Origin of the sequence: Corynebacterium sp. MSK019, assembly GCF_030232425.1 — a bacterium.
GTDB classification, from domain to species: Bacteria; Actinomycetota; Actinomycetes; order Mycobacteriales; family Mycobacteriaceae; genus Corynebacterium; species Corynebacterium jeikeium_D.
Window position 1 is genome coordinate 57,672 of sequence record NZ_JASPJT010000008.1, and the last position, 93,675, is coordinate 151,346.

Consider the following 93,675-nt stretch of genomic DNA (forward strand, 5'->3'; position numbering starts at 1 on the left):
AAGGTACTTTTCATCTGCGTGGCAAATGCCGGTAAATCCCAGATGGCCGAGGCCATTGCGCGTGCAAAATATGCCACGCAGTTCATCGCCCTTTCAGCAGGAACGAACCCCAAAACTACTACCAATGCGCTTGCAGCCAAATCAGTTGCAGAAATCGGCGCTTCTATGGACGGTGCATCACCAAAGCCGATTGACCCCACGATTCTCCGGACTGCAGATCGTGTTGTCATCATCGGCGATGCCGCTCATGTAGAGCTCCCCTCGGACGCTCAAGGCTCACTCGAGCGTTGGCTTACTGACGAGCCTTCAAAACGAGGCATCGACGGAAAAGAACGCATGGACCTAATTCGCGATGACCTCGAGCACCGTATCGACGAGTTAGCTGTCGAACTCCGTTACACTAAGAATCCCTAAGCGGCAGAATCCAACAAAAGCCGCCTTATCGCCAGCGTAATCCACACGACTGCGCCGACGCCTGCGATGAGGCCGAGGAGCAGGAACATCAGGCCGACTGCCCAGAGCCCGGTGGTGTCGTCGGTGCCGGCAATGATGCTCCAGCACAGGGCGTAGCCGGCGACGGCAGCCCACCAGGTGGGCAGCAGGTTCAGAGTTGGGACGGCCACGCGCATCATGGCAGAGGCAGTGAGGATGACCATCGCAAAGCCGCTGCAGAAAACCTGCCACGGCGAGTAGTCGTATTCGCCCTCGAGCGTCCACGCGAGCGTACAAAAGCAGATTAGGAATGCTGCGACGAAGACGAAAATCGTGTGCCCAAATGCGATACGCTCGCCGTATTTTTTGGCCAACCATGCGGCGCCCACCCATGCGAGGACGGTGGGGATGGCAATGATCAACAGGTACGCGAGGAAGACACCTGGCACCTCAGCCCAGGTGAAACTCGTCAGCATCGATGTCATGCCACCAGGCTACGCCTGCCTCTTAGCTTTTTGAGCGCGCTAGTTTCCCAGTAAAAACACAGACGAAACACCATGATTTACACATAGTCACTTAATGTATTGTCAGGTTCGGTTGCTACAACTAGAAAGTCGTTTTCAATACGCCGTTTGTAGAGAGTGCTTTTTACCAAAGAGCACCTCCCTATAAGTTGTAGTAAAGGAGAAATCCGGGGTGAATAAACCTACCCGAATTGTGGGGCTCGATATAGCGCGCTCACTCGCCATCATCGGCATGATCATTGTCCATATGGCCTCACTACTTTGGAGCACAAAGGTTGTGCTCTCTGGCCTACCCTCATCACTGTTCGCCATTATCGCCGGCGCCACAATGATGATCATCGGCCGCAATTACAGCAGCACTACCTTCTTGCGCTTGATCACTCGCGGCGCCCTAATCATTCTCATCGGCCTGGCACTATTGCCGGTGGGTGGAGAAATTCAGGTGGTCCTCGTCATCATGGGCCTGGTAATGATGCTGGTTTCCTGGATGCCAGCGCTCGGAACCTGGTGGCGAGTCGGCTTCTTCATCGCCGCCACCATCGCCGCCACAATTAAGTACGCGCCTATGACGCTGCCGCAGATCTATCCGCTACTCGCGTGGATCGCATATTTCATCGGCGGCATGCTGCTTTACGACGTCTACCTACGCCGTCGCCTGCAAGACACTTCCACCTCTGAGAACAGCGCCAATGCTCGGTTGAGCTGGATTGTCACCGCTGTCAGTGCTGTCATCACGGCCGTCGGCATGTACTTCCGATTTGATCCCGAGATTGCTGGCTGGCTCCGTTTTACCGGACACACTGGCGTCTTCGGAGAAATCATTCTCTCCGTCGCAGTTGCCGCCATTGTCCTGCACTTGTGCCTTTTCGTAGGCGATCGCTTCCCAGCTGTGGTTTACCCATTCGCGGCTATGGGAACAATGTCGCTGACAATCTACATCCTGCACGTTCTCACCGCGTTTTATTGGCAGCAGAATGTTGCATTGCATTCCACGTTGTCTGCAGCAGGTTTCATCGTATTCTTCCTCGTCATCGCTAGCCTCTGGAAGAAATTTGTCGGACAGGGCCCTGCCGAAAAACTCGTTGCCACCGCAATCAAGGGCATTGTTCCTTCTGGGAAAGGGAAATAACCGTGAAGAAAACATCTTTTTCCATCGCAGCAATTGTTAGCAGCACCCTGCTTCTATCTGCGACTCCAGCTCTTGCATTGGAAAACGGCGAACCCGCACCCGCCAATGCTGAAAGCAGTTCTGTGGCCGCGCTAAAGATTGGCAAAATCGGTAATTTCGGTGACTGCACAGGCACGCTGGTTGCCGACCAGTGGGTGCTCACCGCACGCCACTGCCTGGAGTCTGTGAACAACGAAGGGACCCAGGCCCGCATCGGTGGAAAGGTCTACGATGCCGATTCTTGGGCGCTTTCTCCAATGTCTGATGCGGGATTGCTTCACCTGACCGAAAAGGTCACCGACGCAACCCCGGCGAAGGTCTCCCGCGATATCCCCACACCTGGACAGACGGGAACTCTCTACGGCTGGAGCAGCAGCTCGTCCATGGCACGATCCGGGCAGCTTCCGATGACCAAGATGGTCGTCAATGAGCTGCTGGGAGGAGGCCCCACTGAAGGAACCCCAGGTGAGGCTGCGCCAGATGGGGCCACTCCAGGTGAGGCTGTTCCGGGCGAAGCTGTCATGCCGGGTGCAGTTAAGCCAGATGCAGTAAAGCCAGATGACTCCAAAACCGAGTCAATCCCCGCAGGAACGGAAAGCATCCCAGCCGACGCTGCCATGATGCCAATGATTCAAAGCGCCATCCTGGACGCACATTCCGTTTCTGGCGCGGGTATGCAGGGAGGCGACTCCGGTGGCCCATTCTTCGTCGACGGAAAGCTCGCTGGTCTCGCTACCGCCGGAACCTCCAATGGCGACCCTGACCTGCCCTCCCCCAGCGCAGCTATCACTACCCTCGCTGGCACTGCTGACTGGATCGATGACATCACCTCCGGCCGTGACACAGAAAGTGTGCTGACTGCGGAGAACACTCCTGCTCCGCCAAAGACCATTCAGACCAGCGGTGATCACGTGTGGGCCTACCTCGCCATCGCATGCGCTGGCGTGGTTATCGCGGCGGCTTGGTCGCGCATTAGGAATGGGCGACAGTAAAACCGTCTGACCTCAACCAAAACCACCTCCCAGAATGAACTGGGTAGGTGGTTTTTCTGCAAAGGAAGTGAGCTCAACTGGGGCCGAAGCCTCAAAATCTCGCGGTAGCTGACATAAAATCGCAACCGTATCCCTATGGTTCTAACCCTTTTCTTAGAATCCATGATGTGGTTCGCATAATTGTTAAATGGTGAAACCCCACCAACGAGAAAGGTAATCAATTCCCGTGGATGGCTACACACCCTTCGACGTCTTGATGGATATCGGTTGGATCTCGCTGCTGCTCATCATCGGTAATTTGATGCGGCGGTTCATCCCCTGGTTCCAAAAGCTTCTTATCCCCGCACCGATTACTGCGGGCTTGCTCGGCTTGCTGCTAGGCCCCAACGCTTTGGGAATAATCCAGTTCAGCGAGCATTTCGGCGACTACGCAACCATTCTCATCGCGGCAGTCTTCGGTGCCCTGCCATTCACAATGGATTTCGATGCCAAGGTACGCCAGCGCGCGCGAACGATGTGGTCCTATTCCGTAGGCATGTACCTGGCGCAGTGGGGATTCTTCGCGCTGCTTGGTGTGATTCTTTTCGCCCCGCTTTTCAATACTCCGGACTGGTTCGGCATCATGCTGCCCGTCGGATTCGTCGGCGGTTTCGGCGTGGCCGCAGCAGTTGGTGGCGCACTGGACTCGGCCGGCATGACCGAGGCCACGAGTTTGGGTTTCACAGCCGCTGCGGTGGGCATGTTTTCCGCAATTATCGGTGGTGTAATTTTCGCCCGCTGGGGGTCAAAGAAGGGGCACACCAATGAGCTGCCCGCCTTGGATAAACTGCCGGAGGACATGCGCACCGGCATTATCTCTCTTCCCGGCCAGCGTCCAAGCGTGGGACGGGCGACCACGAGCCCGTCCTCAATTGAGCCGATTGCGCTGCACGTTGCAGCACTAGCGGCGACGCTCTTCCTGGCAAATATCCTGACTAACTTGGTCAATGACGCTTTCCCGGCCTTGAGCTTCCCGCTGTTCGCGATGGCCTTCCTGGTCGGCCTGGCGGGTGTTGGAGTACTGCACCTGATTAAGGCACCGCACTACCTGGATACGAAGTTGATGGGTTCGGTCTCCGGCGCGTCGACGGACTTCCTGGTTGCAGTCGGCATCGCGTCGATTGTGCCGGCAGTGGTGGCCACCTACATCGTCCCGCTAATTATCCTGTTCGTCGTGGGCCTGGCCTTCTGCCTGGTGTTGTTCTTCTACGTCGCACCACGCATCTTTGAACATGGCTGGTTCGAGCGTGCCGTATTCAGCTGGGGCTGGGCAACTGCCTCCGTGGCCACGGGCATCGCCGTGCTGAAAATTGTGGACCCGGAGCAGAAATCCGGCACGCTCGAGGAATTTGGCATGGCCTATGTGGGATTCGCGCCCTTCGAGATCGCGGCAGCCATCCTCGCACCCATCGCAATCCTCGCCGGACTGGTGTGGCTATTCGGTGGAGTCGCGCTTATCGGCGGGCTAGCCCTGTTGATTCCGCCGATGATCTGGTTAAAGAAATCGAAAGCCAGGACTTCGTAGAAGTTCCCACACCGCCCACATTTGCGAGCCCAGCGTGGGCTGTCCGGGCCTGTCTGGCAGCTGTCTGCCCACCGTTTTGCCAGTATTGCGCTCACTTATCGATGCATGATTCACCCATCGATGCGCTCCAGCGTATCCATAAGTGAATAACTCATCGATATGTGAAACCGAAAGCTAGCAGCGCGTACATGAGCTGAGGCAAGTCGACCAGAATCAACCCAGCAATCCCCTCAAGCTAAGTACCTTCAGCCCGACTAATCGAGCAGCGCCTCACGCTGCATTTCTGATGACCGTCCTTCAATGCCCGGTTGTGAAGTGCGCGAGTTCGTCAGACCCAACGACTACCCAACGGCTTACCCCCCCCCAAACGGTGATTTGACCCCCGAATAAAGAAAACCCCTACCAGCGTTTGCACCGGTAGGGGTCTCTTCTTAGTGGCGGGGGCAGGATTCGAACCTACGACCTCTGGGTTATGAGCCCAGCGAGCTACCGAGCTGCTCCACCCCGCGTCAACTGTCCTGGCTTTTACAAGCACTCACAGCGGGCGCTGGTCTCTCTGACCAACGAGAAGTAACTGTAGCACGACGCTCCCAACAAAGACCAATCCCCAGGTCATAGCCAATTTCGCTACAACCTAGGGAGTCTTCGGACCATAGAAACCTATGATTCTCGGTTAACTACTCGTTGCACGTCTTACTGGCCGTTGGCCTTCTGGTAGTCAGCGGCAGCGCGGTCGAGCTCGGCAAGTGCCTGGCCCTGTGCCGCGTAGTCACCGTTCTTCTGAGCGTCGTTAAGCTTTTGCAGTGCGTCGGAGATACGGCGAGCGGCGTCGTCACGCGCGGCGACATCAACCTTGCGCTCTTCCTTCGGTGCCTCGTCGTCGGACTCAGCGTCGGCGGCATCCTTGTCCTTATCCGCCGACTGCTCCTCAGTCTCTTCCTCACCGCGGACCTTGGTCGCGGCGGAAGCATCGATACCGACCTGACTCAGAGCCTCAGTGACCGTGGCGCCATAGCCCACCTGACCGCGGTAAGCGACGAGAATACGCAGCAGCTTCGGGAATGCGGTCTCCTGGCCCTTGCGCTGGGTGTAGACCGGTTCGACGTAGAGAATCTCGCCATCGCCGACCGGCAGCGTCAGCAGGTTACCGTTGGTGACCACGTTCGTGCCCTCGAGCAGAGTACGGTCCTGGGCGACCTCATCTGCGGACATCATCGTGTCCTGCGCCTGCCGTGGACCCATGGTCTGGGTGTTGGTCGGCAGGGCACGGATGGTGATTTGACCGTACGTCTCCGGATCGGAGGAAGCGCTCATCTGGGCGGCGAGGAACTCGCGCTCCAGACCGCGGAAGGCGGAAATCAGCTGGAAGCTCGGCTTTCCGGTCTTCGGATCGGAAGCGACAACGTAGTACGGCGGCTGGGAGAGGTTCTGCTCTTCCGGCGCGGTCGGATCGGACGGGACGGACCAGAAGGAGTCATTGGCGAAGAACACGCCCGGATCGCTGACGTGGTACTTGGCCATCAGCTCACGCTGAACCTTAAACAAGTCCTCCGGGTAGCGCAGGTGCTCCTGCAGCTCCTCGGAAATCTCCGACTTTGGCTTCACCACATCCGGGAAGACACCCTCCCAGGCCTTGAGCACCGGATCCTTCTCATCGAACTCGTAGAGCTCAACGGTGCCATCGTAGGCATCGACGGTCGCCTTGACCGAGTTGCGGATGTAGCTGACCTCGCTGTTCGGCAGCGGGCGTGGAGTGCCATCCGGGTTAATGGAGTCCTGTGTGGTTTCCTGGAGGCTCATGCGCTGGGAGTACGGCATCTTGGCCAGCGTGGTGTAGCCGTCGACGATCCACTTCATACGGCCATCGACTACAGCCGGATAGGTCTTGGTGTCAGTGGTCAGCCACGGGGCGACCTTCTGAACACGGTCACGCGGATCGCGGTTGTAGATGATCTTGGAGTCCGGCCCAATGCGGTCGGACAGCAGGATGTTGAGTTCCTGGTAACGGGTGGCGAAAATCATGCGGCTGGCAAGCCCGCCTACGCCAACACCGCCCTCACCGTCGTAGGTGAAGTTACGGCCGTCGGCATCGTACTCATAGTCCTTGCCGTCACCGTTACCGCCAACAATCGCATAGTCGGCATCGCTGTTGGCGATAACCGGGCCGTAGTAGATACGCGGCTGCTTCAGGTTCAGGTTCATGCCGTTCGGGTCCTCGGACTCGAACAGGTCAGCCACGGTATACAGCGGGTAACCGCCGCGGGCGGAACCGGACTCGGAGGCAACCTCGTCGACCTTATTAGCCGGCGCAGCAACGAAACCATTGCCGTGGGTGTAGACCGTGTGACGGTTAATCCAGTCAGTCTGGTTACCCTGCAGCGTCTGCGGGTTCAGTTCACGAGCAGCGACGATGAAGTCACGGGACGCACCATCGATCTGGTAGCGGTCAATGGCAAGCGGATCGGAGAAACCATAGAAGTTCTTCAGCTGGCGCTGCTGCGTGAAGGTACGTGGCAGCACTTCCGGATCCAGGATTCGGATATTGGCCAGCGTCGCAGCATCGCGGGAAATCGAGTCCGCACCTTCCTTCGCGGCTTCCTTATCGCCTTCCTTTTCAGCCGGAACACCCCAGTCGCGCTCAACCTTCACCTTGTCGTCAGTAAGCCCGTAGTGGTAGCGCGTCGATTCAATATTGCGCGCAATGTATTCGCGTTCCTTGGAAGCGCGGTTCGGGTTAACTGAGAACTGCTCAACTGCCATCGGCCAGGCCACGCCAATCAGACCTGCGGAAACCAACATCAGCACGGTGGCAAACGCCGGGATCGAAAGATTGCGCAGGAAAATGGCCGCGAAGAATGCAGCGGCCACGACGATTGCGATGACCAGCAGCGTAATCTTCGCCGGCAGCAGCGCATTGATATCGGTGTAGGAACCACCGGTGAAGGTCTTCTGCTTGTTATTCAGCAGCTCATAGCGGTCCAGCCAGTAAGACACAGCCTTGAGCAGCATGAAAACACCGGCCCAGCACGCCAACTGCGCACGAGCCGCATTGGAAACGCGGGTCTTCTCCCCTGTAGTCGGGTTACCTGGGCGGATGCCACCAAGGAAGTAATGCGTCACCAGCGACAGCAGGAACGCAATAACTACCAGGACAACCAGCGTCGAAATGATGTACGACCACAGCGGCAACTGGAATGCATAGAAGCCCAAGTCCTTGCCGTACTGCGGGTCAGTCTCACCGAAGGACTGCCGATTTAAGAACAGCTGCACCGTCTGCCAATTACCCTGCCCCACAAGGCCACCGAGTACGCCGAATACAACGGGCAGCGTGGTGAACATCGACTTCGAACCGGATTCAGCCATCCGTCGGTACACTGCCTGCGGGCTGCGTGGATCCGTCAGTCCGAGGTCGACGGGCCGCGAGCGCCACGCCAGCCACATAGATAGAAATGTCAGTGCGCCCGTTATCAGGCCTACAGTGATAAACAGGACGATACGAGTGAGCCACGTGGTGGCGAATACCCCTCGATACCCCACTTCACCGAACCACTGAAAGTCCGTATAAAAATTGACGGCGATTGGAATAACAAAGGTCAGCGCGGCAATCACCAACACGGTAATTGCCAGCCACCCCGGTCGGCCACCCGCCGATCGTCTCGGTCGAGTCTGGTTTAGAGACAACGTCTCTCCTGTTCGAGTTGAGCTTGACTTGCCAGCGAGCTGGTAAGTCGGTCGTACGCTTATCTGTCATCTACTCTAAATAAAGTTCCTAACATTTGACTAAGGATGCTGTTAATACAGCGTTGCCAGGAAAGGGGCGTCGTCAAGCGTCATGAGCGAAAACAACGGCACTCAGACTCATCTCAGCCAGCAGGCACTCAATCGCGCCGTGCGCGAAGCTGTCGAATACGTCCACACCGAAGGTTGGGACCGCGCTCCGAGCCTCTTCGCCCTCGTCCCCACCGCCGCGCTTGCCGACGTGCTTGCCGACGAGCTGATTGACAGCGCCCCATTGACTGTCGTTGCGCAGGAACCCCTCCCCGAGGGAATTGAAGGCGGTAGCCCTGAGTTGGCGGACTTTATCGCTCGGACATCGTGGCCGGCAGGTGTCGTCGGTGCCGTGTTAGCGCAGGAAATAATGGTCATCGCTCCGGAGCAGGCGGACAGCTTTGAGGGTGCATCCCTGGACGAGGTGCGGGCACAGGCGGATGGTGAGGCGGCTCGCCAGGCACGTCTTTTCAGTGGTGTTATCAGCGAAGGTCCACACCTAACACTGATCCAACCTCGCCCCACAGAGGCGGAACTGGATGAGCGTGGGCCCTTTGCTGAAGATGAGATTGAGCTAAAAGATGGTTCTGGGGTAGCCGATGGTGTCATCGCTGCGTTGTATTCCACGTTCGGAAGCGCCTCATAAATCCACCTACCAGCGATAAGAGACAAAAAGAGGTATTGAAAGCGCCGAATATACATATAACTAGCTGATTCCGGTTGACATCGGACTTAGAACCTAGTTGTATAACAAAGTGATAAAGGCGCGTCTCTAAGTATCCGCTCAGGGTTCTGTCGGACTTGGTTCTGTCGGACTTGGTTCTTCCAGGGACGGTCTGTGGCGAAGAAATCGCGAGTGTAGCGCGAGTTTTTCCTTCTATAGGTTTTCAACTAAGAGGTTTTTAATTATGAAGAACAACGTTGTTCGCCGTGCAGCAGCCTCGGCAGCTGCAGCTTCTGCGCTGGCAGCCTCCCTCCTGACCGGTGGTGTTGCCAACGCTCTTCCTACTGGTAACTACGTTGCCTTCGGCGATTCCTTCGCTGCTAACCCGGGTCAGTCCGATCCAGCCGTACCGGGCCGTGGTGGCTGCCCGATTTCGGTCTCGAACATCGGCTCTCACGTTGCTCGTGAGACTGGTCTTGAACTGCACGACTACTCCTGCAACGGCACTACCGCTTTCATGCCGACTCAGCCGCAGAAGTCCCTGATGGGCCAGGTTGACAACGCCATCGCTCAGGGCTCCCTCGGCCCGGCTACCCAGCTAGTAACCATCTACGTTGGCGCCAATGACGCGATGCAGGGCGCTGTGCTGCCAATGCCGGTTCAGGATGACCTGTACACCACCAACGTTGTGGCCGCTGTGGAGAAGATCAAGGCCGCTAACCCAACTGCTCGCGTCATGCTGATTGGTTACCCGGCTTTCACCTCTAATGACCCGACTCACTACGCTTGCCCGGTTAACGCCGCAGGTTTTGCACCGCACATTCCGGCTGCCGGTATGCACCACCTTGAGATGGCTCTGCAGAACCGCCAGATGCGTGCTGCCGCTGAATCCGGTATCGGTTTCGTCAACATGAAGGAGGTCACCAACATCGACGTCGCAATGTGCGGTCCGGACGGTGAGCGTCAGGTCTCCGCAATTCTGGATACCGATGTTGCTTCCTACAACATGACCAACCACCCGACCTTCCACGGTTCGGCAGTTGCTGGCACCACTATCGCCAACGTCTACAAGAGCACCTTCTAAGGTCTTTCGACGTCGCTCAGACGTCTTCAAGTACAACGAAAATCCCCGGTCGTAATGACCGGGGATTTCCATTTGTGGAGCTGCCGAGAATTGAACTCGGGTCCACCGCCAACTCGCCAGGGCTTCTCCGTGCGCAGTTCGCACGATCGCCTCTACTCGACCCTTCGGCTCAGGCAAACATGTCCGAATGACGGGCCCAGCCGCAAGTAAGAAGATCCCCGATGAGCCTTACGGCGCACCCATCGGGCGAGCCCTTTTAAGTCGATGCCAGGGTCCGGACCAAAGGGCAAGCCCGGTCTGACAGACACGCTAGTCGCTTAATTAGGCAGCGAGAGCGTAGTCGCGCTGAGTGTTCTCGGCGCTTAATCAGTTGCTACGACGCTTAAACGGTGGTCTCTAGCCTGCACCGGCACGCTTCCCCTGGCTCACTGTACGGTGTCGAAACCATGTCAGCCCCATACAATGCCTTCGAGCACGGGAAAGTGCGTTGCGCTCAAAGGATGTTCAAGAATAACGCTTTACGACGGGAAAAGTCAACAAGCTTCGCCGCAAGGCTCCGCCCCCCCCCCACCCGAATGTCAACTCCGGGTTGACACTGACGTCAACCAATGGTTGACTGCAGTCATGGATCCATTGACGACAATCCGTCACCGACTGCAAGCAACGAACATTGCCGAACAAGAACTTGAAGATGCCGTGGCGCAGGCTCGCGCAGCGGGCCATTCATGGGCAGAGATTGGAAATGTACTCAATATCTCCCGGCAAGCGGCATTCAAGCGGTTCGGAAGTGTCCAAAACCCCGTTTCAGGAGAATTGATGACTGCCACAAAAACTACACATATCGCCGAGCTCGGCGAAAAATTCCTTCGCCACATCATCAACGGCGAAGAAGCAGAAACCGTAAGCATGATTTCCCCAAAGCTCCGGAAGGATCTCCCCTGGTCCACTATCTACTCTGTCTGGGAAGATGTTCTCACCGAGACTGGGGCGTTCGAATCTTTCGACGACACCCAAGTCACCAGCCTCGGGGGAACCAGGACTAAGGAACCGACCTCGCAGAAACTCCTGTCGAAGATTCTCGGCACAAGTCTCGTCATCACCACCCTCAAACATGAGGCTGGCGAATGGATGGCTCGAGTTGCCTTTGACCGTCACGAAAACGTCATTGGCCTACTCATCCTCCCAGTCGATGCGACTGAGTTCCCCTTCTAAAAAGGGTTTCTTCTAATGAAGACCTCTTTTACCCCTTGATGCCCTTCACACGACGGCCCAGCGCACGAGTAGCTTCGCGCTCCTCCGTGCGGCGCTTGATGTCCTGGCGCTTGTCATAATCCTGCTTACCGCGGGCGAGTGCGAGCTCGACCTTCAAGCGGCCGTCGGTGAAATACAGCTTCAGGGGTACAAGCGTGTTGTTGCCATCGCGGACCTTGCCCCACAGGGTGTCAATCTCCTTGCGGTGCAACAACAGCTTGCGCGAGCGACGCGGTGAGTGATTAGTCCACGAACCGTAGGAGTACTCCGGGATATGCAGCCCGCGGAGCCACACTTCGCCGTCGTCGATGGTCGCGAAGGCGTCATTAAGCGATGCTTTGCCCTCGCGCAGCGCCTTGACCTCAGTGCCCACGAGAACGACACCGCATTCGTAGGTGTCCAGAATGTTGTAGTCATGGCGGGCACGACGATTGGTGGCCACCACCGCGTTGTTGGCGCTGACCTTTTCTTTCTTCGACTTCTTCTTGCCCATAACCTGATTAACTCTAGTCGAAGAAGGTGCACTACAGCTATTCCCTAGCTATTCCCTTAACTTTCCCTTATGCGCCTGCTCGCACCCGACATACATATGCCTCTGGCCTTTTACGTTGTGACGCAACTTACTTTCCCCTAACCTTTTACCAACGTCTAACACAGAGGGATTTATATATATGGGACAGTCAAAAACGTTGGAACCGGACAAAGCGCCACCGAAGCCAAAGGGGTTCCTAGCAACACTGGAACGTATCGGCAACGCACTGCCAAATCCATTTTGGCTATTCGTGATTCTTGCCGGTGTAGTCATCGTTTCTTCGTGGCTCGGTGAGGCTGCGGGTATGCAGGCCAAGGATCCCGCGTCGGGTGACATCATCGAGGTGGAAAGCCTTGCTACCGCAGAGTACCTGCAAAAGATGGTCTCTGAGGCGGTAACGAACTTCACGGACTTCGCACCAGTTGGCCTGATTCTGGTGTGCATGCTCGGTGTCGCAATTGCGGAGTACTCCGGTTACATCGGCTCGGCAATCCGCGCGGCAATTTCCAAGGTGCACTCCCCTGTCCTGCTGACATTCATTGTTGCACTGGCCGGCGTGACTGGTTCAATCGCTTCTGATGCCGTCTACGTGATTCTCATTCCGCTGGGTGCCGCCTCATTCGCCGCAGTTGGTCGTAACCCTATTGTCGGTGCGATGGTCGCCTTTGCCGCCTCGTCGGCCGGGTTCAATTCGTCACTGGTGCTCAACATCACCGATGTGCTGCTGGCAGGTATCTCCACGCATGCAGCGCACTTCGTGGATCCGGAATACGTAGTTTCACCGCTGGCCAACTACTTCTTCACTATGGCCTCGTCGATTGTGCTGGCTCTGATTATTACCGCCGTTACTGAACTGTTTATTACCAAGCACGTGGAGAAGACCGTCCACGACGACCACATTGACCACGATGCCGCGGAATTCACCAAACCGGGCGCTTCGGAGGAAGCTGCCGAGGAAAACGCCAAGAAGGAGGAGCGGAACACCGCATCTAGCAGCTCCAGCAATGGCCGCGACAAGCTAATCCTCAACGATGCCGAACGACGTGGCCTCCGCTACGGCAACATCGCCGCTGTCATCTTCCTGGCGCTTTGGTTCGCTGCCCTGTTCATCCCGGGTTCGCCTCTGCGCGGCGAAGGCGACGGCATCTTGAATTCCGTGCTGCTTACCGACGTCGTGGCGTCCATCGCCCTCTTCTTCGCAGTGGTCGGCATTGCGTACGGCATCGGTGCCAAAACCATCACCTCCTCAGCAGACGTGCCCGCCTTCATGGAACGCGGCCTGGGCACACTGACCACAATGATGGTGCTCTTCTTCGCCGTCTCGCAGTTCACGGCCTACTTCAAGTGGTCCAATATCGGCCAGTGGACCGCTATCAAGGGCTCCGAATTCCTGACCAAGGCGGATCTGCCGCCGCTGTTGCTCTTTGCTGCCTTCGTCCTGATGGTGGCTGTTCTCAACCTGCTGATTACCTCGGGCTCCGCACAGTGGGCTCTGATGGCGCCGGTCGTTGTGCCGATGCTGATGTACGTCAACGTCTCTCCAGAGGTCTCCCAGCAGCTATTCCGTATTGGTGACTCCCCGACCAACATCATTACGCCGATGTCGCCGTACTTTGCGCTGGCGCTGACTTTCCTGCAGAAGTACTACAAGCCTGCGGGTGTCGGCACGCTGATGTCGCTGGCTATCCCGTACTCGCTGTGCATGATGGTGGGCTGGTTCCTATTCTTCGTCCTCTGGTATCTCGCGGGCATTCCGCTGGGGCCGGGGGTTCCGGTGCGTTAACTCACAGCCACTAGGAGATTGAGGGATTGGTCGAATTTTTCGCCCAATCCCTCACTTATTTGTGGCACCCGGGCTTAATATTGCGTACGGTCGCCACCACAACGGGCGTCGTAAAGCGAAAACGTACACACATTGAGCACACACTGAGACGCGGATATAACCTATGCCAACAAAGCACCTAAAATTTACGGGATCGACCGGCGAGACTCTGGCTGCATCAATTGATTTGCCGGACGGTCAGCCACGCGCGTGGGCGCTATTTGGTCATTGCTTCACGTGTAATCGGATGGTGCCCGGCGCGTCACGCACCTGCAAGGCGCTGGCGAAGAAGGGCATTGCGGCATTCCGGTTCGACTTCACTGGCCTCGGGCAGTCCACTGGTGATTTCGGTGAGACGACGTTCCAGACCAACATCGATGACCTTAAGGCCGCCTACGAGTTCATGGAGGCAGAATTTGAGGCCCCCTCGCTACTGATTGGGCACTCGCTCGGTGGCGCAGCGGCGCTGAACGCCGGCCACGATATGCCGAAAATCAAGGCGGTAGCGACAATCGGTGCACCCTTCGATCCGGCACACTCGATTGTGCGCATCGCCGGTGACATTTCGACGGTCGATGAGCACGGCACGCAGGTTCTGCAGATTGAAGGTCGTGGCATTCCCATCTCCCGTGAGTTCTTGGAAGTGTTGGCGGACTACAACCCGGAGGTTTATCTCAGCCAGCTGCGCAAGCCACTGCTTATTCTGCACTCCCCGACCGACCAGACTGTTGGTATCGATAGCGCCCAGAAGATTTTCCAGGTCTCTCGCTATCCAAAATCCCTGATGAGCTTGGATCGCGCAGACCACTTGCTCACTCGCGCTAAGTCCGCCGCGCGCGCTGCTGACCTGATTTATGCGTGGGCGGATAGCTATCTTCCGGAGGCTGAATAGCCCTGTTATCATTAGGGGTTATGGACACAACTGAACACTCTGGCCACTCACACGGCCACGGTCATTCACACGGCCATGGTCACGGCCATGACCACGCTCATTTTGACCCCGCGAATACTCCTGCTCGCCGCCTTCTCGCGGCTGCTGGTCTAACTCTTGTCGTATTTCTCGCCGAGCTCATCGGGGGCTTGGTTTCGGGTTCACTGGCGCTGCTGGCAGATGCCGGCCATATGGTGACGGACTCCGCGGGCCTGCTGATGGCAGTTGCCGGTTTGGCTATCGCCCAGCGCGGAGCCAATCACCGCGCGACGTACGGGTACCGTCGTGTTGAGGTTCTGACTGCTCTCGTCAACGGTCTGACAGTTTTCATCATTGCCGCTGTGATTCTCTGGGGCGCAATCCGGCGATTCGGGTCAGTGGAGCAATCTGAGATTCAAACCACGTCGATGCTCATCATCGCAGTCATCGGCCTGCTCACCAATGTGATTGCGGCGTTTCTGCTCGCCGGCGCTGCCAAGGAAAGCGTCAACGTCCGCGGCGCGTATCTGCACGTGCTTGTCGACGCCGCTGGTTCGGTCGCCGTCATTATCTCCGCTATCGCTATCGCATACACCGGCTGGACTGCCATCGACTCGGTGGTCTCTATCGTGATTGCGCTCTTCATCGTCCCCCGAGCCGCCGTTCTGGTGCGCGACTGTCTCCACGTGTTGCTGGAGTACACCCCGAAGGGCGTCGACACTGAGAGAATCACTGCTGACCTGTCTGACTTGGACGGAGTGGTCGATGTCCACGATCTCCACGTCTGGTCCCTCAACGGCAGCGACCTACTGGCATCTGTCCATCTCGTGCGCTGCGACACGCTCCCCAACGGCGACGAGCACGCATTGCTCGACCGCGCGCAGGCACTGCTTCACGACGTCCACGGGATTGAACACGCCACGGTGCAAATTGAAAGAACCGGGCACGCTGACCACGAGTACCCGGCTCATACCTAAAATGTTCGGCTAGTAGCTGAAGTAAGATGCTAGCCCTCGAGCTGCTCCCCTAGCTCCAGCCACTCCATCTCCAGCTCTGCCTTCTGCTCAACCACCTCCGCAGCACGGCGATCGAGGTCCGCCAGCTTTTGTGTGTCCAAGTTGGCTACATCAGCACTCGCTTCCGCCATCTGCGCATGCAGTTCACTTTCTTGCTGGCTGAGCTTCGCCATCTTCCGCTCCAGAGCACTCATCTTCTTCTGGACAGCATGAGCTTCCGCAGCCGAGAGCTTCGAGGTATCCTCCTCTGAAGCTGCGCCACGGGTCTGCGGACTACCGGCATTTGCTTGAGAGGCACCACCACTAGCGGCCGAGTCAGCCAGCTGTGCGCGACGCTGGAGGTACTGACTAATCCCGCCTGGCAAGTTCGTCAGCTCGCCATCGCCGAAGAGGGCCCAGGTCGAGTCGGCAATACGCTCAATCAGGTAGCGGTCGTGCGAGATGACCACCAACGTGCCCGGCCAATTGTCCAGCAGGTCTTCCAATTCCTGCAGCGTGTCAATATCCAGGTCATTCGTCGGCTCGTCGAGCAGCAGGAAGTTCGGCTCACTCATCAACACGCGTGTGAGTTGCAAGCGGCGACGCTCACCGCCGGAGAGGTCTGCGATTGGGGTGCGCTGCCGCTTCGGGGAAAAACCCAGTCGCTCCGCCAGTTGCGAGGCGCTAATCTGCTTCTTGCCCAGGTCAATGTAGGTCGCCACGTCCTCCACAGCGTCGAGCACACGCATATCCAGCGGCAGATCATCGAGCTCCTGTCGCAGCCAACCCAGACGCACCGTCTTGCCCTCAATCCGCTTGCCATCGCTTAAGGGGTAGTCTCCCGCCAATGCGCGCAACAAAGTCGTCTTACCCGAGCCGTTGACACCGACCAGGCCAATGCGCTCGCCGGGGGCCAGACGCCACGTGACGTCGTTAAGCAATTCCCTACCATCGGGCGTTTCCAGGGACGCATGCTCTAGCTCTACGACCACCTTGCCCTGTCGACGCTGCGAAAACGCCATCAACTCCACGGAATCACGCGGCGCCGGGACATCGGCGATGAGAGCCTCAGCTGCTTCGATGCGGTAGCGAGGCTTCGAGGTGCGGGCCGGCGCACCCCGGCGCAACCACGCGAGTTCCTTACGCGCAAGGTTCTGGCGACGCTGCTCGGCGGCATCGGCTTGGCGCGCACGCTCGGCACGCGCGAACGTCCAGTCGTTGTAACCGCCATCGTAAAAATCGACGGTGCCATCGTGGACTTCCCACGTCTTCGTGGCAACGGTATCCAGGAACCAACGATCGTGCGTGACGACGACCAGGGCTGCCCGGCGCGAAAGAACATGATCGGCCAACCACTGCACACCCTCAATATCGAGGTGGTTCGTTGGCTCATCGAGAATGAGCAGATCCAGATCTCGGACCAGCGCGGCCGCCAGGTTAACGCGACGGCGCTCACCACCGGAGAGATTGGCGACCTTGGTATCCATACCGAGGTCATTGATACCGATGCCATCGAGGACCTCGCGGATGGAAGCGTTACCCGCCCACTCGTGTTCAGCGAGTCCCAGCGGTGCAATGACGCACTCAAACACGGTGGAATTCGGGTCGAGCTCGGCGCCCTGGGTGACATGCGCCATGGCCATGTCGTTGGCTCGCGAAATACGTCCGGAGTCCGCTGGCTCCACGCCTGCCAGAATCTTCAGCAGTGTGGACTTGCCGCCACCGTTCAAACCGACAACACCGATGCGGTCGCCCTCTTGAACACCGAGGCTGACGCCGTCGAGCAGAGTCTTGAGCCCGAAGGACTTAGAAATATTCTCGCAATTAATCAGATTCGCCATGATGAGTATTTATTGTGCCCCATTCGACGTTGCCAAGCACACGCCGGACATACCAGGCCACCGGCAGCTCATCGAACTGCTCTCGGGTTACCCATTTAAACTCCGGATGCTCGCCGCTGAGCTGGACATTCTGCGTGTCGTCGGCCTCGCGTACTAGAAAGGTCACCGTGTGGAAGCGGAAATTCTCCCCGCCCAAGTCCGGATTGGAATAGTGGGCAAATTCACTGACCTCCGCTGCGCGCAGGCCGGCCTCTTCACGCAGTTCGCGCACAGCGGCCTCCGCGGGCTCCTCCCCCGCGTCGAGCTTGCCACCGGGCAAATCCCACTGGCCCCCGAGGAAGCCCTCGTATTCACGCAGCAGAAGCAGCAAGCGGTCACCTCGGAAAACTATGCAGTTGCACACCCAGCCGTCGTCGTCAGGCCAGAACTTAGTCCAAGCCAGGTCGCGCGGTTCGCGCCGGCCGATTTCGGCCCTGCTGGGGTTGCCGTCACGGTGCATGGGGGAAAGATCGCCTGTCCTTTGTTAAAAGCGCTGGTCTCGTGAGACCTCAGCGAGGCGAACGAAATCGGCAATTTCGAGCTTCTCTCCTCGCTGCTTGGGGTCAATCCCCGCTGCTATAAGCGCCTCTTCGGCCGCGGCGCCAGATCCGTAAATCCCCGATAGGGCCGCACGGAGGGTCTTGCGGCGTTGCGCAAAAGCAGCGTCGATAAGCGGGAAAAGGCGCGCGCGGAATTGCGGCGAAATCTCCCACGGAGCCTCGGGGGCATCGGCGGCATTGGAGTTCTCAGGAGCGTCGGAGCGGGCGTAGCAGTCAATGCGCACAAGCCCGGAATCAACCTTCGGGACCGGCCAAAAGACGTGCGGACCAATGGCACCGGCGCGACGCACTGTGCCGTAGTAGGCGGCCTTGACGCTGGGGACGCCGTAGATCTTGGAGCCCGGCTGAGCCGCCAGCCGGTCAGCGACCTCGGACTGCACCATCACGAGCACACGGCGGATGGTGGGGAGCTCGGCAAGCATGTGCAGCAGCACCGGTACCGAAACGTTGTATGGCAGATTGGCCACCAGCGCATCTGGGGCGGTCTGAAAGTCCTCGCGGCTGACCTTCAGCGCATCTTTCTCAATGAGCTCGAGTTCACAGCCCTCAGCGCGCTCAGCGACTGTCTGGGGCAAACGCTCCGCCAACCGAGAATCGATTTCAACAGCCGCGGCGCGGCCGCAGTGTTCGAGCAGCCCGAGGGTCAGCGAGCCCAAGCCGGGGCCGACCTCAACAGGGTAGGAATCCTCCGGCAAGTCCGCCGCAGCGACAATTCGACGCACGGTGTTGGCGTCGTGGACGAAGTTCTGCCCCAATTTCTTCGTCGGGACAATATCCAACTGCGCCGCCAAGTCGCGCACTTCGACCGGCCCCAAGAAAGAAACTTCTGCTTTAGTCACAGTTAGATACTACGGGGTCAACACAAAAAATAGGCTTAGCTCGTTATGGCTAGACGGAACTAGCTTTAACGAAGCCCCATGGAAGCGGTACAAGCGGGCCATGCGCCCCAACCCTGACCAGCCTGGACACGCTCAGCGACAGCAATCTGCTGCTCGCGGGAAGCCTGCGATGCACGCGGTGCATACTCAGTACCGCCGTAAGCTGCCCAAGTGGAATCGGTGAACTGCAGACCACCGGAGAAACCGTTACCGGTATCGATAGCCCAGTCGCCGCCGGACTCACACTGAGCCAGCTGATCCCACACGCCGTAGCCGGCAGCCGGAGCTGCAATGCGGGACTTAGTGCCCTGGCGAATAGTGGAGATACCCGGAGCCTTTAGCTCCTTTTCTTCCAGGACCTCGCGTCCGAGCTCTTCACCATCGCGAGAGGTGACCTTGACCTGACGCTCTACCTGGCCCGGTTCACCTTCCTGCTCAACGATGCGCTCATCTTCGAACATCGAATCATCTTCAATGATGTTCTCGTGAGCTGGAATCTCCTCAGTCTCGGTGATGGTCTTATCAATCAGACGAGACAGAGCGATGCGCATCCCCTCGGTGACCGGAGCATCCAGACCCGGCTCGACGGTGTCATCTTCACGCAGTTCAATGCCACGCTGAGCCAGCACATCTCCGACGGTCATAGCCGGGACGGTCAGGTCGATGTCCTTGGCATCGTCGTGAAGCACAATATTCTTGGCACGAACGACGTCGAGTTCGACTCCCTTAGCGGAAATCTCGCCCTTTTCGACCTCGACCTTGTCCTTATCGGAGATGAGCCCCTGCTTCTTCAGACCTTCAATCAGCTCATCGGTAGTGATGGCATTGGTCTTGTGCTCCTGCGGCTTGCCATCGACAATCATCGTGACTGGCTTGGCAGAGCGGTAGACCAGCTTGCCGCCGTCCGTGAGATCGCCCTGACGCTGAACCAGGTCGCCACCGGTGGTTTCGACACCAGCCTTCTGCAGAATGGCCTTGTCATCCTTGGACCAGGTTGCGATTTGCTCAACCTTACCGTCGATTTCGACGGTGATGGTGTCATAGTTGGATGCTGCGACAGTACCACCCAGAGCAACAGCAGCGACCAGACCGCCTGCGGCAATCTTGGACGAAGTGGAGACTCCGTCATTAGCACGATTGAGATGACGCTTCTTCGCAGCACTCACGGGGTTCGTCACAGCCTTTCGGAGGATGGGGCAGCTAGCAAATGAAAGAAATACAGTTTGTAACAGTACGGTAAAGATTCAGTGTTGTCTAAAATATATCGATAAAAGTGACGGGAAATACAACAAACCGCCCCGGCTGCATTTCCACAGCTCAGGGGCGGCAATACGCCAGCACGTGCTTAAATACCGTACACCCGACGTGCATTATCCGTCAAAATCTGTGCCATCTCCTCCGCCCCGATTTCTCGGGCTGCGGCCATCGCACGCGCCTGATGACCGATAAAAGTGGACTCGTTGCGCGCACCTCGGAAAGGCTCCGCGGTCATGTACGGGGCATCGGTTTCCACCAGCAGCTGCTCCGCCGGCGCCTCAGCCACAGCCTGCCGCAGGTAATCATTGCGTTTGAAGGTCACGTTGCCGGTAAAACTCAGCAGGTAACCGCGTGCAATGGCTTCGCGGGCAACCTCGATGGGCGAAGAGAAACAGTGCAAAATGACCGTATTGTCGTAGCCGTCCAACGCCGCCATCAGGTCTTCATCGGCGTCGCGGTTATGAATCATCAACGGCTTGCCGACGGTTGCTGCGAGCTCCATATGCCACTGCAACGCAGCCAGCTGTTCGCTCTTCGACGCGCAGCCGTCGAGGGAATCCAGCCAGTACCAATCCAATCCCGTCTCCCCCACGGCCACAACCCTGGGGTCGGCAGCCATTTCGGTTAAGCGGGCCTTGGCGTCGTCGTCAAGCTCGTGCGCGCGCGTCGGATGGATGGCGGCGGCGGCCCAGACGTTGGGGTGCGCGTGCGCAGCGGCAAAGGCCAGTTCGGTTTCCGGCATGCCATCGCCGACCGTGCAGACTCCGACGACGCCCGCTGCGGCGGCCCGGTCCATGAGCGCCGCAATCTCTTCCGGAGTTTGCGCCCCACAGGACGCGAGATGCGTGTGGGCGTCAAACAGCGGAGTGAGATACTCCGCGGGTTCTGCAATCTTGCGTTTGCGCTTTCCCATACCTCTACTGAGCCCCTACTTCACCTGTGCCCACTCGGGGCCGTGCTCAGCCAACTCAGAGTCGAGCTTGGTGAAAATCGGCTTCGGCTTGGCCAGCGCCGTACCCGGCTCAATGTCGAAGCGACGCCAGGCGGCCTTCTGATTGACGTAGTCACCGGTGATGATTGGGTAGCTCCTACCCTCTGCCGGCAGGTCAGCGCCGACCGGTTCGACCGGCATGTCGTCCTGGACTTCCTGGACTTCTGGCATTGCGGCCCAGATCCCCTCGCCGCCCAGGGTCTCGAAGACCTTCTGCGAGCTTTCCGGCAGGTACGGGGTCAGCAGCACATTGGCGTCGCTGACTACCTGCAGTGCTGTCCACAGCACGGTGGCGAGACGCTCGCGCTGGGACTCGTCCTTCGCCAGCTTCCACGGCTCCTGCGCAGCAATGTAGGCGTTGGCCTCTCCGACCAAGTGCATGGCGGCGGTGATACCGGCGCGGAAGCGGGACAGCGCAAGCGCGTCGCCGACCTCGGCGAAGGAACGCTCAGCCAGGTCGAGCAGTTCACGGTCAGCGTCAGTGAGTTCGCCCGGAGTTGGCACCTCACCGAAGTTCTTGAAAGCCATGGACACGGTGCGGTTGACCAGGTTGCCCCAGGAGTTGGCCAGCTCGTTATTCACGCGGCGGACGAACTCATCCCAGGTGAAGTCGGTGTCCTGGTTCTCCGGGCCTGCCATCGCGATGAAGTAGCGCAGCGGATCCGGACCAAACTCCGCCAGGAAGTCCTTCACATAGATGACAACGCCCTTGGAAGAGGAGAACTTCGAGCCCGACATGGTCAGGTACTCCGAGGAGACGACCTCCGTCGGCAGGTTCAACTCACCGAGCTCCCCGACCTCGCCCCCGCGGGAGCCCTCGCCACGGTAGCCCAGCAGCTCAGCCGGCCAAATCTGGGAGTGGAAGGTGATGTTGTCCTTGCCCATGAAATAGTAGGACAGCGCCTCCGGGTCATTCCACCACTTGCGCCACGCTTCCGGGTCACCAATGCGCCAGGCCCACTCGATGGAAGCGGATAGGTAACCGACGACGGCGTCGAACCAAACGTAGAGTTTCTTCGTCCCGTTTTCCGACCAGCCCTCCAGCGGAATCGGCACACCCCAGTCAATATCACGGCTCATTGCACGCGGACGGATGTCCTTCAGGATGTTCAGGGAGAACTTCAGCACGTTCGGGCGCCAGTCCTTGCGCTCCTGCAGCCACTCGGTCAAGGCCTCTGCCAGAGCCGGCAGGTCTAGCAGGAAGTGCTCAGTTTCAACGAACTTCGGGGTCTCGCCGTTGATTTTCGACACCGGATCAATCAGATCGGCCGGGTCAAGCTGGTTACCGCAGTTGTCGCACTGGTCGCCGCGGGCACCGGAAGCGCCACAAATTGGGCAGGTACCTTCGATGTAACGGTCCGGCAGGGTGCGACCGGTCGACGGGGAAATCGCACCCATCGTGGTCTGCTTGACCATATAGCCGTTTTCGTAGAGCCCACGGAAGAGCTCCTGGACAACGGCGTAGTGGTTGCGCGTGGTTGTGCGCGTAAACAGGTCGTAGGAAAGCCCCAGACCCGCGAGGTCCTGCACAATCTGGCGGTTGTAACGGTCGGCCAATTCCTGGACAGAAACGCCTTCCTTCTCCGCCTGCACAAGCAGTGGCGTGCCATGCTCATCAGTACCGGAGACCATCAGCACGTCATTGCCAATCATTCGCTGGTAGCGAGCGAAAACGTCCGAGGGGACACCGAAACCTGCAACATGGCCGATATGTCGCGGACCGTTAGCGTACGGCCACGCAACTGCTGTGAAAATGCGAGACATATTTAACAGGGTAATAGATGACCTACCATCACGATGAACTGTGCCCTCATGAAGTCTTCCAAGAACTGTCCCCTAGCGTCATCGCGCGCTCGCGCAGTCACTACGCTTATGTCCTATGTCCACTCGGTCCACCTCCTCCGACTCGGCCGCTGACTTCACTTCGCGCGCGACCACTGCGCTAGCTCGTCTTATCGCCGCCGGTCATCGCCCCGCCGCACTCGTCGGCTCCTGGTTCGGTTATCGCGCGGTTCTCGCCGCTAACGTCGAGCTCACCGCCTGCGATTCGACAGCGCTTTTCACCAGCCCCGACCCCAATGCGTGGCTATTTGGGTTCCGCCCCTACTCCGGCACCAGCGCGCATGGGATCGCTGCCTGCGTCGCATTGCTTGCCGACGACGGCACGTGGCATTTCGACGGCCCCGGCACCGGTGACCCCTCAAATCCGGATTTCCAAGCCCTTCAGGAGACCATCAAATACTCGCACGAAAACACGCGTGACGACGCGCTCCCCGCGGCCACACCACTGGAGTGGGATCAGGGCGACCGAGAACGCCACCAGCTTGCAGTGGAGAACTGTAAGGAAGCAATTGCCGCGGGCGAGGTGTACCAAACCTGCATCTCTACACGCTTTCACGCGGAGCTGAATGCGGGATCGGGCACGAACGTCGATGTGGACAATGCTGCACTAGCCCACGCCGGCGCGTGGTTTTCCTCCCGCGTGGCGCGGTATCAGCCGGCTCGAGCGGCATTCTTGCCCGGCAACCTCGATGCTGGAATTCCAATTCTGGCCTCGCTGAGTCCTGAGGAGTTCCTCATCCGCGCTGGCACAAGCGTGACTGAAACTCCTATCAAAGGCACGATTCCCGCTGACCGGCCCCCGCATGAGCTGTTGCGCAGCGATAAGGATGTCGCCGAGAACATCATGATTGTCGACCTGGTGCGCCACGACCTCGGCCAGGTGGCCAAAACTGGCACTGTGAAGGTCACGGATCTGCTCAGTGTGCGTCCGGCACCGGGCGTGTGGCACCTGTTTTCCACAGTTTCCGCGGAACTTCCCGATCAGCTCAGCCACGCTGAGCTGATCGATGCCTGCTTCCCACCGGCCTCAGTCACCGGTACACCGAAGCTGCGAGCAATTGAGCTTCTGCGCGAGTGGGAACCCGAGCCCCGTGGCGCTCACTGTGGCGCGATTGGTGCGGCCCACGGGGATGCACTTGAGCTCAATGTCGCCATTCGTACCGCTGAGTATGCAAAAGACCCGAACTCGGGGAGAGTTCGGGTCGAAGCTGGCATCGGCGGTGGCATCACCATCGGGTCTACACCCGAGGGCGAATGGGCCGAGATTGAGGCCAAGGCCGCACCGCTGCTGTTGGAAAGCTAGTTGCGCAATTTACGAGCACGGCGGCGCTCGCGCTGTTCGGCCGCTTCCGCCAAGCGGCGCTCACGAGCCATGCGCAGGGCAAACTGACGCTGTTCCTTGTCATCGAGGTACATCGGATCGTCGGAAAGCCCCTTAACCAGCGAAACCATCAGCGCCAAGATAACAATGACGAACGGGCTTGCCGCCAAAATGGTGATGTTCTGCAGGTTCGACAGGGCATCGCTGCCACCGGTGACCAATAGGACGATGGCAATCAGAGCGGTGAAAATACCCCACATAGCAGTGACCGTGCGCGACGCTGTGAGTCGACCGAACTGACTCATGGTACCCATCACCGTGGAGGCGGAGTCTGCCGAGGTAATGAAGAAGGTAGCCAGCAGAATCATTGCGATAGCGGAGGTAATCGCGCCACCCGGCAAGGATTCCAGCAGATTGAACAGCTGACTCTCGGCCGAACCGTCACCGTAGATGGACGCACCCTGCTGCTCGTGGGTAATGGCGGTGCCACCAAAGATGGAGAACCACACTGCAGAGACAATCGACGGAACGGCGACGACGGTGAAGACGAACTCACGGATAGTACGGCCGCGAGAAATACGTGCGATGAACATACCGACAAACGGCGACCATGAGATCCACCAGGCCCAGTAGAAAATTGTCCAGGAAGAGAGCCATTCACCGGCGGTGCCGTCAGCGGAAGCACTGGAGCGGGAGGCCATCTCAAAGAAGGAATCCAGGTAGCTGCCAATAGAGGTCGGAATCAGGTTCAGAATCACCACGGTAGGGCCGAGGACCAACACCAGCAGAGCCAGCAGACCTGCGGCAACCATGTTGAAGTTCGAGATGTACTGAATTCCCTTGCCCACGCCCGACAGTGCAGAGACCAAGAAGGCACAGCCCAGAACGAGAATAAGACCAATCCACAAAGGTGCGCCCTTGATGGCGTTGAACCCGTTGATTTCCAAACCGGCGGAAATCTGAAGTACGCCCACACCGAGAGAGGCTGCCGTACCGAAGACGGTGGCAAAAATCGCAAGCGCGTCGATAAGCTTGCCCAACCGCCCCTCAGCGCGACGCGCGCCGATGAGCGGGATGAACGCCGCCGAAATCAGCTGCTTTCGGCCGAGGCGGTAGGTCGAGTAAGCAATTGCGAGACCGACGATGGCGTAGAGCGACCACGGGTGCAGAGTCCAGTGGAACATCGTCGAAGCCATGGCGGTACCGACTTCCTTCGGCTGGTGGCCCGGCACGCCATCGCGATAGAAGGTCAGCGGCTCAGCGACACCGTAGAACATCAGACCGATGCCCATACCGGCGGCGAACATCATCGCAATCCAGCTAGGCGTGGAAAACTCTGGTTTCTCGTTGTCCTTGCCCAAGCGGATGTGACCGAACTTGGAAATCGCGATGGACACAATGAAGAAGACAAAGACGGTACTGGCCAAGATAAACAGCCAGCCGATGTTCTCCACGACCCAGTTCAGAGAGCTAGATGCAAACGTCGAGAAACTATCCGGCCACGCCAGGCCCCAGACGATGATTGCCAGAATTGCGACAACGGCGGGGATGGTAACCCCGAGGTTCACGGGAGCGTGAGAATCGTCGGCCCTGACTTCGCCGACGACTGACTCCCCTACTTCTTGTTGTATTTCATGCTCTGGTGGATTCGTCATTCCTCCACCATGTCCACCATTGACCTGGGATTTCAACTCAGGATGTGGATTCTCTCAGGTTTTCCTCATTTCCCGTCTGAATTACAAAACTCCCAATAACAGCGTTTACCCTGTTCACTGGCGTGCGCTGGAACATTTTCTGGCACAAAGTAACAATCGGCTAACGATTTCCCTCACGAGCAGCCAAAACCGCCTGATAGAGATCACGGTGCTTTGTCATTCCAGCCTCTGCCGCAACCTGCTTCGCGGCATCCTTCAGCCGCATGCCATCAGCCACAAGCTCCTCCACGCGGTCAACCAAGTCCTCCGTGGATACCTCCGTCGCCTGCTGCCCCGCGCCCTCAATCACCACCGTAATTTCGCCGCGGACACCTTCCTCCGCCCACGCAGCCAGCTCTCCCAGCGTCGCACGGCGAGTCTCTTCAAAACGCTTGGTCAGCTCACGGCTTACCGACGCGCGCCGCTCCTCACCCAAAATCTCCGCGGCATCGGCCAACGTAACAGCCAACCGATGCGGCGACTCAAAGAAACAACAGGCCCGCTTCTCTGTCTTCAGTGATTCCAGCCAGATCCGGCGCGCCCCCTGTTTACGAGGTGCAAAACCATCGAAGCAAAAGTGGCCGACGCCCAACCCGCTGAGAGCCAATGCGGTAGTCACCGCGCTCGGCCCCGGTACGCAGGACACGGGCACGCCCGCGTCGTGAGCAGCCGCCACCACAGCCAGGCCAGGATCCGACACCACCGGCATCCCCGCATCGGTCACCACAATGACTTTCTGTCCCGCCTTCGCCGCCTGAATCAGCGACTCAGTGCGGCTCTCTTCGTTGTGATCGAAGTTTGAAACAAACTTCCCCTTGGGGGAAATGCCCAGCGCTGTGGCCAGGTTGCGTGCTCGCCTGGTGTCTTCCGCGGCGATGATATCGGCGTCGATAAGCGCACCGCGCAAGCGGTCGGAGGCATCGGCGATATTGCCCAGCGGCGTTGCCACCAGAGTGATGCCAGGGGCCAGCGTCATTGCCTCGCTAAGAGGCGCGTTCTCGTGCGGTTGGAAGTTCGATGCCGAATGCGTCATGATTCCATAGCTTAAACTGACATTCGTGACCGATGCCGCTTTAACCCCACCACCGGAAACCGAGCGCCGCGCGAAAAAGCGTTTCCTGCGCCCGATTCCCCCGGTGCCCTCGCTGCCGCCACTGCGGCGGTGGGACAAATGGGATACCGCCACTTTTGTGGTTCTCGGAATCGTCGCAGCGCTAACGCGTTTCATCGGGCTTGCTGCCAAGACCGACAATGGCACCCCGCTCTTCGACGAAAAGCACTATGTGCCGCAGGCATGGCAGATTCTGGAGTCCACGCGCGACCCCATCTCGTCTGGCATTGAGGACAATCCCGGCTACGGTCTGATTGTGCATCCGCCAGTGGCCAAGCAGGTCATCGCCGTGGGCGAGTGGATCTTCGGTTATTCACCAATGGGCTGGCGATTTATGTCGGCAGTGTGTGGCACGCTGGTTATCCTGCTGCTCATGGACATCGTCCGACGCATCTCTCGTGGCTCGCGGTTGGCGGTGGGTATTGCTGGTCTCTACGCGCTTGCCGACGGAGTGCTGTTTGTCTCCTCTCGGGTCGGCATGCTGGACATGATTCAGACCTTCTTCATCATCGCGGCCGCGTGGGCACTTCTCATTGACCAGGCCGATGCCCGCAAGCGCCTGGAATCCGCCACGGAGCTAGGTAGTTTCGGCCCCTATCTCAGTTATCGCTGGTGGCGACTGCTCGCCGGCATCATGCTGGGGCTTGCCACCGGGGTGAAGTGGTCCGGTCTGTACTACATGGCCGCATTCGGCCTGTGGTCCGTCTTCACGGATCTGGTGTCACGCAAGAATGCCGGTGCGGACAAGCCCGTGCTCGGCGCGCTCGCCCGCGATACCGCCCCGGCGTTGCGTGATCTGGTGGTGGTTCCGCTGGGCGTTTACTTCTTAAGTTGGCGTTCCTGGTTCGCCGAAGAAACGTCGGTTTATCGCCATGTCTCGCCCGAAGAGCGCGATACGGGACTCCCCGGCACCGACTGGCTTCCCGAGGCCGTGCAGAACTACCTGCACTACCAAAACAGCGTGCTGAAGTTCCACGCCGAGCTGACCACCTCTAATGGCCACAAACACCCTTGGGAGTCCAAGCCTTGGGAGTGGCTGGTGAGTTGGCGGCCAATGCTCTACTACTCCACCGAAACCACCTGCAGTGACGGCCAGGAGTGCAAGGGCTGGATGATGCTCTTTGGCACCCCACCCATCTGGTGGTTGCTGGTCCCCGTGGTCCTGTGGGCCACATGGCGTTGGCTCGGCCGCCGCGACGGCCGCTACGCGCTGCCAGTCATCGGTTTCCTCGCCTCGTGGCTGCCGTGGGTCATCGGCTACGACCGGCAGATGTACTTTTTCTACGCCACCGCGCTGATTCCATTCGTACTCATCGCCTTTGCTCTGCTTGCCGACGATCTCTCACACTGGCGGCCCCGCGGTAAGCCGGTGGGGTTGGTAATCGTTGGCACGCACGCCGCACTAGTGGTGACCGCGTTTGTGTTCTGGCTGCCGATTTTGACCGGCTACCCGCTGCCTCTCAACCACTTTGAATGGCGGTTCTGGTTGCCGTCTTGGAGCTAGTCCCGCTGTGGTGGCACGCCTGTGACCGGCAACCCCGAGGCGGCCCGCCATGCCTGTGCGATTGCCGTCGGCGTATAGCCACCCAGCCACACAACGGCCAGCGTCAAAGCGGAGACAAACATCAAGGCCAGACCAGCGATCTCTGATGCTCCCTGGGCACCGATGAGAATGTCACGAATACCAAAACCGATGCTGAACGTGGCGACGGCACCGTAGACCGGCGCCATGCCCATGGCAGCACGCGGCCGCCAAGCAGCCCAGAACAATCCCACTGCCAATGCAAGCCGAATTGCCGCGAGTTGAATGGCAAGGCGTGCTCCGAGCTCCATTGGGTCAACGGTGGCAGTGGAACCGTCGATAGGCGCTCCCGTGCTTGTTGCGATTCCTGCACCGTCCTGCGGCTGTGTCGAGGAAAGTCCAAGCGTCATCATGTCGGAGGCATCGACCAGCGTCGCAATCCCCCAGACCGCCCAGCAAAGTCCCAACGCAATGAGCACCCCGCGGGCGGTGCCGGCTATGAGCAGCCATGCGCGCTCACGCCGGCGGCGCTCCGGTTCGATAGAGACCAAAATGCGTTCCGAGAGATCATCCGTGGAAATCTCCGGCATGCCATCGGCAGGCCCAACCGTAAGGGCGCGGTTCAGCCGCACCGCTCGCTCGTACCAAGCTCGGCACTCCTCGCAGGCCCCAAGATGGGCATCGATGACTTCATCGGCAATGTTTGCCTGCTCACCATCGAGGCGAGCTGACAATGCTGCGCGAATCTCCTCGCACTCCACGGGGAATCTCCACCGCCTTTAACTATTAAGGGGGTTGTACCTACTGAGGTCTTACCTGATGAATTGCCTGTCCAAGCTGAAACGGCCGGCTCCGAAAACGAAAATCATCACCAGACCACCGATGAGTGACATCACAAGCTCTGCACCGTTGTCGCGGATAAACAGGCCATTGCCCAGGTGCATCGACCACCAGGCACCAATCATCTCAATGATGAAGACCATCGCCACTGTCGGGGCCAAGAGTCCCAGAATCAACAACGCGCCTCCGACCAGTTCGACTAGAGCGACAACCCAGACCGTCAAGTGCGCCTGCGGGATATTCGCAGCGACAAAGTAACCGGTCGTCTTGTCAATACCGGTGATAAAAATCTTGTCCCAGCCATGGCAGATGAAGATAATTCCGAGTATTAGGCGGAGAATCACGAGCGCGATATCGCGCATTACCGGTCGATCCATGAGGGACATGCTACCCGACGGCACGGTCAAAACACGGTAGCACTGCGGCAGCGAAAGGCCAGCGACTTTAAGGGTTAAACGACAAAATGTGTGTCTGGCTCGGCGTGTCGCGCGGGGGTTAGATTTGGCCTTTCTGGATGCCGATTGAGTGGGTGTAGTCGGTGTCGATAGCGTTGTCGTAGAGGGCTGGTCGTCCTGTTTCGTGGTCGGCTTGGTTCTCGTGTTGGGTCAGGGTGGAAACTTTGGCGAGTTGGTCCTGGCCCCAGTTGGACTGCCTGGCGATTCGTGCTGGATCGTCGGGCAGTTCGGTTTTTAAGTAGAGCCACCAATCCAGCATTCGGCGTTGTCGTTCGCCTGATCTGCCGCGGTGTGTTCTGGCAAGTAGTTTGATCTGGGAGTTGATGCCGCCTTCAAGGCTGTTGGTGGTGGATTTAATCCGGTTTTTCTCCAGCACACCTTCTGGTGGGGTGAGGTAGACAAACAGCAGTTCGGAGCGCCAGAGGTGGTTGAGGCTGTTGTAGGCCTTGCGCACGTTGTGATGTGTCCACGTGCGGGTCCATGTACCTGTTTTAGGGTCTTTGACCGTGGTTTTCTCGTCCATCCAGGAACGGTAGATCGTGGAGAATTCGTGCAGTTGTGCACCCCATGCTGCTGCTTGGTCCAGGGTGGTGATCCGGGTCAGTTTCAGCGCCAGTCGGTAGATGGTGCGCCCGGCATCAGTCCGGGGCCGTGAGGTGGTGTAGCGGCGTACAACGCGTTGGGCGTGGACGAGGCAACGCTGGATTTTCGTGGTGGGCCAGCACTTTTTGATCGCGCTAAACGCTCCCTGGCCGCCATCGATAACGGCGATAAGTGGGGCTTCGATGCGCTCGAGAAGTCGTTGGTAGTCGCGCGTGGTTTCGTGTTTGCACCAGTGCCAGGCGATGACATGGTCGATAGTTGCGGCAATGATCAAACAGCCGCCGGCGGTATATGTGCCGTCTAGAAACACCTGGTCGTAAACCCGCCCGATATGTCCGATGGTGGGATCTGGTACGTCAACGAGCCAGAAGGGTTCGAAGCGGCGTTGCAGTGTGCGCGGTGAGCATCCCACACGACTGGCAACGGTATCGAGGCTGGCGCCAGTGGTCAGGTGGTCAATGAAGGCGGCAAAAACCGTGGAATTGGTGATGTCGCTGCGGCGCTTCACACTCGACGCGCCGCAGTGTTTGCATCGCCACCTCGTAGTTCCTTTGCTGGTAGTGCCGTTGCGTTTCATCTCATCGCCGCAGTGGCAGCGTGGTTGGTTCTTTGACATTGCGACACCACACCACGCCGCGTGTAGCACATCACTGCTGCCACACCGCGGATTTACCGTCCCGGAGCCAAATATATGCTCCCGGAGCATATATTTCTCTGAAACCTAGAGGTCAACCACTACAAATCACCGAATCCAGACACACTTTCTGTCGTTTAACCCGACTTTAACATGCAAAAAGGCTTCTCCCAACCCCTCGGGAGAAGCCTTCCGCCAAACACACCCGGTGTGTCATGTCTTAGGTAGTGACATCGTAACAGGCCGAGTTTCTAACAAAAAATCGCGCTGACGTGCTCAGACAACTTTAAGGTTGTTCTACGGCTCAGCTCACAGGACTAGCTCACGCGAGCCTGCGGCATTTCGTCGTAATCGTCGTCATCAAAGCGGTAGTCAGCGTAGGCCAGATCTGCGAAATCCGGGTCCTCATCATCAAGCTCGACTACTACCGCGCCGGGACGGCGCAGTCGCTGTGGAATTCCCAGCTCATCATCCTCACGGTTACGTACACCGAGGCGGGCCATCTTCATACGGCGAATTCGGCGAGCCCGCAGTTCCTGCTCTGCACGCACGGTGCGGCGCAGGTTGACCAGATACAGGGTCATCAAGCCGACACCGACCAGTGGAATCCACCAGGTCCAACCACCGGCGAAAGCAGCGATGATGACCGTGACCGCGATGAACGCTGCCAGCCCAGCAACCGAACGGCGGCGGCGGGCAAAGCGAGTCTCAGCGTACTGGGCATCCGAAATCGGATCGAACCCACCACGACCACGGCGCTTCTCAGCGAACGCGTAATCATCTTCGGTCAAGGTGTCATCGACAGCGACTGCGTCATCGTTGGACTCGACACTGTGGTCGCTGTCGTCCTCGACGGTCTCGTCGGGTTCCGCCTGCTCGTCTACGGTGTCTGCTGCCTCTTCAGTCTCAGAGAGAGCCTCAGCGTCCGCGTGCTCAGCGTCAGCCGCGGCACCGGAATCAGCGTCAGATTCAACGGCATCTTCGAACATCAAGTCATCGGCGTCGACAAACTGACGGCGAACGTCAACGCTCACATCGGAAGAGGACTCATCTGCACGAACCACGTCACCTTCGGCGGAGGCAACGGCGGAGTCAGATTCAGCATCCTCGTCATTAACGACAGCCTGCAGCGACTGGTCTGCAGACTCATCATCGGACACGTCCATGTCAGAGCGGTCAGAAGACTCAGCAGTGGCTTCCTCGGTAGCGGAATCATCCGCCTGCGGGGTCTCCTCTTCTGCATCTGCCGCTTCCAGCTCGTAGACGATATCGCCGTCAACGACGGCCGGGTCGGCCGCCTCGTCCACGGTGTCGTCGATAAGCACGTCGCTGACATCGAAGTCATCGTCGACCTGCGCGTCAACGGTTTCGAGAGAATCGTCGACTTCTTCGGCTACGCGCACGTCCGACTCCTTAAAAGACGGACGGCGGCGCGTCGTGGCCAACTCCTCGCCACCACGATGCAGCACGCGGGTCTTACCTAGCGCATCGGAAGTACGACGAATCGGCTTGCGCGTATTGACCACCAGCGGGGCCAGCACAAACAGCCACAGTACAACGATGAGTATCAGCAACAGTGAAGTTGACATATTTTGTGTCTCCTTGCGATTTCGCCCGGGGTTTCGCCGTCTCTCCCCGGCCCAAATACGCCACCCACATGCCCTTCCACAGAGGCATTTGCGAAGGCAGTCAGCGTATCTAGAGCGAATTCGCCCAATAGTAGAGTTGTCATCACCCTATCGGCGTGTGTTACTCAGACTACTCAGGCGCGCCGTTGCGGTGGGTATTTCTCCGCCTCTTCATATTGCGCGCGACCACTCGCCACGATGAGGTCCACTGCACTGTCCTCCCCCACCCGCGCATAGGTCAGATGATCGCGCCACGCGCCATCCATATGGAAGGCTTCCCGCGCCACGCCTTCGTACTCGAACCCACAGTTTTCCAGCACGCGTATCGACGGGACATTGCTGTCCAACACAGTCGCTTCAATTCGGTGGACGCCAACTCTCTTGGCATAATCCGACGCCAACGCCACTGCCGCAGTGGCGACCCCTCCACATGTAAAGCCGCTGCCGACCCAGTAGCCAATCCATGCGTGAGCGACGGGGAAAGGCGTAATACCGCCGAGTGTGAGCATGCCGGCGAACTGGCCGTCTACCTCAATGGTGGAGACAATCATGTCTCCCGCAGCCTCTGAACGACGCCAACTGCGCAGGTTACGGCGGAAAACAGAAGCCCTGTGGGCGTTATCCCAGTCGTCCTCGAGGGTTGGCTCCACGGGGCGCAAAATGGGCTCGTCACGCAGCCGCAGTGCCCGCCATGCAGAGGCATCAGAGCGCTCTGGCACACGCAGGCGGACTCGGCCGCCACTGGTTACTAGACGAGAAGTACGCACAGCAACAATACTCGCGGTAGTGGAGTGAGGTTAGGCCTGGCGCGCCATGAACAGCACGTCAACTACATCTCCCGGACGCACGTGCAGCACGTCTTCCGGAATCACGATGAGGCTGTTGGCTTCCGACATACCGGCCAAAAGGTGGGCTTGCGCACCGCCGGAACCTCCCAGCGGCTGCACCATGTATTCGCCGGTCTCGCGGTCACGCATGAGCTGGCCACGGATGTAGCCACGGCGCTTCTCCGCCGACTCAATCGGGCCGACAGCACGAGCGGTGACAGCGCGGCGGCGGGGATTGCGCTTACCCAACGCCAGCCGAATGAGGGGACGAACCATGACCTCAAAAACGACCAATGCGCCGACCGGATTCGACGGCAGGAGGAACGTTGGAATCTTGTCATCTCCCAGCAGACCAAAGCCCTGGACCGAACCAGGATGCATAGCGATGCGGGAAACATCAACCTCGCCCAATTCAGCCAGCACACGGCGAATCTGCTCACCCGCGGCACCGCCGACAGCCCCCGTGATGACCAAAAGCTCACTGCGAATGAGCTGGCCTTCGATGATTTCCCGGATGCGACGGGGCTCACCGGTGGCAATACCCACTCGGTGTACCTCGGCCCCGGCATCGCGGCCGGCTGCTGCCAACGCGTAGGAGTTGACGTCGTAGACCTGACCGAGCCCCGGCGTGCGGTCAACATCGACCAACTCATTACCAATGGAAATCACGGACATACGCGGCTTAGGGTGCACCAAAACCTTCGAACGCCCCACCGCTGCCAGCAATCCGACCTGTGACGGCGAAATTACCGAGTCCAATGACACCGCCACGTCACCCGGCTGCACGTCGTCGCCAACCTTGCGCACAAAGTCACCGGAGTAGACCGGATGGAGAACATTAACTCGACGGCCACCGCGGTCGGTCCAGTTTAGGGGCACGACGGCGTCGGCAAGCGATGGCAGCGGCGCACCAGTTTGTACGCGCACGGCCTGCTTCGGCTGTAGCCGCATCGGGTGGTGAGATCCGGCTGTCACCTCACCGACAACAGGTAGCTCAACCTCGCGAAAATCAACATCACTCTGACGCGCATCCGGAGGTAAAGACCCAGATTCACCGACGATATCGACAGCCCGCACCGCATAACCATCGATTGCTGACTGCACGAACCCCGGCAACGGCTGCTCAGCGATGACATCCTCAGCGCACAGCATGCCGAGGGATTCCGAAATAGCAACGCGCACAGGATCAGGCATCACAGCGTGTGCGGTGATTGCCGCCAACTGTTCTTCCACAGAACGCATGTTTTACCTTCCTCGGCACCAACCCGCGGTGCGCTTTATGGCTATTCAGCTTCTCAGTACAAGCCTCTATAAAAAGGCTTTAAGCCTGTTCATCCTGCGCCAGACGCTGCTGCATGTAGTCGCGCAGCCCCTCGCCGTAGTCCGGATGCCTGAGTCCAAAGTCTACGCAAGCACGAATGAAGCCACCAGGATTTCCCAGGTCATGGCGGAACCCCTTGTGAACGACCACATGAACCGGATGCCCCTCTTGAATCAGCAGCTCAATTGCATCGGTGAGCTGGTATTCGCCGCCCTTACCGCGCGGGATGCGACGCAGCGCATCGAAGATGGCGCGATCGAGCAAGTAACGTCCGACTGCAACGAAGTTGGATGGAGCATCCGCAGGGTCCGGCTTTTCCACCATGCCCTTGACTCGCTTCACATCGTCCCAGGCATCAGCGTCGGCCGCGTCAGCACCGAGCTCACCAGACTCCGCCGGGGTGGCGTCCTCAATATCGAAGACACCGTAGTTGTAGACCTCTTCATGAGGAATTTCCAGCGCACACAGCACCGAACCACCAAAGCGCTCGCGCACTTCCGTCATCCGATCCATCACGCCCACTGGGAGCACGAGATCGTCGGGAAGCATGACAGCAACGCTGTCCTCATCGTCTTCGAGCAGCGGCTCTGCGACCAGCACCGCATGCCCCAGGCCCAGCGGTCGATCCTGGACAACGGATTCGACGCGGATAACCTCGGTGGCGCGGCGTACCTTCGCTGCAATCTTGTCCTTGCCACGCTCGGCGAGAGTCTGCTCAAGGTCCGGGCGCGGGTCGAAGTGCCCAAGCACGCCATCCTTACTCGGCGCTGTGACAATAGCCAGGCGTTGCGCACCAGTGGCGGCGGCCTCTTCAGCAATCATCTCGATGCCCGGCGTATCAACTACGGGCAGCAATTCTTTCGGCACTGTCTTGGTGGCAGGCAAGAATCGCGTACCCATGCCCGCGGCAGGAACGATGACAGTTCGAACCGGAGTAGTCATGTCCGAACCAGACTCTTTAGACGATGAGACCATAATGGCAACGATACCTATATAACTTCCATTTGCTCGGAGGCTGACCCCGCTTTTTCAACGCATTAATCAGAAATTTTCTCCTGCGCTGACGACAGAGGTCGCTCCCCTACCTGACAGAGTAGGTTTGCAGGTATGGCTCCGCTTCCCGAAACCACGTCTGATTTCAAAGCCCGCACACGGCACGAGGTACTCGCCGCACGCGCCGCCAAGGGGCAGCGTGAGCGCATGCTTGACGACGAAGCACTGGTACAGCGGTTGCAAGAATGGTTATCCAATACCGTCGGCGACCTCGCAAAACCCATCATTGCCGCCTATGTCCCCGCTGGCGACGAACCCGGCGCAAGCGTTTCTAGTTCGACTGGTGGTGAGCCCGGCCAGGGCTTTGTGGAAGCTCTGGCCAACGCGGTTCCCGGAGCACGAATTCTGCTTCCCGTCTGCCCGCCCGGTCCACCACAACCGCTGCACTGGGGTTACTACAACGGCAGCTTCCACAAGGGCCGATTTGGACTCTTAGAACCTGTTTCGGTGGAAGACTCTGCTGACCCAGCTGAGCTGGGTGTTGCCGACGCCATTATCCTGCCGGCAGTTGCGGCCGACCCCGCAACCGGGATGCGGTTAGGGCGTGGCGCTGGTTACTACGATCGCAGCTTGGTTTTCGCTCGACGCGACGACGATACGGATGGAGCGAGAACTGCGGTCATCGCTGTTGCGGTTTTCGACACCGAATTGCGCACGGAGCTTGCCTACGATGAGCACGACATTCCTGCCGATTATGTGATCACGCCAGCGGGGATTTCACAGATTTAATGGAACCGATTCCGGTTTAATGGAACCGATTCCGGGTTTTTCGCGCCTAACCTAATATGAGCCCAAAACACTCGTCCCGGTTTCCGCGTCCATTCCGAAAGCCCCGCCCCGCAACTATTCGGCGAATAGTTGCAGTCACAGTTTTCCTATGTGCCGTCGGACTGGCGGCGGTGGAGTCATTGACACCTCGCAGCGGCCATATCCGGGTCATGATTAGCGCCAAGTCCATTGCCGCTGGCGCATCGGTGGCAGAACAAGATGTGGCTTTCAAGGACATTCCCCGGGATCTCGTTCCTGGCGGAGCCGTAACGGACATCGCTGCTGTGCGGGGACGCACCCTGGCCACCGGCATGTCACCAGGAGAGATACTTACAGAGCAGCGAATGGTCGGCCCATCACTAGCCAAGTCGTTGACCGGGACGTCGGAAAGCAAAATTATTGCCATCACGTTGACTGATGTGGGCATCGTGTCCGCTCTTCGCACTGGTGACAGCGTGGATATTGTGTCGACCGCGGATGAGCGCGGGATGGCGGCACCGCTTGCACACGGAGCGAGAGTGGTCAACATCGTCGACGATGAGGTGGTTTTGGTTGCACTGCCCACCGGCGCCGCGGAGGTGGTGGCAGCGACATCGCTAACGTCCCCGCTCACACTGTTACTCGCGGGATAGTGACCAAAATCTCATTGATTACCAGATTTTATGCCCCTGAACAGTGCTTTTTGCAGAAAGTTGACTTGTCCCATAACTTAGCGAAGGGATACAATGGACAGGCAATTCAAAACTACGATGAGAGCTAAGAAGAGTGGCACTGCCAGACATCGCACTGCCCCGTCTCTGAAATCGTAGGGGCCTGCACTGAGCAACGCGATGACTCACAGGTCTCGTTTGGTTTGTTCCGTTTCTACAGAAGGAAATTTCCTATGCTTAAGGGCTTTAAAGAGTTCATCATGCGCGGCAACGTCATCGACCTGGCGGTCGGTGTTGTCATCGGTGCTGCGTTCACCGCAATCGTCACTGCTTTCACCGACAGCCTGCTCGAGCCGCTGTTGAACACCATCGGTGGCGCTGAGGTCACTGGCCTCGGCTTCGAAATCATCAGCGGCAACCCGTCGACCTACCTTGACTTCGCGGCTGTCATCACCGCAGTAATCAACTTCCTGCTGGTCGCAGCGGTTGTCTACTTCGTCATCGTTGCTCCGATGAACAAGTTCAACGAAATGCGTGAGGCTCGTCTGGAGACCTCCGCCGAGCCGGAGGTCACCGAGGCTGACCTGCTGACTGAGATTCGTGACCTGCTGGCAGAGCAGAACGGCAAGCCGAAGACGGAGCTGAACTAGCCTCTAGCTGCTAGTTGCAGGCTTCCGATAAGAAGCGAACTAATGCTTTTACACAGCGCTCATCCCCAATGGGGTGGGCGCTGTTTTATCCAATAGTCCACATCAAAATCACGAGCATCCTCCGGGGATTCATCGTGATAGTGCACTGTGCGCGCGGTTTTCGCACTGCGTGACTGGGCAAAGTTTTTCGCCGGTGCACCTGCGCGGCGGCGCTGCCTACGGCTTCCACTGCGCGGCGCAGCTTGCTCGGGCTGATTGGGCTGCTTAGCGTCGCCCATTCCTAAACGCTCCAGCGGCAGAGATCATCAAGCACATGAGAGACCAGCGGGAGAATTGTCGCCATGCCATCGCGCACTGCAGCGCGAGACTCCGCGAGATTGATAATCACTGTCTGACCGGACACACCGGCCAAACCGCGGGACAGACCGGCATCCAAGGCGCCAGCTCCCATACCGGAGTTACGAATAGCCTGCTCGATGCCCTGCAGTCGCACATCGAGAACCTTGCGAGTGGCATCCGGGGTCTTCGCACGAGGCCCAACACCAACACCGCCCACCGTAACGACCAAATCTGCGCCACCGACAACAGCGGTATCTAGGGCCTTCCGGATCTCACGCTTCACTGCACCCGTACTGACCACAGCATCGACCGAGTAGCCGTCTTCTTCCAACAGCTCAACCATGAGCGAAGCCGCACCATCCGGGTTCTCAAAATGGTCGCCCACGAGGACAACAAACGCATTTCGAACCTGGCCGTCGTCGTTGATAAGACGCTCCATCTCAGCGAGGTTGACGTCACTTGGCTCAGTACTCACGGTTTCACTCATCTGCTCTATCTCGCTTTCTCCCACAGCTTTTCACTCGAAGTTTCACTCGAAAACTCTTCTACAGATGGTGAGGTACTAACTCCACCACGCTGCCTATCAATCCTGGGCTTCTACCAAGGTGACATCGACCGTTCGCTCGTTGCCGCCTCGCTCATCTGTAACTGTAAGTGTGACAGAATCCCCAATCCGATGCGACCGAATAGCCGCAATTAGTGCAACGCCGTTGTCAAGTGTGCGGTCATCAACCTTGGTAATCAGGTCACCATCTTTCAGTCCCGCCTTATCAGCTGGGCCGTCTGGCGTTACCTCTCGCACCAGTGCACCACGTGCAATCGGACGCGAATCAATCTGGGCACCAATGACAGGCATCCGCGCCTTACCGGAATCAATCAGGTCTTCCGCTATGCGACGAGCCTGATTAACCGGAATTGCGAAACCAAGGCCAATGCTGCCCGCCTGTTCCGATGCCTCACTGTTAGAGGCAATCACGCTGGGCACACCGATGAGGTTGCCTTCCATATCCACTAGCGCTCCGCCGGAGTTACCAGGATTAATCGCCGCATCGGTCTGGATTGCATCAATGACCGAGGACTGCCCGTCTTCACCAGCGGCGGTCACTGGACGGTTTTTAGCGGAGACAATGCCCTGCGTAACAGTGGAGGTCAGCCCCAGTGGCGAACCAACGGCCACCACTTCCTGGCCAACCTGGACCTGCGAGGAGTTACCCAGAGAGATTGGGCGCAGCCCGTTAACACCTTCAATTCGAATAACGGCAATATCAGTCGCCGCATCCCCTGCAACCAGAGTTGCCGGGTGCGTGGTGCCGTCGGAAAGCAGGACTTCCATATGTGCGTCCGGACCTGCGCCTGCGACGACGTGATTATTCGTCAGCACCAGGCCGTCGGACGACAGAATGGAACCTGAGCCCGACGCCGTGCCCCGCTCCGAGACAGTGGTGATGGAGACGACACTGGGAAGGACCTTCTGCGCGACCTTCTCCACGGACCCCTCAGCTGCTGCTACCTGACGGGTTTCCGCAGGCTTATCCAGCGCGTTGTCCGCGGGAGCCGACGACTGCGAGTTGTGAACTACCCATGCGCCGACACCGCCACCAATACCGGCCGAGCACAGCATCAGGGCAGCGACTGCCAGCGCCCCCATGCCCTTAGCCCCCTGGGCACCCTTGGTCTTCTGCTGATTGGCCGCAACATCCCACTCTGAACCGCCTCCGTAAGCGCCGTTCGGCTGAGACGGGATGGTGTTGTAGTGGGAATTCTCCCAGCCGCGCTCGTCGGCAGAAAACTGGTTTGTCTCACCAGCATTCCCCATGGCACGGTTCTCGCTGAAGTTGTGAGACTGCGAGGAGTAGTGTCCCCGCTCATCTCCTCGCGAGGAATCGTTGAAAGAGTTGCTCATACGTAATACCTTGCACTGTCTGTCTAACAATTGGCTGAGAGCAGTCTGCAGTCTCGCCGAAAATTCCCCGAATGAAACACCGAATCCCCGCCACGCACTTCCTTAAAAGGCTGCGCGCAGCGAGGATTACATCAGCTTTGACGTGGGGTTATGCGTTTCTAGCTAGGCTCTTGAGCGGAATCGGAGTCTTCATCTTTTCCGCTGTCCGGACTGCCCGGCAGCGTCACTCGCATCAAGGCACCGCCATCATCGGACTCATCGGCAGTAATCGTGCCCCCGTGGCGGACGATGACCGACTTCACAATGGCCAAGCCCAGGCCGGATCCAGGCATCGACCGCGACTGAATGGAACGGTAGAAACGCTCGAAGACCTTGTCTCGATCTTCCTTCGGGATACCTGGCCCCGAGTCCGCCACCGTGAATTCAGCAACAACCTCGCTGAGCGGCGTCAGACGAACCCGCACGGTGCCATTTTCTGGCGACCACTTTGCAGCATTGTCCATCAAGTTCAAAACTGCGCGACCAAGCCCCGCCGAATCCCCGTAGACATACCACGGAGCAGTCTGTACATCGAAAGTAATATCCGGACGACGACGCTCAACACGCGCCAGCGACGTGGAAATGATTTCGTCGACATCGACATGCTCAATAACCTGTTGCGGGCCATCTTCGCGTGCCAGATCAACGAGGTCACCGACCAACGTCGACAACTCTTCCAGCTGTGCGATGACGTCAGCTTCCAAATCCGCGCGATCCTCATCCGAGATTACCGCTCCCGAGCGGGAGGCCATCATCAGCAGTTCAATATTTGTGCGTAACGACGTCAGCGGAGTCTTCAACTCATGACCAGCATCTGCAACCAGCTCCGCCTGCTTAATGCGAGACGCTTGAAGTGCAGCCAACATCTCATTGAAGCTGCGGGTAAAGCGCGCAAGCTCATCGTCGCCCTCCACAGGGATTGGGCGCAGCTCGTCAGTCTCCGTCACTCGCTCCGCGGCAATGCGCAGCCGAGTGACCGGACGCAGACCCGTTGTTGCCACCGTAATACCTGAGCCGATTGCGAAGAGGATGCCGATAGCAGAGATACTCAGCAGCACTGCACTGAGCGCTTTCAAGACCGACTGCGTCGAGCTCAAGTCCTGCGAGAGGATCAGCGTCGCACCGTCTTCGGCGCGGACAGCATATACGCGACGGCCGTTGTACTCATCAGTGCGAATCGATTCCTGTCGATTCCCCCGCAACACCGCCAGTTCGGGGCCACCAATAGAGATTGAGCCACCGCCCTTACCCGCCACACTGCCGTGGGCAAAGTACACCGCGTCCAAATCGGGGTTCAGAATCCTATTTGAGTCCGCTTCAAAGGAGGGGCCAATGGCAAACTCCGAAGCGTACGGTGACATAAGCAGCTTTTCCGCCTGGCTACGGAGGTTACTGTCCACCTCACGGTACAGCGCTGCCTGCACAGTAAAAAACGCAGCCAACGTCATCAGCCCCACCGACATCGCCACAATGAGCGCCGTCAGAATAGTCAGCCGCCAACGCAGCGAAGGGATACGCGAACTCCGCGGCAGGCCGGGAAGCGATTCCCCTGCCCTCGTCTCAGCATTCGCGGACTTCTCTTGCTTACCGACGGTACCTTGCCTCGGAGTGGCCTCCGTGGCAGAACGCTGATTTGATTGCACGCCACCGCCGGTCGAACGACGACGGCGCAACATCACGGTGCGGTCTCCCGCATCACATAACCGACACCACGAACGGTGTGAATCAGACGCGGCTCTCCCTCTGCCTCCGTCTTGCGGCGCAGGTAGCCAATGTAGACCTCCAGCGCATTGCCGGACGTCGGGAAGTCATAACCCCAGACATCCTCCAAGATGGCGGTACGGGAGAGTACACGCCGCGGATTGCTCATCAGCAGTTCCAGCAGCGCAAATTCTGTACGTGTGAGACTAATGCGGCGTTCACCCCGGAAGACCTCACGAGTTTCCGGATCCAGGGAGAGATCCTCAAACTGCAGAGTTGCGGCATCTTCCATCGCAGGCACTTCCAGAGCAGACCGACGAAGTAGCGAACGGACACGAGCGAGCAGCTCTTCCAAAGCGAAAGGCTTGGGCAGGTAGTCATCTGCGCCGGCATCAAGACCAGCTACGCGCTCGGAGACCGAATCACGTGCAGTCAACATCATGACCGGCAGATCATCGCCTTCGCTGCGCAGCCGACGGCAAACATCCAGGCCGTCGAGCTTCGGCATCATGACATCCAAAATGGCCAAATCCGGACGATCCTTGGCAATCTTTTCCAAGGCCTCTGCGCCATCCTCGGCGAGCTCGACCGTGTAGCCATTAAAAGTCAACGATCGCCGCAACGCTTCGCGTACCGCTTGATCGTCATCAACTACCAAAATCTTCATACTGCCCATTGTGCCTTGAAAATATAAGGCGAGTGTAAATGTGACACAGATTCTTCGTGAGAGAGCTCGCATAAAACCTGGCCATAGAACTCAAAAAACCTCACCCCATCGCCAAGTACAGGCGATGGGGTGAGGTTTAAAAGCTCTCTATCAACTGTTCCTTACGCACTGAACGCACTCTGGGCGCGCGAAGCGCTCTGCGGTTCAGCGAGGAACGTTGTCAGCATCCTAAAAGATGCGCGTTAGAACTTCTCGACGTCAACCAGGCCGAGCTGAACAGCCTTGGCGATGCGACGAGGAACGTTGTAGACGCGGCCGTTTACCTTGACTTCCTGGAGAGCGACGTTGTTGCTCTTCCACTGGGAACGGCGAGCGCGGGTGTTAGCACGCGACATGCGACGCTTTGGTACTGCCATTTTCTTATTCCCCTCCTATTCTTAGTTCTTCTTCGCGCGGCGAATGCGGTTACCGTAACGGCGCTGGAACTTCTCGACGCGACCAGCGGTGTCCATGACACGCTGAGCACCGGTCCAGAACGGGTGCGACTCGCTGGTGACGTCAACGACGATCAGCGGGTACTCGTTACCGTCTTCCCACTCGACAGTGCGGTCGGAGGTGGCGGTGGAACGGGTAAGGAAAGAGTGACCCGTGCCTGCGTCCTTGAAAACCACCGGGTGGTAATCAGGATGGATGTCCTTCTTCATTAATTCTCGTTTCCCTCAGGATTGAACTTCAGGTCGCTTTCCCCCAGCTAAGAGTGAGAGAATCGTGCCTGAGTTGGGTACGAACACGACTTACAATGACACGCACCAGGTCAATACTTCTACAAACCGGCACGTGACACTCGATGGAATATTACAGGCTCGAGCCCGAAAATTAAAAAAAGGCCCTACACTAAAGCCCGTCGACAAGCACGAACTCTATGACGACGCTCGAGAGTCGCCCCGAGAAAACCACAGTGGAACAGCGATTAGGTTATCCCGCAACTCGTGTGTAAACTGTTCTCTCGCTGTTGTCTAGTTATTCGTTTACGCGCTCAGCGTCGAGTGTCAGTGGGCAGCGCCCCGGAAAAGGCCAGGTGGATTCCTCGGTTATTCAATAATCCGGTGTGGCGCACCAGTGATTTCGGCATTGGGCGGCAAGGAAGCAAAGGAATCCCTATGTCGGCGATTTGCCAGGTTACGGGACGCAAGCCGTCTTTCGGCAAGACCGTGTCCCACTCCCACCGGCGCACGTCGCGCCGTTGGAACCCCAACGTGCAGCGTAAGAAGTTCTACCTCGCCTCTGAGGGGCGTCACATCACTCTGAATGTGTCCCCGAAGGGTCTGAAGACCATCGACAAGTACGGTATCGAGGCTGTTGTTGCTCAGATTCGTGCACGTGGGGAGAAGATCTAAAAAATGGCACGTAATGACATTCGTCCAATCATCAAGCTGAAGTCCACTGCGGGCACCGGTTACACCTACGTGACCCGTAAGAACAAGCGCAATACCCCGGACCGTATCACCATTAAGAAGTACGATCCGGTTGTCCGCAAGCACGTCGAATTCCGCGAGGAGCGCTAATTCATGGCTAAGAAGTCCAAGATTGCCAAGAACGAGCAGCGCAAGGAAATCGTCGCTCGTTATGCAGAACGTCGCGCTGAACTGAAGCGCATCATCAAGTCCCCGCACTCCACTGACGAAGAGCGCATGGACGCACAGTACGAGCTGAACCGTCAGCCGCGTGACGCGTCCCCGATTCGCGTCCGCAACCGTGACGCTGCAGATGGTCGCCCGCGCGGCTACCTCCGCAAGTTCGGTCTGTCCCGTGTCCGCGTTCGTGAGATGGCCCACCGTGGCGAACTCCCGGGCGTCCGTAAGTCCAGCTGGTAAGTCGAGGAGCACCAATGAAGCGCAATCACTCTAACAAGAAGGCGCGGATGGAGCAGTCCCGCCGCCCGAAGAAGAACCCGCTCAAGGCCGCAGGCGTTGAGAAGGTTGATTACAAGGACATTAACCTGCTCCGCCAGTTCATCTCTGACCGTGGCAAGATTCGTTCCCGCCGCGTCACCGGTCTGACTCCGCAGCAGCAGCGCCAGGTCGCTACCGCTGTGAAGAACGCCCGCGAGATGGCACTCCTGCCGTTCACCAGCCGCTAAAGATGGCTGGTCGGCGGGAGCCGATCATTCGAATACCCGCCGAAAGGCCTTATTTACGCGCTGGCCGCATGACGATACATGCGATAACAGCGTAAAACGGACTCAGTCCTTCCCCACCAAGGGGATTGGATTGGGTCCGTTTTTTATTGTCTAAAATATGCACTTATGCCCGCTCTCACCGAAATATTCACCGGCTTTGGTTCCGTCGCAGTACTGATCATTGTTGGCTGGTTGTTTGGGCGCAGTGAGATCGTCGATAAGCGGGCATCTTTTACCCTGAATATGGTCGTGTTCTGGATTGCGATGCCGTGCATGCTCGCGCACACGCTCGCGACGGCGGATTCGGCGAGCATCTTCGGTTCGGCGTTTGGCGTCGCGGCACTGTCGGCGCTTGGCACGGCGGCGTTTTACCGGATCTTTGTGGCACCCATGTTCAAACAGCGCGGCGCCGATGCTGTGGTCGGCGCGATGTCGTCGAGTTACAACAACGTCGCTAATCTCGGCGTGCCCATCGCTGTCGCAGTGCTTCACGACGCTACCGCCGTCGTCCCAGCCCTTATCTTTCAGATTGCCTTCTATGCGCCCGCTTCCATGACCGTGCTGGAAATCCTCACTAACCGCGGTCATTTCCGACCGCGCAATGTCATCATGGCACCGCTGAAGAACCCGATCTTTCTGGCGGCGATGGTGGGACTTGCGGTTAATGCGTTTGCTATCGAAGTACCTCAGTTCGTAGCGCATCCAGTGGGGCTATTGGGGCAGGCCGCGGTGCCAATGGCACTTTTGGCCTTCGGTATTAGTTTGCATGGCATGCCGTTTATGGAAGCCGGCCGCTCCCCTCGTCGCGCCGTTGTGGTGGCGTCTACGCTGAAGCTTTTCCTGCACCCCGCGCTGGCTCTCCTGTTCGGCCATTTTGTCTTTGGTCTCAGCGGGCATGCGCTGCTGGCAGCTGTGATTATCGCCGGCCTGCCGACAGCCCAGAACGTCTACACCTTCGCCTCCCGTTTCGGCCGGAACCTTGAGCAGGCGCGCGATTGTGGCGTGATTACGACAATCGCCTGCTTGCCGACGGTCCTTTTGTTCACCCTGCTGTTGAGTTAGGTGGCTAGTTCTTCACGCCGACGGCATCGCGCAATTCTCGTTACCCTTGGAGGCGTGGAGATTCTGAAGACACTTCTCGAGGCTGACCCGTCCGTGCCTCGTTTGACCTGTTATGACGAAACTACCGGCGGTCGTACCGATTTGTCGGCTCAAACTCTGGACAACTGGGCCAGCAAGATCGCCAACATGCTGCACGATGAGTTCGACCTTGTCGCTGGAGATCAGGCGTGGATTGACCTGCCGCTGATTTGGCAGTCCGCCTGCATCATCCTCGGCTGTGAGCGCGCTGGTGTCACCGTTAGCGATGAAGAGCCGCTGGTTGTTTTCACCACTACCGCTAACGTCAGTTCATGGGAAGAGAAGTTCCCGGACGCCTATATCGCCGTGCTTACTGACGATTCCTTTGGCCGCGGTGTCGTGGAATGCGGTGATGATATTCCACCGGGAGTCATTGACTTCGGTCCGGAAGTTCGTTTCCACCCAGACGCGTATCTAGGCGCAGGCCCGGACTCCGACCAAACCCCCGTTATTGGGGAGAAGTCTGCTGCTAATCTGCTTTCGTCGGCTGGAGACTACGCGGATGAAATGCAGCTCACTCCCGGTTCTCGCATTGTTTCCGACGGCTGGCTGGAACCTGATTCTCCACAGGTCAGCGCGGATAAATGGGCACGTAATGTGCTGTCCGCTTGGGTTCGTGGAGGTGCTGCCGTCGTCGTGCGCGGTGGCGATAACGAGCGTGTCGCTGCTATTTCTACGGCCGAAAAAGCCCGTGTGATTTAATCACGTCCCCTCCGACGAGAGGCGCTTTCGGCAGTCGCGATAACCTGGAAACCGTGATTACCCGACCATATATTCTTGCGATTCTCGCCCTCATCAACGTCTTGGGCGCACTGGCTGTATGGGATTTGAGCCCGTGGTGGTGGATTCTGATGGCCTTCATCCTCTTCCTGGATGTTGTGGCTATCTATGACATGCTTCAGCGGAAGCACTCCATCTTGCGGAACTTCCCGGTCATCGGCCATCTGCGCTACATGGGTGAGACCATTCGCCCTGAGATGCAGCAGTACTTCATCGAGCGCAATTTCGACGGCGCTCCGTTCGACCGCGATACTCGTACCGTGGTCTACGAGCGTGCGAAGGGGCTGTCCTCAAAGAAGTCCTTCGGTACTGAGCGAAAGATTAACGCGCCCGGTTACGAGTACGTCCGCCACTCGATGGCGCCGAGCCAACACGTCATCGAGGATCCGCGCGTAGATATCGGTGGCCCGGACTGCACCCAGCCGTACTCAGCGTCTATCTTCAACATCTCAGCCATGAGTTTCGGCTCTCTGTCCCCTAACGCTGTCATGGCAATGAATAAGGGCGCGAAGCTGGGCAACTTCGTACAGGACACCGGCGAGGGCGCTATCAGCCCTTACCATTTGAAGTATGGTGCCGACCTCTATTGGCAGCTGGGTTCCGGTTACTTCGGTGCGCGTACCGAGGATGGCGACTTCGATCCGGAGCTCTTCCGCGAAAAGGCTAAGATTCCGCAGGTCAAGGCAACCTATCTGAAGGTTAGCCAGGGCGCAAAGCCTGGACTCGGCGGCATGCTGCCAGGTCACAAGGTCAATGAGGAAATCGCGGCTACTCGCCACGTACCAGTTGGCAAGGGTGTGATGAGCCCGCCGTACCACCGCGTCTACTCCACCCCGCGTGAACTTGTTCGGTTTATGGGCACCATGCGCGAGCTCAACGGTGGCAAGCCGGTCGGTTTCAAGCTGTGTGTTGGCTCCCAGCTTGAGTTCCTCGCCGTGTGCAAGGCCATGCTGGAAGAGAACATCACCCCGGACTTCATCATCGTCGACGGCGCTGAAGGCGGCACCGGCGCTGCACCGCTGGAATACTCCGACCGCGTTGGCCTGCCGCTTACCGACGGCCTGATTCTCGTCCATAACGCGCTCGTAGGTGCCGGTCTGCGAGATCGCATTAAGCTCGGTGCGTCCGGCAAGGTCATTACTGGCTTCGATATTGTGAAGCGCATGTGCATCGGTGCTGACTTTGTGAACTCGGCTCGCGGCATGATGATGGCCACCGGCTGTATCCAATCTCAGCTATGTCATACAAACACCTGCCCGGTGGGTGTGGCTACCCAGGATCCGAGCCTGTGGAAGGCCCTGGATGTCGACGACAAGGGTCAGCGTGTGGCCAACTATCACAATGCCACGGTCGCGGAAGCAGCTAGCCTATTGGCATCGATGGGCCTGAATAGCTTCTCTGAGCTGGGGCCGTCCCACCTGCTGCGGCGCACCAATGAGCAGGTCGGTGAGACCTACGCGGAGCTCTACAACTGGCTGCAGCCAGGCGAGCTGCTGAGCGGAACTCGCTTCCACAACTGGGCCGAAGCCTGGGAGACCGCCGACCCGGACACGTTCCACTACCCCGCAGTTCATATGCGCGGGTAGTTCGGGGCTGGTTGCGCGCCCTACTCACCCATCAGCTTCTTGCGCAGACGCTCGTCCTTTTCCAGGACCTGATCGCGCATGTTGGCCTGGTAGTTCTCCATCGCCACAATGAGCTCCGGGTAACCGGCCGAGAGAATACGCACAGCCAGCAGGCCAGCGTTCTTAGCGCCGCCCACACCGACGGTTGCCACCGGAACGCCGCCCGGCATCTGAACGATTGACAGCAGGGAATCGACACCCTCCAGGTTCTCCAACGCGCGTGGCACGCCGATAACCGGCAGCGGAGTGGCCGACGCAACCATGCCCGGCAGGTGTGCTGCACCACCGGCGCCAGCGATAATGCAGCGCAGCCCCTTGTCAGCGGCGGACTTTGCGTAGTCAATCATGCGTTCCGGAGTGCGGTGTGCAGAGACCACACCTACCTCAAAGGGAATTCCGAACTCAGCCAAGACCTCCGCTGCGGGCTCCATGGTCGGCCAATCCGAGTCCGACCCCATAATCAGACCGACCAGCGGACCGGTTACGTTGGCCAACTTCGGGCTTGCCACCTGGTTTGCTTCAGCCAATGTTGTCTCCTTGAGATAGCAATCTAATTCTTATACAGCGCCAGCCACCTATGCGGTGTAGCCGTCTGCCCACACGCCATCGACGATGTAGCCAGCAGCGAGGTTGGCAACCCGCCGGGTCTCCGCGATGCCTTCCGGGCTTGCGTCGTAGCCGCACAGGTTGACGTGCCCCAGCTTACGTCCAGGGCGCCAATCCTTCCCGTACCAGTGAATCTTCGCTGATGGGAAACGACGCCATACCTCAGCAAAACGCTGTGAAATAGGTACATCCGAGGCCTCATCGCCACCGAGCGTATTGACCATTACCGTCACCGGCGCAGTCGGGCGAGTGGAACCCAGTGGCATGTCAGCAACTGCACGCAGGTGCTGCTCAAACTGGCTGGTCTCACAGCCGTCCTGCGACCAGTGACCAGTGTTGTGTGGCCGCATGGCCAACTCGTTGACAAAAATCTCCGGATTGCCGTCAGCATCGACGGTTTCGAACAGCTCAACTGCCAGCGCGCCGGTTACTCCCAGCTCGGAAGCGATGGTCACACTGAGCTTTTCGGCCGCTCTCGCAAGGTCGTCGGCAAGCCCTGGCGCCGGGCAGATTGCCTCAACACAGATGCCGTCACGCTGCACGGACTCGAGGACCGGCCAGGCCTTGACCTCGCCCGACGGCGTGCGCGCACACATGGCCGACAACTCACGAACCAGCGCGACCTTCCGCTCGGCCATCAGCGGCACATCTTTGCCCAACAGCTCGTCGACAAGCGTGCGCAGATTCTCGCGGTCCTTCGGGAACCACACGCCGTGACCGTCGTAACCGCCGCGGCGAGCCTTCAGGCAGACGGCACCATCAACGCGGTCGAAGAATGCTTCGGCATCCTCGGCGGACTCAATTGCAGCGTAGGCAGGTACTGGAGCGCCCAGTTCCTCCAGGCGCTGGCGCATCAGCAGCTTATCCTGCGCGTACAGCAACGCCGACGGCTGAGGCTGAACCGAGTAGCCCATCTCGGTCAGCTTGTTGAGGAATTCGGTGGGAACGTGCTCATGGTCGAAAGTCACGGCCTGCGCACCGGCGACAGCGCGCTCAACATCTTCCCAGACGTGGTAGTCGCCGATGATAACGTCCGCACACACCTGCGCTGCGGAAGCATCCGGCGAACCGGCGAGCAAACGGATGGACTGTCCCAGCTCAATGGCCTCAGTCTGCATCATACGAGCCAGCTGACCGTCACCAATCACCGCCACAACCGGCACGCCATCAGCATGCGCGGGATGCTGCGCAGCAGTTAGCGCTGCAGCGGAATTAGAAGTGGAATTAGTGGAGTTTTCAGGGGTATCCGAAGCAATCACACCCCTGATTGTAGGTTATGACCCAAAATTCTAAGTCAACCGGGAGACCAACTTAGCCACCTTACGAGAGCTGGGAATATCTTCCACAGCCAGCGGCGGGCCGAAACTGCGGGTGTGCAGATACAGCACGCCGCCCTTGCGATTGACCGCACGTACCGAACGCAGATCAATCGAGACCACCTGCGGGCGCAGAATGCCACGGCGCAGAATAATTCGCCTATCAGTTAGTACGAACCGCTCCCCCAACCAACTTAGTACCGGACGAACGACGCGCCAGAGAATAAGCCCCAGCCACGCGAAGAGCAGCAGCTGACGCACACCTTGCAGATCTCCCGGAGCAATCGCAGGGCCGTCGATAAAACCAATCAGCAACCAGCAGACGCCCGTGATAACCATGAGTTCCAAGAGCGGCCACACCAGCCGACCAAAAGTTGGATTGGTGTCCAGCAGAATTGCCTCGCGCGTGTCCAACTCATCATCGGGAAAGGTCATACAGCACTACCCCCGCTCCGAATCAGCCTGCGGGGACGCATAGCCGCCGTCAGTGGCACGAACATGGAACACGTCACCGGCCGCAACAAAGTGACTTGTGCCAGCTTCATCGGTGACGATCAATTCGCCGTCGGCACGCACGCCAACCGCCTTGCCCACCAGCACGCGATCCCCCGGCAACTCCACGCGCACGTTCGAACCGATGGTCGCGCACACCGCCTCGTAGTCCCGCAGCAGCTCCGCATCGCCCTTTCGCCACTGCGCTTGACGACGTCCCAGCGCACGCAGCACACCAGCGGAGATGTCGTCGCGGTCGAGGTTTTCCGCTCCCGCCAGGTATAGCGAAATGGCGTGTGGCACCGGCAGCTCATCTTCCTGCAGGGAAACGTTGACGCCGATTCCCGGAATGAGAATTGGCGGTGTCAGCGACGCGGCCTCCACCAGAATTCCGCAGAGCTTACGACCGTCAACCAGGACATCGTTCGGCCACTTCAGGGAAACGCGTTCAGGCGCAAGACCCGCAACTTCCACAACAGCATCGACAACTGCGAGGCCCGCGACTAACGGCAACAGCCCCAGTTGCTCGGGTGCGAGCCCTTCCGGGCGCAGCAGCGCGCTGAGTGCAATGGACGCACCCTTCGGGGCCGTCCAACTACGACTCAGTCGACCGCGACCTGCGGTCTGCTCCGAGGCGATAAGCGCACTGAGATCTGCCACCTGCCCCAGTGCCGCCTGTTTCCGAAGATCAGCGTTGGTCGAACCAGTGGTTTCGACAACCTCAATGGAATTCCAGCCCGGCGCGGCTGCGCGCACACGCGTGGCGTCAAGAGGCTTGCGGGAAGCAACAATCCTGGGGTTGGTCATGCACAGCAGTCTAGCGCCATGGCCGGATTCACTGAGTCGTGACCTTTCTCAAGAGCTCTACAGCGTGAGAATCATCACAGCTCGCCTGCTTTACTATTTTCCTTCCCAAACACTACATTCCATAACATGACTATTTCCTCACGTTTGGCGGCGGAGCAACACACCACCGCTTTCCTCAATGAAGACCTTCTACGCCGACGCACTGCTGCACTGACTCCGATGGGGTCGCGGGGCTACGACAAGCTCAAACTGACTGAGCGCATGAATGCCCGCGAGCGCATTGACTACCTGCTGGACGAAGGATCTTTTGTCGAATTTGATGCGCTAGCCCGCCACCGCACTACCGCATTTGGGATGGAAGCCAAACGCCCCGCGACCGACGGAATCATCACCGGCTGGGGAACCATAGACGGCCGTGAGGTCTGCATCTTCTCTCAGGACGGCACAATCTTCGGTGGTGCACTCGGAGAGGTCTACGGCGAAAAGATGGTCAAGATTCAGGAACTTGCCATCACTACCGGCCGCCCCCTTATTGGCATGTACGAAGGTGCCGGCGCCCGCATCCAAGATGGCGCAGTCTCACTGGACTTTATTGCCCAGACGTTCCACCACAACGTTCGCGCCAGCGGCGTCATTCCGCAGATTTCAGTCATTTTTGGCGCCTGCGCGGGCGGAAATGCCTACTCCCCAGCACTGACGGACTTCGTTGTCATGGTGGAGGAAAACTCCCGTATGTTCGTCACCGGCCCTGACGTAATCGAAACAGTCACAGGCGAAAAAATCAGCCAGCACGAGCTCGGCGGCGCCGACACCCATATGGAGATCGCCGGAAACTCCCACTACACCGCCGCTAGCGAGCAGGATGGACTCGACTGGGTCTGCGATTTGCTCGACTACCTCCCCAACAACACAACCTCCCCCGCGCCCAGCTGGGATTCCGATGCCAGTGACGAAATCACCGACACCGATCGCACCCTCGACAGTCTCATTCCCGACAGCCCATCCACGCCGTACGACGTGCACGAAGTCATCTACGCGCTTTGCGACGATGCGGAGTTCCTGGAAATCCAGGAAAACCGAGCAGCCAATGTCGTGATTGGCCTTGGCCGTCTCAACGGTCAATCTGTTGGGTTTGTCGCTAATCAGCCCATGGAATTCGCGGGCTGCCTAGATATCGATGCAGCGGAGAAGGCCGCGCGATTCGTCCGAACCTGCGATTGTTTCAACATTCCACTCGTCTTTCTCGTAGACGTACCCGGCTTTCTCCCCGGTTCAAATCAAGAACACCAGGGAATTCTGCGCCGTGGCGCTAAATTGCTCTATGCGTATGCAGAAGCAACCGTTCCTAAAATCACCGTCACCATGCGCAAAGCCTATGGCGGCGCGTATTGCGTGATGGGATCAAAGGGGCTCGGCGCGGATGTAAATCTGGCTTGGCCGACGGCACAGATCGCCGTGATGGGCGCCTCAGGCGCAGTACGCTTCCTCCATCGTGCCGAGATTCGAACCGCCACCGAAGCAGCTCTCGCAGCAGACCCAGCGGCCGATAGATTTGGCACTCCCGAGAGTGTGAAAGAACTCATTGCTGAACTGGAAATGGGATACGAGCAACACATGCTCACGCCTTATCGTGCCGCCGAACGGGGGTTAATTGATGAAGTCATCCTCCCCTCCGAGACACGAACTCGAGTGATAAAAAATCTGCGCCTTCTAACTTCAAAGAAAGTACCGTGGCCTGCGCGCAAGCACGGCAATATTCCACTGTAAGAGCAGGCTTTTTGCTGTACAACGAGCTAGTCATTACCCCTACTTTTGTTAACAGCGATTGCCCCCCAACTACCTCCCCCCGTTTTCGAAACGTAAACTAGTTGGTATGACGACTGCCGCAAATACATCAACCGGTGAAACCCCGGATTTGACCACTACTGCTGGAAAGCTGGCCGATCTGCGAGCCCGTCTCGCAGAGACCCAGGCTCCAATGGGCCAGGCCAGCATTGACCGCGTCCACGACAAGGGCAAGATGACCGCTCGTGAGCGCATCGAGTTCCTCTTGGACGAGGGCTCGTTCGTGGAGGTTGACGCTCTCGCACGTCACCGCTCCAAGAACTTCGGCCTCGACGCCAAGCGCCCTGTCACTGACGGTGTTGTGACAGGCTACGGCACCATCGATGGCCGCCAGGTCTGTGTCTTCTCGCAGGACGGCGCCATCTTCGGTGGCGCGCTCGGTGAAGTCTACGGTGAAAAGATTGTCAAGATCATGGATTTGGCCATCAAGACCGGTGTCCCAATTATCGGCATCAACGAGGGTGCTGGTGCCCGCATCCAAGAGGGCGTTGTTTCCCTCGGCCTCTACTCCCAGATTTTCTTCCGAAACACCCAGGCTTCTGGTGTTATCCCACAGATCTCCCTGATCATGGGCGCCTGCGCTGGTGGCCACGTCTACTCCCCGGCTCTGACCGACTTCATTGTCATGGTCGATGGCACTTCCAAGATGTTCATCACCGGCCCGGACGTTATTAAGACCGTCACTGGCGAAGAGGTCACACAGGAAGAGCTGGGTGGCGCTGGTACTCACATGAGCACCTCCGGTACTTCGCACTACACCGCCGCTGATGACGAAGACGCTCTGACTTTCGTTCAGGAATTAGTCAGCTACCTGCCGTCCAACAACCGCGCTGAGGCTCCTCGCATGGAGGCTGAGCCGTTCGAGGGCTCCATCGCTGACAACATCACTGAGACTGACCTCGAGCTCGACACGCTGATTCCGGACTCCCCAAACCAGCCGTACGACATCAAGGACGTCATCACCCGTCTGGTCGACGACGAGGACTTCCTGGAAATTCAGGAGGACTACGCACAGAACGTGGTCATCGGCTTCGGTCGCGTGGAGGGTCGCTCGGTCGGTTTCGTCGCCAACCAGCCGATTCAGTTCGCTGGCTGCCTCGACATCAAGGCATCCGAGAAGGCGGCTCGCTTCGTCCGCACCTGTGACGCCTTCAACATTCCGATCATCATGCTGGTTGACGTTCCAGGCTTCCTGCCGGGCACCAACCAAGAGTTCGACGGCATCATCCGCCGTGGCGCCAAGCTGCTGTACGCATATGCTGAGGCCACCGTCCCGAAGATTACCGTCATCACCCGTAAGGCCTACGGCGGAGCTTACTGTGTGATGGGCTCCAAGGACATGGGCGCTGACATCAACCTGGCATGGCCGACCGCTCAGATTGCGGTCATGGGTGCTTCCGGCGCTGTCGGCTTCATCTACCGCAAGGAGCTCAAGGCTGCTGCGGCCGAGGGCAAGGATGTCGTCGCACTGCAGAAGGAGTACGAGGCAGAGTACGAGGCCACCCTGGTCAACCCGTACATGGCTGCTGAGCGCGGCTTCATCGACGCCGTTATCCCGCCGAGCGAGACCCGCGGCCAGATCATCGAGGGTCTGCGTCTGCTGGATCGCAAGGTTGTTAACGTACCCGCCAAGAAGCATGGGAACATTCCGCTGTGACCGATTCCAAAAACACCCCAGCAACCGAAGACAAGGACGCCGCTACAGCCCCGGCTGCACCGTTCATGTCCGTCCTCAAGGGCAACCCGTCAGACGCTGAAACCGCCACGCTCGCGCTTTTGTTCGCAGGTATGGCAGCAGCCGGCGGTGCCCCAGAGGACCGCGGCCCGCGCAACAACTGGGGTCGGCTGGAAGAGGGTTTCCACCAGCCGCACCAGCACGTACCGGGCACGTTCCGCAACGTCCATTTCTACTAGTACAGCTACCGCTTACCGCGTAGTCGTTACCGCACGCTAGCTGCGTCGATTCGCTAGCACAAAGCGCCACCATCGGGTTTTCCGATGGTGGCGCTTTGGTTTTTGTTACTGCCTTAGCCTTGACCACTGCTTATTACTAGCGCTGTTCACCCAGCGACTCGCCATCAAACTCGTCATCGAGCTCCCGGTCCAGCCGACGCTGATCACGGTTGCGAGCTACCGGCCACACCACCTTGAACAGGAAATACACAAACGCCAGACCGATGGCAGCACCCACCACAGCGCCGGCAATGAATCCCCACGATTCCGATAGTGCCCCACCAGCGCTTGCCTCAGAGAGCATTTGCACTCTGATAAAACCAATCAGCCACAGCCCAATGACGGCTACGAGTGCTGCAATCTCGCCTTTTGTAAGACCATTAATCTTCGGCATTGGCACTTGACGTCGCAACCACCGCTGCGAAAACAGGAGTCCAACCAGCGGCATCAAGATGATTGCCACTGTCACGCCCACCATCTTTGGCTCTGGAATGAGCCAAATCAGTACCGTTGCAAGCACGTAATTAGCCCACATCATCATTGTGAACCCGTACGTGTAGGACTTATGCAGCAACATCTGCTGATACTCATCGTCCACCGTGGCGCTGTTGCGTTCAATTACGACATCCGCATAGGACATTGTCAGTATCCTTCCTCACCAAAAATTTCTTCGACTGTTTTTCCCAGTACCTTGCAGATACGCAACGCCAAATACACCGAAGGCGAGTAATTTCCCCGCTCGATATTTGCAATGGTTTGCCGCGAGACCTCCACCTTCGCGGCTAAATCCGCTTGGCTCAGCTCCAACCAGCGTCGGTATCTCCTGACCTGGTTCGAACGTTCTTCCCCACTCATCTGTGTACTTTCTTTAACTTGATGTCCACTTTACTTTACATCACTAGAAGGCAGCTGCCATCTAAAAAAATCTGCCTGTTCTTACAATCGGGCCAACCCCACGCATGTTTGCCACAAAAATTAGGCTTTACGATTCCGCCCTCACTAAAATCACTAACTATGAGCAGCCCCCGAATCGTCTTGGCTTCCACTTCCCCTTCGCGACTGCACATTCTGCGCTCTGCAGGCATCGAGCCCATCACAGTAGCGCCCAACGTCGACGAGGATGCCGTAATCACAGCCCTTCCGGACGCATCGCCGGTACGCATCGTCGAGGAACTCGCACAGGCCAAGGCACACGCTGCCTCTCCGGCCTACCCCAATGACATTGTCATTGGCGGGGATTCAATGCTGCTTCTCGACGGGCAGTTGCAGGGCAAGCCCCACACGGAAGAAAAGACCATTGAGCGCTGGCATCAACAGAGTGGCCGGACGGCTGAGCTGATTACTGGTCACTGTGTCGTGACACCAAAGGGCGAGCACCTTGAGGTGGCGATTACTTCCCTCGATTTCGCTGAAGTCCCAGAAGAGGACATCCGTGCCTACGCTGCGACGGGCGAGCCGCTGAAGTGCGCTGGCGCGTTTACTTTGGAGGCTCTAGGCGGCTGGTTTGTCGATGGCATCAATGGCGACTCATCCAGTGTGATCGGACTGTCGCTACCTGTCGTGCGCCGAGCTCTGTATCGCTACGGCTATTCGGTCTCCCAGTTCTGGAATCGGTAGGCATCGCAAGGACGTCGTAAAGCAAAAACCGCACCAAATTGGTGCGGTTTTCTTAGCTGTTGAGACTACTTGTTAGCAGCCTCAACGCGCTTGATGGCCTCCTGAGCAACAAGCTCCTGAATACCCATATCCAGCTCGGAGGTGAAGCCGACACAGGAGCAGTTGATCTCGCCGAGAACGTAAGTGTCCTCGCCGTCCTCGCCGTCTGCCAGCATGAAATCAGCGGTCCAGATTAGCGGGATATTGTCGCCACCGAGGTTCTCGGCAATGACCGGGCGAGCCTCAGCAAACATGTCGATGAGGTCCTGCCACTCTTCCGGCTTGTTGTAGGTGTACTTCGCGCCAGAGAACAAGGTTGCGGAGAAAGCGTCGCCGCCCTCGGCCGGCTTCTTGTGAACCACGAAGACCGGGTGCGGACCGACCAGCAGAATGCGAATTTCGCCTTCGGTGATGCGCGGCATGAAGCGCATGTCCACGAGCATGCCGTTATCGCCGATGATGTACTGGTCGCAGAAATCCATGAACTCGCCGAGCTCGCGAGTCTCGGTGTGGTTGTCCACGGCCTCGGTGCACTTCAGCTTGGTGTTCAGCGGCAGCGGGGTGCCCGGCTCAACGTTCTTAGCAACCTCTTCATCAGCGATGCGCACGCGCCAGATGCCAGATCCGGTGGAGCCACGGTTCTGCTTAAGGACGCGCTCGCCGTAGGACAGGGAGGTCGGGAAAGTGCTGTGGAATGCCTCGACGTCGTAGTAAGCAGCGGTGTCAGACGGAACCAGGTCAGTATCCTTGAGCTTGACCAGTGCGTCCTTTGCGCCGTAGGCCATCATCTCGCCCGGGGTGGACATACCAACCAAACCAGCGACCGAGAGACTGGTCAGAAGCTCGAAGTAGCCCCTCTCACCACCCGGGATGTTGCCCGGGTTTACGCGGGAGATGTAGCCGTCGAAGTTCTGAGAGACGTAGTCGTACAGGTCGTCCTTCCACTCCGGTCGGTAGTAGACGACCTCAGCGGACCAACCGGCTTCGCGGATAGCGTTGACGATTGGCATGGTGTCCTTGCGGTGTCCGTCGAAGTACTTGTCCGAGCCGCCCTCGATCTCGAATACAACAATGTTCTTGTGCACAGGCACTCCTTTTAAGAAAATACATGGACTTCCGGCACTCAATTGTCTCCGTAACGCAGCGAATACCCAGGCAGATAGCCCATTTCAGCCCATTTTCCAGTGATACGAATCAACACAGTTTTTGCGCTAACTCTCAGCTAAATTTTAGGGCACTACCTGGACTCCAAGCGCGCTGAAAACACTGCTTTTACCCCCAACTGTGAGGCGTATCCCAGGGTGGCCGCGGACGCAATTGTTGCCGTCGGAAAGCGCTCACACTGGGGACTATTCCGCCGTTCGCCACGCGACCCGTAAACTAGATATGCAATCGACGATAAACGTCAGAAAGTCCCACCCACCCAACTTGCGCCAAGGGAGTATCCGATGGCTGTTCCGCACGACCCGCACCCCCAGTTCCAGCAGTACGCCCACCCTGAGCGCCTCGTCTCTAGCTCCTGGCTTGCTGCCCGACTGGGCTCTCCCGGTCTGCGCGTTGTTGAATCCGACGAGGACTCACTGCTTTACGACATTGGACATATTCCGGGCGCGGTTCGCATCGACTGGCATCACGACCTCAACGATCCTGTGCGCCGCGACTATATCGACGCCGAAGGCTTTGCCGAGCTCATGCGCGAGAAGGGTATCTCGCGGGACGACACCGTCGTAATCTACGGCGACAAGTCCAACTGGTGGGCCGCCTACACACTCTGGGTTTTCGAGCTTTTTGGGCATCCCGACGTGCGTCTGCTTAACGGTGGCCGCGATGCCTGGATGACTGAAGAACGAGACACGAGCTTCGAGGTCCCCAATTACCCACGCACTGACTACCCTGTCGTCGAGCGCGACGATAAGACAATGCGTGCCTACTTCAGCGATACACGTGAGCTCATTGGAAAGGCTCCGATTATCGACGTGCGCACTCCGGAGGAGTATGCCGGTGCACGAACCCACATGGTCGATTACCCACAGGAAGGCGTCCTGCGTGGTGGCCATATTCCAACCGCGGTAAACATTCCATGGAATCAGTCCGTTCACCCGAACTCGCGTTTCCGCGATCGCGAAGAGCTCGAGCAGATTTACGCGCACGTCCAATTTGAAGATGAGGCGATTGTCTACTGCCGCATCGGCGAGCGCTCCGCGCACACTTGGTTTGTACTGCACCATCTCCTCGGCCACGAGAATGTTCGCAACTACGACGGCTCGTGGGTTGAGTGGGGCAATATGATTGGCATGCCCATTGCCCACGGTTCGGAGCCGGGAAGCCTGTAGGCGATCGATGCAACCGGTGGGCGCTTCCCCCACCGTTTTCCGGCGTCCGCGACTGGCTCTACATCGGAGATTTAGTTTCCCCCTGCCGCCCCCGATCAAGGGGGCGGCAGTTGCACTCTTGGGTGATAATTTTAACCACAAACCTAGGTTTTTGGGCGAAAAATAGCCACTTCAGCTGCCCCCACACTCACTTGAACGCTGCTCAAGATCACAATCCCTACCCCCTTATGTAGCGAGCAATAAGAGGTTGCTTACCGCACCTGTGACACAATGGAGACATTGGGTCACACGCTGTTAGCTACCGCGTGGTTAACCGTATTGCGGTTCACCACTCAGTTAACTGCAGTGCTGCTTGTGATTCCTACAAATGACTGTCGCAACCTGCCCCGAGGGCCAATTCTCGGGGTGCCCACGAAAAATGGAGGATTTCGTGTCCGAGCAGACCACTGAAAAAATCACGAAGGTTCTCGTCGCCAACCGTGGCGAGATTGCCGTTCGCGTTATTCGCGCTGCGAAGGACGCAGGCATTCCTTCCGTCGCCGTTTACGCCGAGCCGGATGCGGACGCTCCTTTCGTGACCATGGCGGATGAGGCTTTTGCTCTCGGTGGCACCACTTCCGCTGAGTCGTACCTAGTCTTCGACAAGATTCTGGACGCCGCAAAGAAGTCCGGCGCTAATGCCATCCACCCGGGCTACGGCTTCCTGTCGGAGAACGGCGACTTCGCTGAGGCTGTTGAGAACGCTGGCCTGATCTGGATTGGCCCGTCACCAGAGTCCATCCGCGCCCTGGGCGACAAGGTCACCGCTCGTCACATCGCGCTGAAGGCTGACGCTCCAATGGCTCCAGGCACCAAGGAGCCAGTTAAGGATGCAGACGAGGTCGTCGCGTTCGCTAAGGAGCACGGTCTGCCAATCGCCATTAAGGCCGCTTTCGGTGGCGGTGGCCGCGGCATGAAGGTCGCACACAAGATGGAAGAGGTCGCCGACCTCTACGAGTCCGCTACCCGTGAGGCCGTTGCGGCCTTCGGTCGCGGTGAGTGCTTCGTAGAGCGCTACCTGGACAAGGCACGCCACGTCGAGTGCCAGGTTCTCGCTGATAAGCACGGCAACGTCGTTGTCGCCTCCACCCGTGACTGCTCGCTACAGCGTCGTTTCCAGAAGCTCGTCGAGGAAGCACCCGCTCCGTTCCTGACCCCAGAGCAGGATGAGCGCCTGCGCCAGTCCGCTAAGGACATCTGCCGCGAGGCTGGCTACTACGGTGCGGGCACCGTTGAGTACCTGGTTGGCGCTGACGGTCTGATTAACTTCCTCGAGGTCAACACTCGTCTACAGGTGGAGCACCCGGTCACCGAGGAAATTACCGGCCTCGATCTGGTCCGCGAGCAGTTCCGCATTGCTGAAGGCAAGGAACTGTCCATCAAGGAAGACCCGGAGATGCGCGGTCACGCTTTCGAGTTCCGCATCAACGGCGAGGACGCCGGCAGCAACTTCATGCCGGCTCCGGGCACCATCACCAAGTACGTCGAACCGTCCGGCCCGGGTGTCCGCATGGACACCGGCATCAAGGAGGGCGACGTCATCGGCGGCCAGTTCGACTCCATGCTGGCCAAGCTGATTGTTTGGGGCGAGACCCGCGAAGAGGCCCTACGCCGCTCCGCTCGTGCTCTGTCCGAGTACCAGGTTGAGGGCCTGGCAACGGTCATTCCGTTCCACCGCCACATTGTGGAGAACCCGGCGTTTGTCGGCGATGGCGAGAAGTTTGACGTCTACACCAAGTGGATTGAAGAGGAATGGGACAACCCGATTGCTCCGTACGACGGTGACTCCGACGCTGACACCGACACCGTTCCGGCTCAGAAGGTTGTCGTCGAGATCGACGGTCGCCGCGTCGAGGTAGCCCTGCCGGGCGACCTGGCTCTGGGCGGCGGCAACGCTGGTGCCAAGAAGAAGAGCAAGAAGAAGCGCGCTGGCGGTTCCAAGAAGGCCGCTTCCGGTGACGCTGTGGTTGCTCCGATGCAGGGCACCGTCATCAAGGTCAACGTCGAAGAGGGCCAGGAAGTCTCCGAGGGTGACACCGTGGTTGTCCTTGAGGCCATGAAGATGGAAAACCCAGTCAAGGCTCACAAGGACGGCGTTGTCACGGGTCTGGCTACCGAGGCTGGCTCAGGTGTCGGCAAGGGCGATGTCCTGATGGAACTGAAGTAGTTCTAAAGCTCTAAGCGGGGCTGGTTGCGATGGGATTCGCAGCCAGCCCCGCTTGATTCTTTTCAGCCCCTCCCCCGGCGCCCTTAAACACTGTTCAGGACGTCTAGAGTGGACGGTATGGAACCCATGGAAGTAAATGCCGGCCGCTTCTACTGCCGTCCGCTGCGCCACGATTCCCGCGTCGATGACGCCCCGGTCGCAACCCAATTACTCACAGAATTGGCCCCTGACTCCGTCGCCGAGTTCCTTCGGAACTCCACCACCGAGTGGGAAAACGACACCGCCTACCGCTTTGCGGTTGCTGAGCAGACGAACGTCGAGATGCTCGCACTAGCAACCGTCGAGGTCATCAATGCCGACCACGTCAGCATCACCGTCCGTCCCGCAGGCGATCCCGCACGCGTGTTGCCTAACGACGATCAGGTCCTCACCAAGGTAACCGTCGCCGACGGCGTCGAAGCCGCCGAAAAAGCCCTCCACCGGTGGGCAGAGGGCTTCTTGGGCAAGAAAGTCAGCTAGCCGAACTGGCACCGCTACGACTGCTCAGTCCTAGGCGCCGGAACGCAGCAGGTAGATATCCATAATCCAACCGTGCTCCGCACGGAGCTTCTTTTTCAGCTCCGCAATCTCTTCGCCGACGTCGCCAACGCGACCACGGCGGAGCGTCTCCAGCTCCGTTCCCAGGAATGCACCCCAGAGAATCTCTTCCTCCGGGTCCGCGTGCTCGAGCCAGGCTGCACCGCCATCGAGCATCACCACCGCATCCATGCCAGGCGCACGCTCCCCCAGGCGCCGACCAGTGGTAATCAATACCGGCTTACCAATCTGGTTCAGGCACTCTCCATGCGCTGCGGTCAGCGCGGAAATCGCCGTCACACTGGGGATAACTCGCGAGCGCACGTCCAGCCCAAGGTCGCGGACGCGCTGCAAAATCCGCAATGTTGAGTCATACAAGGAGGGGTCACCCCAGACCAAGAACGCACCGCGGCGCTTGCCCTCTCGTCCGAGGTGAGCGACGAAGGCGTCGGCAAGCAGCTCTGCACGGCGCTGATGCCAGTCACGGACGACTGCGCCGTAGTTATCGGGCGTGCGGTCACGTGGCGGGTCGGGAACGGTAACGAGTTCGACATGCGGCGCATGCTTATCGACGATCGCCTGTCGCGCAGCCAACAAGTCCGCTTTGGCATCACCCTTGTCGAGAGCAAAAACTACGTCGACATCAGCAAGAGCGCCGATAGCCTCGAGCGTAATGTGGCTCGGACTACCGGCGCCGATTCCGATGACGTCTACATCGACATATCCGCTGTATACAGGGCTCTCGGCCTGAGTGCGGGCGGCGTCGTTTCGACTAGTGATTGGTCGGATCTCCCTCGTAACCGAACTGTTCAGCCATCTCATCTGGAGACAGGCCAGCCATCGAACCCTGGAGGTTAGCCGAAGCGGCCTGCTTCAAGTAAATCTCGCAAGCGTTGGCCATGTACTTGGAGTCGTACACGTTCATCTCCAGAATCGGAGTCAAAGAGCCATCATCTTCCATGCGCGAAACCAAAAGGTGCGGCTTGTCCGAGTCCGTGGTCATGGAGCACTTAATCTTGACACCGTTGACATCCGTGAAAGTTGGCTTAATCATATTGTCATCCTCCTCCAAAACAGCGACCGGAAAATAAGTAGCGCTGTTGCGACCGCAAGCGCAAGAAAGTCGCTCGTTATAAACCATGTTAGCCAGATTCCGGGCGGCACCGCCGAGCACAAAAGCACATGGGGGTAATAGCGAGCTTCCTGCATGTTTGCGTGTCAGGTCGAGGACCCAATTGCCACTAGAGCTCGCAGATGCGTTAAAGTGATGAAGTAATTTTCCGGCCGCCGAGAATGTGTTTTCACGGCTGTTTTACCCGGAAGATGATTGCCCTAGTAGCTCAGTGGATAGAGCACGGCTCTCCTAAAGCCGGTGTCGGAGGTTCGATTCCTCTCTGGGGCACAAATACCCTCGTGACCTTTTACATATAGGGCGCGAGGGTTCTTTGTTTTTCTCACGACCGGCCACTACGCCCCCTCCTGAGAACGCATCACCCAGCAATTTCCAGAAACACTTGTGTTAGGCTTACCTAATCACGTGGCGTGTAGACTTCCGCCAGTACAAAACAGCCCAAGACTTGTTGAAGGACAGTGACAACTATGGCTGGCCTAGCTAAAGCAGCAGCACCGAAGCGTAAGCCCCGTAAGGCACACGAGGCAACAGTTACTGGACGTCGCCAGATTTCCCCAGACCTTGTTCGTTTGAGCATGAACTCGCCTGCATTTGTGGGCAAGGAGCTGGAGTTTACCGACCATTACATCAAATTATTGTTTGTGCCAGAGGACGCTGATTACTCCTGGCCGTTCGATATTGCGAAAATTCGCGCCGAACAGCCGCGAGACAAACTGCCAATCACCCGCACATACACTCTGATTAATGTGGACTCCGAAACCGGCGACTTTGACGTCGACTTCGTCACCCACGGCGATTCCGGCCTGGCTGGACCGTGGGCACGCGTAGCCGAAATCGGAGACAAGCGTGGCTTCTTAGGGCCAGGAGGCGCATGGGGACCTGCAGCAGAATATGAACACTTTGTACTCGCCGGAGACGAGTCCGCAGCGCCAGCTATCAGCGCCGGACTGAAGCACCTCCCAGCAGGCACGACCGCAACCGCATACATCGAAATCGAGTCCGAAGATCGGAAGTTTGAGCTCCCAACCCGAGAGGGTGTGGAAGTCCATTGGGTCCTCCGCAACGGCGCAACCCACGGCACAGAGCTATCCCGCGCAGTGCGCGAGGCGGGCATTCCAGAAGGTAAGAAAACTAGCTGGTTCATCCACGGTGTCGCCGAGATGATCAAGGAATTGCGCCGCTTCCTCTTCGTCGAATCTGAGATCCCGAAGAAAGACGTTTCCATTTCTGGCTACTGGCGTATCGGTATGACCGAAGACCAGTGGCAGTCTTCTAAACGAGAATTCAACGCTGAGGTTGAGGCCGAGGAGGAAAGAGCCAGGGCCTGACGCTTGCTCGAACGTTAGCGCTCGCTACGCCTTTCAACAACGACGCGTTTTCCTGCCAACCAGTCGAATGGGTGCCAGCGGCAAACAGCAACCCAAATCATCAGGACACCAAAAAACAGTTCAACGTTTGGCTCAAAACCCGTAGGCAAGAAAATCAGCGACAATAGGTAACAATTACGTACCGCTGCCCGCCAACCTCTGTGCCAAGAATCGTCTCCTGATTCGAGCTCCGATGTTCCCTCTGGCTGAGCGACTTCGAACGGAGTTGCCCCAGAGTCTGCTTTCCGCGCTGGAACAACGTGTAGCAAAAATGCGCTTTTACCAAACGTCTGTTCACCGCGAGCCTCTGCAACCACGCGCACAAAGAAAAAGACAGCTGGGAATATGACACCATACAAAATCCTGAACTCTGGCGGACTCGGCAGCGCCCAGTTCGCCATGGCTGCTTCCCACGCAAGTTTGCCAAGTACCACAATGATGGCAACAAAGATTCCTACAAGGAACGAATCCAGTATCCACGCGCCACTGCGCCGAGCGAACAAATCCGCATTACTCTTTACGGGGAATCGATTCGGGGTGCGCCGATACATGGGACACACGCTATCAAAACCACTTATGACTTCACAGACGAATTGCCTTTCCCTACCGCACCCGTTCTGCCACGATTAGAAGCATCCAGTATGCAAATCGAAAAGTCGACTGTATAGTTGCCGGTTGAATCAACCTATCTATTGGGTGTCAGCAACTACCTTGCCAATAACTCGGCAAGTTCCCCTATAGCTGGCACCCCCAGTGGTTTTTCAGGAGTCCCTACCCAGAAAGCCGAGAATTAAACCACGCGACGCAGGCCCGAGAAGCCCAGAAAGTGAGATGGATGTGAATACGCGAACTCAGCTGTCAGCCGTACAGCACCCTCAACTCACTGCCGTCCGGCGCAAGAACCGCCGGCAGCTGGCGCTGGCCTGCTGCTTCCTCACCTTCGCAGCCACGGCCACCAGCTGTGCCAACAACGAAAGCGAGGAGGTTGCCGCGACGCAAACCTCGTCGTCAAGCCAACTTACTACGGTGTCGACGACGAGTTCGCCGACGACGACCGGACCAAAGGTTCGAGAAGGCGGTACGCCGCGCATCGGACAGCTGTGCCCGAACCAGACCGGGGAAATACGAATGAGCGCCAACGGCCAGAATCTTGAATGCGCACAAGTCGGCGAGCAGGAAGTGTGGACGGTGCTGCAGCAAACCCCCGCGAACCCGACATCGCAGCAAATGTGGATTTCCACTACTCCGACGACCACTGAGCCACTGCCTCAGGAACCTGAGCCGACGACTCCGAGCGAGAGCACAACGGAGACAAGTGAGACGGAGAGCTCGACGACCTCTGATACTTCCACGCCGCCCGATACTTCAACGACTCCGACAACCTCCGGCGAGCCGACAGAATCGGAATCGGAGCAGGAAGAGCAGCCAAGCGAAGATAATCATGGGCTCACCGGCCTGTTCCGCTAGGTTCGTCTCTGGCTGCGAGGTTCGTCGGCTCGGGACTTAGTTAGGTAAGGTGCGCTAGCTCGCCCTAAAAACCAAAATCCGCTGCAACAATACTGCAGCGGATTTTTTATTTACCCAACAGATACGAAGAGACGAACCTGAACAGATCTGAGCCCGCCACAATGCGGCGGAGCACCCGCGCTCCCCTACTTGCGGTGACGGCGATTGTAGAACGGCGTCGGCACGACGGTGGCGGTAATGTCGGCGCCTTCAACGGTCAGCTCAGTGCCAGTGGAGGACTGCCAACGCTGAACGTATGCAAAACCGATGGGGTGGCCCAAAGTCGGCGACACCTTGGCGGAAGTCAGCACACCAACCTCGTTACCTTCCGCATCAATGAGCTTGGTGCCACGCTTGGGAGCTTCATCACCGGAGAAACGCAGACCAACCAGCAGCTCCTTCGACTGCGGACGGTTAATCAGGGCATTGCGACCAATAAACTGCCCCTTGGTCGGCCCCATGATGGACTTCAAGCCGGCCTCCAGCGGAGTGCGGTCTCGAGTCAGCTCGTAGCCATAGAGCGGCATACCGGCCTCAAGACGCAGGGTGTCGCGGCAGGCCAGACCACACGGCAGCAGGCCGAGGTCAGCGCCGTTGTCAGCCGGATCCTCCGGGTTTTCCACCTTGCCACCTGCTGCAATGATTGCACGCCAGACCTCGACGGCGCGGTCAGCCGGCGGGAAGATCTCGAAGCCGTCCTCACCGGTGTAGCCGGTTCGGGCAACAATCATTTCCACACCTGCGACCTCGAGCAGAGTGCAAGAGTAGTAGTTCATGCCATCGAGAGTCGCGTGCAGATCCTGTGGCAACAGACGGCGCAGAAGCTTCGCAGCCTTCGGCCCTTGAATGGCCAGGAGCACATTCTTGTCATTCATGCGCTCAACCTCGACGTTGTAGCCACCAACGCGCTCGCGCAGCGTCGAGTACACATCTTCAGCGGCTGCGGCATTCTGCACCAGCATGAATTCGTGACTACCGAGGCGGTAAATGATGAGGTCATCAATAATGCCGCCGTCTTCCTGCACAATCATGGTGTACTTGGCACGACCCAACGCCAGCGGCTTGATTGCCGAAATCAGGGAGTGTGCAAGGAACGCCGCCGCATCCTCACCAGTGACGCGGATGATACCCATCAGCGACAGGTCGAAAACACCAACGGCCTCACGCACTGCGTTGTGCTCTGCAATTTCCGAAGAGTAGCGGAACGGCACTTCGTAGCCACCAACATTGCGCATTTCTGCGCCAAGGCTTACGTGCTCATCATGCAGGGCGCTACGGAAAGAATTGTTGTTCTCAGAAGCGCCAGAATTGTCAGTCATACACACTCCAATTATTGCGGTGGGGCAAACCAGATTGTTACCTTCCCACCTTATATCTAAGACTCCGTGCTCGCTTCCGCGAGCCCCTGCGGAGCCAGGGCAACAGGCCCGTCCATTAACTATCATGCACTGATTCGCACATGCTTGACGACGACCCCGCGCCCACCACAAAGGCCCCGCTACCAGTGACGATAACGGGGCTTTTGCATTTGTCTATTCAGTTAATTGAGTTTGGCCGAGCTGTTCGGGCAGCGTTGCCAGCCAAAGGCTCAGTGGTTATTAGTGATCAACCGCAGCCTCGGTACCAACACCGGTCAGGGAGCGAACTTCCATCTCAGCTGCCAGGTCATCGAAGTTATCCGGCTTACCCATGTAGGTGGCGATGATGCCAGCCAGGAACGCCAGCGGGATTGCGAGCAGACCCGGCGAGGTCAGCGGGAACCAGGAGAAGTCAACGGACGGAATCATCGAGGACTCAGCGCCGGAGACTGCCGGGGAGAAGATAATCAGAACCAGCGAGGCGATGACACCGGTGTACATGGAGGCAACTGCGCCTGCGGTGTTGAAGCGCTTCCAGAACAGGGACATCAGGATGGTCGGCACGTTTGCGGATGCTGCCACTGCGAAGGCCAGCGACACCAGGAAGGCGACGTTCTGCCCCATGGCCAGGATGCCGAGGATAATGGCGACAACACCCAGCACGATAACGGTAATGCGGGAGACACGAACCTGCTCGGCTTCCGTGGCCTGTCCCTTGCGAATCACGGCCTGGTAGAGGTCCTGGCCGACAGACGCGGAAGCGGTAATTGCCAGACCAGCGACCACGGCCAGCACGGTAGCGAACGCCACTGCGGAAATCACAGCCATGAAGATGGAGCCACCGATTTCGAAGGCCAGCAGCGGAGCTGCAGCGTTGGCCCCGCCCGGCGCGGCCATGATGCGGTCCGGGCCGACGAGTGCAGCAGCACCGTAGCCGAGCACCAGGGTCAGCAGGTAGAAACCACCGATGAGGATGATTGCCCAAGTCACGGACTTACGAGCTTCCTTTGCGGTCGGCACCGTGTAGAAGCGCATGAGCACGTGTGGCAGACCAGCAACACCGAGGACCAGTGCCAGGCCCAGAGAGATGAAGTCCAGCTGCTGGACGAAGGAGCCGCCGTACTTCAGACCCGGCTCAAGAATGGCGGAGGCTTCGTAGCCCTTCTCGGCGATGTAATCCGAGCTTGCGTGCATGTCCACTGCGTCCTGCAGGAGCTGGGAGAAGTTGCCCTTAACGCCAACCAGGATGATCAGGGTCATGATGATGACAGCACCGACCAGCAGGACGGCCTTAATCATCTGCACGTAAGTCGTGCCCTTCATACCACCGATGAGGACGTAGGCAACCATGATGATGCCGACGACTGCGACAACGATGGACTGCTGAGTGGAGTCGTGGATGTTGAGCAGCACGGCGACCAGGGAACCTGCACCGGCCATCTGCGCGATGAGGTAGAACAGGGTCACCGCGAGGGTCGAGATAGCAGCCGCAGTACGTACCGGGCGCTGCTTAAGACGGAAGGACAGCACGTCGGCCATGGTGAACTTACCGACGTTTCGCAGCGGCTCTGCAACCAACAGCAGCGCGACCAGCCAGGCTACGAAGAAGCCGATGGAGTAAAGGAATCCGTCGTAACCAGTCAGCGCGATGGCGCCGACGATACCGAGGAAGGAAGCCGCCGAGAGGTAGTCACCCGCAATGGCAAGACCGTTTTGGGTACCGGAGAACTGTGCGCCACCGGTGTAAAAGTCTGATGCTCCCTTGTTTCCGCCCTTGCCCACTCGAGTAACGATGAACATGGTCGCAACAATGAAGGCGACGAAGACCGCGATGTTGAGAATCGGGTTACCTGCTGCTGCAGTGTCATCTGCAGCAAAGAAACTAGTCAGCATGCCTATGCCTCCTTCTTTGCGACGATTTCAGCGATTTCTCCGCTTTCCAGTGCCTCGCGCAGCTCTGCCTGCATCGGCTCGAGCTTCTTGTTGGCGAAGTTGATGTACACCCAGGTGATGGCGAAGGTGGTCACGAACTGAAGCAGACCAAGGACGATGCCCAGGTTGATATTGCCTAGTACGGGAGTCGCCATGAGGTCTGGCGCGAACGTCGCAAACAGAACGAATGCGATGTACCACACCAGACCTGCGACGGTCATCGGGATGGCGAAAGAACGGAATGTAGAGCGGAGCTCTTGGAACTGCGCTGAGTTTTGCACGTAGCGGTACTCGGCCGCCTGTGGCTTATGCCGGTCTGCCGGCAAGGGAGTTGCGGACACGGGCTAATCCTTTCCAGGAAGTTATGCAGGTGTTCGTAATGAGGTCCAGCACAGCCACCCCGAGGGTGTGCCATGCACCACATTTTTCATTATGTGTGGAAACAAAGTTACCTGGAACACAGTTAGCAAAGAAGTTAAATGCGGCTAACTACTTCTCAGCGAGCCTTAAGGCACCCCCAAAAACGCCATTACCTGCATACTTAGGCGCCGTTTTTACTACCCCCATTTACGCCGTTGTACTCGTGTTCTCCGCTTCTTCCGGCAATGGCTTACTCTGACGCCACCACCACAGCGCTTCGATAATGCCCGCACCGATGGCTCCCACAATCAGCGCGGGAATCAACAGCTCCCGCCCTACCCAGTACAGATTAAGCACTGTGGCCACTGAACGAACCGAGAAGATGAACAGGTAGGCTCCTGCCGATACCGCCAGCAACAGAACCTTCCACCAGGTGTATGGCCTAGCCACGACCACCAAAACCCAAAATGCCGAAACAATCAGCACAATGAGGGTCGCAGTAGACGCCTCCCCTCGTGCCGCATCGCTGGCGTCGACTCCCGGGTTTGCCCACAACCAAAACATGAAGGTCAACAACCCCACCGTGATGCCCGCCGGTATCGCTAAGCGCAACACGCGCCGTACGAAACCATCGCGCGCACGCTCCAAGTTAGGAGCCAACGACAGCACGAAGGCCGGGATTCCAATCGTGAACCATCCCGTAATGGTCACATGAATCGGCTCGAATGGATAATCCATCCCCCACAGCCCCACAGCCAGCGCCAGCACCACCGAGTAGATAGTCTTCGTCAAGAAGAGGTTGGCCACGCGCTCGATATTGCCAATGACGCGACGCCCCTCCGCCACAATCATCGGCATCACGGCGAAGCGATTATCCAACAGCACCAACTGCGCAACCGAACGTGTCGCCGGCGCCCCATCGCCCATAGCCACGCCCAGGTTCGCCGCTTTTAGCGCCAGCACATCATTGACACCATCACCGGTCATCGCCACATGATGCCCCCGCGACTGCAGCGCATGAACCATATCGCGCTTATTCTCGGCCGTGACACGGCCGAAGATCTGCCGCGACTCCACAATGTCTGCGAACTCGTTGCGGATCTCGGTGGGCTTGGCTTCGCTATTCTCATCGCGGCTGACCGGAAGCTCAGACGCATCGACAGGATTGTTAGCCCCCTCCATTTCCAGCTCACGTGCAACAGCCCCCACGGAGCGGTCATTGTCACCAGAAATGACCTTGACCTCGACGCCTTCTTCATAGAAGTAGGCCACCGTGTCCGCCGCATCTGAACGCACCTTCTGCCCCAGCACGACAAGTGCGACTGGCTCCAACTCCACCTCGCCACTCTTCCGCAGCGCACCGCCGGGCAGGTCATCTGCCCCAACTGATGTCCGCGCGAGCAGGAGCACACGAAGTCCTTCCTCCATAAGCTGCCGAGCTTTCTGCATGCCGACCGCGGAGTCGTCGACAAGCACATCGGGCGCGCCGAAAACCCACGTCGCACCGCCGTGATACGTCAGCGCCGACCACTTATTCGCCGAGGCAAAGGGGCGGGTTCTGGCTTGTTCATGCTTTACGACGTCCCCTGCGTCCGCAAGCCCATTGAGCAGTGCACGAGCCGTTGCGTTGGGACGATCGTCGAGCTTGCACAGATCGATGAGTGCGGAGTCGACCTCATCGCGGGAGGTACCGTCACCCGATACGATGTCGACTTCCACTAGCTGCATCGCATTTTCGGTGAGCGTGCCAGTTTTGTCGACACACACGGTGTCGACACGCGCGAGACCTTCGATGGCGGGCAACTCATTGACCAGCACTCGATGTCGCCCCAAGCGCACCACCCCAAGGGCAAATGCGATGGTGGTCATGAGGACAAGCCCCTCAGGGACCATGGGCACCAGCGTGGCGACCATCCCCAGCAGCGCATCGTTGAAATCATCGCCGGCGACAAAGAGCTGCGTATAGATTGCCAAGGCGCCGACGGGAATGAGAATCCAGGAAATGTAGGTCAGGATCTTGTTGATGCCGCGGAAGAGCTGGGAATCAGTCAGCGTGAATTTGTTGGCCTCAGCTGCGAGCTTGGCGGCGTAAGCCTCCTTGCCCACTTTGGTGGCCTGATATCGCGCCGACCCCACCACGACCGAGGAACCCGAGTAGACCATGTCCCCAACGCTCTTATCGACGGCATCGGATTCACCGGTGAGAGAGGACTCATCGACAGCCACGTCAGAGGCGTAGCGGAGAATACCGTCAACGACGATTTGGTCACCGGGACCAACCTCGATGAGATCGTCGAGGACGACGGACTCGCGGTCGATCTCGCGAGCAGGCTCCCCGTCGCGAATGACCATGGGTTTTGCACGGCCGACAATGGAAAGCTTGTCCAGTGTGCGCTTGGCACGCAGTTCTTGGATGATGCCGACGATAGAGTTGGCGATAATCAGCAGACCAAAGGCACCGTTGACGATTGAGCCGGTATAGAGCACGACTGCGAATAACACAGCGAGAATACCGTTAATCCGGGTAAACACATTGGCACGGATAATGTCCCACACACTGCGCCCGGATGTTGGCGGCAGCTCGTTGACGTGCCCCAACTCGATGCGTTGCTGGACCTGCTGTTGAGTAAGACCACTGTCGGGAGTTTTCCACGAGCCCATGCCTGCCTACCCTATTCGCCTAATTGCTGAACCTATTCGACCTATTTGCCAATGAAATTTGGTTCGCGCTTTTCGGCTCGCGCCTTCGATGCCTCCGCAGCATCCTCGGAAGCCCACACCGTGTCGTAGAGCTCCTGCTGGTAGTCCTTCAACGGGCTATGTGTCTCATCGTCGTTGAGCACTGCCTTGTGGTAGGCCAGCGACAGGGGCGCGTAGGTGGCGATACGAAGCGCTACCTCCTCCGCCTTGTCCGGACCACCAAGGTAGGAAGCCAGACCACAACCGCGGGCGGCTTCCTGATCCATGCGCTCGGCCGCCAACAAAATAGTGCGGGCGCGGGCACCGCCGACGAGTACGCGTACGCGGCGAATTGTCCAGGCATCGACAGCGATACCGAGCTTGACCGGCGGAATCATAAACCAGCCGCGCTCACCCACGACGCGCAAATCGGCCGCCATCGCCAGCTGCATCCCAGCGCCGACAGCCGGCCCCTGCACATCCGCTATAACCACCAGACGGCTGGCCTCGATTGTGCGCAGCATTCGACGGAGCTGTTCGTGGAAGGAATCTTCATGGTGCTGGCCACTCAGGTCGGCGCCCGCACAGAAAGCGCGGCCTTCGCCGCGCAGCAGGATAACGCGCTGCTCTGGAACCTCAGCGGCAGCTTCCACCGCATCGGCGATGTCACGACACACGTCGGCAGTCAGGGAGTTGCGCTTATGATCTCGGTCGATGGTGATAGTGACAATTGCGCCGTCGGCTTCGACGCGGATTTCAGATGCTGGGTTCGTCATAGCATTTAGGCTACCCGCGAAACACCAATAGTGATGGGGCTATAAGCAAATCTAAATTCGCTTATTCGTTGCCGAATACCCGCGGGTCGCCACTCAGGCGCCCGTCGGCACGCGCCATCGACGCAATCGTTTCCATGTCCTCGTCGGTGAGCTCAAAGTCGGTGACCTGAAAGTTCTCCTTGATGCGCGACGGCGTGCCCGACTTCGGGATGGCCACGATGCCACGCTGAAGGTGCCAGCGGATAGCAACTTGGGCGGGAGTTTTACCCAGGCGATCTGCGATTTCAGCAATCGGCGAGCCCTCAAAGTACTTCGCGCGCCCCAACGGCGACCAAGCCTGCGTGACAATACCGCGACGACGATCGTCTTCAACCTGCTCATTCTGCGGGAACTGCGGATGCAGCTCAATCTGGTTGACCACCGGAGTCTCCGAGAGCTGGTCGAGCACCTCTGGGTAAAAGTTCGCCACACCAACCGAGCGAATCAGCCCCTCACGATTGAGCTCCAGCAGCGTATCGAAACACTGCCCAAACGTCCCCTGCTTCTCCACCGGCCAGTGCACAAGCACCAGGTCAACGTAGTCAAGGCTGAGCCGTTCTAAAGATGCCCGCACGGACTCGCGCGTCGCCGCCGACCCCTGCGCATCGTTCCAGACCTTCGTGGTCACGAAGATATCTTCACGCTTTACGACGTTCGCAGCGACCGCATCAGCAATACCCTGCCCAACCCCTCGCTCATTGCGATAGAGCGATGCGGTGTCGATGTGGCGGTAGCCGATTTCCAGGGCGTAGCGCACGGATTCGCGCGCCTGCTCATCGTCAAGCTTGTAGGTACCGAACCCCAGAATCGGGATGGCGTTGCCATCGACCATTTCCACGTTGGCAATTCCGGTTGTCGCTGCATCGTACTTCAGATTGAGTGTGGTCATGCCAACCGAGTGTACGGACTGAAAATTTTTTAGATTTTTTCTACCCCGCTGAGCTGCGGTTTAGAAAGGTGAGTGCGCTTCATTTTGTTGCGAACAGTTGACGTAGCGTTGTGTTTATATAACACTTTGGAGTGTGTCCCCAAAGATTAAACCCAAAGAACCGATATTCAACAGAATTTCAGTGCTGCGGGCAGAACACGGACTCAGCCGAGCCGAACTAGCCAAACAAGTAGAGGTCAATCCTCAAACGATTGGCGCGTTGGAGCGAGGTGACCACTACCCCAGCTTGGATCTGGCATTTCGCATCTGCGCGGTGTTCGATCTCCCCGTTGAGGCGGTGTTTTCTCGCGAGGAATTCAAGCCCATGTCCTCTGCCCTATACCGAAAGGAAAGCTAACGATGCCAGCTATTCGGACTGAAGACGCAACACCGAACTTTTTCGAAAAGCTAGAAGCCCGGCGCGAAGCGAAGTACACAAAGCGTGTCGAGCAGATGTCGAGCTGGTTGCCCAAGTGGCGCAACCAGGCGGCGCGGCGGAAGCTGGTCATCGCATTCGAGGTGTGCCTTGTGCTGATGCTGCTGAGCGGCATCGCGCTTCTCGGTAGCCTGACCGATATTTTCCCGGGATGGCTTTCTCTGCTCTGGCCAGTGATTTCCCTCATTATGGTCGTCGTCTGGGCCAGCCTCAACATCACAGTCGACATGGTTGACAGCGCACCGACCTCGCTACTGGACGAATACCAGCAGGAACAGATTCTGAACCTGCGGGGGCTGACATATCGCTGCTTCACCTACTTCGGCTTGGTGGCCTTCCTTGCTCTCGTTCTGGTGGGCACCTATGTCCTGAACGCGCAACCTGACTGGGGACGCTACATTCCGTACAGCTTCGGAATCTTCGGAATTATCGCTTTCCTCTACATTTCCACGCTGCCCACCGTCGTCTACGCCTGGAATCTGCGCGACGACTAGTACGGGCTCAAAAACTCATATCCCTCCTCTGCCCTTCACTCCTCAATCTAAGGATCACCATGAACAGCCTCATTATTGACGGGCTTGAGAAGTCCTACGGAGACCTGCAGGTTCTCCGTGGCATGAGCTTCCAAGTTCACCCTGGAGAAATCTACGGCTTCGTCGGCTCTAACGGTGCCGGCAAGACCACCACTATGCGCATTGCCCTGGGCGTGCTGGCCACCGATAAAGGCGAGGTGCGCATCGGCGATACCCCGATGAATGACTCGCTGCGCCGCACGATTGGCTACATGCCAGAAGAACGCGGCCTCTACCCCAAGGCTGAAGTCCGCAAGCAGCTGATTTACTTTGCTCGCCTACACGGTGTGCCCACCAAGCGCGCGGAATCCAATGCCGACAACTTGTTGGAGCGCCTCGGTCTCACCGAGCGTGCCAACGACAAGGTCGACACGCTCTCGCTCGGCAATCAGCAGCGCGTGCAGCTGGCAGCCTCCCTCGTCCACGACCCAGAAATACTAGTCCTCGACGAGCCCTTCTCTGGTCTCGACCCAGTTGCGGTCAAGGTGATGAGCTCCGTACTCAAGGAGTACGCCGACCGCGGCACCCCGACTGTGTTCTCTTCCCACCAGCTCGACCTTGTCGAGCGCATGTGTGACCGCGTCGGCATCATCTGCGACGGCCGCATGCTCGTGGAAGGCACTGTTGATGAGCTGCGAGCACGGGGCCCACGGGCTTTCGTCGTCAAGCTCGATGGTGCGCCCCAGGATTGGGCGACCTCCGTCGAGGGCGTGACAAGCGTGGAGCGTGATACCCATGGTGCCACCGTCGTTCACCTCGATTCCAACGCCCCCGCCGACACCGACCAGAAGCTGCTACACAGCGCGATGGCAGCGGGAACGGTCCGTTCGTTTGGACCTCTGCAAATTCCACTTACCGAGCTCTACCAGGAGGCCGTACAGCAATGAGCACCAACACTTACAACGCCTCAACGGCCGTCAAGACTGTTTTCGTCCGCGAACTCCGCGAGCATCTGCTGAAGAAAAGCTCGCTAATTACGCTGATCATCATGGCGGTGGCGGCCGTCGGCGGTATCTTCGTTGCCGACTACATGACCTCCAAGTCCGATAATGACACCGTAAAAATCGCGGTCGTCGGAGAAGCGCCGTTCGCGGACTCTCTCGCCGACGCCACCGCCGAAATAAAGGATGCTGAAGGCGCGGATGCCGCAGCCGGCGCATTTGCCACAGCATCGCTCTCACCGTTGGAGATTACGTCCGCGGCAGACGACAAGGCCGCTCGCGCTGCCGTCACCGACGGCGACGCCGACGCCGCTCTCGTCCCCGACACCGCAGAAGGCAAGGAGGGCTCGTGGAAGCTGCTTGCCGACGACGCCCCATCCTGGCTGGCCCCAATGCTGCAGGAGTCGCTGCAGAAACAAAATGAAGCCATGCTGCTCAGCGAAAACGGAATCAACCCCAGCGAGTTTTTCTCCAAGACTCAAAGCGCAGCCGTGTCGGTGGAGTCGCTGGATGAAGCCAAAGACGAGAAGATGCCCGCAGTGGTCATCACACTGATTGGTGTGATGGTCATGATGACCGCCATCCTCGTCTTCGGCGGCGCGGTGGCCACCAGCGTCATCGAGGAGAAGTCCTCCCGCGTCATCGAGATCATTCTCTCGACCGTTCGCCCGGCGCACCTGCTGGCTGGCAAGATCCTCGGCGCCGGTCTGGCTGGCATCATCATGATGAGTGTGCTGACCGCCAGCGCCGCAGTTGCCCTCATGATTACCGGATTGGCGGAGAGCTTCGATGTGCCGTGGTCCGCAGTCTGGCTGCTGGTCCCGTGCTTCATCCTCGGTTACTTCTTCTTCGCCGCGCTGTATGCAGCCTCCGCATCCTTGGTCAGCCGTATGGAAGATTTCCAGGGCGCACAGATGCCGGTACTGGTGTTCTCGCTGATCACGATGTATGTTCCGCTGTTTGGCTGGAGCAAGCTGGACTCTACCGTCATGCAGATTGCAGCGTGGATTCCACCGGTTTCCATCACCACTGCCCCGATGCAGTACGCCGTTGGCAACTTCTCCGCACTCCAGTTGGCGGCTTCGCTGCTAATCATGGTTGTGGGAGTAGCCGCAGTCATCGCACTCGCCGCCTGGATCTACCCGCGCAATGTCCTGCGCACCGGTGCCGCGGTCAGCTGGAAGAAGGCTCTGACAGCCAAGAGCTAGCCCCAGCCCTGCCCAAAAGAGCGTGGCTCCTTCGGCCACGGTCACCTAAAACCGAATAATCGTCAATCGCGTAGTTTGCTCAGCGCACCTTATAGGCCTTTGCTCAGCGCACCTTATAGACCATGGTCCGCCGCAAACTGCGCGATTTTTCCTGTCTCGCCATAGGAGGTCTGCGCCCCCACGCCTGTCGCCGCATGAGCCGAGACCACCGCCGCAAGACGAGCTGCCGTCACCACATCATCGCCCGCGGCCAACGCGGTGAGGACCGTACCCATGTACGCATCACCGCAGCCCGTGGTGTCCACGACCTCGATGGGCAGCGCTGGAATGCGAGTGACTGCCACCTCGCTTTCCGACGTCCTCAAGACCGCAGACCCCTCCCCGCCAAGTGTGACAATGGCCGTGGAAATCCCGTGTTCGTCGGCAAGCGCGCGCCCAACCGCATCCCACTGACCGTGCTCGCAACCGGCGACCGCGCGCTCGGAGCCGATGATGGCTGCGAGTTCGTGCTCGTTGACAATGAGGACATCGACCAGCGCGAGCAGATCCTCACTGACCGCCCGAATCGGCGACAGGTTGAACACCACCGGCACACCCGCATCGTGGGCAATCTGTGCGGCGGCCAGGACAGCCTCATCACAAATCTCCAGACACAGACCGAGGCACCCAGCCCGCTGAATCTTGTCCGCATGACTGCGCACCATCTCAGCATCGACTTCACCATTGGCGCCAGCGGAGATGACAATGAAATTCTCCGCCGCATCATCAACGACAATCATGGCTGTACCAGTGGCAGAGTCGACGGTCTCAACTGCAGAGATGTCCACGTGAGCGTCGGTAAGCGCGTCGCGCAGCAACTGCGCATTGGGATCCGAACCGACCGCGCCGACCAGTTCCACGGCCGCGCCCAGTCTTCCAGCCGTCGCCGCCTGATTCGCCGACTTACCGCCCGGCAGAATGCGCAGAGGACTGCCCTCGATAGTCTCGCCACCATGCGGCAGGCGCTTCACGGTGACGGTCAGGTCTGCGTTGATGGAACCGACGACACATACGTTTGGCCTCTGTTCAGCCAGCTCGGTGAGGCGCTCAGTAATCGGCATTGGTTCGACTCCTCGGTAGTGCGGACACGTTTTTTCCGACAATAGCGCTACCCCTTTCCGCCCACCATCAACTAAGCCGGTTTACCCCTTGTTTACTACCGTGGAGGTATGGCTAGAATCAGCGCCCAACAAGTAATAGATACCGTCCTCGACCACGGAAGTTTCACCTCCTGGGACGGCGCGCCCGAGCATGGCAACATCGACGAGTCCTACCGCGGCACACTGTCCCGAGCCTCTGAGAAAACCGGTCTCGATGAGGCCGTTATCACCGGTGAAGGCACCGTCGGCGGCAAGCGCGTCGCCGTCATCTGTTCTGAGTTCGGCTTCCTCGGCGGTTCTATCGGCGCCGCAACCGCTCGTCGTATTATTCGCAGCATCGAGCGCGCGACTGCGGAGCAGCTGCCGCTGTTGCTCTCCCCGACCTCGGGCGGCACTCGCATGCAGGAGGGCACTGCTGCGTTCGCGCTCATGATCTCTATTACCACCGCAGTGGCGCGCCACAAGGATTCTCACTTGCCATTCCTGGTGTACCTGCGCAATCCCACCACCGGTGGTGTCATGGCGTCGTGGGGGTCGGCAGGCCACTTCACCTTCGCAGAGCCCGGCGCACTTCTCGGCTTCCTCGGCCCGCGCGTCGTCGAGCTCGCTACCGGCGAACCCATGCCCGAAGGCATTCAGACCTCCGAGAACCTGTTCAAGCAGGGCATTATCGACGGCATCATTCCGCTCGAAGGTCTGCGCGGCGCTGTCCGCCGCACCATCGACGTGCTTGCCGACGGAGACCCCAGCGAACCCACCCCACCGCCAGTAGCAGCCATTGATGGTCGCGATACCTGGGAAGCTATCCTGCGCACCCGCGATACTTCTCGTCCAGGTGGCGGCGACATTATCGATGCCCTTGTCGACTGCTCCGTGCCGATCTCCGGCACTGGCGATGGCCACAAGTCGCTGTCGGTCCGGGCTCGCCTGGCGCGGATTGGTGAGCGGCCGGTGATTCTGGTCGCCCAGGATCGCCATAACCAGCCGCCGCTGGGCACGCATCCAATGGGGCCTGGCTCACTGCGTTTTGCCCGCCGTGCGATGCGCATCGCGGAGAGCCTGAACATTCCGCTAGTCACGGTCATTGACACCCCAGGCGCTGAGTTGACCAAAGACGCCGAGGAAAATGCCATGGCCGGCGAGATTGCCCGCACCTTGACCACGCTGGTGAACTTGAAGGTTCCGACCGTGTCACTCATTCTCGGCCAGGGCTGCGGTGGCGGTGCGCTGGCCATGCTGCCCTCTGACCGCGTGCTGGCAATGCACGATGCCTGGATGTCTCCGTTGCCGCCGGAGGGCGCTTCGGCGATTATCTACCGAGACACCGAGCATGCCCCGGAAATGATGGAGGAGCAGGGCGTTGGCGCCGAGGCCATGCTGAAGACCGGGGTCATCGACGAGATTGTGGCCGAACCTGAGGATTCGTCCGAACTGCCCCGCCGTGCTCTGAGTGCTATCGAGCACGCCCTCTGGGAGCTAGAGAAGAATCCGGCTCGCGTTGGCCGTGAGCAGCGTTTCGACCACTACCGTCGCTTCGCGCTGAGCGAGTAAGGGGGCTGGGGCCTGGTGTGGGGCTGGTCTGGGCCTGGTTTGGGGCTGGTGTGGGCCTTCAGCCCCCACCCCAACCTCAGAAAGCAAGAAAGTGACTGAGTTTATGACACTTTTGGGCAATTTTTCACGCCTGAAGTGTCATAAACGCAGTCACTTTCTTCGCCGGAAATCCTGCAAACCGCCGACGGAGGGATGGGCAGGAACCGCGAAGCGAAGCTCAGCCGGCCAACAGAGCTAGCATGCGGACTTTTACTTAACGTCCAACAGGTCGATGACGAAGACCAGGGTCTTACCAGACAGGAAGTGTCCTGCACCAGCCGGGCCGTAAGCTTTCTCCGGCGGGCAAATCAGCTCGCGACGACCGCCGACCTTCATGCCCGGAATGCCTTCCTGCCAACCGGCAATCAGGCCGTTCAGCGGGAACTCGATGGACTGGCCACGGTTCCAGGAAGAGTCGAACTCTTCACCGGTTTCGTAGTCAACACCCACGTAGTGGACCTCGACACGAGCACCCGGGGTGGCCTCCTTGCCGTCACCGACAGTGAGGTCGTTGATGACGAGTTCCGTCGGAGCCGGACCGGACTTAGCAGTGAGTTCTGGCTTGGACAAGACAATCTCCTATCACAGTTGGCTTTTTCACAGTTGGTATTCAGCCCAACGTAAATGGACCCAACTTAAATGGGGTTTCTTAGAATTCTAGGAAAAATAAAAGGCGCGTACCAACCTTTCGAAGGCTAGTACGCGCCTTTTCGCGTTTTCAACGCTGGACTTTTCTATGCTGAGTTACCTGCGAGAAACTCCTACGCGGTAATCGCTAGAAAATCCTTAGCGCTGGTCGCGCGGAACGAAGTCACGCTCGGTCTCGCCGGTGTAAATCTGGCGAGGACGGTTGATCTTCGATGCCGGGTCAGTGACCTGCTCGTTGAACTGAGCGATCCAGCCCGGGAGGCGGCCGATGGCGAACAGGACGGTGAAGAAGTCCGTCGGGAAGCCCATGGCGCGGTAAATCAGACCGGTGTAGAAGTCAACGTTCGGGTAGAGCTTGCGGGAGACGAAGTAGTCATCAGCCAGTGCAATCTCTTCCAGCTTCATAGCCAGATCCAGCAGCTCGTCGCCGCCGAGGTGCTGGAGCACCTCGTGGGCGGTCTTCTTAGCGATAGCTGCACGCGGGTCGTAGGACTTGTAGACGCGGTGACCGAAGCCCATCAGGCGGACGCCCGGCTCCTTGTTCTTCACGCGGTTCATGAACTCGGTTGCGTCGCCACCGTGGTTCTGCTGGATGTCCTCAAGCATCTCCAGAACAGCCTGGTTAGCGCCACCGTGCAGCGGGCCAGACAGAGCGTTGATACCAGCAGCGATGGAGACGAACATGGAAGCGCCGGAGGAAGCGACCATGCGGACGGTGGAGGTGGAGCAGTTCTGCTCGTGGTCAGCGTGCAGGATGAGCAGCTTATCCAGAGCGTCAACCACTACCGGATCAACCTCGTAGTCAGCGGTCGGGTAACCGAACATCATGCGCAGGAAGTTCTCGCGAGCGTTCAGGTTGTTGTCCGGGTACATGTACGGCTCACCCTTGGATGCGCGGTAAGCGTATGCAGCCAGCATCGGGACCTTAGCCATCAGGCGAACCGCAGCCAGGTTGCGCTGCTCTTCGTTCAGCGGATCCAGCTCGTCCTGGTAGTAGGAAGCCAGAATGTTGACCGAGGAAGCCAGGGTCTGCATCGGGTGTGCGCCACGCGGGAAGATGCTGAATGCGCGACGGAAGTCCTCGTCCAGCAGGGTGTGGTGACGAATGTCGTGGTTGAACTGCGCAAGCTCTTCCTCAGACGGAAGGTGGCCGTGAATCAGCAGGTAGGAAACCTCGTTGAAGGTAGCCTTCTCAGCCAGCTGCTCAATCGGGTAACCGCGGTAGCGCAGGATGCCGTTACCGCCGTCGATGTAAGTGATCTTGGACTCGGTAGAACCGGTGGCGGTGTAGCCCGGGTCGAAGGTGGTCAGTCCAGTTTCCTGGAGCATCTTGCCCAGTGCGATACCGTCGTTACCCTCGGTTGCCTTGACGATGTCCATCTCGAACTCGCCGCCCGGGTAGTGGAGTACAGCCTTGCCGTCTTTAGTAGCCACAACTTCCCTTTCACAGAAAAATTCTTCTTAACGACTCCAGAGTGCGGGGGAAGCAGGCACAGCGGAAAACAGCATGCTGCCTCCCAACTCCACGCCACCCCTTCGGGGTCGCATTGTTTTCAATGATTCAATTATGCGCGACATTTGCGTTCCATTGCATCTTGCCCAGTGAAAAAAGTTTGCTTAGTTCACATCGACCGTGTCGTAACCATAAAGAGCCGACACCTGCAGTGGATTAGAACACACAATATCAAAGAGTGTGAGCAGTGCAACACCCTCTACCCCATTCGGGCAGCCTGGGCTTACCCAATCTTGACCCCTCTTTACCCCGAAATGCAAATGGAAAAACGGGTTTATTACGTTGTCACTGCTCATTTACTAACCAGGAGGCCAGGAGCACATTCAACAGCCAATGTCTTTAAAAGTTCAAAAGCCATCGAGCCGACGCCCGAAAACACATCGACTAAATCCACAATAATTCACCCCTCGCCGCCCGCCCGAGGCTCCACACCGCCAAGTTTTCAGCGCCAACAAAACTGGAAAAAATTCTTCGCAAACTTTGCAAATACGCCAATCCACCCTGTTTTGTTATGCAAAGTACGGAAGCGGGGGCAATTGAACCCCACCCTTTTGCTATAAGTACCCCCGATTACCGCTAGAGTTTGAAGACAACGGCTGTATATCAAGCTTCACTTTGAATGCACTTTGAAAGGTTGCGCCTCATATGAGCGATCAATTCCCAGTCCTCCCTGAAGAGTTCCAGCCCGGCGACGGCCGCTTTGGCTGCGGCCCGTCGAAGGTTCGCCCGGCGCAGATTCAGGCAATCGTTGACGGCGGTACCTCTATCATGGGTACCTCCCACCGTCAGCCGGCAGTGAAGAACGTTGTTGGTGAGGTTCGCGAGGGTCTGGCTGAGCTCTTCCAGCTTCCGGAAGGCTACGAGATTGTCCTGTCCCTCGGCGGCGCAACCGCTTTCTGGGATGCTGCCACCTTTGGGCTCATCGAGAAGAAGTCCGCTCACCTGACTTACGGTGAGTTCTCCTCCAAGTTTGCCAAGGCCTCCAAGATGGCTCCGTGGCTCGACGCTCCGCAGATCATCGAAGCAGAGCCGGGTTCCGCACCTGAGGTTGTCGCTGGCGAAGAGGGCGTTGACCTTATTGGTTGGGCTCACAACGAGACCTCCACCGGCACCATGGTTCCGGTCACCCGCCCGGCAGGCTCCGAGGGCCAGCTCGTGGCTATCGATGCCACCTCCGGTGCCGGCGGCCTCCCGGTCGACATGTCCCAGGCTGACGTCTACTACTTCTCCCCGCAGAAGTGCTTCGCTTCTGACGGCGGCATCTGGTTGGCTGCAATGTCCCCGGCTGCCATCGATCGTATTGAGAAGATCAATTCTTCCGACCGCTTCATCCCGGCTTTCCTGAACCTGCAGACTGCCGTTGATAACTCCCGCAAGAACCAGACCTACAACACCCCGGCCGTCGGTACTTTGCTGATGCTGGCTGATCAGGTCAAGTGGATGAACGCCAACGGTGGCCTCGATGGCATGGTTGCCCGCACCACCGAGTCCTCCTCCCACCTCTACAACTGGGCTGAGAACCGCGCGGAGGCAACTCCGTTCGTCACCGATGCTGCAAAGCGCTCGCTGGTCGTCGGCACCATCGACTTCGAGGACAACATCGACGCCGCACAGATCGCCAAGGTTCTGCGCGCCAACGGCATCCTCGACATCGAGCCGTACCGCAAGCTGGGCCGCAACCAGCTGCGCATCGGTATGTTCCCGGCCATCGACCCGGAGGACATCCGTCGTCTGACTGGCGCTATCGACTGGGTTCTGGACAACGGCTACGCTGCAAAGTAACAGCCAAATACCGGCCTCAGCCGCATAACTCCCGCGCCACGCGCAAGGGCATTGCCCCATTTGTCCGTGACGCGGGAGTTTTGTCGTTTACCATGATTAGTGAGCATTACTTATAACGTCGACCAACAAGGAGGTTCTCGCATGAGGGAGCTGAAGCCCGTTCTGGACGGCGATGTGACCGATTCACTGATTCTCGTTCCCGCCGATATCACCGAGCAGGAACGGCAGGAGGGACTTCGCTTCACGCTGCCTCTCGACGAGAACCTGCGCACTTTCCTGGTCGAGCACTTCGAGCTCGCCGATGCCACTGGTTCCCCTGCTGTAGCTGATTCCGCATCGCTTGCCGACGGATCCAGCGCCGCCACCGCCACTGCCAGCGGTAGCTCTGGGGAGAGTGCTACCGCAGAGAGGGGCTCCACCGACGGAAGTTCCACTAGTGGCAGCACAGCGGAAGCCACCACCGCAAGCGGCGACGCGGCCGAAGGCAGCGAGGCGGCCGGCAACTCCGCTACGGCAGGCGGGGCACCGAAGAAGACTCCAACGGCGCCGAAGCCAGTTCTGGAAGAGCCTCGCGTAGTTTTGTCGCCGCGCGAAATTCAGGACCGCATTCGCAGCGGTCAGACGGTGGAGGAGCTCATTGAGTACAGCGGCATGCAGCCGCGCAAGATTGAGTCCTTCGCCTACCCGGTGCTTGCGGAGCGCGCACGTATTGCGGAGCTCGGCAAGCAGTCGAAGCCACGTCGCATTGATGGCCCGGCCAAGTTGTCCCTGTGGGAGATTCTCGCCACCGCTTTTGCCGCTCGTGGCCAGGAACTCGCCGATGCCTCGTGGGATGCCTACCGCGACCCGAGTGGACAGTGGATTGTGACGGTTACTTGGAATGTCGGCCACACCACCAACGTAGCTGAGTGGAGTTACCAGGCGGAGGGACTTTCCGCACTCACCATTGCTCGCAATGAGCTGGCAGCAGAGCTGATTGACCCCGACTTTGCCCGCCGCAACCGAGACTTGGCTCCGCAGGCCAATCGAGCTGCCGATACCGCTGACACCTCTGAGATGCCAGCCGCATGGCAGTCTCCGGCGGAGCCGCAGCGAGGCCACGGGGAGCAGGACGTTCCGTCGCAAAGCGACGTCGACGACGATGTTGACGAGGCGGAGTTCTTGCAGCACCCGGACGCGGAGCAGCCGAAGCGCAAGAAAAAGACTGTCATGCCGTCGTGGGAGGATGTGCTTCTCGGCGTACGTCCGAACGGCCCGAAGAAGTAGGAGTTTCCCTCGACAATGAGCTCCATGACCAGTGGCAACGCTTCTGATTTCGAATTCTCCGCGATTCGCCGCGGTGTAGTCACGATTTGGTTTATCAGCACCAATGACCCTGCTGCGACCCTGGAGACAGGTGTTCAGCACGACCGCGGTTTCGGGCGTCGTTTCCTAGCTCTCTATGACTCAACGCTGCCGGTAACACCGATTGGTGATTTCCCGCTCAACCGCTCGGCGGAAACCGGTGACGGTGAATACTACATCGGTGGCTTTGAGGGCGTTGCCGTACTGCAGACGGTTCTCGATGATGTCTCGCAGCTGTCCAAGCTGTCGCCTCGTCTACGGCAGGAGATTGCCGCCACGGACGTCTACGCGAGTGTGTCGAATAAATCCACGGGCTTCGGTGCCTTTGCGCATTGGCACGATGGTGAGCTCAAGCGCGCTTTCTCCGCTACTCGCTACCGCACACTGGAAGACATCGGTCTTCCCTGCCCCGCAGAGGGCAGTTTCTGGGCGGGCAAGCACCGCCCGCTGCCCGACGCTTTCGAAGATACGGGTTCACGTCCACGCGAGGGGGTCGGTTTGCCGTTCGTTCCGGCAGAGCTTGCCGACGCCGTCATCACCGACTGGCTCGGATTCGACCCGCATTCGCCCGCTACCGATATCCCTGTTAGTGGTTTTGCGGTGGATGGCCGTCGTGCGGCTCCCGGAGCTTCGTATTCGACGTCTCGTAGTCCACGCGGGCTAATGGGTGAGCCGGGTTCGTCCGAGTCTGGCGCAGAGCTTGACCGCGCCTACGACGACTACGAAGTTCACAACGCAGAGCCGAACCGAGACTTTCTGGAGGAGCTCAGTCGCTTTGGGGCTAAGGCCAAGAACTTCGCTGGCCGCACCTGGCGGCGGGCGCGAGGCAAGTTCGGGAAATAGTTTCTACCGTCCGGCGCGCTGTGACTGAACGCGCAGTCGCTCGTAGAACGCGATCGCTGCGGAGGTAGCCACATTCAGGCTGTCAGTTCCCGGTGACATGGGAATGCGAGCACGCACATCGGTGGCTGCCATCGCGTGCTCGGTAAGCCCCTGTCCCTCAGCGCCAACGAGAATCGCGACCTTGTCCGTGTCCATGGCATCCCACAGGTCCACCGTGCCCGCAGGGGTCATGGACACCACGCGGAAGCCCTGCTCTTTGAGCTGGTCCAGGCTTCGCTGCCAGGTGGTCGTAGTACCGGGCAGAGTCGCAAATGGGACTGTCAGCACATGCCCCATGGAAACGCGCACACTGCGGCGATACAGCGGATCGGCGCAGGCCGCGCCGAAGACGACCCCATCCACGCCCATGCCCGCCGCGTTACGGAACAGGGCTCCGATGTTCTCGTGGTCACCGACTCCCTCCATCACGGCCAAGGTGGTGGCTCCGCTCAGAACTTGGTCCACCGATAGCTCCGGCGCGCGGTCAGCGGTGGCCAGCAGGCCGCGGTGAAGATCAAATCCGGCCGCTGCGGCCAGAACCTCGCGGTCGAGTTCAAACCAGGGCACCGTTTCCGCAATAGCGGCCTCGCTCGCGGTCAGTCCGTCGGCAAGCGATGCGAGCTTCTGGCGAGTACCAAAGACTGCGCGGAGCGGAAAGCGTGAGCGCACTAACCGCGGCACAATGAGCGTGCCTTCGGCGATGACCAGCCCCTTCCCACCGGGCAAATCGGGGCGGGAATCGGACTTGTTGAGGTTGCGGATGTCATCGAGACGGCTGTCGGCGGGATCGTCGACGACGATGGGCGCAAAGCGTTCGAGGAATGTGGTGGTACTCATGGAAACTCTTTAGCCGCCCAGCAGAGCGGTGAACGGATCGGCGGCGAAGTAGATGATGAACAGGCCGGAGACAATCCACATCAGCGGATGTACGGACTTGGCACGACCCGAGAAGATAGCCATCGCAGCAAAGGTGATGAAACCGATGCCGATACCATTTGCAATCGAGTAGGTAAACGGCATGGTGACAATAGTCAAAAATGCCGGCAGTGCGATGTCGAAACGGGTGAAATCAATCTCGGTGATCTGCCCGATCATCATGGCACCGACGATGACCAGCACTGGCGCGGCAGCCTCGATGGGCACGATTTCATAGAGCGGGGTGAAAAACATCGCTGCCAGAAAGAGGATGCCGGTGACAATGTTGGCAAGGCCAGTGCGTGCACCATCGGCGATGCCCGCTGCGGAATCCACAAAGACGGTGTTCGACGAGGAGCTGACTGCACCACCGACAATGGCACCGGTGCCTTCGACAACCAGTGCGCGCTTCATGTCCGGCAGCACACCGTCTTCATCGACAAGTGCGGCCTGCTTGCCCAGACCAGTCATCGTGCCCATGGCATCGAAGAAGTTCGCCAGGACCAAGGTAAACAGCAGCATGGTGGCGCTGAGGGCACCGACGCGGGCAAAGGATCCGAAAAGATCCACAGCTCCAACGAGGGACAAGTCCGGCATGCCGCCTACGCGGTCCGGCAGAGTCGGTACCGCGAGATTCCAACCGGTCGGCACTGGCTTGCCATCAGCGAAGGAGGGGCCCGCATCCGTCAAGGCCTCGACTGCGAGCGCAATGATGGTATTCAGCACGATGCCGATGAACAGGCCACCTGGAATATTGCGGACAACCATGATGCCGCAGATAATCAGCCCGAGGACGAACACGGCGGTCGGCCACGAGGCAATCTGACCATTGATGCCGAGCTGCACCGGGACAGTCGTGTCAGCGGCATCGGGAATACGGCGAACCAGGCCACCGTCGACCAGACCAATCATGGCAATGAATAGGCCGATACCCACACTCATCGCGGCCTTCATATCGGACGGAATCGCGTGGAAGACAGCTGTGCGGAATCCGGTCAGCGCCAGCAGCACGATAATCACGCCGTCCAGCACGACCAGGCCCATCGCTTCTTCCCAGGCCAGCCCCTCGTTAGCAACGAATGTCACGGCAACCAGGGTGTTGATGCCCAGGCCCGTCGCAATGCCGAAGGGGTACTTGGCAAAGAGACCAAAAGTAATGGTCATGACACCCGCGGCGAGCGCGGTGACAGCAGCGACCTGTGGTATCCCCAGGCTATTGCCGTTGACATCCTCGATATTGCCGAGGATCAGCGGGTTGAGCAGAATGATGTAGGCCATCGCGAAGAAGGTCACTACGCCACCGCGAATCTCGGTCACGGTCGTCGAACCGCGCTCCGTGATGTGAAAATAGCGGTCCACTGCCGAAAGATGGCTCCCCTTCCGTGCAGGCTTGGAGTCCTTCGCCTCATCTGAGGATGTTGCAGAGGTGGACGTACCTTTGTCCATTTTTTATGCCTCTCTAGAGTCTCTTTACTATCCGTGTCACGTGTTTATCCGTGTCAGAGCGGAATTTTTGTGCCGAAAACCGTAACGGTGCAGTCTCTGGGGCCACGGTGGCGTCGAAACTGCACCTTCTTCGTCATCGCGTTTGCCTAGGTGGAAAGCTACAGGTGGGAATCCTGGTAGGGTTCCGCCACCGGTGCACCCTGCCCCGTTACTTCCGGGATAGCTGAGTGAGCACCGCAGCCGTGGTCAAAGCTTACGGCCGTGGCATCGAATGTCCATTCGTTAACGCACACGCCCCAGTTCTTACCGAGCGGCCCGGTCAGCGGGACCATAAAGGCGCAGGTTCGGCAACGGTGCAATGCTTCCCGAGCAAAGTCACTCTCGGGGCCGGTATCGCCCTCTTCCCAACGCTGCTCGGTGTCTTCCACACCACGCGCCGACAAGGTGCGGGTCTGCAAGTCATCGCCGTCGAGTCGCTCATCTCCCACTGCAGCCGGCAACAAATCGCGTGGACCGAGGTCACCGGGGCGCAGCCGCTCCTCGTAGGGCACCCATTCAGGCGCCTGCAGCGCGGTTTCGCCAGGGACAAGAGCCACTTCACTGACCGTCGCCTGTTGAGTGCCCGGCGCGCACGCGACCACCACATGCCACTCCCAGCCCCTGTATCCGGGCAGGTCAGCCGCAAAACGATGCACCGCAACGCCCTCGCCTACGACACTTACACCGGTGTGCGCGCCGGCAGGCCCCTCCCCGAGCTCTTCAATCGCGGTACGGGCAGTGTCGACCGCCTGGTGATTCATCACCTTCCCCCGTCGGCGGCTGTTTCGGGAACGTCGTCGATTTTCAGTCACGTTTCCTATCCTAGAGTGAAGCTATGGACAGATTCCCGTCGGGCGATGCAAAACTCGCCCGCCCTTTCCACTCATCACGCTTTACGACGGTCCGAGCTGCCATCCTCTCCGTGGCAACTGCCGCCCTATTGGCCGGCTGTGCGGCTGAAACTGGTTCAGGTGGCGATCCCTCAGGCGAGGCCCCTTCTAGTGGAGCTAGTGCGGACTCGAACTCCGGCACCGCCCCAAGGTCGACTTCGGCATCGGTTAATCCCTCCGAGCTGGTCGGTGCCGATAAGGTGCCGGGGCTCGGTGACGTTCCGACACTGAAACTGGCCATCGAGCAGTCCTATCCTGTCTTGGCTCCACCACTTCCCACGGAGAAGAATGTCGCTGCGCCTTTTGTCCAGGGCCTTGAGTTCGAACCCGATGGTTCTTTGTTGATGGGCACCGGCCTCTACGGTGAGTCCCAGATTTACCGATTACCGCAGTGGCTCGACAACTCTGCAGCCGAGCCGACCAACGTGGAAGATTTACAGCCTGAACTCTTCGGCGAGGGGATTACCCGTCATGGAGATACCGTGTGGCAGCTGACGTGGAAGGAAGGACGCGCCATTGAACGCGACGCGGCTACTCTCAAGCAGCGTCGCGAGGTTCCCTTCGACACCGAGGGCTGGGGCGCGTGCTCCTTCGATGACACCATCGTGACCTCCGACGGCAGTGGCACCCTCACTTTCCGCGCCCCCGATGACCTCTCTTCCCAGCGTCAACTGGCGGTCACTGCAGCAGGTACAGAGACAACGTGGCTCAACGAACTCGAGTGCGTCACTGTCAACGGCGACGCAGCTCTGGACGAAGTGCCGGACGAAGTACCAGCGGACACGAGCGATTCAAACAACCAGAGCAACGCGGACGGACCAAACTCCCCGCAATCGCACCGCGAGATTTGGGCCAACGTCTGGCAGAGTCCATTCATCTACCGCATCAACCCGGAAGACGGAAAGGTCACAGGCATCGTCGATGCCACCGAACTCTTCCGCGACTTGTACGCGCAGCTCTCCCCAGCAGAGCAAAACAGTATTGATGTGCTCAACGGCATTGCTCTAATGCCGGATTCTTCCTCTACCTCCCCCAATGGCCCCCGCCAGTTCCTGCTCACAGGGAAGAAATGGCCCACGGCCTACCGTGTTACCGTGAGTGAATAGCAGTATCTGGCCCGAAAACGGCTAGTGTGACTGAACGTAGCTTCAATTCCGTTACGAATGTCGGGAAGTGAGAGTTGATGGGATCGAGTAGGCGCCGCTGGCAACAGAATAGTAAGGCGTTCATGGTTGTCGGCGCTATTGTCGTGGTGGGTCTTGTCGTCACCGGCATTGTCCTTGCTGTCAATAAGTGGACCAACCAGGCAATCGACGACCCGCACGCGCTGTCCATCGAGGTCATTCAGGACGGCGAAACCACAGACGTTCTTCCCTACCGCGTCTGCGACCTCTTTGAGAAGAATGCCTGCACCACGACTGAGGCCAACGCCGCCAAGATTTCTCTGGGCGAGCAGGAGACAGCTGAGGTTAACGTCGGCTCCACTGTTGGCTCTAACTCTTGGACTCTGCAGCGTTTCTTCTCCGACGATGCGGTCAACTCCACCTCTCGCAAGGATCCGGGCGAAGCCACGACCGAGACCATCGCCGGCTCCGCAGCTGTTGCCGGAAAACGCACCCCACTCGGGGTCGTGGAGGTTTCCACCGCGCTCATCGGAAAGAACTCCGAGGGCGAAGAGACCACCTACGGAATTACTTGGTCGATCGTCAACGAACCGTCGTAAAGCACAGCAAAACGCCCGCTCACTGAGGTTATCCACCTTCGTGAGCGGGCGTTTTTCACATCTTCTACCGACTTACGAGTCCAGCTCGCGCGCGACCGCACGCAGGACTTCAGCCATCTGGTGGCCGTCCTTACGCTCCGGGTAACGCCCGGCGCGCAGGTCACGCTGCACCGTCGACTCCAGCATGGAAATCATGTCCGAAATCATGCCGTTGAGATCGCTGGGGCTGTGCTTCTTTGCTTGACGACGGGCTCCTGCGCCCCCACCTGCCCCGCCACGGCGGTGACGGGCACCGCGCGGTCCCTCGTCGAGCACCTTGATCCGGAGAGCCTGCGGGCCTGGGCGGCCGTCAGCGTAGTCGTACTCCAGGCGCTGACCAGTTACGAGTTCTTCCACACCTTTCGGCAGCACGTTCTTGCCGATGTAGACATCTTCACCGTCCGGATTCGAAACGAAGCCAAAACCGCGATCCTTGTCGTACCACCTGACCTTACCGATGGGCACTTTCCACCTAACCTTCCCGTGCCCTGTGACTGGGGGCACTCAACCTCGTTCCCCTTGTGCAGCGGTGACTGCCCTTCAGGGTCTTCGGATCGGAGATGCAATTCTTCCGCATTTGCCACCGTCCTCGCACGCACAAACGGCCAGAGTTAGAGGCTCGCTCGGGGCGAGCTTGGCCAGACAGGACCGCGAGGATATGCCAGGCCGGGTGCTGTCTTAATGGTGTTCCTTTAATTAAGGTGCGACCAAAACAGGACGCACTCCAACGGGGAACACATTATTTATTACTGCTTACTAGTGCGAAGTGGCGGCAGCGGTAGCGGCGTGCATGTGCACGTCACCTCCGATTACCTAAAGAACTCAATTATACCCATAGATGGGGACATAAAGGGAAGACGGATCTGCGTGAAGCGAACACTCTCGCGGATTGACGCACCGAGACGGCAACTAACTGCCAGCGTTGGTTCTTTATGGCTATCTCTTATGGCCATCCTTCTCAGTGCATGCGGCGCGCCAAAACCGGAAAAATAACAAGACGATAACGTGAGCTTTATCACATTTTGAAGTTTTAACTTACACAACACCAATAACAGTCACGTCTCTTACCTGCAGTTTCACCTACTTTTATGCATATTTCCCACCTGCGCTCAAAATTAAGAATCCGGCGATTCGCGTGACTATTTCGTTATCAACCGCTACGGTGTGCAATCGACGCGTTTAACGGACGAAGTCGCATAGATCGCCTTCATCTCACTCCAGTGCGATGACATCGGCCCGTTATCAATAACGTGAAGAACTTTCCATAAGAGTGAGATGGGGTTGCATTAGCCCCACTGGCGCCACAAAGAAAATCGACGAAAAGGAAATTTTCATATGGCTCGCCACGCAGCTAAGACCAACACCTTCGCTTCCACTTCGGCAAAGGTTGCACTGACCGGCGCAATCCTCGGTGCCGGTGCCGCTATCTTCGCACCGACCGCTTCTGCAGCTCCGGACTCCGACTGGGACCGCCTGGCACAGTGTGAGTCCGGCGGCAACTGGCACATCAACACCGGAAACGGCTACTACGGCGGTCTGCAGTTCTCCGCAAGCACCTGGAACGCTTTCGGTGGTAACGAGTTCGCTTCGACCGCTGATCAGGCTTCCCGCGAGCAGCAGATTTACGTTGCTGAGAAGGTCCTGGCTCAGCAGGGTTGGGGCGCATGGCCGGCTTGCTCCGCAAGCCTGGGTCTCTCCTCCGGCCCGACCGATCGTCCGCACCCGAGCCAGGGCTCCGCTCCTGTTCGCGCACAGGCCGCTCCGGCAGCTGCTGCTTCCGACTCCAAGACTGACCTGGTCCAGCAGTTCGCTGACCGCCTGTCCAACGTCGACAGCCTGTCCGACGCTCAGGCACTCATCGCTGAGTTCCGTGCACTGACCGGCGAGGTTGAGCTCCCGCAGGAACTGGTCGCAGCCATTCCGTTCGACCTGTCGAAGCTGCAGGGTCTGATTTAAGACTTTCGAGCTAGCCAGCTCATCACAGTAGCCCCGAGGGTAATCCCCCTCGGGGCTACTTTTTGCCTTCCGCAGGTTGGCGGTGCCGACCCAACGCGAGATAGTGGGGTTAAGTGACAAAAAGTGTGTCCGCTCGGTGTGTCGCCGGGTGGGCCCTTTTTATCTCATGGGCCCTTTCCGG

89 protein-coding genes, 2 tRNA genes and 1 other RNA gene (1 of these 92 cut by a window edge) are annotated in these 93,675 nt (G+C 58.6%); 43 read left to right on the forward strand and 49 right to left on the reverse strand.

Annotation, left to right across the window (positions count from 1 at the left end; translation table 11 throughout):
* Positions 1 to 414 carry the 3' portion of an arsenate-mycothiol transferase ArsC gene (locus tag QP982_RS07045; RefSeq protein WP_016423240.1) on the forward strand. The gene continues 15 nt to the left of window position 1, outside the view, so only the last 414 of its 429 coding nucleotides appear in the window; its start codon lies off the left edge, out of view; the stop codon is at positions 412 to 414.
* Here QP982_RS07045 and QP982_RS07050 read toward each other — a convergent pair.
* Complete coding sequence (locus QP982_RS07050; protein ID WP_147721928.1) at positions 411 to 917, reverse strand: hypothetical protein; 507 nt, start codon at positions 915 to 917, stop codon at positions 411 to 413. The two genes, QP982_RS07045 and QP982_RS07050, sit on opposite strands and share 4 nt — an antisense overlap.
* 211 nt (positions 918 to 1,128) lie before the next feature.
* Between QP982_RS07050 and QP982_RS07055 the strand changes: the two genes are divergently transcribed.
* The 3 genes from QP982_RS07055 to QP982_RS07065 all read left to right on the forward strand — a co-directional run bounded on the left by QP982_RS07055 (position 1,129) and on the right by QP982_RS07065 (position 4,680).
* The gene (locus tag QP982_RS07055; RefSeq protein WP_049189563.1) at positions 1,129 to 2,085 is read left to right on the forward strand and encodes a DUF418 domain-containing protein; all 957 of its coding nucleotides are present in this window, start codon (positions 1,129 to 1,131) and stop codon (positions 2,083 to 2,085) included.
* Between the two features lie 2 nt (positions 2,086 to 2,087).
* Positions 2,088 to 3,116 carry a trypsin-like serine protease gene (locus QP982_RS07060; RefSeq protein ID WP_284870356.1) on the forward strand — a complete coding sequence of 343 codons (1,029 nt, stop codon included), beginning with the start codon at positions 2,088 to 2,090 and terminating at the stop codon, positions 3,114 to 3,116.
* Between the two features lie 226 nt (positions 3,117 to 3,342).
* Positions 3,343 to 4,680, forward strand: a complete 1,338-nt coding sequence (locus QP982_RS07065) for a sodium/glutamate symporter (RefSeq protein ID WP_147721930.1) — start codon at positions 3,343 to 3,345, stop codon at positions 4,678 to 4,680.
* 435 nt (positions 4,681 to 5,115) lie between these two features.
* Here the strand turns inward: QP982_RS07065 and QP982_RS07070 are convergent.
* Positions 5,116 to 5,189: transfer RNA gene (locus QP982_RS07070), tRNA-Met, on the reverse strand.
* Between the two features lie 184 nt (positions 5,190 to 5,373).
* Positions 5,374 to 8,361, reverse strand: a complete 2,988-nt coding sequence (locus QP982_RS07075) for a UPF0182 family protein (RefSeq protein ID WP_049189694.1) — start codon at positions 8,359 to 8,361, stop codon at positions 5,374 to 5,376.
* A 151-nt stretch (positions 8,362 to 8,512) separates the two neighbouring features.
* On the opposite strand from QP982_RS07075, the gene QP982_RS07080 reads away from it, so the two are divergent.
* A complete protein-coding gene (locus QP982_RS07080) occupies positions 8,513 to 9,094 on the forward strand; it encodes a PPA1309 family protein (protein WP_016423245.1) in 582 nt (193 codons plus the stop codon).
* Positions 9,095 to 9,356: 262 nt separating this feature from the next.
* Complete coding sequence (locus QP982_RS07085) at positions 9,357 to 10,196, forward strand: GDSL-type esterase/lipase family protein (protein WP_284870357.1); 840 nt, start codon at positions 9,357 to 9,359, stop codon at positions 10,194 to 10,196.
* 72 nt (positions 10,197 to 10,268) lie between these two features.
* Here QP982_RS07085 and ssrA read toward each other — a convergent pair.
* Positions 10,269 to 10,653, reverse strand: a transfer-messenger RNA (tmRNA) gene (gene ssrA / locus QP982_RS07090).
* A gap of 359 nt (positions 10,654 to 11,012) precedes the next feature.
* Between ssrA and QP982_RS07095 the strand changes: the two genes are divergently transcribed.
* Positions 11,013 to 11,408: a DUF3887 domain-containing protein gene (locus tag QP982_RS07095; protein ID WP_016423247.1), complete on the forward strand. Its 396-nt coding sequence runs from the start codon at positions 11,013 to 11,015 to the stop codon at positions 11,406 to 11,408.
* A 28-nt stretch (positions 11,409 to 11,436) separates the two neighbouring features.
* Here QP982_RS07095 and smpB read toward each other — a convergent pair whose 3' ends face one another.
* A complete protein-coding gene (gene smpB, locus QP982_RS07100) occupies positions 11,437 to 11,940 on the reverse strand; it encodes an SsrA-binding protein SmpB (RefSeq protein WP_038626299.1) in 504 nt (167 codons plus the stop codon).
* A 178-nt stretch (positions 11,941 to 12,118) separates the two neighbouring features.
* Here smpB and QP982_RS07105 point away from each other — a divergent pair, with 178 nt between their 5' ends.
* The 3 genes from QP982_RS07105 to QP982_RS07115 all read left to right on the forward strand — a co-directional run bounded on the left by QP982_RS07105 (position 12,119) and on the right by QP982_RS07115 (position 15,688).
* Positions 12,119 to 13,762: an AbgT family transporter gene (locus QP982_RS07105; RefSeq protein WP_049189696.1), complete on the forward strand. Its 1,644-nt coding sequence runs from the start codon at positions 12,119 to 12,121 to the stop codon at positions 13,760 to 13,762.
* A gap of 163 nt (positions 13,763 to 13,925) precedes the next feature.
* On the forward strand, positions 13,926 to 14,693 hold the full coding sequence (locus QP982_RS07110) for an alpha/beta hydrolase family protein (RefSeq protein WP_048733555.1): 768 nt from the start codon (positions 13,926 to 13,928) through the stop codon (positions 14,691 to 14,693).
* A 20-nt stretch (positions 14,694 to 14,713) separates the two neighbouring features.
* Complete coding sequence (locus QP982_RS07115; RefSeq protein WP_284870358.1) at positions 14,714 to 15,688, forward strand: cation diffusion facilitator family transporter; 975 nt, start codon at positions 14,714 to 14,716, stop codon at positions 15,686 to 15,688.
* 29 nt (positions 15,689 to 15,717) lie between these two features.
* Here the strand turns inward: QP982_RS07115 and QP982_RS07120 are convergent, their stop codons facing one another.
* The 6 genes from QP982_RS07120 to metG all read right to left on the reverse strand — a co-directional run bounded on the left by QP982_RS07120 (position 15,718) and on the right by metG (position 23,036).
* Positions 15,718 to 17,547, reverse strand: a complete 1,830-nt coding sequence (locus QP982_RS07120) for an ABC-F family ATP-binding cassette domain-containing protein (RefSeq protein WP_049171263.1) — start codon at positions 17,545 to 17,547, stop codon at positions 15,718 to 15,720.
* Positions 17,531 to 18,046: an NUDIX hydrolase gene (locus QP982_RS07125; RefSeq protein ID WP_049189699.1), complete on the reverse strand. Its 516-nt coding sequence runs from the start codon at positions 18,044 to 18,046 to the stop codon at positions 17,531 to 17,533. Before QP982_RS07125 ends, QP982_RS07120 begins: the two co-directional genes overlap by 17 nt.
* A 24-nt stretch (positions 18,047 to 18,070) precedes the next feature.
* Positions 18,071 to 18,985 carry a 16S rRNA (adenine(1518)-N(6)/adenine(1519)-N(6))-dimethyltransferase RsmA gene (rsmA, locus tag QP982_RS07130; RefSeq protein ID WP_049189700.1) on the reverse strand — a complete coding sequence of 305 codons (915 nt, stop codon included), beginning with the start codon at positions 18,983 to 18,985 and terminating at the stop codon, positions 18,071 to 18,073.
* A gap of 65 nt (positions 18,986 to 19,050) precedes the next feature.
* The gene (locus QP982_RS07135; RefSeq protein WP_272715417.1) at positions 19,051 to 20,202 is read right to left on the reverse strand and encodes a resuscitation-promoting factor; all 1,152 of its coding nucleotides are present in this window, start codon (positions 20,200 to 20,202) and stop codon (positions 19,051 to 19,053) included.
* 167 nt (positions 20,203 to 20,369) lie between these two features.
* Positions 20,370 to 21,194 carry a TatD family hydrolase gene (locus tag QP982_RS07140; RefSeq protein WP_049171274.1) on the reverse strand — a complete coding sequence of 275 codons (825 nt, stop codon included), beginning with the start codon at positions 21,192 to 21,194 and terminating at the stop codon, positions 20,370 to 20,372.
* A 15-nt stretch (positions 21,195 to 21,209) separates the two neighbouring features.
* Positions 21,210 to 23,036, reverse strand: a complete 1,827-nt coding sequence (gene metG, locus QP982_RS07145; RefSeq protein WP_049171277.1) for a methionine--tRNA ligase — start codon at positions 23,034 to 23,036, stop codon at positions 21,210 to 21,212.
* Positions 23,037 to 23,151: 115 nt separating this feature from the next.
* Here metG and QP982_RS07150 point away from each other — a divergent pair, with 115 nt between their 5' ends.
* Positions 23,152 to 24,417 carry an aminodeoxychorismate synthase component I gene (locus tag QP982_RS07150; protein ID WP_016423257.1) on the forward strand — a complete coding sequence of 422 codons (1,266 nt, stop codon included), beginning with the start codon at positions 23,152 to 23,154 and terminating at the stop codon, positions 24,415 to 24,417.
* On the opposite strand, the gene QP982_RS07155 is transcribed toward QP982_RS07150, so the two are convergent.
* The gene (locus QP982_RS07155) at positions 24,414 to 26,090 is read right to left on the reverse strand and encodes a BCCT family transporter (RefSeq protein WP_049171282.1); all 1,677 of its coding nucleotides are present in this window, start codon (positions 26,088 to 26,090) and stop codon (positions 24,414 to 24,416) included. The two genes, QP982_RS07150 and QP982_RS07155, sit on opposite strands and share 4 nt — an antisense overlap.
* Positions 26,091 to 26,250: 160 nt before the next feature.
* Entirely contained in the window at positions 26,251 to 27,105 is an 855-nt protein-coding gene (gene rsmI, locus QP982_RS07160; RefSeq protein WP_187269939.1) for a 16S rRNA (cytidine(1402)-2'-O)-methyltransferase, read from the reverse strand.
* Positions 27,106 to 27,187: 82 nt separating this feature from the next.
* On the opposite strand from rsmI, the gene QP982_RS07165 reads away from it, so the two are divergent.
* Positions 27,188 to 28,744, forward strand: a complete 1,557-nt coding sequence (locus tag QP982_RS07165) for a dolichyl-phosphate-mannose--protein mannosyltransferase (protein WP_284870359.1) — start codon at positions 27,188 to 27,190, stop codon at positions 28,742 to 28,744.
* On the opposite strand, the gene QP982_RS07170 is transcribed toward QP982_RS07165, so the two are convergent.
* The 7 genes from QP982_RS07170 to QP982_RS07200 form a co-directional block, all read right to left on the reverse strand.
* Positions 28,741 to 29,523, reverse strand: a complete 783-nt coding sequence (locus QP982_RS07170) for a zf-HC2 domain-containing protein (protein ID WP_070854155.1) — start codon at positions 29,521 to 29,523, stop codon at positions 28,741 to 28,743. The genes QP982_RS07165 and QP982_RS07170 overlap by 4 nt on opposite strands.
* A 51-nt stretch (positions 29,524 to 29,574) precedes the next feature.
* Complete coding sequence (locus tag QP982_RS07175) at positions 29,575 to 29,979, reverse strand: DoxX family protein (protein WP_038629133.1); 405 nt, start codon at positions 29,977 to 29,979, stop codon at positions 29,575 to 29,577.
* A gap of 118 nt (positions 29,980 to 30,097) precedes the next feature.
* The gene (locus QP982_RS07180) at positions 30,098 to 31,276 is read right to left on the reverse strand and encodes an IS1249 family transposase (protein ID WP_048732261.1); all 1,179 of its coding nucleotides are present in this window, start codon (positions 31,274 to 31,276) and stop codon (positions 30,098 to 30,100) included.
* 335 nt (positions 31,277 to 31,611) lie between these two features.
* On the reverse strand, positions 31,612 to 32,883 hold the full coding sequence (gene sepX, locus QP982_RS07185) for a divisome protein SepX/GlpR (protein WP_070601711.1): 1,272 nt from the start codon (positions 32,881 to 32,883) through the stop codon (positions 31,612 to 31,614).
* Between the two features lie 173 nt (positions 32,884 to 33,056).
* On the reverse strand, positions 33,057 to 33,689 hold the full coding sequence (locus tag QP982_RS07190; protein WP_048733595.1) for a GNAT family N-acetyltransferase: 633 nt from the start codon (positions 33,687 to 33,689) through the stop codon (positions 33,057 to 33,059).
* Between the two features lie 30 nt (positions 33,690 to 33,719).
* Positions 33,720 to 34,991, reverse strand: a complete 1,272-nt coding sequence (gene glp / locus QP982_RS07195) for a molybdotransferase-like divisome protein Glp (RefSeq protein WP_005511382.1) — start codon at positions 34,989 to 34,991, stop codon at positions 33,720 to 33,722.
* A 79-nt stretch (positions 34,992 to 35,070) separates the two neighbouring features.
* Positions 35,071 to 36,045, reverse strand: coding sequence for a UTP--glucose-1-phosphate uridylyltransferase (locus QP982_RS07200; RefSeq protein WP_016423265.1), 975 nt, complete (start codon positions 36,043 to 36,045; stop codon positions 35,071 to 35,073).
* Positions 36,046 to 36,177: 132 nt separating this feature from the next.
* On the opposite strand from QP982_RS07200, the gene QP982_RS07205 reads away from it, so the two are divergent.
* The 3 genes from QP982_RS07205 (at position 36,178) to mscL (ending at position 38,191) form a co-directional block, all read left to right on the forward strand.
* Positions 36,178 to 36,852: a 5-formyltetrahydrofolate cyclo-ligase gene (locus tag QP982_RS07205; protein ID WP_049189707.1), complete on the forward strand. Its 675-nt coding sequence runs from the start codon at positions 36,178 to 36,180 to the stop codon at positions 36,850 to 36,852.
* Between the two features lie 179 nt (positions 36,853 to 37,031).
* Positions 37,032 to 37,523 (forward strand): SAF domain-containing protein, encoded by a 492-nt coding sequence (locus QP982_RS07210; RefSeq protein ID WP_258867152.1) that lies wholly within the window; start codon positions 37,032 to 37,034, stop codon positions 37,521 to 37,523.
* Between the two features lie 251 nt (positions 37,524 to 37,774).
* Positions 37,775 to 38,191: a large-conductance mechanosensitive channel protein MscL gene (gene mscL, locus QP982_RS07215; protein WP_048733605.1), complete on the forward strand. Its 417-nt coding sequence runs from the start codon at positions 37,775 to 37,777 to the stop codon at positions 38,189 to 38,191.
* A 280-nt stretch (positions 38,192 to 38,471) separates the two neighbouring features.
* On the opposite strand, the gene QP982_RS07220 is transcribed toward mscL, so the two are convergent.
* The 6 genes from QP982_RS07220 to QP982_RS07245 all read right to left on the reverse strand — a co-directional run bounded on the left by QP982_RS07220 (position 38,472) and on the right by QP982_RS07245 (position 43,544).
* Positions 38,472 to 39,041: a MogA/MoaB family molybdenum cofactor biosynthesis protein gene (locus QP982_RS07220; RefSeq protein ID WP_005511427.1), complete on the reverse strand. Its 570-nt coding sequence runs from the start codon at positions 39,039 to 39,041 to the stop codon at positions 38,472 to 38,474.
* 72 nt (positions 39,042 to 39,113) lie between these two features.
* A complete protein-coding gene (locus tag QP982_RS07225; RefSeq protein WP_070549887.1) occupies positions 39,114 to 40,433 on the reverse strand; it encodes a S1C family serine protease in 1,320 nt (439 codons plus the stop codon).
* A 158-nt stretch (positions 40,434 to 40,591) separates the two neighbouring features.
* A complete protein-coding gene (locus QP982_RS07230) occupies positions 40,592 to 42,148 on the reverse strand; it encodes a sensor histidine kinase (protein ID WP_284870360.1) in 1,557 nt (518 codons plus the stop codon).
* Positions 42,148 to 42,840: a response regulator transcription factor gene (locus tag QP982_RS07235; RefSeq protein WP_005511429.1), complete on the reverse strand. Its 693-nt coding sequence runs from the start codon at positions 42,838 to 42,840 to the stop codon at positions 42,148 to 42,150. The genes QP982_RS07230 and QP982_RS07235 overlap by 1 nt, the downstream gene beginning before the upstream one ends.
* A 242-nt stretch (positions 42,841 to 43,082) precedes the next feature.
* Entirely contained in the window at positions 43,083 to 43,256 is a 174-nt protein-coding gene (gene rpmF, locus QP982_RS07240) for a 50S ribosomal protein L32 (protein ID WP_005511439.1), read from the reverse strand.
* A 21-nt stretch (positions 43,257 to 43,277) separates the two neighbouring features.
* On the reverse strand, positions 43,278 to 43,544 hold the full coding sequence (locus QP982_RS07245) for a type B 50S ribosomal protein L31 (RefSeq protein WP_005511390.1): 267 nt from the start codon (positions 43,542 to 43,544) through the stop codon (positions 43,278 to 43,280).
* A 456-nt stretch (positions 43,545 to 44,000) separates the two neighbouring features.
* On the opposite strand from QP982_RS07245, the gene rpmB reads away from it, so the two are divergent.
* The 7 genes from rpmB to QP982_RS07280 all read left to right on the forward strand — a co-directional run bounded on the left by rpmB (position 44,001) and on the right by QP982_RS07280 (position 48,525).
* Complete coding sequence (rpmB, locus tag QP982_RS07250; protein WP_016423274.1) at positions 44,001 to 44,237, forward strand: 50S ribosomal protein L28; 237 nt, start codon at positions 44,001 to 44,003, stop codon at positions 44,235 to 44,237.
* A gap of 3 nt (positions 44,238 to 44,240) precedes the next feature.
* Complete coding sequence (gene rpmG / locus QP982_RS07255) at positions 44,241 to 44,405, forward strand: 50S ribosomal protein L33 (protein WP_005511413.1); 165 nt, start codon at positions 44,241 to 44,243, stop codon at positions 44,403 to 44,405.
* 3 nt (positions 44,406 to 44,408) lie between these two features.
* Entirely contained in the window at positions 44,409 to 44,714 is a 306-nt protein-coding gene (gene rpsN / locus QP982_RS07260; protein ID WP_005511414.1) for a 30S ribosomal protein S14, read from the forward strand.
* A gap of 14 nt (positions 44,715 to 44,728) precedes the next feature.
* The gene (rpsR, locus tag QP982_RS07265) at positions 44,729 to 44,980 is read left to right on the forward strand and encodes a 30S ribosomal protein S18 (protein WP_005511410.1); all 252 of its coding nucleotides are present in this window, start codon (positions 44,729 to 44,731) and stop codon (positions 44,978 to 44,980) included.
* A gap of 165 nt (positions 44,981 to 45,145) precedes the next feature.
* A complete protein-coding gene (locus QP982_RS07270; RefSeq protein ID WP_070851283.1) occupies positions 45,146 to 46,081 on the forward strand; it encodes an AEC family transporter in 936 nt (311 codons plus the stop codon).
* Between the two features lie 54 nt (positions 46,082 to 46,135).
* Positions 46,136 to 46,861 (forward strand): TIGR03089 family protein, encoded by a 726-nt coding sequence (locus QP982_RS07275; RefSeq protein WP_070841144.1) that lies wholly within the window; start codon positions 46,136 to 46,138, stop codon positions 46,859 to 46,861.
* A 53-nt stretch (positions 46,862 to 46,914) separates the two neighbouring features.
* A complete protein-coding gene (locus QP982_RS07280; RefSeq protein ID WP_284870361.1) occupies positions 46,915 to 48,525 on the forward strand; it encodes an FMN-binding glutamate synthase family protein in 1,611 nt (536 codons plus the stop codon).
* 20 nt (positions 48,526 to 48,545) lie between these two features.
* Here QP982_RS07280 and purE read toward each other — a convergent pair whose 3' ends face one another.
* The 4 genes from purE to QP982_RS07300 form a co-directional block, all read right to left on the reverse strand.
* Positions 48,546 to 49,022, reverse strand: coding sequence for a 5-(carboxyamino)imidazole ribonucleotide mutase (purE, locus tag QP982_RS07285; protein ID WP_049171375.1), 477 nt, complete (start codon positions 49,020 to 49,022; stop codon positions 48,546 to 48,548).
* A 117-nt stretch (positions 49,023 to 49,139) separates the two neighbouring features.
* Positions 49,140 to 50,429, reverse strand: a complete 1,290-nt coding sequence (locus tag QP982_RS07290) for a 5-(carboxyamino)imidazole ribonucleotide synthase (protein WP_080969567.1) — start codon at positions 50,427 to 50,429, stop codon at positions 49,140 to 49,142.
* A gap of 30 nt (positions 50,430 to 50,459) precedes the next feature.
* Entirely contained in the window at positions 50,460 to 50,921 is a 462-nt protein-coding gene (locus QP982_RS07295) for a PH domain-containing protein (RefSeq protein ID WP_049171313.1), read from the reverse strand.
* A gap of 6 nt (positions 50,922 to 50,927) precedes the next feature.
* Positions 50,928 to 51,785, reverse strand: coding sequence for a biotin--[acetyl-CoA-carboxylase] ligase (locus QP982_RS07300; protein ID WP_049171316.1), 858 nt, complete (start codon positions 51,783 to 51,785; stop codon positions 50,928 to 50,930).
* 126 nt (positions 51,786 to 51,911) lie between these two features.
* On the opposite strand from QP982_RS07300, the gene QP982_RS07305 reads away from it, so the two are divergent.
* The 3 genes from QP982_RS07305 (at position 51,912) to QP982_RS07315 (ending at position 55,544) form a co-directional block, all read left to right on the forward strand.
* Entirely contained in the window at positions 51,912 to 53,552 is a 1,641-nt protein-coding gene (locus tag QP982_RS07305; RefSeq protein WP_049171320.1) for an acyl-CoA carboxylase subunit beta, read from the forward strand.
* A 106-nt stretch (positions 53,553 to 53,658) separates the two neighbouring features.
* The gene (locus tag QP982_RS07310; RefSeq protein WP_016423283.1) at positions 53,659 to 55,287 is read left to right on the forward strand and encodes an acyl-CoA carboxylase subunit beta; all 1,629 of its coding nucleotides are present in this window, start codon (positions 53,659 to 53,661) and stop codon (positions 55,285 to 55,287) included.
* Positions 55,284 to 55,544, forward strand: a complete 261-nt coding sequence (locus QP982_RS07315) for an acyl-CoA carboxylase epsilon subunit (RefSeq protein WP_016423284.1) — start codon at positions 55,284 to 55,286, stop codon at positions 55,542 to 55,544. The genes QP982_RS07310 and QP982_RS07315 overlap by 4 nt, the downstream gene beginning before the upstream one ends.
* A gap of 136 nt (positions 55,545 to 55,680) precedes the next feature.
* Here the strand turns inward: QP982_RS07315 and QP982_RS07320 are convergent, their stop codons facing one another.
* Together QP982_RS07320 and QP982_RS07325 are read right to left on the reverse strand one after the other, a co-directional pair.
* Complete coding sequence (locus QP982_RS07320; RefSeq protein WP_049193052.1) at positions 55,681 to 56,223, reverse strand: hypothetical protein; 543 nt, start codon at positions 56,221 to 56,223, stop codon at positions 55,681 to 55,683.
* 2 nt (positions 56,224 to 56,225) lie between these two features.
* Positions 56,226 to 56,438 (reverse strand): helix-turn-helix transcriptional regulator, encoded by a 213-nt coding sequence (locus QP982_RS07325; RefSeq protein WP_048733637.1) that lies wholly within the window; start codon positions 56,436 to 56,438, stop codon positions 56,226 to 56,228.
* Between the two features lie 159 nt (positions 56,439 to 56,597).
* On the opposite strand from QP982_RS07325, the gene QP982_RS07330 reads away from it, so the two are divergent.
* Positions 56,598 to 57,200 (forward strand): Maf family protein, encoded by a 603-nt coding sequence (locus QP982_RS07330; RefSeq protein WP_016423286.1) that lies wholly within the window; start codon positions 56,598 to 56,600, stop codon positions 57,198 to 57,200.
* A 65-nt stretch (positions 57,201 to 57,265) separates the two neighbouring features.
* On the opposite strand, the gene QP982_RS07335 is transcribed toward QP982_RS07330, so the two are convergent.
* On the reverse strand, positions 57,266 to 58,324 hold the full coding sequence (locus QP982_RS07335) for a Cj0069 family protein (protein ID WP_049189713.1): 1,059 nt from the start codon (positions 58,322 to 58,324) through the stop codon (positions 57,266 to 57,268).
* Positions 58,325 to 58,687: 363 nt separating this feature from the next.
* Here QP982_RS07335 and QP982_RS07340 point away from each other — a divergent pair, with 363 nt between their 5' ends.
* The 3 genes from QP982_RS07340 to QP982_RS07350 all read left to right on the forward strand — a co-directional run bounded on the left by QP982_RS07340 (position 58,688) and on the right by QP982_RS07350 (position 62,297).
* A complete protein-coding gene (locus QP982_RS07340) occupies positions 58,688 to 59,572 on the forward strand; it encodes a sulfurtransferase (protein WP_070545931.1) in 885 nt (294 codons plus the stop codon).
* Between the two features lie 418 nt (positions 59,573 to 59,990).
* Complete coding sequence (locus QP982_RS07345) at positions 59,991 to 61,778, forward strand: acetyl/propionyl/methylcrotonyl-CoA carboxylase subunit alpha (protein WP_042388874.1); 1,788 nt, start codon at positions 59,991 to 59,993, stop codon at positions 61,776 to 61,778.
* A gap of 117 nt (positions 61,779 to 61,895) precedes the next feature.
* A complete protein-coding gene (locus QP982_RS07350) occupies positions 61,896 to 62,297 on the forward strand; it encodes a hypothetical protein (RefSeq protein ID WP_042388876.1) in 402 nt (133 codons plus the stop codon).
* A 30-nt stretch (positions 62,298 to 62,327) separates the two neighbouring features.
* Here the strand turns inward: QP982_RS07350 and cobF are convergent, their stop codons facing one another.
* Positions 62,328 to 63,176, reverse strand: coding sequence for a precorrin-6A synthase (deacetylating) (gene cobF / locus QP982_RS07355; RefSeq protein WP_016423291.1), 849 nt, complete (start codon positions 63,174 to 63,176; stop codon positions 62,328 to 62,330).
* The gene (locus QP982_RS07360) at positions 63,127 to 63,408 is read right to left on the reverse strand and encodes a cg0963 family protein (RefSeq protein WP_016423292.1); all 282 of its coding nucleotides are present in this window, start codon (positions 63,406 to 63,408) and stop codon (positions 63,127 to 63,129) included. The genes cobF and QP982_RS07360 overlap by 50 nt, the downstream gene beginning before the upstream one ends.
* Before the next feature lie 275 nt (positions 63,409 to 63,683).
* Here QP982_RS07360 and QP982_RS07365 point away from each other — a divergent pair.
* Positions 63,684 to 63,756, forward strand: a tRNA-Arg gene (locus QP982_RS07365).
* A gap of 197 nt (positions 63,757 to 63,953) precedes the next feature.
* On the forward strand, positions 63,954 to 64,814 hold the full coding sequence (locus tag QP982_RS07370; protein WP_016423293.1) for a siderophore-interacting protein: 861 nt from the start codon (positions 63,954 to 63,956) through the stop codon (positions 64,812 to 64,814).
* Between the two features lie 14 nt (positions 64,815 to 64,828).
* Here QP982_RS07370 and QP982_RS07375 read toward each other — a convergent pair whose 3' ends face one another.
* Positions 64,829 to 65,404 carry an RDD family protein gene (locus QP982_RS07375; protein WP_284870362.1) on the reverse strand — a complete coding sequence of 192 codons (576 nt, stop codon included), beginning with the start codon at positions 65,402 to 65,404 and terminating at the stop codon, positions 64,829 to 64,831.
* Positions 65,405 to 65,684: 280 nt separating this feature from the next.
* Here QP982_RS07375 and QP982_RS07380 point away from each other — a divergent pair, with 280 nt between their 5' ends.
* Complete coding sequence (locus QP982_RS07380) at positions 65,685 to 66,320, forward strand: hypothetical protein (protein WP_284870363.1); 636 nt, start codon at positions 65,685 to 65,687, stop codon at positions 66,318 to 66,320.
* Positions 66,321 to 66,505: 185 nt separating this feature from the next.
* Here QP982_RS07380 and gcvT read toward each other — a convergent pair whose 3' ends face one another.
* From gcvT to QP982_RS07410, 6 genes are all read right to left on the reverse strand, one after another.
* Positions 66,506 to 67,678 carry a glycine cleavage system aminomethyltransferase GcvT gene (gene gcvT / locus QP982_RS07385; RefSeq protein WP_016423296.1) on the reverse strand — a complete coding sequence of 391 codons (1,173 nt, stop codon included), beginning with the start codon at positions 67,676 to 67,678 and terminating at the stop codon, positions 66,506 to 66,508.
* A 279-nt stretch (positions 67,679 to 67,957) separates the two neighbouring features.
* Positions 67,958 to 69,610 (reverse strand): monocarboxylic acid transporter, encoded by a 1,653-nt coding sequence (locus tag QP982_RS07390; RefSeq protein ID WP_070549884.1) that lies wholly within the window; start codon positions 69,608 to 69,610, stop codon positions 67,958 to 67,960.
* A gap of 2 nt (positions 69,611 to 69,612) precedes the next feature.
* Positions 69,613 to 69,990 carry a DUF485 domain-containing protein gene (locus QP982_RS07395; RefSeq protein ID WP_016423298.1) on the reverse strand — a complete coding sequence of 126 codons (378 nt, stop codon included), beginning with the start codon at positions 69,988 to 69,990 and terminating at the stop codon, positions 69,613 to 69,615.
* Between the two features lie 226 nt (positions 69,991 to 70,216).
* A complete protein-coding gene (locus QP982_RS07400; protein WP_284870364.1) occupies positions 70,217 to 72,670 on the reverse strand; it encodes an HAD-IC family P-type ATPase in 2,454 nt (817 codons plus the stop codon).
* Between the two features lie 41 nt (positions 72,671 to 72,711).
* Positions 72,712 to 73,464 (reverse strand): enoyl-CoA hydratase, encoded by a 753-nt coding sequence (locus QP982_RS07405; RefSeq protein WP_048733677.1) that lies wholly within the window; start codon positions 73,462 to 73,464, stop codon positions 72,712 to 72,714.
* 61 nt (positions 73,465 to 73,525) lie between these two features.
* Positions 73,526 to 74,392, reverse strand: coding sequence for an aldo/keto reductase (locus QP982_RS07410; RefSeq protein ID WP_069359658.1), 867 nt, complete (start codon positions 74,390 to 74,392; stop codon positions 73,526 to 73,528).
* A 133-nt stretch (positions 74,393 to 74,525) separates the two neighbouring features.
* Between QP982_RS07410 and QP982_RS07415 the strand changes: the two genes are divergently transcribed.
* From QP982_RS07415 to QP982_RS07430, 4 genes are read left to right on the forward strand one after another with little or no spacing between them, the layout of a single operon-like run.
* Positions 74,526 to 74,789, forward strand: a complete 264-nt coding sequence (locus QP982_RS07415) for a helix-turn-helix transcriptional regulator (RefSeq protein ID WP_042388879.1) — start codon at positions 74,526 to 74,528, stop codon at positions 74,787 to 74,789.
* Positions 74,790 to 74,791: 2 nt separating this feature from the next.
* Entirely contained in the window at positions 74,792 to 75,361 is a 570-nt protein-coding gene (locus QP982_RS07420; protein WP_284870365.1) for a hypothetical protein, read from the forward strand.
* Between the two features lie 59 nt (positions 75,362 to 75,420).
* Entirely contained in the window at positions 75,421 to 76,326 is a 906-nt protein-coding gene (locus QP982_RS07425; protein WP_284870366.1) for an ABC transporter ATP-binding protein, read from the forward strand.
* On the forward strand, positions 76,323 to 77,588 hold the full coding sequence (locus tag QP982_RS07430) for an ABC transporter permease (protein ID WP_016423304.1): 1,266 nt from the start codon (positions 76,323 to 76,325) through the stop codon (positions 77,586 to 77,588). Before QP982_RS07425 ends, QP982_RS07430 begins: the two co-directional genes overlap by 4 nt.
* A gap of 113 nt (positions 77,589 to 77,701) precedes the next feature.
* Here QP982_RS07430 and QP982_RS07435 read toward each other — a convergent pair whose 3' ends face one another.
* Positions 77,702 to 78,688 (reverse strand): ribokinase, encoded by a 987-nt coding sequence (locus QP982_RS07435; RefSeq protein WP_016423305.1) that lies wholly within the window; start codon positions 78,686 to 78,688, stop codon positions 77,702 to 77,704.
* A gap of 108 nt (positions 78,689 to 78,796) precedes the next feature.
* On the opposite strand from QP982_RS07435, the gene QP982_RS07440 reads away from it, so the two are divergent.
* A complete protein-coding gene (locus tag QP982_RS07440) occupies positions 78,797 to 80,278 on the forward strand; it encodes a carboxyl transferase domain-containing protein (RefSeq protein WP_070862586.1) in 1,482 nt (493 codons plus the stop codon).
* A gap of 249 nt (positions 80,279 to 80,527) precedes the next feature.
* On the opposite strand, the gene QP982_RS07445 is transcribed toward QP982_RS07440, so the two are convergent.
* The gene (locus QP982_RS07445; protein ID WP_005511805.1) at positions 80,528 to 80,887 is read right to left on the reverse strand and encodes an FKBP-type peptidyl-prolyl cis-trans isomerase; all 360 of its coding nucleotides are present in this window, start codon (positions 80,885 to 80,887) and stop codon (positions 80,528 to 80,530) included.
* Positions 80,888 to 81,103: 216 nt separating this feature from the next.
* Positions 81,104 to 82,399, reverse strand: a complete 1,296-nt coding sequence (locus tag QP982_RS07450; RefSeq protein ID WP_016423307.1) for a citrate synthase — start codon at positions 82,397 to 82,399, stop codon at positions 81,104 to 81,106.
* Between the two features lie 724 nt (positions 82,400 to 83,123).
* Here QP982_RS07450 and serC point away from each other — a divergent pair.
* The 3 genes from serC to QP982_RS07465 all read left to right on the forward strand — a co-directional run bounded on the left by serC (position 83,124) and on the right by QP982_RS07465 (position 86,447).
* On the forward strand, positions 83,124 to 84,260 hold the full coding sequence (gene serC, locus QP982_RS07455) for a phosphoserine transaminase (protein WP_070549879.1): 1,137 nt from the start codon (positions 83,124 to 83,126) through the stop codon (positions 84,258 to 84,260).
* A 141-nt stretch (positions 84,261 to 84,401) separates the two neighbouring features.
* Positions 84,402 to 85,526, forward strand: a complete 1,125-nt coding sequence (gene sepH, locus QP982_RS07460) for a septation protein SepH (protein WP_284870367.1) — start codon at positions 84,402 to 84,404, stop codon at positions 85,524 to 85,526.
* A gap of 15 nt (positions 85,527 to 85,541) precedes the next feature.
* Entirely contained in the window at positions 85,542 to 86,447 is a 906-nt protein-coding gene (locus tag QP982_RS07465; RefSeq protein ID WP_070601701.1) for a DUF6928 family protein, read from the forward strand.
* Between the two features lie 3 nt (positions 86,448 to 86,450).
* On the opposite strand, the gene QP982_RS07470 is transcribed toward QP982_RS07465, so the two are convergent.
* The 3 genes from QP982_RS07470 to QP982_RS07480 all read right to left on the reverse strand — a co-directional run bounded on the left by QP982_RS07470 (position 86,451) and on the right by QP982_RS07480 (position 89,698).
* Complete coding sequence (locus QP982_RS07470) at positions 86,451 to 87,323, reverse strand: TrmH family RNA methyltransferase (protein ID WP_016423311.1); 873 nt, start codon at positions 87,321 to 87,323, stop codon at positions 86,451 to 86,453.
* A gap of 9 nt (positions 87,324 to 87,332) precedes the next feature.
* Complete coding sequence (locus tag QP982_RS07475; protein ID WP_016423312.1) at positions 87,333 to 88,847, reverse strand: NCS2 family permease; 1,515 nt, start codon at positions 88,845 to 88,847, stop codon at positions 87,333 to 87,335.
* 158 nt (positions 88,848 to 89,005) lie between these two features.
* Complete coding sequence (locus QP982_RS07480) at positions 89,006 to 89,698, reverse strand: DUF3027 domain-containing protein (RefSeq protein ID WP_224433761.1); 693 nt, start codon at positions 89,696 to 89,698, stop codon at positions 89,006 to 89,008.
* Between the two features lie 23 nt (positions 89,699 to 89,721).
* Between QP982_RS07480 and QP982_RS07485 the strand changes: the two genes are divergently transcribed.
* Positions 89,722 to 90,882, forward strand: a complete 1,161-nt coding sequence (locus QP982_RS07485; protein ID WP_070429967.1) for a glutaminyl-peptide cyclotransferase — start codon at positions 89,722 to 89,724, stop codon at positions 90,880 to 90,882.
* Positions 90,883 to 91,004: 122 nt separating this feature from the next.
* Positions 91,005 to 91,499 carry a DUF2771 family protein gene (locus QP982_RS07490; RefSeq protein WP_070642801.1) on the forward strand — a complete coding sequence of 165 codons (495 nt, stop codon included), beginning with the start codon at positions 91,005 to 91,007 and terminating at the stop codon, positions 91,497 to 91,499.
* 72 nt (positions 91,500 to 91,571) lie between these two features.
* Here the strand turns inward: QP982_RS07490 and QP982_RS07495 are convergent, their stop codons facing one another.
* A complete protein-coding gene (locus QP982_RS07495) occupies positions 91,572 to 92,003 on the reverse strand; it encodes a cold-shock protein (RefSeq protein WP_005511873.1) in 432 nt (143 codons plus the stop codon).
* An 870-nt stretch (positions 92,004 to 92,873) separates the two neighbouring features.
* Between QP982_RS07495 and QP982_RS07500 the strand changes: the two genes are divergently transcribed.
* A complete protein-coding gene (locus QP982_RS07500) occupies positions 92,874 to 93,494 on the forward strand; it encodes a transglycosylase family protein (RefSeq protein WP_016423316.1) in 621 nt (206 codons plus the stop codon).
* Positions 93,495 to 93,675 lie beyond the last annotated feature (181 nt).

Excerpts from the sequence above, each read along its gene's own strand:
- QP982_RS07050 (WP_147721928.1), bottom strand. The coding sequence starts at position 917 with ATGACATCGATGCTGACGAGTTTCACCTGGGCTGAGGTGCCAGGTGTC.
- QP982_RS07080 (WP_016423245.1), top strand. The coding sequence starts at position 8,513 with ATGAGCGAAAACAACGGCACTCAGACTCATCTCAGCCAGCAGGCACTC.
- QP982_RS07085 (WP_284870357.1), top strand. The coding sequence starts at position 9,357 with ATGAAGAACAACGTTGTTCGCCGTGCAGCAGCCTCGGCAGCTGCAGCT.
- QP982_RS07095 (WP_016423247.1), top strand. The coding sequence starts at position 11,013 with ATGACTGCCACAAAAACTACACATATCGCCGAGCTCGGCGAAAAATTC.
- smpB (WP_038626299.1), bottom strand. The coding sequence starts at position 11,940 with ATGGGCAAGAAGAAGTCGAAGAAAGAAAAGGTCAGCGCCAACAACGCG.
- QP982_RS07105 (WP_049189696.1), top strand. The coding sequence starts at position 12,119 with ATGGGACAGTCAAAAACGTTGGAACCGGACAAAGCGCCACCGAAGCCA.
- QP982_RS07110 (WP_048733555.1), top strand. The coding sequence starts at position 13,926 with ATGCCAACAAAGCACCTAAAATTTACGGGATCGACCGGCGAGACTCTG.
- QP982_RS07115 (WP_284870358.1), top strand. The coding sequence starts at position 14,714 with ATGGACACAACTGAACACTCTGGCCACTCACACGGCCACGGTCATTCA.
- QP982_RS07120 (WP_049171263.1), bottom strand. The coding sequence starts at position 17,547 with ATGGCGAATCTGATTAATTGCGAGAATATTTCTAAGTCCTTCGGGCTC.
- QP982_RS07125 (WP_049189699.1), bottom strand. The coding sequence starts at position 18,046 with ATGCACCGTGACGGCAACCCCAGCAGGGCCGAAATCGGCCGGCGCGAA.
- QP982_RS07140 (WP_049171274.1), bottom strand. The coding sequence starts at position 21,194 with ATGGGAAAGCGCAAACGCAAGATTGCAGAACCCGCGGAGTATCTCACT.
- metG (WP_049171277.1), bottom strand. The coding sequence starts at position 23,036 with ATGTCTCGCATTTTCACAGCAGTTGCGTGGCCGTACGCTAACGGTCCG.
- QP982_RS07150 (WP_016423257.1), top strand. The coding sequence starts at position 23,152 with ATGTCCACTCGGTCCACCTCCTCCGACTCGGCCGCTGACTTCACTTCG.
- QP982_RS07155 (WP_049171282.1), bottom strand. The coding sequence starts at position 26,090 with ATGACGAATCCACCAGAGCATGAAATACAACAAGAAGTAGGGGAGTCA.
- rsmI (WP_187269939.1), bottom strand. The coding sequence starts at position 27,105 with ATGACGCTGGCCCCTGGCATCACTCTGGTGGCAACGCCGCTGGGCAAT.
- QP982_RS07175 (WP_038629133.1), bottom strand. The coding sequence starts at position 29,979 with ATGGATCGACCGGTAATGCGCGATATCGCGCTCGTGATTCTCCGCCTA.
- QP982_RS07180 (WP_048732261.1), bottom strand. The coding sequence starts at position 31,276 with ATGTCAAAGAACCAACCACGCTGCCACTGCGGCGATGAGATGAAACGC.
- sepX (WP_070601711.1), bottom strand. The coding sequence starts at position 32,883 with ATGTCAACTTCACTGTTGCTGATACTCATCGTTGTACTGTGGCTGTTT.
- glp (WP_005511382.1), bottom strand. The coding sequence starts at position 34,991 with ATGCGTTCTGTGGAAGAACAGTTGGCGGCAATCACCGCACACGCTGTG.
- QP982_RS07200 (WP_016423265.1), bottom strand. The coding sequence starts at position 36,045 with ATGGTCTCATCGTCTAAAGAGTCTGGTTCGGACATGACTACTCCGGTT.
- QP982_RS07205 (WP_049189707.1), top strand. The coding sequence starts at position 36,178 with ATGGCTCCGCTTCCCGAAACCACGTCTGATTTCAAAGCCCGCACACGG.
- mscL (WP_048733605.1), top strand. The coding sequence starts at position 37,775 with ATGCTTAAGGGCTTTAAAGAGTTCATCATGCGCGGCAACGTCATCGAC.
- QP982_RS07225 (WP_070549887.1), bottom strand. The coding sequence starts at position 40,433 with ATGAGCAACTCTTTCAACGATTCCTCGCGAGGAGATGAGCGGGGACAC.
- QP982_RS07230 (WP_284870360.1), bottom strand. The coding sequence starts at position 42,148 with ATGTTGCGCCGTCGTCGTTCGACCGGCGGTGGCGTGCAATCAAATCAG.
- QP982_RS07235 (WP_005511429.1), bottom strand. The coding sequence starts at position 42,840 with ATGAAGATTTTGGTAGTTGATGACGATCAAGCGGTACGCGAAGCGTTG.
- rpmF (WP_005511439.1), bottom strand. The coding sequence starts at position 43,256 with ATGGCAGTACCAAAGCGTCGCATGTCGCGTGCTAACACCCGCGCTCGC.
- QP982_RS07245 (WP_005511390.1), bottom strand. The coding sequence starts at position 43,544 with ATGAAGAAGGACATCCATCCTGATTACCACCCGGTGGTTTTCAAGGAC.
- rpmB (WP_016423274.1), top strand. The coding sequence starts at position 44,001 with ATGTCGGCGATTTGCCAGGTTACGGGACGCAAGCCGTCTTTCGGCAAG.
- rpmG (WP_005511413.1), top strand. The coding sequence starts at position 44,241 with ATGGCACGTAATGACATTCGTCCAATCATCAAGCTGAAGTCCACTGCG.
- rpsN (WP_005511414.1), top strand. The coding sequence starts at position 44,409 with ATGGCTAAGAAGTCCAAGATTGCCAAGAACGAGCAGCGCAAGGAAATC.
- rpsR (WP_005511410.1), top strand. The coding sequence starts at position 44,729 with ATGAAGCGCAATCACTCTAACAAGAAGGCGCGGATGGAGCAGTCCCGC.
- QP982_RS07270 (WP_070851283.1), top strand. The coding sequence starts at position 45,146 with ATGCCCGCTCTCACCGAAATATTCACCGGCTTTGGTTCCGTCGCAGTA.
- purE (WP_049171375.1), bottom strand. The coding sequence starts at position 49,022 with ATGGGGTCGGACTCGGATTGGCCGACCATGGAGCCCGCAGCGGAGGTC.
- QP982_RS07295 (WP_049171313.1), bottom strand. The coding sequence starts at position 50,921 with ATGACCTTTCCCGATGATGAGTTGGACACGCGCGAGGCAATTCTGCTG.
- QP982_RS07300 (WP_049171316.1), bottom strand. The coding sequence starts at position 51,785 with ATGACCAACCCCAGGATTGTTGCTTCCCGCAAGCCTCTTGACGCCACG.
- QP982_RS07305 (WP_049171320.1), top strand. The coding sequence starts at position 51,912 with ATGACTATTTCCTCACGTTTGGCGGCGGAGCAACACACCACCGCTTTC.
- QP982_RS07310 (WP_016423283.1), top strand. The coding sequence starts at position 53,659 with ATGACGACTGCCGCAAATACATCAACCGGTGAAACCCCGGATTTGACC.
- QP982_RS07320 (WP_049193052.1), bottom strand. The coding sequence starts at position 56,223 with ATGTCCTATGCGGATGTCGTAATTGAACGCAACAGCGCCACGGTGGAC.
- QP982_RS07325 (WP_048733637.1), bottom strand. The coding sequence starts at position 56,438 with ATGAGTGGGGAAGAACGTTCGAACCAGGTCAGGAGATACCGACGCTGG.
- QP982_RS07330 (WP_016423286.1), top strand. The coding sequence starts at position 56,598 with ATGAGCAGCCCCCGAATCGTCTTGGCTTCCACTTCCCCTTCGCGACTG.
- QP982_RS07340 (WP_070545931.1), top strand. The coding sequence starts at position 58,688 with ATGGCTGTTCCGCACGACCCGCACCCCCAGTTCCAGCAGTACGCCCAC.
- QP982_RS07345 (WP_042388874.1), top strand. The coding sequence starts at position 59,991 with ATGGAGGATTTCGTGTCCGAGCAGACCACTGAAAAAATCACGAAGGTT.
- QP982_RS07350 (WP_042388876.1), top strand. The coding sequence starts at position 61,896 with ATGGAACCCATGGAAGTAAATGCCGGCCGCTTCTACTGCCGTCCGCTG.
- cobF (WP_016423291.1), bottom strand. The coding sequence starts at position 63,176 with ATGAGATGGCTGAACAGTTCGGTTACGAGGGAGATCCGACCAATCACT.
- QP982_RS07360 (WP_016423292.1), bottom strand. The coding sequence starts at position 63,408 with ATGATTAAGCCAACTTTCACGGATGTCAACGGTGTCAAGATTAAGTGC.
- QP982_RS07370 (WP_016423293.1), top strand. The coding sequence starts at position 63,954 with ATGGCTGGCCTAGCTAAAGCAGCAGCACCGAAGCGTAAGCCCCGTAAG.
- QP982_RS07375 (WP_284870362.1), bottom strand. The coding sequence starts at position 65,404 with ATGTATCGGCGCACCCCGAATCGATTCCCCGTAAAGAGTAATGCGGAT.
- QP982_RS07380 (WP_284870363.1), top strand. The coding sequence starts at position 65,685 with ATGGATGTGAATACGCGAACTCAGCTGTCAGCCGTACAGCACCCTCAA.
- gcvT (WP_016423296.1), bottom strand. The coding sequence starts at position 67,678 with ATGACTGACAATTCTGGCGCTTCTGAGAACAACAATTCTTTCCGTAGC.
- QP982_RS07390 (WP_070549884.1), bottom strand. The coding sequence starts at position 69,610 with ATGCTGACTAGTTTCTTTGCTGCAGATGACACTGCAGCAGCAGGTAAC.
- QP982_RS07400 (WP_284870364.1), bottom strand. The coding sequence starts at position 72,670 with ATGGGCTCGTGGAAAACTCCCGACAGTGGTCTTACTCAACAGCAGGTC.
- QP982_RS07405 (WP_048733677.1), bottom strand. The coding sequence starts at position 73,464 with ATGACGAACCCAGCATCTGAAATCCGCGTCGAAGCCGACGGCGCAATT.
- QP982_RS07410 (WP_069359658.1), bottom strand. The coding sequence starts at position 74,392 with ATGACCACACTCAATCTGAAGTACGATGCAGCGACAACCGGAATTGCC.
- QP982_RS07420 (WP_284870365.1), top strand. The coding sequence starts at position 74,792 with ATGCCAGCTATTCGGACTGAAGACGCAACACCGAACTTTTTCGAAAAG.
- QP982_RS07425 (WP_284870366.1), top strand. The coding sequence starts at position 75,421 with ATGAACAGCCTCATTATTGACGGGCTTGAGAAGTCCTACGGAGACCTG.
- QP982_RS07430 (WP_016423304.1), top strand. The coding sequence starts at position 76,323 with ATGAGCACCAACACTTACAACGCCTCAACGGCCGTCAAGACTGTTTTC.
- QP982_RS07435 (WP_016423305.1), bottom strand. The coding sequence starts at position 78,688 with ATGCCGATTACTGAGCGCCTCACCGAGCTGGCTGAACAGAGGCCAAAC.
- QP982_RS07440 (WP_070862586.1), top strand. The coding sequence starts at position 78,797 with ATGGCTAGAATCAGCGCCCAACAAGTAATAGATACCGTCCTCGACCAC.
- serC (WP_070549879.1), top strand. The coding sequence starts at position 83,124 with ATGAGCGATCAATTCCCAGTCCTCCCTGAAGAGTTCCAGCCCGGCGAC.
- sepH (WP_284870367.1), top strand. The coding sequence starts at position 84,402 with ATGAGGGAGCTGAAGCCCGTTCTGGACGGCGATGTGACCGATTCACTG.
- QP982_RS07465 (WP_070601701.1), top strand. The coding sequence starts at position 85,542 with ATGAGCTCCATGACCAGTGGCAACGCTTCTGATTTCGAATTCTCCGCG.
- QP982_RS07470 (WP_016423311.1), bottom strand. The coding sequence starts at position 87,323 with ATGAGTACCACCACATTCCTCGAACGCTTTGCGCCCATCGTCGTCGAC.
- QP982_RS07475 (WP_016423312.1), bottom strand. The coding sequence starts at position 88,847 with ATGGACAAAGGTACGTCCACCTCTGCAACATCCTCAGATGAGGCGAAG.
- QP982_RS07485 (WP_070429967.1), top strand. The coding sequence starts at position 89,722 with ATGGACAGATTCCCGTCGGGCGATGCAAAACTCGCCCGCCCTTTCCAC.
- QP982_RS07490 (WP_070642801.1), top strand. The coding sequence starts at position 91,005 with ATGGTTGTCGGCGCTATTGTCGTGGTGGGTCTTGTCGTCACCGGCATT.
- QP982_RS07500 (WP_016423316.1), top strand. The coding sequence starts at position 92,874 with ATGGCTCGCCACGCAGCTAAGACCAACACCTTCGCTTCCACTTCGGCA.